The organism is Paenibacillus sp. J45TS6, from assembly GCF_018403285.1.
Taxonomy (GTDB): domain Bacteria; phylum Bacillota; class Bacilli; order Paenibacillales; family Paenibacillaceae; genus Paenibacillus.
This window is the reverse complement of the sequence record NZ_BOSJ01000005.1, coordinates 173014-287792: the sequence shown is the minus strand read 5'-3', so window position 1 is coordinate 287792 and position 114779 is coordinate 173014. Positions and strand designations below refer to the sequence as shown.

The window sequence follows — 114779 nt, the reverse complement described above, 5'->3', positions numbered from 1 at the left end:
CCATTTGTCTTTTGAAATCTGCTGTGAATGTGCGTCTTTGCTTTGGCATAGTAGATCCGCTCCTAATCGTATTCTCTTCATTCTACTAGCCCTTAATTTTTCTGTCCAACTAAGTGTAGACGATCCACCAATCATGGGGAATGAGAGAATAAGGATTAGCAAATATACCGGTCATCATTACTCGTCCCGTAATTTATGGACTGGGATTTTATTGGGTTTTGGGATTATTGCTTTTATAGATGAAGTGGTGTTCCACCAACTTTTACACTGGCACCACTTTTATGATAAGTCCACCAGCGACATTGGCCTTGTATCCGACGGCTTATTCCATGCCTTTAGTTTCTTTGCAACCATAGGTTCTTCATTCATGCTCGCTGACCTCAGACGCCGAGATGCTTTCTCTCTAAAAAGGTGGATTGGAGGAATTCTGCTAGGGGCTGGCTCTTTTCAGCTTTATGACGGCATTATTCAGCATAAGGTTATGCGTTTACACCAGATTCGTTATCATGTTGATATACTTCCATATGATTTGGTATGGAATTTTGCAGCCCTCATTTTATTAATTGTCGGAGTTGTTATTACGATGCAAACAAGCCCGAAACGAATCGCTTCGGAAGGGAAAGTTCAATATGACTGACCACCCTATGAGTCATTCACATAGTGGAACTCTCAGCCTCGGTCCATCTTTGTTGATTCCGATATTAATCACTGTAACTGCATTCGCAATATATCTATATGCTGCCAGGTCATCTAATCGGCGCTTCAGGCAGTGGCCAACTTATCGCTATGCTTGCTTTGGTATCGGTGTATTGTGCTCAGCGTCAGCCATTACTGGTCCGCTCGCTATTTGGACACCCCTAGACTTTAGGGCGCATATGTTAGGCCATTTACTCCTGGGCATGTTAGGACCACTACTTATCGTCTTGTCTTCGCCACTCACACTTACTCTTCGGACAATGAAAGTATACTCTGCAAGACGAGTCACCCAGTTGTTACGATCCAAACCCTTATTATTAATAACCCATCCCATATCAGCATCCATTCTTAATATCGGTGGACTGTGGCTAATATACGGGACAGGTCTCTATACTGTGATGCAATATAGTATGCTTATCCATACTCTGGTTCACTTTCATGTCTTTGCTGCTGGTTACCTCTTTACGGCTTCCATGATCTATACGGAACCTATTCCGCACCGAATTAGCTATACCTTGCGATCTCTTACGATGATCGTCGCCTTTGCAGGTCACGGAATATTATCGAAGAGGATTTATGCAAATCCTCCTGAAGGAATCCCTCTAGATCAAGGCCAAGCAGGTGGTTTATTAATGTATTATGGGGGAGATTTGATCGATCTCGTTTTAATTTTCATATTCTGTCTTCAATGGTATCGGTCTTTCCACCCTACTTCCGATACTCATTCCACTAAACGAAAAAGCGAGATATTTGAAGGGGATCCGAATGGGTTGCTTTGAAGTTTAGAAAAACGGACAAATACTCAGTGATAGGGAGGGTGTATTTATAATATATGCAGTTTATTCTGAAACAGAAGAAATGAGACAATATACGAATACAGCGGCAGCTGGTTACTAACCGGCTGCCGCTGTATTATGGAATTGTATGCTCTAGTTCGTACTTAATCCTCACGATTAAAGATGTAATAGCAACTATTCAGATCCTAATTAATGAATGAGCCTCATCAAATAGGGCTGGTGGGTCGTTTAATTGACTCTCTTTTTTAAGGCCACCTAGTGTCAGAACTTATCAGAACAACTTGTCCCTTGGGTAGGCCTGATCCCCCGTAAATAGTCACTGTATAAGCACCTGAAGGAACAGGTGGCATATTATCATTATTTATAAATTCTACTGTTTCACCTGCTTCAACTGTTTCATTAAAAATAATAGTATTCTTACTGTTGTGCTTTACTTCAATTCTAAAAGGATGGGCACCTGTATTTTTTGCATCAAGTTTTATATAGGGATATCCAATTGACACAAAATAATCGGTTACAGGGTCCACGGTGTCACGCTTTAAAACCCAATTTAGTATATTTTTAAGTGAATATGGACTAACTTCATTGATTTCATTTCCTTCTTTGGATGTCACATCGCCATTACTTGCCAAAGAAAAACTAGCAATTCCAGTTATAAGAGAGATCGACAATACAGTTGTTCCAATTATCTTCATGATTTTGTTTTTCATTCATCTAACATTCCTCTCAGGTAAACATGCAAAAAGAATCAAGACTACATTCCTATACGTAAAAATTCCATAGGAGAGTTTCTTACAAAATGTTTCTCGATAAACTCAAGAACTTCCTCATTTCCTGGTATACTAACTCTTTCTATTGCTTCTGTAAATGTCAACCATTCGTATTCACTATGTTCATTGTTTAAAATCACTTCTTGGTCATCATCCACATATCCCACAAATACCGGCGCAACATAAATGTAATCTTCTTTTGCAGAGTAGAATTGATCGAACTTATTTGAAGTGAAAAGGGAAACTTTTGTAATACCTGTCTCTTCACGAATTTCTCTTAGCGCAGTCTCCCAGGCTTTTTCCCCTTCTTCAATACCACCGCCAATATAGCACCATACACCTCTTAATACAGGAGTGTCTCGCTTTAATAACAACACTTTGTAACCGCAGGGTGTGTTTTTAAGTAAGACTACTGCAATACCTTTACATCTCAAAGGAACTTCATGTTGTACTCTGTTCATAACCCGCCCCCAAGCCTTCATCCTATTTAACGGTCTGTCTATTTTTTCTATTCTAGTTTTGTTGGTATGTAAGTCTAATCTGTCACGACTACAAAACAAACTCAGCGTATACTTCACCCGAAGGATGGGTATTCCCTGTCTCAACAAAGCCTAGTGATGAATATAAATTTTTGGACTCTACATTTTCAGGTTTATATGTAAGTTCAACGACCCTAGCTTTTCCATGAGCAGATGATTTTGAAAATTCTATCGCTTTTACCATAGCCTCTTTTCCATACCCTTTGCCTTGGTATCGCATATCAATCATAAACTTAAAAACTCCATAGCTGCTGTATTCAAAATTCCCATCCCCATCGTCATAATACATGCTTATAAAACCGACCATTTTTTCGTCTTTATAAACCGCAAATGTAATAATGACCTGCCCCTCTTTTGAGGCAATATAAGCTTCTGCGAGTGCATGTTGATTAGAAGAGATGAAGCGTTTTTGTTCTTCTGTAACTTGTAGCTCAATACATTCAATATAGTTATCCCACGTTATTTCTCTAAATTCCATAAATCGACCCCCCCTAAAAATATCCGATATCTATAAGAGTTCCATATATATTGGTAGTATCCTCTCCATAAGGCTTAATAATTTTCATTCTGTAAGTTTATCGAAAAAAAAATAAACAGCAACTACAACTGTTGCTGTTTTAATGAGACATCCTTTGATCACTATATCATCAAATACTAATGTAAAATGGATAGAATTTAGTAATAGATTCGAACTGATTCAAAAACACACTTCTATATTTAATGTTCTATACTTAATGTATCCCGTGAGTCCATTAGATAGCACTCTTACAACCGTGAAAAATCCATGTCAATATAGGGAGTGTTATTTAGTAAGTTGGAATAGTAAAAGCGATTAATTAAAGCCTCAATCATCTACTAGAATAGCAATTTTATCACTCATTATAACTATAAAAATCATATCTAGATGCGTTCATTAACTTTTTCAAATCTATCCTTATTGACTGCATAGTCACTGCGAACCATAATGTGTTCTCTCTTCTGTCCAGTGACTATGGCTTGGGTATTTACAACACGGCACTCTTTAATTGCCTCAGATCTTCTTTTATGAAAAGATTGTACCACACTGAAAAAATGTAAATTAACCATATTCTACGCGAGTAGTCACCTTTATTACTCCGATGCTGGATAAACATCTTTTCGATTATATTCGTATTGAATATTTCATCAATGCCACTATATCGTATTTCTTCAAACATTATATCTGAAGCTGGAGTCCTCAGCCAATCACGAAGGGGTACGGGAAATCCTAATTTCGGGCGATTCACAATAGCTTCGGGAACGATTCCTTCCATAGCTTTACGCAAAGCAAGTTTTGATGTTTTTTTGCCAATCCGATTGGATACAGGTATTTTTTTCGCCGTTTCGAAGACCTCTTTATCTAAAAACGGTACTCTTAATTCTAATGAATGTGCCATGGACAACTTATCTGTTTTTGATAAAATGTCTCCAGGTAACCAAAATTTCATATCAATATACTGCATTCTTGTCGTAGGATCTAGGTGAACTGTCTTATCATAAAAAGGTTTAACAATATCCGTGGGGTGTAAAAAGCTATTTTGAGCGTGTATCGATTGGTGGAGCAAGTTCATCTTTCCGCTTTTGTTAAAAATATTAGCATTACCGAAAAAGCGCTCATAAATATGATTTATCCGTATTGGTTCAGATCACAATTCGTTTCCATTCGGGCAACTTCAACTCAAGATGCGCTTGAATTAATGAGGATTTCAGTCCAGGGGAAGCGAAATGATGAACGAGGGCATAATCAAATGTTCCGACAAATGTACAGAGAGTTAACTGGACATGAAGTGACAGAAGTAAGCAACGAACAGGCCAAACTCCTCATTATCTCATCTCCCTCGCTACACAATATGCGTAATGGGCCAACATATAAGAACATAAGAACTGCAACACGTCGTTCCGAACGTATTTTAACATTTCATGAATACGAACATATATTAGTACATATGGAAATAAGGAGGCGCAAAAATTGCCCATTGATAAGGACCTACGAGATATAGAAATTGCCAAGCTAGCTTTTATAGGGAGTTCCATTGCTACATTAGGTGATGGAATCGCTGCGCTAGCTGCCGGATTAGCGTTAGAAGCTTTACAACAGGATTATAAAACCAAAAACAATAGTCGTACCGCTTCTATTAAATCAACTAAGAAACAACTTGATCATTTTATTAACGAGTTAGTTAAGATCAGGAATAATGTTGGTTGACAATTAATAAATCCCCGGCTCTTCAGCCGGTTTTTTTATTGCGCAGTATGCGTCAAATGTGACATAAAACCTCCACTTATTTTGTTCAACTAATCTGCCGGTTTGCATAACTAAAAGGGCGCAGCTGCCAACTGGCAAGCTGCTCCCTGCTGTGTTCAACTATCGTTTTCCTGTTAGCGTAAAAAAATGTAAAAGCATACTAATAAAATTGAATTAATTATCATTTTAATGTATAGTTATACAGATGATGAAAGAAAATTAGTAAAGGAGAGGTAATTTAGTGTCGAGAATAATACGTGCTGTTGAACCCGAAGATATAGACCAATTGACTGAATTAATGTATCAATACATTGTAGACTTTTATAAGAGACCAAAACCATCAATTGAAAAAGTACATAATTTAATTGAAACGCTATTAGAAAAGTATGAAGGTATTCAATTCATCGCTGAAAAAGAAGGTGAATTTCTCGGATTTGCAACATTATATTTTAGTTTTAGTACAACAAAAGCAGATAAAATCACGATAATGAACGATTTATTTGTTGTAGAGAAAGCAAGAGGTACAGGGGTAGCCGAACAACTCTTTAAGTTCTGTGAAACATTTACCAAAGAAAACGGATATGCACATATGTCATGGGTAACTGCATCTGATAATAAACGTGCTCAACGGTTTTATGAAAAAATGGGTGGCTCTCTTGGAAACTGGTTGAACTATTCAATATAATCCTAATTCAACTTGACCTCTTCATTGAGGACATTTATTTTTATGCACTCACTTTCTATTCCGAACTTTTCCATCCTTGTTCAATTATGCTGCCAATTAGCGCAATATTCACATTACCATTCGAGCAACGTTTTCCTAATAAAAAGAGAAAAAAGACGTCCACAATGTTGCGGACGCTTTCCTTTGATTTCGGTGTTCTGACCTGCTGTATGAAATTAAAAGCTATTTTTTCTTTACTGGAATCCAAATCTCCCCTGTATGATGACCTGCCGGTCCATAGTACATTTCAAAACTAGGTGCTTCAATCTGTTCATACTCCGATGTCGGAAACCACTCGAAATATATACGATCCCATAGTTTTTGTAAGTCACATTGCGGCTCTGAGAAAATAGCCCAAGTTGAAGCAGGAACAGACAGTTTTGTGAAATTGTCAGAGATTTCAAGTCCCTTAGGCAGGTTGTAACATACCATGTACTTGAAAGATTCTCCATTATCATCATATAAAGCAGCATGTAACATCGTGTCTGTAAAGCGGCCCAACAATTCGTTCATCAGATCAACACTGCCATCCTCATCACATTGTTTACGGAACCTAGGAACTTCAGAAAAAGCTATTTTCCTATCGGAATTAATGAGACCATAAACTCCAAACATCTCAAAAGTCCCTCTTTGTTCAATTCGGTAATTCATTTCGATATCTCCTTTTATTGAAATAGAGAAGGACATTCGAGGATAGGCTTTTAGAGAAACACCTTTATCGCGCGCAGATATCGGCATGATCCCATGAAGATTTTTAAACGCCCGTGCAAACGCTTCTGGCGAATCATATCCATATTTCATAGCTACATCAATAACCTTTGCATCGGTGGTCTGAAGTTCAAATGCTGCCAAAGTCAACCGTCGACGTCGAATATACCCAGATAACGATACTCCTGTAATAAATGGAAACATTCTTTGAAAATGATAAGTAGAGCAACAGGCTCTCTGTGCTAATTCATCATAGGAGATATTGTCCGCTAGATTTGATTCGATATATTCCATGGCGTTATTCATCCTGTCTAACCAATCCATCGTTTCCCCTCCCTTCCATATCAATTTATCGTAGATAAGAAATGATTACCTAGCATTTACTGCACGAAAAAGTCAGCATGCCGAAGATAATGTATCCCCATCTATTCGGTAGTAACAATGCTCCCCTGCCTGTTACAGCATTATGTAACTACAAGCAAACGTTTATAAATTCACGCAGAAATCTTCAATAATTTCAACTACCTCTATTTTTCCATTAATCAAAAGCTCAGGGAGCTCCTTTTTGTAATTTCCCTTCCAATAGGTCCTAGCCTGTTCGATTTTTACGGAGAAGGGTACTGCATCCTCTTTCGGTAAAAGGTTTCCATCGCCCTCAAATATACTTCCTTTAACACGGAGTTTAACGAGTTGTAAAACTTTTCGGTTATATGAATCAAATATATCTTTCCATTTCAATGCGTCTTCATAGCTTTTAGCAGCATACAAACAAGACAATCTTGATGGGTATTCAGGATATTCTTGCAGTCTTACCATTTCAACGATAACTTCCCTAATCGCTCTGATTGTCTGTCCTACATAACTTATTGCTACTTCCGCATTTTCTTTATCCATCTTTAAACCGTCAGCATTATAATGACCATTTAGAATCTGAATAAAGTCCTCGCCTTTGGAATTCAAACGTTCTTTTTCAAAAAAGAAGTGATACAGGGCATTTTTTTGGTTGTCATCAAAGGATATGAATTGTCCCAAAGTCATTTTTTTCTTGGTAACTAAGTGATATACATAAAATTCGTTATCCTCCATGGTTTCTCCCCTATTACTTAGTTTTGCATTGATATGCTCGAATTCCATTCTTTCGATCACTCGATTCATTTGACTGTTTATACACGATGAATAAGCTGCTTTATCTGTTAGCTCAATAACCTACCAATTTCTGCAATACAGAAACACTTTCCATGAAGAACGCTTTATTTTTATCAATCCCTCTATTCTTACACCAGACAACAGCACTAAAAGCATCGTAAAAAGTATAAAAAGGTAGTAGCGTTTCCAAATCGATCATAGGACGAATTGTTGAATACCCTTCTGTGTAAGAAGTTTTACTTTGAGGATTCACTTCCCAAACATATCGATTTATTTTAGTGAAATCTATTTCTGAGGACCCGCCCCGAGCACTCTCAAAATCAATAATTCCAACAACGTTATTATTATTTATTAATATATTGCCTGGTCTAAAATCCATATGTACAACACAGGGACCATCAGGTTGTGGTAAAACGGAAAAGGCACTTTCAAAGTGATCTATACATTTTTCGAAAAGCTGTCTCTCAAGGACTTCCTTTGCAGGTTCTTTATACTTCTCAAAGTTATCTTTAATATAAAGTCTCCAGTTGTTCTGATTGGAAAATTGAAAACCGTCGGAACCTTGAGCGCCATACCCAGGCATTCTAGTTTCATGCAGCTTTGCATGTAATACTCCCATTTGGAATGATAATTCATCGTTAATAGCTCCTGTACAAGGTATGCCTTTTATCTCCGATAAAAGTAAGGCACCTGAGATTAAGTCGTCCCCACTCCAGATATCTAACACTTTTGGAACCGGTATTACCTCTCTTAACATTTCTAGCATACGATATTCACGATATAGCTTATCCCTGTTATAGGGGAGCTTCGCATATACCGTTTCTCCATTAGTAAGATTCAGCTTGTATACTTGTGAACTAAAAGACTCAGGAACATTATCTATACTTAAAACATTAAGGTTAAATCTATCTATAATCGTATGTACTAAGTTCAAATCGCACCTCTTATATTATGAATGAAATAGCAACCTATGCTTTTCTACATATTATTGAGAAAGTCCTGCCTATTAACTTAAAAGAAAAAGCAACCGGTCTTTTGATCGGCTGCTTATTTGTTTCAAATCAAGGCGAGATTTTACGAAAAATCAAAGGAAAACGAACTAGGTCTACTTACGACCCTATGAACGATGGAGAACAATCGAGTGGCAATATCACCTTTAACATTAAGCCTATACCCACCTCGAACCCTATCCACAAAGCCGAGTTCAATGCAATCTATGATTACTTTGTCAAAATTCATGTCCGCGGGTAGACGTGAACGAAGTATCGACTCCTCTACTGGAGTGAAGTCAGGCTGTAAGTTTTCATTATTAAGCAATAACTCATATAGCACGGTGATCATGTCCGGAGGTAAGATATTCATTGGAAACTCAACTAATTCATTCATTGCTTCAGTAGCTTCGTTTAAAAAAAGCGAGGTAGCGATGCAAACGAATCTATCTTTCGCCCATAGGCCTAATCCAGATGGACCTAGTTGGATTTGAGTCAACGATGGATTTGATGCGGGTGTCTGTACATTGAAAGATGTGGCAGCAATCACCTCGCCCAGAAAATTGATTTTTTGTTCTTGTGTCATCGTCCGAAGTTCCGTTCGAATTTGAGGCAGCATGGCTTGCAAATTGCTAGTTTTTCCAAGCAAAAAGTCGGTTGTGCAATCAAAGACAGTTGCCAACTCCGTTATAAGAGAAATGTCGGGTAAGGAGTCGCCTTTTTCCCATTTGGACACTGCTTGTGCAGATACATTTAGTAATAGCCCAAATTGTTCTTGTGTCATACTTTTGCTGTGACGGAGCTGACTGATTCTTCCACCAAAATGACTAGCATTCGCTTCTATGATTTATAACACCTCCATGAATTTATACATTAATTATAATTACACTGCTATTTAATGGTATGGAGGTGTACTTTACAACTAAACCATTAGTTGATTTTCTGTATCCATGAGTTGAATCACTTTTTGATTTTATATGAAGAAAGCGCATTCAGGAATTAAGACACGAATCTAAGCATCTTTCAAAATCTCCAGATTCTTTGATTGCAGAGCCAATTAAGGTTACAATATCAAACTTTTCATTCGTTATTTCAATATCGAAAATACTTTTACATAACACTTTAGATGGATTAGGATGGCCTTCTCGTTGCTGTCTGTAAGCGAAGATTTCGCAAATATCTTTATTGATATCAATACTTGTTAAGTCCCCTTTGCCTTTTAGCCAATATCCAAGGTAATCGTCCCAATCCCCTGTTCCAATTCCAACATTACATACCTTAATTCCATCCGTGACTGGAAACTCTCTTCTTACGTAATCTCTTGTGATCAATTCAGTATGTATACATTCAGGTGAGGAATTCCATTCACCAGCTTCAGGACTTTTAAGCTCCAGGTAATAGTTAAATAATTTGTCATCCATATTCATTAAGGAATACCCCCATTGTATCCGATATCCGTTACATTCCCTTGCGAACTCTCCAATTTATTCAATCACAGACCACGAACATACATAGACTCGAAAACTACTCGCGAATCTTTTTCATAAGAAATGTCGCACTTCGTTTGGCAATCCGCCGTTTAATAAGAAGGCAACCGACGTTTGTCGGCTGCCTCCTATTTTCTAATCGATATTTTTTGACTTCTCACCCGAAGCTATTAATCGTTCCTCATACTCAAAGGGTTCTTCACATGAGTATATTTGATGAAAAAAGCCTTTATACGGGATATCGTCTTCCAAACATTTTATGAGATATGATAGTTCCTCGTCACATGTAGGTTCCTCACCGGTGTGATGCATTACTTCGAATGTATCAACAATATTTTCCATAATGTTTACCTGAATAAATAAGGGCAACTTATCCAACATCGAATCTTCGATCTTCGTCTCAGATCTGTATCCTGCGAGGACAGTTTCAAAATAATCATCCATAAACTTTTTGCGTTTACCGACGTCTGGTTCAAATTGTATCCAGCCTACCCCGCTCATCCAGAGACCTGCCAGGTCAAACATATACCAGCAGTAACACGAATTCTCAAAATCATATACGGTTATTTGTCCGGTATCAAAATCAATTGAATAATTCCCATCATTATAGTCAAAATGGTTCATACCGAAAGTCTCTTGGCTTCTTTCTAATCCTTGTAAGGTATTAAGGAGCTCGACCAGTTTCTCCTTAAGCAAAGGGAAGGATTCAGGTATCAGTTTATCGATATACAAGGCATTGTATTTATCAAAAAAGCTATAACGGCGATGGATAGGAGTATATCCTTTCGATATTTGATGCAGTCTCCCCAGGACCTTACCAGAATTATAGTAATATTCAGTAATTGGAGCTCCTTCCCGGTACTGATAATTATTTTCGACTAGCATTTTCCCTTTCGCCTTATGAAACAGGCATATAAAAAAGCTATGATTATTATGAGTGATCTTTTCGAGCAAATTCCCCTTCTTAGAGCTGACAACATCCGAGACACTTCCTCTGTGCTCGAATAAATACCTGATATACTCAAGTTCTCCCAGAAAATCTTCCCCGCTCCTGTCAGGTAAGAATGAAATCCTGAGTATTTTTGAGTCGATCCCCTTTTTTTCACAAGAGTAGACTAGATTCCGCCTACCTTCATGTGCCGGAATAAGCTGGATATTATAACCTTCTAATTCGAATAACTCTGTCGCTAATGGAAGTAAATATTCATCACTGATTTTAACAACCTCGTTATAATTTATACGATCTCCTCCAGTCAAAATTTTTGCAACGATGAAATTGCCACAGAGGAAACCCAAAAAATGAGATAAATCTTCTGTGGACCTAAATAATAACCACCTTGTTTAACATTGATTCATCGCTCCTTTCAGCTATTCTGCTATAAATTCTACCTTAAATTCCCAGATAATTTCCAGGTAAACTTTTTATATAATCAATTTCTTTGAAAATATGTTATTCTGCCCGGGTGTATAAAAAAAACAGCCGTTTTTTATCGGCTGCTCACTTGTTTATGTCCTTACTGAACTAATGCTTCCCGTTAGTTCAATCACGATCTGCACATCATTACATCACAAACCTTTCAATTGCAACAGCGACACCATCGTTATTATTTGATTCGGTTACGTGGGCTGCACAATTTTTAAGTTCACTGATTGCATTCTCCATTGCGACCGGAAATCCGGACATATGGAATAAGCCTAAATCATTAAAGTCATCCCCAAATACCATTACATTTTCTGATTTTATACCGATATCATTTAACACCCATTCTACCCCTTGTTCCTTTGAAGCTAATTTATGCATGATTTGGACCAATACACCTTCATCGGTTGCAATTACGTTCACATGGTCACCGAATTGTTCACATATTTCATTCCATGCATTGCAACCTAGGACCAATATTTTGGTAGGGGAAAGCGAACTTATATATTCTTTATCCATAACTTGGGGTTTGGGGTCATGGATACGGATACCCAATTGAGCGCACTCGGAGTCGGGAACTGGACTACATGTATACCATGAATCGTTAACTTCATATGAGATTATTGATTGAGGTGCCCGTAACTTGATGAGTTTGTTGATTTGTTGGCTAATCTCCATAGGGATACGAATATGCTGCTCACTCTGCTTTGATTTACATGTAACTAATGCACCGTTGTAATAAACCATGTAGTCTACAAAAGGGAATTCTTTTAAAAATTGATTAGCCGCTCTAGGCGGCCGCGCCGTGGCAATAATAATATGAATTCCAGAATCATAACATCTTTTGACAGCCTGATAATTCCTTGGAGATATCGATTTATCATTACCGAGCAAGGTTCCATCTAAGTCCAGAACAATTGCCTGAATATTAGGCATATGTATCCTCCCCTCACAATAAGCTAAATTGGTAAAATACTACTACTTAATAAAGAAGTCGTCAATAAAAAATGCATTATTTACCTTGTTAGCTGAAATAGTTGAAGTTGATTTCGGCTACCGGCATAGTCCTGCTAAAGGCAGCTATAGGTATTATGAAATTGATTCACCTGATATTTATTAAAACTGTATTTGACCAACAGGTTTTCTCTTCAAATTCTAGATTAATTTCAACCTTTCTATCTTTTTTGAAAATTTTTCTTGCGCTATAACTTCAAGCCTGCTACTATGAAGAAGCATTATTTTTGGAAAGCAGATATTCAACTCCTATTTAGGGTCTTTCCAAGCAGATAATCTTTGACCACTTTCTTTAATGGAAGTCAAGGCCATACGGACAGCCGGGTCAAATGCCGATTGGCAACTTTGTTGCCTTATTGATTGAGTTAAAAGCTCGAATTTTATAAGTTGGTTACTTTACAACCAGTGCATTTTGCACACAACTTGTGAAACGGTCAATAAGAGTGGTAAAAGTAATTATTTGCTATATAGACTCTGATCCTAACATTGTATAGTTGAATATTAAGTTCCTTTCCATGAGACGATTTTTTATGATTGGCTGATGAACACGCAAGAGGTTTGTCCAGTCATGTTTATTGGGACTTTTCTTATTATTTGACTATATATTGAAGCAAGTGTGATGCGCATGATGCGTGTTTCGCTTGCTTTTTTTGTTGCCGTTTTACATAAAATTTAATTTGGAATAGGAGATTGAAAAATGGGAAAAGCACTAATCATTGGCGCCGGCGGCGTAGCTTCAGTAGCAATTCATAAATGCGTTCAAAACAGCGAGGTATTCGAAGAAATTTGTATTGCAAGCCGTACGAAGTCGAAATGCGATGAGCTGAAAGCAAAATTGGACGGCGGTAACACGAAAATTACCACTGCACAGGTGGATGCCAACAACGTAGACGAGTTAATCGCTCTAATTAACGAAGTGAAACCGGATATCGTCATGAACCTGGCTTTGCCTTACCAAGATTTAACGATCATGGATGCTTGTTTGGCCACTAAAACGCATTATATGGATACAGCTAACTATGAGCCGGAAGATACGGCGAAATTTGAATACAAATGGCAATGGGATTATCGCGAACGTTTTGAAAAAGCAGGAATTACAGCTCTTTTGGGAAGCGGATTTGACCCCGGCGTAACAGGCGTGTTTTCCGCTTATGCACTGAAACACTATTTTGACGAAATCGAATATATCGACATCCTGGATTGCAACGGCGGGGATCATGGCTACCCTTTCGCAACCAACTTCAACCCGGAAATCAACATCCGCGAAGTGTCCGCTAATGGACGTTACTGGGAAAATGGGCAATGGATCGAAACGAAACCAATGGAAATCAAACGCGAGTATAACTTTGCTGAAGTCGGCCAAAAGGACATGTATCTTCTGTATCATGAAGAACTTGAATCCCTTGCGCAAAACATGCCTGGACTGAAACGCATCCGCTTCTTCATGACTTTCGGTCAAAGCTATCTCATGCACTTAAAAGCACTTGAAAACGTAGGAATGACCTCTATCGAACCAATCGAATTCGAAGGAAAACAAATCATTCCGCTTCAGTTCCTGAAGGCTGTGCTTCCGGACCCTGCTTCCCTCGGTCCCCGCACGGTAGGTAAGACGAACATCGGCTGTATCTTCAAAGGAAAAAAAGACGGCCAAGACAAGACTTACTATGTTTACAATGTGTGCGACCATCAAGAGTGCTATAAAGAAGTGGGCTCCCAAGCTGTCTCCTATACAACGGGCGTACCTGCTATGATCGGCGCGGCAATGGTCATGACCGGCAAATGGAATAAACCAGGTGTATTCAATATTGAGGAGTTCGATCCGGATCCATTCATGGAAGAACTGAACAAATGGGGACTTCCATGGGTAGAAGACTTCAATCCGGTGCTTGTTGACGCATTGCCTGAGGAAGCTAAACAGTCGGAGCACGTTCGCTAATATGAGGTTCGAGGAATTGCCGACACCCTGTTTCGTAGTCGATGAAGCACTCATTGAAAAAAACCTGAACATTCTAAGCGGCGTTATGCAGCGTACGGGAGCCAAGATTGTTCTGGCGCAAAAAGCTTTTTCTATGACCGCTATGTATCCCCTCATCGGAAAATACCTCAGCGGGACAACGGCGAGCGGTTTATTCGAAGCACGGCTGGGTCATGAAGAAATGGGCAAAGAAAATCATGTCTTTGCCCCTGCCTATCGTGAAGATGAAATCGATGAGATTGTGTCTATTTGCGACCATATCATCTTTAATTCCTTCTCTCAGCTGGAAAAGTATAAAGGAAAAGCCATTGCAGCCGGCAAAAAGGTTGGTCTACGTATCAACCCGGAATGTTCAACGCAGTTAGGACACGAAATTTATGACCCTTGCTCACCGGGGTCCAGATTCGGAGTAAAACGGGAGGATTTCCTCCCGGAACTGCTGGAAGGCGTTACTGGACTGCACTTCCATACCCTTTGCCAACAGAACTCGGACGACTTGGAGACGACGCTAAATGCAGTCGAAGAAAAATTCGGTTCATGGTTGCCGCAAATGGAATGGATCAATTTCGGCGGCGGTCATCATATCACCAGAGATGACTATGACATCCCAAGACTCGAAGCTTGTATTTCGCGGATGCAGGATAAATACGGCTTGGAAGTCTACCTTGAACCTGGAGAAGCCATCGCATTGAATGCAGGTTATATGGTCACCTCCGTACTGGATATTCATAAGAACGGCATCGAGATTGCGATAGTGGACACATCAGCCACTTGTCATATGCCGGATGTTCTGGAAATGCCATATCGTCCGCCGCTTGTCGGTTCCGGAGAAGCTGGGGAGAAGTCATTCACCTATCGGCTTGGCGGTCCTACCTGCCTTACGGGCGATGTCATTGGGGATTATTCCTTCGATCAGCCTCTGAAGAACGGTGACCGATTGGTATTCGAGGACATGGCGATCTACTCTATGGTAAAAACGAACACCTTCAACGGAATGCCACTGCCTGCAATCGCAGTGCAGGACAAAAATGGGGATTGCCGGATTGTGCGCGAGTTCGGATATCAGGATTTTAAATGTAGATTAGCTTAATGAATAAGAAGCGAATTAGAAGCCGTAGCCCTGTAATTAGGGTTACGGCTTCTAATTCATTTTTGTCGTTTTTTATGATAATATGGCCAGTCATTCTAGCACAATATTTCGTTTATACAGCAGGTTTTTTCAACTCTCTTCTCTCTCCTTGTTAAAATATCCTTATTTTCATAAGTTATCTCGGAATACTTGCCCAGCTTTAGTACCTCATTATGGAAAATTATAGTATCCTCTATTATAGTTCCTACTATTTTAAAGGTTGAAGCTTTCAAGTACAAATAAAGCTATTTTCTAAATAATCATCCTTGGAGGTAGACATGAAACAAACGCTTATTGAACAACTAAACGATTGGCACGAAGAAGAAGAATACCAGAAAATTGTAGATTTGCTGAAAACTACTCCAGATTTAGAACAAAGTTATGAAGCAGTCTCTCTCCTGGCTAGAGCTTATAACAACTTGGGGCTTTATAAAGAAGCGCTCCACCAACTTGAGAACATTGCTGAAGCTGGCAAACAGGATCCCCTGTGGCATTATCGAGTAGGTTATAGTCTTTATCATTTGAAACGATATGAGGAAGCTTCTCAAGCTTTTCATAGATCAGATCAATTAGAAACCGGTGATCAAAGTACAGAGTATTTTTTAAGACGGAGCTTTCAAAAAGCAGAGAAACAGAAAAAAGAACAACTTCGGCTCGCGAGGAAGAAAACTTCCATCAAGCGTGGCGATTACACAGAGGAAAAGCTACCTTTCTCAGATATGAACTTAATTGATTTTTGGGATGACAGCGAGTATGCGAGAACGTCCTATCAGTCTGATCCGCCTACGGACGAACGAATTGATTCTATTGAGAAAGAGCTTGGTTATAAACTTCCCTCATCTTATATTCAACTGATGAAACAGCAGAATGGCGGGGTACCGAGGAATACCAATTTTCCAACAGAAGATTCGACTTCATGGGCGGAGGATCATATTGCGATCACAGGCATTATGGGGATTGGGCGCGAGAAAGACTATTCACTGTGCGGGGAGTTTGGCAGTCCGTTTATGATAGAGGAATGGGGATATCCTGACATTGGAGTGGTAATCTGTGATTGTCCTTCCGCAGGACATGATGTGGTGATGCTAGACTACCGAGCTTGTGGCAGAGATGGCGAACCTGAAGTCGTTCACGTCGATCAAGAAGATGATTATGAGATTACCTTCTTAGCAGACAACTTTGAAGCTTTTATTCGAGGTCTAGTGAGTGATGAAGAATATGATACTTCTGAGGAAGATAAGCAGCATGATGTAGATAAGGTAATGCACGGAAAATTCTCTCCTCTGCTGGAGGAACTCTGTTCCCGGGTAACCGAAGTAGAACAAATGGAACAGAAAATCCGCAGTATATGTGCACGGATTGTTGAAGAAAAAGGGCATTTTACTTTTCATGCAGATGAATTATCTTATGTTATGTATGATGTTCAGTTTTGGTTGTATACGAAGTCATACCCAAGCATCAGTCGCGATCAATATGTGGCAGCCTATCAGAACATAATCGCTTTTGGCGGGGAATTCGGGCAAGGAGGATACGCTCCTTCCTTTGTTACAGATTGGCTTGATCGCCGTATCGAGGAAGGACGAATCGTACAGAATGACGGGCTCCTCCAATTAACCGATTCGTTTGCAGAGGAAATAATGAAGCAACTAAATGAAGCTTAACAACAGATTAGTTCATCTCTAACATCGAATATTAGTATGCTTCAAACTGAACCCTATAAAGCAGACATTTTTTCAAAAGAATTTAAGCGGCAATGGGATGACTTCGGTATGCTGCCGGAGTCATCCCACTGCCGCTTGCTTTTTGTAATATATAGTGATCCATGTAATTATCAATTATTTAAATCTAAAGGAAAGAGACATTGACTTCTCTATTATCCTGTTTTTGAATAAAACAAGACAGTAAATATACTGCCGCTTCCCAGCTCACTTTCTACTATAATTTCACCACCGCAAAGATCAACGATCCGTTTGACCAATGACAGTCCTAGTCCGTTTCCCTTTCTGGCGTGAGAGGTATCTCCCTGGAAGAATTTATCGAAAATATGAGCTATCGTTGCCTCATCCATCCCTACCCCTTCATCTTGAATCGTAAACCGAATTTCATTGCCCACTTTCGCCAGTGTAATGTTGATCGAACCGCCTGGGTAAGAAAATTTGATCGCATTATCTAACAGGTTGATCCAAATCTGCTGAATGAATTCTTCGTTCCCGACAAAGGTCACTTCTTCTAAATCTAAATTTACATCCAAATCTTTGACCGACCATTTCGGTTCCATCAAAATAGTAGTTCTTCGAATTTGTTCATCCAATCGGAACGGTGCTTGATCAACAACTATCTCTAAATTCTCATATTTAGCTAACGTAAGAACATTGGAAGAAAGCGTCGCTAAACGCTCTGATTCTGTCACAATAATATCTAAATACTCCTGCCTTTCTTCCTCGGTGAGATCATTCTCCTGAAGAAGCTTCGCGAAACCGCGAATAGACATGATCGGGGTTTTAAATTCATGAGAAAAGTTGTTGATAAAGTCACTTCTGAGTGTTTCGATGCTGGCTAATTCCTGCGTCATTTTATTGAAGCTTTCCGAAAGCTCCTCCAGCTCCCCGATTCCCTTTATATCAACCTTTACACTAAAGTCGCCGGCTGCGACCTGGTGAATTGAGGCTATGACTTTACGGATGGGGTTCAAAGCTTTTTTACTTAAGAAAGCGGTTAGGGACGTTCCAATTATTATACAGATGATAAAAAGATTAAGTAAACCGGCCAGCGGGCTTTCTTCATTAACCGGTTGATTTTGGGATTCAGTAACCGTAACAAACCCAAGGAAATGTAACAGTATAGCGATGATAATAATGGATACAAAAGTCGTCACCAACACACCAAAGACTAATAACACTAGCGTTATCGTTAGACTTAATCGCTTCTTGAAACGTTGGATCATATTTTATGCACCACCGCTTTATAACCCAGTCCTCTAACCGTCTCAATTTCAAACTCCTGCCAATCCTGAAATCTATTCCGCAAACGGTTTATATGGACGTTAAGTGTATGATCATCGGTTTCTGATTCAAGTCCCCATATTTCCTCCATCAGCTGTAATCGAGTAAAAATGACGTTTGGGTACGAGAGTAATTTAAATAGCAGCTGAAACTCTTTTTGCGGCAATGGATAGACCTGTTCCTCCCTTGTTACGGTCAATGAATCATAATCGAGCACCGCTTTCCCGATCCTCAGTTTATGTTCACTGGCGATCCGCGCTCTGCGAAGCAGTGCTTTAATACGTAACACCATTTCTACTTCATCGACCGGTTTTGTCATATAATCATCCGTTCCCGCAAGGAATCCCTTTCTTTTATCCTCTCGTTCCTGTTTGGCTGTCACCATTAAAATAGGCAAATCTCTCCAGGAAAGGCGGATTTGTTTTGTCAATTCATAACCGTCCATATTCGGCATCATTAAATCAAGCACGATTAAATCAATATGCTGCTTTTCCATTACATCAAGTGCTTGAATGCCATCCTCCGCCCAATAGGTGTTGAACCCGTTTTGTTTTAACACTGCGCACATTAACTTTCTTATATTTTGATCATCTTCAACTACGAGAATTGTAAACAAACGGTTACCTCCATACGATTTTATGAACTTATTTTAACGAAGAAAGATAAATTGAAAATCAACAACCAATGTTCTATCCGTTTATATTCAGTTTATGTTCAATCCGTACACTCTAAACAAGCAACCATAATAGAAAGTGGAGGTACTGAATGAACGTCTTAGAACTACATCATATTGACAAGAACTATAAGTTAAACGGCAGAGAACTCTATCATGCATTGAGAGATATCAATGTATCATTTAAGAAAGGCGAACTGGTCTCCATCATTGGTGAGTCTGGCAGCGGTAAATCAACCCTGATGAATGTCATCGGCGGATTGGATTCCGATTTTACCGGCAAGCTGTTATTTAACGGCGAAAACATAGGAGAATATAGTGAAAAGCAGCTTGATGAATACCGGAAAAATAAAATTGGTTTTATTTTTCAGAGCTTTAATCTAATCTCCCACCTTTCGATATTGGATAATGTAACGATTGCGATGACTTTATCGAATGTGAGCAAAGAAGAACGTATCAAACGTGCTGAAAAAATTCTCGAACAGGTCGGCTTGAAACAACACATACACAAAAAACCGAATCAGCTGTCAGGCGGCCAAAAGCAAAGGGTTGCCATTGCCCGGGCTTTAATCAATGATCCGGATATAATTATAGCCGATGAACCGACAGGAGCACTTGATTCAGAAACAACCGACCAAGTACTGAAAATCATCGAAGATATTGCCAAACGAGGCAAGCTCGTCATTATGGTTACCCACTCTGATAAAGTGGCAGCACACTCTTCGCGCGTCATCCGTATCGCAGACGGTGAAATCATCGATGATCGTAAAGGCATAGAACTAGCATATATAGAAGAAACAGCTGTCTCTTCAGACATCTCAAAAGGAAGAAAGAATTTAAGCTTTGTCTCTGCTGTTAAATTAGCTTTTCAAAATATGAAAGCGAAAATAAGCCGAAATATATGGGTGTCTTTAGGCGCAAGTATTGGGATTATGAGCGTCATTCTCATGCTCTCCCTCGGCGGCGGATTAAAAGCGTATGTGAACCAAACGATTAACAGTATGATCAATCCACTCGTTGTTGAAGTAAATATGGACAATCCTACAGAAGATCCTTCCGTAAGTACGGAAGAGATGAATCCCCTGTCGGGTAATTCGACACCTTTTACAGAAGACGATCTTGAAACATTATCAAAGATTGACCATGTAGATTCAATGGACAAATCCGTGAACATCATGGGTTTTGGTACCAATTCCATTATCTATGGAGACGAAAGTACTTCTGTGGTATCCATATCGACCATGTCATCGAATGTAACAGACTCGGCACTTCTGGATGGCTCCTTCCCGGGTGACAATGAAATTGTGATTCAAGATGAAATAGCTACTGCGCTTGGCGGCGATATGATTGGCAAGTCTGTCACACTCAAATGGCTCGTAGACGAACAATTTTATAGCGCCGACTTTATCGTCAGCGGGATTGCGAATAACAATTATGTGAACTTTGAAGATTTGGCGCAAGTCTATGCTGACAACGGCAATGAATTACAGCCGACAACTGTTTACTTAGTAACAGATGATGAAAGTCATACAGATGCGATTAAAGCAGAAATAGAGAAATTAGGATACAAAGGTTCTGCACAAGAAGCGATGATGAAGTTATTCAATGATATGATTGATGCCTTGACGTTTGTTCTCGCTTCTATATCCGGTGTTTCTTTATTTGTATCAGCAATTATGATTCTGGTCATTCTCTACATCAGCGTTGTAGAGCGCACGAAAGAAATTGGTGTCCTAAAAGCGATTGGAGCGAGGAGAAAAGATATTAAACGGATTTTCGTGTCAGAAGCCTTTTTAATTGGATTATTCAGCGGAATTATTGCCGTTACGATCACTTCCATATTAGGCTGGATTGCAAACCGCATTTCTTCCAGCTTGTTTGATATGAATATTGTACAAATGGAGATGAGTTATATTACTTTTGGGATTGTGACAAGCATTATCATAAGTATGTTATCTGGACTATTGCCAGCAAGCAAAGCTGCCAAATTGGATCCAGTTGATTCTTTAAGACGTGAATAAAAGAGAAAAACTAGCATGAAGAAAGCCTCTTTAGGGATTCTTATTGATAACGATTTAGGCAAAAACTCTATTTCCTTTCAGTTGTATACGAAAAACAGCCGACTACTTCAACTCATCGGCTGTTTTTCATTTCCTTTTTCTTCGGATTTTTTGCATCTTTATCTCAATTTCACCTCAGGTATAAGTTCACTTTAAAGCTATCCTGTTTACAATTTAGCCTTAGGAATAAGTTAATCAACCTACCTTATGGAAAAAAGCTTTTATATATCCTTCTACTGTTTCCCTACAGGGAACAGAGTTTAGGTGCGATGCCAGTCTTCCAACCTAGTTGAAGCTGCTCGTGCCAGAGCTTCTCAAATTCCGCCTGACTAATCTCTTCGTAATAAGATTCCTCCCCGCATCTACTCCATTTCGCTCCCTCAATAACAATCCCAATATAGATACCAATCATGATCCAAGTTTGATTTATAAATATTGAGGTTTCCATTATCACCTATCATCAGCCCTGGCTTTTCTTCTGAAGAAATTTGTAGAATAAATTCATATTCATCAGAAATAGGCGATTGAATATACGATGCATATCCTCCTATTTTGGTTTTAGCGTATCTATTAAATTCTTCAAAGAATTGGTCATTTAATTCCTCGTTTTCATTAATTTCGGTCAAGTCAACATATTCCCATGCTTCTTCCCAACATGGATAATCTAGCACTTCATTCAATTTCCAACGTACCGGAAAAGGTTTAAGTATATTAGCAGGCTCAGGCGTCTCTGTAATTTCTAATTGATTCGTGTCTTTATAAAAAACAATCTTCCAACCATCTCCGTTCCTATTTATATCCATAGGTAGATGATCTTTCTCAATATAGATTTGTATTAACATATGATCTCCAAAAATCTTATGACCATCTTTGATATCTGGAATATAAATTTGCAGAAGCGGTACTAATAATGATCCATTAACTTCTGGCCATGCTTCCTTAGGATCACGTGAAAAATTCCCGCCGAACCAATTAAGATCTTTATTTTCAGGGCGGAATCCACCTATTTTTGCAACACAGGTATGTTTCCCAATAGATTTCATTTCATCGAAAATGTCCATTATTTTAAATCCTTTCCTGTAAAGATTAAGTGTTATCTCATCTAGCGTTTCATATTTACGACGTCCTACCATCTTAAAGGAACTTCTCTATCAGTGGATGTTAATATCCTCTTTAAAACGCTTCCTAAATATCACCCTTCAACTAAAGCATAAATTGTTTTGCTAGCTATCTTGAAAATAAATCAAAACAAATAGGCTGCCAAACCGACAGGCCTATTTGTCTACTAAAGTTCAATTGTTCAGATTATTTACTACCTGGAAGAATAATTAATAATTATGGCTTCTTTCGTACTTTCATCATAGGCGATCCACAATTCATCTCCCACCACTACACCATGCACTGGTTCAATCGTCTGTTTAATGTGGTAGGTAACTCCATCCTTCTCTGCGATAATGTCGGCTAGTGGTCGTTCTCCTTTTGTTCCGTCAAACTGAACGGAGAACACTTTAGCCGCACCTTGCTTACCACGAAGTAGTCGGGTTTCCTTTTGTAAATCGTCTATTTCCATGGCGACGGGAAGGACTGTACCCACATTTACAGACTGATTTTGTGGCACAAAAAGACTATTAACTTTACGTATTCTATCCGCCCCGCTTGTTATTATGATTTCCATAAGCATAAGCTGCTTATTATCAATAACGATTGGCATCTTTTGCACATGGATCACTTCTCCCTGCAGAGAGAGTTGGTTAGATGCCTTTTCTGAGTTTTCGCTGCCGTATCTTAAGATTCTAGCCATTCCCTGAATCAAAATAAGGCTGGCTCGTTCACCCGTACGATATTCAAATCCTATAGGCTGAACGACCGGTACTGTGTAGTCCTGTCCTGCGGCTGAGAAATGAAGCTGAAGGGCTTCTCCCCGGTTTACTTTTCCATAACGTTCGATACGGGTAAGAACCGCGTCTTTAATAACTTCTGGTTTGGACTCCTGGGCCGAATGTTTAAGATCTTCTTCTGTAATGAACAAAGCCTTGTGTTTCTTGCGGTTGTAACTGATCATCACCGGATCACCAACTTGAGTAGGATCCACAAAGGAGATGACCTGCTTGATTTCCACCTCTTTCATTTGACCCTCATCCTCAAACTGAACGACAAATCGAACCTGCGGACGTTCATTCACAAATAAACCCGTTTCTTCCATATTAATAATCCGGCCCTGAATTTGCTTACCCTCCCTCATTTTTTTCGTTCTTGATCCAGCCAACATTCGAGGGGCGACTGCAATGCTTAGAAATGTGAGTAGAATGATGAAGACCCAGACCGCCCAGTTAATAACGATCGGCCCACCTTGCCTAACATAATTCCAGAAACTTTGAATCGAGACTTTATTTTCAGATTCAGTAAGCATCCACTTTTCGACCTGTTCACTCGAAAGAACCTTAGCTTCCTGGCTTTCCATATCGACATAGCCTGCTGCAATATCTCCACCACTATAATAAAGGACGTCACTATCCAAATTCTTATAAAATTCAGTTTGATCATTTTTCAAAATCTCGTAGGACAGCTGCTCCAGTAGAACAGTAGCATCTTGGAATTCTCCCGATTTCTCATTGAACACATATCCCATAACACTTCCATTTAATTCATCTTCTGCAGTAGATCCGGCAATCAGAACTTCCTCATCATTCAATAGAAATACTCGAGCTTGATAGACCGGCTTTGGCGTAGGAACTGCTTTACCCCAATGGTTCTCGTCAGCGTCATAAAATGTTGCTTCTTCAGGATAGTTCCCATTCTCACGTACCAACTTGGTGTTATTGAAACCAAAGACCTTAGCAAACAAAGCGCCGGCCCGATCTTGTGCAGCAAACGTCCCTTCGTCCTCGTTCTGAAGCAGAACGGATAAATCACCATTTTCGTCTAATATTCCGCTGATAAATGCCGTTCTATCGTTCTTTAAAGCCACTGATAATAGAGGTACTGCCTTTTCGTTCTTAAAACTACCATGCACTTCATCTATCCGAACAGGTCTGGCTGGAAGTAGATCCTGTTCAGTTAGATTAACTTTATTCAGCTTTCCGTCTTTTACCTGAGCTATGTACCATTCAGAATTATCCGATTCTCCTGCTACAATGAGTCTGCCGCGCCAGGAATAAACATTTGATCTCCATGAAGCTGGAAGGTGCATCGTATCCTGAGCCAGCTCCTCAACCTTTCCTGTTGAATGGAAGTAATTTATTTGCAGCCCATGTGAATCGTCATAGGTTGGGATAATGATTCCATCTTGGCTGTAAGTTGCCGGTCCCAGACCAGCTTGAAAATTGGTATGTACAGTCGTATCTTTCATTATGTTTTCTTTATCGGTATCAAAAAGATAAACATCGTATTGCTCTCCAACGGGGTGTTTAGCTAAGCCAATTAACTTCTTTCCCCCATCCAGCATATAGACACTCTCAAAGGAGGGTTGATACTCATCAATGTAATCCTTGTAATCATTCCACATGAAATAACTTAACAATATTACCGGAATAAAAAACAGTAAATTGCCGAGAGATATCGCTCTGTTTTTTTTCATCTTGTTTCTCTCCCTTACATTATGTAAAAACTACAATTTGCCTAAGATCCGAAATGTACTCTTGCTCCAAGTTTCAAACGAATCGAATCCTGAACCACCGCATTCATTAGAATGATATAAGGACCCAGATTATTAGCACACTACCATATATACCCATAATGAGTCACTACCTTTTACGATTTTGTGAATACGGGACGGAGGCAATTACTTTTTACACCCGCTTTTTTAATAGCTAAATTCATGGGAATTTAATCCCTCCTAGGTAGAACTACGCGATTCTATTGTGGCTAGAGTATAATTAAATTTTGTAGGTATGGCAATGTTTGGAATGAGAAACAACAGTCAAAAAGGTAAGAAAAGCAATGATAACTATGATGACCCGCCGACAATGATCGTCTTAAGTAAATAAGAAACAGTCTATTTTGGCAATGGTTTTTCATGAGTTTGTGAAGGTTAAATTAGGGTATTCTGAGTCCACATCGGGTTGGTACAACATGATTTTTGAAAAGAATGATGATGAAGAAAAAAGCTTTGATGTATTTTTTCAACTATATGATGAATTTAATAATCTAAAAAGTGGAGGAGTGAACTGTTAAACAAAAGAGAATTAAATTGGATTTAGGATTGATTTAAATAGATAAAGACACTCAATTGGAGTGCCTTTATGTTCATTCTTACATTATCAGATTAACGACTCACGATAATTTCGTAGTTGCTTAGTATCCTATTAGTTTTCCTAATAGATAACTCAAGGTTCTAAGTCAAGATGCATCTTGGCTTCGGCCTCATCCCACGGCACAGAGTAACCCGCACCCTTAGCGCAAAAGATGGAGGAAGATGTATACAGTGGATCTGCCTCTTTGCGGTAACCTATCTGCTCAATGACTTCTTCTGTATTATGGCATCGATCGTAACCGCTAAACACGCAGCGAATACTGCCTCGTCCATGTGTAAAGGATGCAAATTCTGCACTGTAGTTCATGAAAGTTGACACAGGCACCCTGCCTGTAACCACCGCTTGCGTTTCGTTCGTCTGCGGCGGATCAAAAATACCTGAAGCACGTTGAATATCGGACAGCACCCTGCCCAGTTCATCAATAGCGACCTTGATTTTGAAGTCGTAATAGGGCTCAAGCAGTACATTATCAGCTTTCTCAAGCCCCTGCCGCAGCGCTCGAAAGACAGCTTCACGAAAATCGCCGCCATGGGTATGTTCTTTATGTGCGCGTCCCCTAAGGAGCGTAATGTTCACATCGGTAACAGGCATACCAGTCAGCAGTCCGTGATGTTCCCGTTCATATAGATGGTCCCGAATCAAATTCTGATAGCTGATATTCAAGTCATCGACATGACAAATGCTATCAAACTTGATGCCGTTGCCCCTTACTCCCGGTTCAATCAGCAAATGTACTTCTGCATAATGCCGGAGCGGTTCGAAGTGGCCATACCCTTTTACAGCAGACTGAATCGTTTCCTTATACAAGATTTCTGGTTGTCCAAAAGAGATAGCAAAGCCAAATCGCTCCCTCACGATCTGTTCTAGCACTTCCAGTTGAATCAATCCCATGACGCGAATCGAGATCTCTTGGAATTTCTCATCCCAGACAACGTTCAGAGACGGTTCCTCTGCCTCCAGCGTACGAAAAACAGCGAGAACTTTCTGTACGTGTATCGAATTGTCGAATAATACCTTCGATTGTAACGTCGGCTCTGAGTCGTAAGCTATCTTGTCTGATAACAATCCTAGGCCTTGTCCAGCGTCGGCCGCGGACAATCCAGCAACCGCAAACAAATCGCCTGCTGCCACTTGTTCCACCGGTTGCGACTTGAGACCATTCATCAAGAAGATCCGCGTGATTTTCTCGTCATATTGGACCCCGCTGCTCTCGTAAGAAAGCTCTTCTCTCACCTTCAACTGCCCTCCCAGCGCTTTAATAAAGGTGAGTCTCATTCCGCTTTCATCATGCCGGATTTTATACACCCGCCCCTGGAATGAAGCATTCTCGTCATAAGACGATGTCGTCAGCAAATGCAGCTGTTCTAGAAATTCAATGACGCCTGTATCTTGTAGCGCAGAACCATAGGCATAGGGGAAGAGAAGACCTGCTGCTATCATCTTCTGCAACGCCCCCATCCAAAAGCTAGGATCCTCGCTTCCCTCGAGGAACGCTTCTAGTAATACTTCGTCTCGCTCCGCCATAGCCTCCCGCAACGCTTCACCGATAATGCCGTCAGTGAAGCTCTGAGTTATGCAGCATACTTCCTCCGTCAACTGCTGACGGATATCCGCCACAGTTCTGTCTACGTCTGCGCCGATTCGATCCGTTTTGTTGATAAAGAAGAACGTTGGAATCCGATGCTTACGCAGCAGCTGCCAGACCGTCTCCGTATGGCCTTGGACCCCTTCAACCGCGCTTACAATCAGGATGGCATAATCAATCACCTGAATCGCCCGCTCCATTTCCGGGGAGAAATCGACGTGTCCAGGCGTGTCTATCAAATAATAGGTATCTCCTTTATATTCCATTACTGCCTGATCTGCGAACACCGTAATACCTCTTGCCTTTTCGATGTCATGGTTGTCCAGAAAAGCATCTTGATGATCCACCCGCCCGCGCGACCGGATACTGTTCGTATGATACAGCAGCTGTTCCGCAAAAGTTGTCTTACCTGCATCCACATGGGCGAACAGGCCAATTGTTAGTCGCTTCATAGAATCCTACTTTCATCGTTTCTTGTTGATACTACTCATTTTATTAAAACATAGAAACCGGGAGAATGGGTAGGATCGGGTTATGAACGACGTAATATAATTCGATATCCGCGGAAAAAGTTTAGGGGTTCGCCGCCATGACGATACAGGCGAACACAACATAAATAGACATAGCTATTAACCTATCTTGAAGATTGGACTATCGCTTCATTCCAATTATTTGGCTTAGAAATATTTCAAAGCTTCCGGATTATTAAAGAAATGGTTCACTATCGATCATGGAAACATATTCATTTCATTACGGCAATCGGTGCAAGTGCTTGGTCCAATTCAACAGAAAAAGCCGCTAATTAGCGACTATTTATGTGAGTCATGTATTCATCTGTAATCAGTTCTACAGATTAAGAAGAGGTCATTATAAGAGGAGGAAACCCAATAACGTACGCTTTATTTTAGGCGTCATACTTAGGATTCTACCGCTAATCTTAGAGATTGCTCCCATTCCCAAATATTTTGCCCTTCGCACATTTAAATCATGAAATATTTTAAATTTGATTAAGTTTTTTTATTCACCATTAACAGAGGTCTCTTGTCGATCGATGGTCTCTTCTGGAATCTTATTGGACATGCTCGGTACATGCCGGGGCCGATATTCGATAAGCTCTGAGGAATACACAGAAACAGCGATTTGTCCTCCGCTGCTGTAAGCCCGAATCAGAATCGGCTGATTGTAAGCATTGTGAAACACAAAATCTGGCCCGCCCCAGCTGACAGTTGCATCCCGCCCAGTCAAAACGTAAGGAACGTTTCGGCTGTGGGAATACCGCTTCACGATCTGTAATCCCGCTCTGTCAATCGCATTGTATAAAGTGGAGGATACTTGGCATATTCCGCCCCCCACTCCCTCTGATAGTTCTCCCCTGACGATAACGCCCGCTCGTTTATATCCTTTGTCGACAGTTCTCATGCCCACAACCTCGTTAAATGAGAATGATTCTCCGGGAAAAACCACTGTGCTGTCAATCGCCTTGGCTGCTAAGGCGATATTATGCGAACGGTTTTTATTATTAGAATTAAAGTATGTAACGTAATACCCGATCGCTTTTGTTCGAATCGAAGAAAGTACTTCGGCATCTACTTTTGGATATAGCGGATAGGTCGGTAACTCAATCGTCGCCGCTCCTTTTCTATAGTAATATTCGTAGAATGATATCAGCATTTTTCGCTGATCCAGACGATATCCTATGCGTCCTTCTACAATCTGGCCGTCCGGCCCTATTCGCGCGTTTTCTGGGTTTTTCATACTTATCCGATCCAGCTGATCCGCCCACTGACCGTAGGTGTCCATATTCACGAGTGGAAACACCCCCAGAGCGTGCTCGCTTCGATCAATCGTACTCAGCGAGTTTCCATCCTGGGTTACCGTCAGCAGATCTGCCGGGTTTGCCTGCAACATAAGCAGTCCAAACAGACCCATGATCGATAGCCATTTCAAATTGCACTCGCCTCCTTCCCAAGTAGATTCCATAATTGTCCTTCTGGTATTATGGTAATCTTTTAAGAAAATCATGCAGATGCAGCTGAGATGGTCGTTCTGTCATATGAGTGTTTGAACTCTTTTTATAAACAAAATGTGCCTTCAATTATTAAATTTTTATGAGTATCTATCCTGTGAATTCGTTTCCTGATCCAGTTCCTGAATTTTAGAAACTAATTTTTCTGAATTGGAACGAAACACTTGGTTTGAATCCGTCCAGTCCGATTTCAAAAAATAAGAAGCGTGGAACTTCCATCCTTGATGGGCTGGGTTAAATTCCATTTGAATTTCGCGCCCTGGTCTACCTATGTATATCCTAGAACCCGGCTTACGCCACTTGCCAATTTGTGTGATTCTATCCCGATTCTGTCCGGTGATATATGTAAACCTATTATTGTATGGAATGTCCCTCAAATGAAACTTTGGACACCCGACAGCAAATACTTGAAGCTGCTGAAATCCGTATTTTTTCTCCAATAAAAGACCTGTCCGATAAGCGATCACGCCTCCAGCGCTATGCCCGATAAGGATTACGTGATCCGAAGTTTCTGCATGCTTGCTGATGATTTGTGATAAACTTGTTACCCGCTTGGACTGATCATTGGATAGGTCATAGCTAACCTTAGTAAGCTGCTTTGCCAATAGACGGATGAAAGAGAACCTCGTTTTACCGTTTGCAGTCCCATAGGGAAAGATCGTCAAAATTTTTACATTTTGATATCTCTTTGCAATCTCACTTGCCGCTGCTTCAAAATTATTACGATAAGTCAGTACACCGGCAAAAAAGCAAACCAACGTACGGCAATTTTTTGTACATGTACTATTGGAGGATACAAACGTTTCGATCATGATTTTACTCCCAACATTAAACGATTTAATATTTTTTAGATGCGACTATTTCAAATTATAAAACAAAAAAAGCCCGAACGCTCAGGCTTCGTGGTATATGGAATGTTATGTTAGTTGCATCGTTGTAATACAAGTATTGCTATCTTTAAAAGTACCGATCTCAGATTCTGCTGTTTTACCATCATACTCTATCTTCACTTGATATGTCCGATCTCGCGGTAACCATAGATCAATAAAACCATTCTCTAATGAAGTAATCGTGTCATCCATCACTACAGTACCTTCTTCATCTTGAATAAGCACATCGAAGGTTTTTTCTACTAATTCCCCTTGGCACCCCGTTAGACTGTGGATAGCACATTCATGTGTGTTTTCAATAAACGGTGCAATGGAAACAAAAAACTCGTCCTCTGGAAGATCAAAAGACGTCTTTTTACCAGCATCAGTCACTATCAGTTCCTCTGATGTAATAGATGCACTTACGTCCTCAAAGGAACCAACACTATACGCATGGACTTTTTCTTTAATATTCTGTGTTCCAGCTTCATTTGATGCACTATTATTATCGTTGTTACAAGCTACTGCCACCAGACTTAATAAAATAAACGAAATAATGAGTAAACCCTTTTTCATAATATCCTCCCGTTTTCTTATCATATTGAAAAGTCATATTATTTCGATCATATCACATTTCAGCTTACGTAGTCGGTATTTGAGTTCACATCAATCCCCTGCATGCGGAACAGATACTTAATACGTCGTTTTCGGAACAAACAGACCTTGATTCTTTAGAGCATAGTCAAAAAATTGAAGGATAATTTCATTTTGAGTTTCAATCGCATAGTATTTATCGATATCTGCTTTTCCGCCTTGCAATAGGTATGCCAATATAGGTGAGAACAGAGGTAGATCAGTCAAACTTAAATGTTTTGCGCCATTAAAATGAACAGTATATGCACTATTAAAATTTTCATTTGAAATTTTATTTGCGATATACGAAGGACTGTTGTCCAGCTGTATCCATACATCATCCGAATAAATGTTTAATAGCGGGATGGTGTAAGCTTCGGATTTAGCAGATAGTTCATTCGTAACTTTATCATACGCAAGCTCGCTAAAAAACGGAGCATCTATATTTACCACGGCGTTAATGTCATCGCGTTCTCTGCTCAGTGCTACGCTTGCTGCGCCACCCATAGAATGACCGAACACGCCTATCTTCTGTGTATCGATGAGCTCATATACTGAACCTTCTCCCTGCCCGGCTTGTTCCAAAATCGTATCCATGACAAAATTCATATCATCTGTTCGCAATGTCATCCATTTTTGAGTAAGCTCGAAATACTCACTAAGCGAATAAATCCCTGCTTTATTTGCATTGTTGACTTCTTGCATGTACTCGGGATTAACTGTCACAATCTTTCCATCCTCGGAAAAGGTATAAAAAGAATGATAGGGATGGTCAATGGAAACAACCACATAACCATGACTCGCAAGTTCTGTAAAGGTAGAAGAGTTGCTTGCTTTAATACCGAATGCTCCATGGGAGAACATGAGCAAAGGATAGGTTCCGTCTGCCTGTTCTGGATACCAAAATTCCACGTTCACAAACCGATTGTCATCTTGATCCGTAAATTCTTCGATACGATTCTTGTCTACATAGGTGTAAGTGGCGGTCGCCACTGCATAAGGGCCTGTCACTTGCGGCAGCCTATACTGTGGAAAAAGTAAAACAGGACCAAGGGTAACGACTACGATCAGCTCTAATATAAGGAATTTCCATATCGTAGAGGATGTTTTGTAACGCGAAGTGTGTGTTTGTTTGCCCAGGAGTGCTACGATTTCCTTGAACGCTAGTATAAAGAGCAAGCCTTGAAACAACCCCCAAGTGAAATCCCATACAACTACTTTCCCCAAGATCAGGATCATAAATCCTATAAACATTGTGATTCTCATCCAACTCTTGAACTTGCTGCGCCTTTGCTTGGTTGCAATGGAATAAGCGGCAATTGTGAGTTCAAAGACTAACGTAACAACAAGTATTAATATCTCCATAAGACTTCTCTGCTCCCCCTCCAACTTTTTATGAGTTCATCATAAGAAATGGCAGAGCAGGTGTATACTCATAAACGATAAGCTGTAGCTGAGGGCCAATAAGTTGTAAAAACAACGTAATGAAGTGTGTACTTACACTACAAATACGGATTTATTTAGGTTCTGTTTATGTATATCTTCTAAACCTCTTTTTTAAATGTCTTTAGTCTTTCATTGATCTTTTGAGCTTCCTTTTTGTCACTCTTATATGACAGTAAGCGAACGATAGCATATACTGCGGCAATTTCCAAAGCCAATAATAGGATATCAAATGTATTGTATACGAGATTCAATATAACACTCAGAGAAATTAAAAAAGCTTCCAGAAAAAGAAAATGGAAAATCACACGGAGACGCATTTTATTTTCGCTAATCGCATGCGGTGTATATAAAATGATTCCAGTCAAAGCACCTAGAAAAGAGAAAGTCATAATTGTAAAAATCGTCTTTAATTCGAAATTTGCATCAGGAGCATAGATTTGCCGTAAAATAGTGATGATTATAATGATGGAGCCAAATATAGTTAAGAAATCTCTAACCATTTCTTTAATGAGCTCGGAATACTTCATATAGGTTCCCCTTTTATAATCCAAGTATGTGTTTAAGCGTGGGCACATATTGCCGTGATATGACTACCGTCTCCCCGTTGTCCAATAATGCTTGGAAACGACCGCTAATCGACGGATGAATACTGGAAATCTTCGCTATATTGAGAATGGTAGATTTGGAAGCGCGAAAACAATGTATCCCTTTGCAAAGTTCCTCTAGTTCATAAAGCTTTTGTTTTACTTCATGAACGTTGTCCTTACAATACGCAAACACTTTTCCGTCAACAGCTTCAAAATAATATATATCACTAATTTTGATGCGGCTGATCTTATCCTCATAATAACCGAGTATAACAAGTTTTTCGGTTTTTATTTTATTAACGAGCGCATGTATCTCTTCGTCTGCTCGGTGACATCTGATGAGGATTTCTTCTTCTTCTGTATGGTCTATTACTTCGACTAGAATTTTGATGAATATCACCCTCGGGAATTTGAGTTATAACGTTAATCATACACCGAAACGCCCCTTTACTTCTTAAATAACATGTTCATTATTATGAAAAAAAAGACAATCGATCTGGTACCGCGGGTCAGGTCACCTTATGTTGGCAATGAAGTTTTGAGAAGGCCAATTGAACGAACTTGGATCCTTCTCTTCTGAGGTGGTTACGAGTTTGAAATAAATCTAAAGGGGTTGGATGATTATTTGTTATTTTCAATATATCACAAATTAAGAACGAGAGATTACCATGACGATAGTTCTGTCCGTTTCCAGTTATCTTCGGCAACACAAACATATACATGGTTATCATCCCACGCCATCTGTCCCTGGCTACAGGCGCTACTAGACGAAGCGGGTGTATACTTCTCTCGAATACGCAGTTTGTCCCCATTTATATCGAGCTTAGTGTCAGGATCATTCGTGCCAATTCCGATATTACCATTGGTACGTTGTATGCTGAGCGGGGAATCGATTACTTCACCATTATCGTCGTAACGGATAAACTGTAGGTTGGATCCCGTATTATCACCCGATTCTTGTGAACTATCTGCCCGCACAACCCATCTTGGTGTCGTCTCATTCTCCTTACCGGATACACTTAACTCAATATCTCTATTTGACCCCTTCTCCCCAGCTACACGCAAGACCCCGTTCATCACATTGAAGTTGGATGAATGGGTACGGATCTCGCTTATATCGGTATCGAATGGAATTTCAAATCGGGTAAACAGCTGGTTGGCATACTGGCCAGTCGGTGACATTGTCGTCTCGAACGAGATATGTTTATGGTCGTGTTGCTCCGGATTGTTTGCCTTGTCGTGGGAAATAATTGCTGTCTTGTCCTTGCCCTCCTCGTCGACCCAGACAATTGCTGGCTTGGCTCTTTCTGCCGTCCATTGCAGCCGGATTAGGTCTGATTGATGTCCTTCCTGCTCAATCCACTTCTTATCAGTGGACAAATGCAGCCGATCATTGTGTGGAATCATAATGTCGTTGCCATTTTGCACGGCTTGTCCAAGCGTTGACTCCCCTCCTTGCTTCTGCTCCGCACATCCTGCACCAAGCAAACAAACGCCCCCTAATATAACGGTTACTGCCAATGTCTTTAATTTCATTTTGTATTTTCCTCCGTTTATCGATATGAATCGACTTCATTTCGTATTTGTGTAAAAAAGACCCTGTCTGATCGTAGTATATACATTACGCTGCGTACACCCATTTCATCAAAATTCCCGGAAAAATGATTCTTTTCGTCTATAAAATCTCGGCCAAAATTTGTCGATGCCCATTACTATAGGACTCACTTTAATGTGAATTGCTCCAATAATAACTTAAGTAATAATTGAAAAAGTCATAGGACTATTGTCAGAATTTTGTAATCGTTAGGAGTCATTTTGATTAAAAAACAAAAAAAAGACCGTCTTTTGACAGTCTTGTTCTTGAATGAGAAGCTACCCCTTTATTGAATAAAGTATTATAAACTTTTCCATATTCCTTTCATATTTAGAACCATCTGACCCAAAATACACCCGGCCTCACATTCTAATCCGCATTTTTGATTTGCCCAGTAGGCTAGCTCTAATGAAAGCGTTTGTGTTCAGTAATTCATTAACTTAACTGTCAGGATTTTAGCGATCAGCTAAACATAAAGCCGCCTATAATGTGATTTCAATAAGCTTGGAAGTTTTATTTATTATTAGTCGGTAAATGATTGTCTCGGTCCCATTTCCATACCTGATTCACCATTTCACTAATACTTATAGTTTCAATTTTACCGGACCAACGGGTGACAGAGTCTCTAATCACGTCTGCAGTTAGTGGTCCTGCTGCTCCTACATGACCGATCGTGACACAAGTATCCTGTTTCTCAAGCATCTTTTCTATAAGCTTCATTTGCCCAGAGATATGTTTTGCAGTACGATGATCGTCCAAGAAAATTTCATTCTCTATCGGAGGCAGTCCTTTTTGTAAAGCCAGTTCTGAAACGACAGATTGATAATCTGTCTTACTGTCAACAAAAAAGAGGCCCCTCTCTTTACATACATCCAGAACAATCGACATAATACGTCGATCTTTTGTGATTTTGGATCCCATATGATTATTCATACCAATTGCATAGGGAACATTATCAATAGCTGCCTCCACTCTACTTCTTACTTCCTCATCCGAGAGATCAGCGGTAATAGCTCCCGGCCCCAACCAATTACTTCTTCCTGTGTTGGGTTCCATCGGCATATGAACCAGTATATCGATTCCTTTTTGGTGAGCAAGCTCGGCATCTCTTTTCGTTGTAGGTAGAAAAGGCATGATTGCTACGTTTACCTTTGTAGGAAGATTTAAAATTTCTTCGGTTCCTTTCATGCCATTTCCTAAATCATCAATAATAATAGCAACTTTTTTTACCGGATCTGCATAGATATTTGTGCTTATGGAACTCAATACTCCAATAAAGAGTATCAGGGCAACTACAATCAGCTTTTTAGTTGTCATTTTTCACAATCCTTTTTGTGTTTTTTATTATTGATGAATACATTATTGGAGAATACACAAGAAAATATGTGAGTTGTGATTAAAACAATGTACTTTGTTTGTACGATTGCCACCTCCTACAAAGTAACTCAACTCCACTCTCGAATTCAAAAATTAAAACCACTTGATGGGCATCCCATACGAAACACAGCAGAAGATGTTAATATTCTGATCCAAGATATTGGACGTGCAGTCGCTGCACCATTTGAAAAAAGTAGTTATAAATAATCATTATTTCAGTTTCTTGTTGCCGTTGATCGTGTGCACTTACACTAAATCAAGGTTTGAACAAGAACAATTGGCATGACAAAAAAACACTTCCCATGCATGTGCATGTTGAAGTGTTTTTGTATTTTATAAATACCTGCTAATGAAAATCAACTAATTATTTATTTAAACAATATTATTTGAATTTTTCATTTTCTAGAATGATTATATTTTCTTCATTAGATGACTTCCCTGTTTGTTTCGTATTTTCAACCAATCGAAAAATTTGATCACAGCATTGTTTAGCTCCTAAAATTAATAACGGAACACCAATAAAATCTATTTTTAATCCTCTTGAGAAAAACCCTCCAATTGACATAACGATAGGAACCGTCGGTGAAGTATTAGAAAATATTATTTTTTCTTGAAAATGGTGCTTGCTTTCTAGTAATAAAATTAAGTCTTTCAATGCGGGAACAACAAGTTTGGAGGATTTTCGTCCTATTGTATATACCGAATCTCCATTTTCATCTGTTCCGTGAAAAATGATTTTTCCTGAATCATCTTTAGTTAGTTTATTGAAATATGTAACATTTAATATTTCTTCTTTAGTTAATTTACGTTCTGACTGGGTTAATTCTTTTAAATGATACGCAGCTGCAAGGGCAGTTGTATGTGTCCCACCATAATCATTATAGATATAAATCATGTTATCACCCTCAATATTGTTATCTATAACTATTATGATCATTAATTTTAATTCCAATTCGGATGTTATTTGTTACATTCCGCGTGCCATGGCCGATTCAAGAAGCGGAACTTCAACTGGATACTTCTTTATCATCTTTGCAGAAATTTTAGAATCTGCATACTGTCTTCTGTCCTGTTCGATTTTCTTCATTAACACTTCAATCAAGCAGGTTACACTTTTCACCAATACAAAATCACCTTCAAGGCTAACACCCACATCATTAAACATGGGAGGATTACTTGAAGGGTTTTGAAATGTTTCACGTTATGAGGATAGAGTATTAATTGAAGTAAATTGAAGTTAATCTCAATGTCTATTTCATGAGTCACTTCCAGTCATTTCTACATAACGAAAGGTTATGTTAACTCATCTCACCTTTTCTGACTTCATTGTAAACGACACGATCAATAACAAAGCAGAGAAGCCAATTAAATACAACAATTCAAAAATGGCACCGTTTAAACCTTTACCGTACAATACCGTTTCCCCTGCTTGTAAAAACCAAGTTGTCGGCACAAAATCGCCAATTCGCTGCATAAAGTCTGGCATGATTTCTCTAGGCCAAAAACAACCACCGAGCATCAGCATTGGGATATTGACCAAAGCTGTTAGCGAACTCACCATCAGTGCGTTTTTTGAAAATCTGCTGATTGCAACGCCAATGGCTACGCAAGCAAGAGCAAACGCAAGACAAACTGCCATGACTTCCAGTTGTTGAGCCAATGTTGATCCATAGGATATATCGACTAATTTCGGTAACAAACTGATTAATACGACAACCTGAATCGTGGCAACTAGGAAGCTTGCTATCATATGTTGTGAAAAATAACGAGAACGTGTCAGCGGTGTTGCAGTGATCCGATCATAGACTCCAGTTAGCTTATCCTCCAGAATTAAGCTTGTAGAGAAGGTAATCAAGAATAACATACCAAACGCGATATAACCTAGGGACAGAACCGCCGTGTTTACGTCTTTTTCAGAATTTTCAGAATTTCCAGTAGAGAAGCTCTTATATTCTGCAGCAAATGCATTCTTATTATAAGCTTCCATCCCCTTATAGAATACATCTTCATTCCCGTTTGCAGCTGCCGCAATTTGTTTTGCTGAAGATATGTAACTCGATACGTATACTTGAACGGGTCTCGCCACATTAGACGCCTCAAGGGCATAGCTCAGAGCAGATACATCTTTTCCTTCAAGCATCTCTGTAGTGAATCCTGCTGGAAAAGTAAAAGCACTGTCTAGTTTTTTGTTTACAATCAAGCCTTTTATATCATCACCAGGGGTCAGTAATGTTACATTGTATTTCTCCTGCATATCCGATATAAGATCCACTATGAATGGGGATGAATCTTGGTCCAGTATGCCTACATTATATTTTACATCTTTGGTTACCGTCGAAATCAAAAACATATTTAGCAGGATCGGAAGCACAAGCATAAATAAGATGTTTATTGGTTTTCGAAATATCCGTTTTATGCTGTTGAATAAGATCGTCATGCTCTCTTCCTCCTTGAAACCACAATGCTGATCACCGCAAATAACAAGGTGATAGCCAACATCTGTCCAATATTTACAAAAGCAGAACCTAGCTCGTCGTTATATACAACGTTGAATATCGCTGATTTTGCATAATAGCTTGGGGATATTGCTGCGATAGCTCCAAAATCAATAATAATAAACCCGCCAATAAGAAAAGTGGATACAAGAGTTACAATATTGGCAAGGGTGTCGGCTTTTACGGAATCCTTTAAGATAATGGTCAGTAGGCCACCGAGTGTCGTGGTTAATAAAGAGAACACAAACACGATCAAAACGATGACACCAAAGTGATTCCCCCAATCCACATCATATACATATTTGGTAAACAGGATAATCACCATCCCCTGTAAGAAGGTAACTAAGGAAAGACCTATCGTTTTTCCTAGATACTGTTCGAAAGGTTTAATCGGTGAAAGCTTGAGACGATCACCCAATGTACCCAAATAGTCCTCTCCCATTCCTGCAGCGCCATATTCCTGACCACGCATCATAAACATCAGCAGCATTGCAATAGCGTAATATCCCATGGCTGTCGCCGATTTGGAATCGGTTAGAGGCTCTTCCTTCAAGCTGGTATCCGAATTCACTTGATCGATTTGTGTATTGCCCGACATGGTGGCGACTACGCCTGCGGTATTTAGCCCATTAATCAGACTATCCACGACATTCCGCACAACCGTTGTATCCACGCCCGAAGATTTGGCCAGAAATACTTCAACTGTTTTGCTTGATCCATCCGCTTCCCCTTGGTTCGAGAATCCTTCAGGAATATAAATAAACGCATCTGCCTCTTCATTATTAAGGATCTCTCGTCCTTCATCAAGAGAAAGCACTTGATCGAACTCTGCCAGTGAGCTAATTTCTTTCGCACCGATCATAGAACTAATGAACATTTCACCAAGTTGACCAGAATCTTCATTGCTATAAACGATCCTTACTTTATCCAAAGAGGTGACATTAAATTGGTCTTTAAACGCAGTACCTAATATTAAAATAATTAATAAAAAACTGAGCAATCTAATGAAAATCGGTTTAGGGTCAATCAAGATCCGTTTTGCCGAATAAAAAATTTGAGTGAGTATATTCATCGTTTCATCACCGTCCCGGATTAGTCTCTCAGTTTTTTACCAGTCAACTGCAAGAATACCGTCTCCAGATTCGGTTTTTCCAGTGTCATGGACTTAATTTTAAATTCTTTCCGAATCAGATTCTCCAATATCCCCGTAAGAAACCGTTCATCTTTTTCCAAGTGAATGTCGAGTACTCCGTTTATGTTGTTGCAGGCGGTGACACCTTCCGACTCTTTAATTACCGAAACAGCTGCGTCCGAATTCGATGCAAGCTCCAGACTTAAGCGATTTCCCGTTGAAATGGAATCAATCAGCTCCTCTATACTTCCGAGTGCGATTACTTTTCCGAAATCCATAATGGCAACTCGTTCACAGATGGCTTCGATCTCTTCCATGTAATGTGTTGTATAGATGATGGTCATCCCATTTTGATTCATAATTTTAATCGATTCCAGAATATTGTTGCGTGATTGGGGATCTACTCCAACCGTAGGTTCATCCATAAAAAGAATACGCGGCTTATGTACAATCGCACAAGCGATGTTCAGACGTCTTTTCATGCCACCCGAAAAAGTCTTAGCAATCCCTTTTCTTCTATCCCATAATCCAGTAAACTCAAGTGCTTCCTGTACGGATGTATGTAGCTCTTTGCCTCGAAGTCCATACAACTTACCCCAATACGTTACATTATCGATGGCACTTAAGGTTTCGAAAAAAGCCAAGTCCTGCGGTACATATCCGACAGATCGTTTGATTTCTCTTGCATGCTTGGAAAAGTCCTTACCAAACATTTTTACTGTGCCATTGTTGACTTTTAATAAGCCCAGTAACGTGTTCATCGTTGTTGATTTTCCTGCACCGTTGGGTCCGAGCAGTCCAAATATTTCACCTTCATGAATACTCAGATCAACACCATCTACAGCTGTGTAATCTTTGTACCTTTTGACCAGACCCGTTACTTCTATGATCATCTGAATTTCCTCCTCAAACATTTCAGTACGTGATTGATGATATCTGAAGCGATAAAGAACATGTGCGAGTACCCCATTAGTCAAAGATGGGGACACTCACGCATTTACGATTTCCATATGAATTTCTTAAATCCGTTATAAGAGATTTAAGAAATTCGATATCGTCTCCGTATTATGTAAAAATCCTTAGAGCTCTTTTTGATTATGTTCATGCTGTGCATATTAACACAAGAATGTACAGAAGATAGAATTCGATGTGAATGAATTAGCAAAAACAACCTTATCCCCGCATGGTAATACGTAGATAAGGTTACTTCGTTCCACATTATTTCAAATGCTCTATTCTTGCTGGATTTATTGAGTATACCAGATAAATTTCTTAAATTATAAATCTAAAGATTTAAGGTAATATTCCTTTACAGCGGTCTTATTTTAGAGTAAAGGTAGTTTATTCATATAGGAACGTGAATTTGATGGATATGTGTGAAGTAGATAAGTACGGTTACATTTTATTATTATGAAATATTCATATAATGTGTTTTTCATATTATATTATAAAAACAACCCCAAGCCTATTAGATCCATTCAGAGGCTTGGGGGTTTAGAGATAAAGAATGCGAAAAATGACTTACTGTAAAATATGACAATACTACACACAAGTCAATTTTCACTGTAAACTTTTTAATTTATAATATCCTGCTTTGTAAGCTTTTTTTATCTTGTCGTTGTATACAAGGATTAATCCATTAAATACAGGTCTATGCTCATTTTGGAACTTCAATAGCAGTCACCTCTTCAAAGGAATCAACTATTTCAGCTTCCTCGCTTTTAGGTGTTAGGTGTGTATCGGTATCTAGCCTGAAAAGAACAACCCAAATAGTTCAATACTTACTCTCTGTAAAAGTAGAAATATAAAAACCCCTTCGCTTTCGCAAAGAGGTTTACTAATGAAGCGGGTGATGGGAATCGAACCCACGCTATCAGCTTGGAAGGCTGAAGTTCTACCATTGAACTACACCCGCGTAAAAATATCGGGATGACACGATTTGAACATGCGACCCCCTGGTCCCAAACCAGGTGCTCTACCAAGCTGAGCTACATCCCGATAATAAATGCCGGTGAAGGGACTCGAACCCCCACGGTTTCCCTCACGATTTTGAGTCGCGCGCGTCTGCCAATTCCGCCACACCGGCTTGCTTCTTATTTTAAATATAATGGCGCGCCCTGAGAGATTCGAACTCCCGGCCTTTTGATTCGTAGTCAAACGCTCTATCCAGCTGAGCTAAGGGCGCAAAAAAATATAAAAGCAGACGACGGAAATCAGCGACCCTTGCCTGGCAAGGCAAAATTTAACCGCTGATCCATGTCCGCAATTAAAGGATGCGCGTGAAGGGACTCGAACCCCCACGTCAAAGACGCTAGATCCTAAGTCTAGTGCGTCTGCCAATTCCGCCACACGCGCATATATATGATGGTGAGCCATGAAGGACTCGAACCTTCGACACCCTGATTAAAAGTCAGGTGCTCTACCAACTGAGCTAATGGCTCGTACTATAAAATGGCTGGGGATATAGGATTTGAACCTATGCATGACGGAGTCAAAGTCCGTTGCCTTACCGCTTGGCTAATCCCCAACAGCGATAAGTTGTACAAGGGCGATCGATGGGACTTGAACCCACGAATGCCGGAGCCACAATCCGGTGCGTTAACCCCTTCGCCACGACCGCCATATATTATCATTCTTTACTATTATGAAATTGGCAGGGGCAGCAGGAATTGAACCCACACCAACGGTTTTGGAGACCGTTGTTCTACCTTTAAACTATGCCCCTAAAAACTGGTGGAGGATGATGGATTCGAACCACCGAACCCGTAAGGGAGCAGATTTACAGTCTGATGCGTTTGGCCACTTCGCTAATCCTCCATATGAAACTGGTGCCGGCGAGAGGACTTGAACCCCCAACCTACTGATTACAAGTCAGTTGCTCTACCAGTTGAGCTACACCGGCTAATTAATTCGATTATACCATACTCCATATAATTGGAGCTAGGATAAATTAGTTGAATTCACAGGATTTCATCCTGCATTATTTGGTATGGTGGAGATTGAGGGGATCGAACCCCCGACCCTCTGCTTGTAAGGCAGATGCTCTCCCAGCTGAGCTAAATCTCCATATAAAGTGACCCGTAGGGGATTCGAACCCCTGTTACCTCCGTGAAAGGGAGGTGTCTTAACCCCTTGACCAACGGGCCGCTGGCTCCCCGAACAGGACTCGAACCTGTGACAACTCGATTAACAGTCGAGTGCTCTACCAACTGAGCTATCAGGGAATATTGGTGGAGCCAAGCGGGATCGAACCGCTGACCTCCTGCTTGCAAGGCAGGCGCTCTCCCAGCTGAGCTATGGCCCCTCATCGTTAAATAAATGATTCAGTAAACATATAACCTAATAGGTTATTCGCTTGGCGGCGTCCTACTCTCCCAGGACCCTGCGGTCCAAGTACCATCGGCGCTGGAGGGCTTAACGGTCGTGTTCGGGATGGGTACGTGTGGAACCCCTCCGCTATCGCCACCAAACATGATTTTTGCGCTGTGATATCTTCAGTGAATACTCACCAGCAAAATATCAGACCTTAGAAAGGACATGCAGCTTAAAATCTTCCGGATTTATAATTTATCATATTTTAAAAACATATTCAACTAGTAATAAAAACCATCGAACACAATGAATTAAATATCTTTAATTACTGCATCAGACACACATTTATAATTGTCTTTTTCTTAAGAGGACATAAATAATATATCATCTTGAACAGCGTTTTTCTAATTGTAAATTATACCTTTTATTTAGGAAAAATGTGGTGTCGCACACTTCAAATCATCGCCATCCTAATTGAAAAGATATTTATATAAAATGATAAGATTTGTCGCATGGCGAAACCAAGTAATGTAACTACAATCAATTTTTTAGCGTCTTTCATTATATACATTTACAAATGGAGGCGATAAAAATAAAGAAGAAACTGTTCATCTCACTTTTTGTGGTTGTTTTTTCTCTTAGCATCGTGGTTGGTTTAGCTTTTGCTAAAGGGAGCGTTAAGATCGTGGTTAACGGTCAACAAGTTACTTCAGATGTAGCTCCTCAGATCGTCAATAACCGAGTAATGGTGCCTTTAAGTGTGGTAGCAAAGGCATTAGATGCGAATGTAGGTTGGAACCAAAAGAATCAAACGGTAACTATCAATGACAAAGCGATACCTTCTCAGGAAGATATATGGAAACAAGATCTTGATTTCATTGGTAGTGGTTGGGCAAGTCTTAGAAACATTATTGGAACATTTATGATTGGTTTCGATGAAAGAGATGATGCGTTGATTAAATCAGTAACAGTGGAAGGTTATGATAAGTTACCTATAGGTGGAATGTACCCAGCGATTATCGACTATAAAATTGTTGATGCACAAGAATTAACTCATTCCTTAAAAGTTAGAGTGAAAGTTATTCTATATGAAGATATTTTAAAAGGAGAAATGTGGGATTTTGTAATAACTAATCGGAAAATTGAAACTATGAAAAAAGTAGACTTTTTCAACGTCGATGAATATACGGTGTTCCCAGGTCTTTCGTATTCAAAATAAGAAGGGAGTTCTTCTATTTACTAAATTATCGACTATGTAATTTTCTCTTAATTGTAAGAAAGGTTGTGGAATGTGTTGAACAGGAAATTTCTATTGAGTTTTTTATTAAGTTTTATTTATGTCATCGTTTTTTATTTTGGAGCGTATGGCTTGATGTTAATTGGTATCATAGATGATGGTTTTTTTATATTAAATCATGTATTTGTTGGTTTTTATCAATGGCTTTACTTGGTACCACTTATCATTTATCTAAAAAAGAGAAACAGAGTATTTACAGGTTACCTTATAGGTGGAATATGTGTAACTTGTTTAAACATCGCGTTGATTGTATGGATATTATTAGACCCCTCCAAATTCTTTTAAATCAGCCATTTAAACAAATAACTTACCAGATAACATAAATTTCAATATTTCAAAAAACCCCCTCTTGTATGCAGGAAGAGTTCGCGGTATGCGGTCTCTTTTTACCCTGCCTACAAAGTGGGGGTTTTGAGTTAATGTGCAAGCTATGCTTGATGCATCACATGCTTCATCTAATTATTTATTGAAAGTGACTTTCTCCAAACCATTCTCAAGAATGATCGATGTGTCTCGAGGTTTTGTTTCGGCAATTTTGCGGCCGCCTCTGAATGAATAAAGCACTGCAGCTTGTTTACGGATCGCCTCATATTCATTCTCTGCTTCAAGAACGATGAAGTTCGCAGGTTTACCTTCTTCAATACCGTACATATCCTCGATATGCAGCGTTCTTGCGCTGTTTTTCGTAATAAGATCAATTGAATTCACGATTTGATCGTAACCGAGCAACTGCGAAGCATGGATACCCATGTGCAGTACCTGAAGCATGTTACCCGTACCGAGCGGATACCATGGATCAAAGATATCATCGTGTCCGAAGCACACATTAAGACCGGCTTCTTGCAGCTCTTTGACGCGAGTCAGCCCTCTTCTTTTCGGATACGTGTCGAAACGCCCTTGCAAGTGGATGTTGACCAGCGGATTGGATACGAAATTCAGGTCCGCCATCTTAAGTAGTCTGAACAATTTATAAGTGTAAGCATCATTATAAGATCCCATTGCCGTCGTGTGGCTTGCTGTTGTACGGGAACCTAAGCCACGTTCGTAAGCTTCTTTAGCTACGACTTCCAAGAAACGGGATTGTTCGTCATCAATTTCATCGCAGTGAATGTCGATAAGACGGTCGTATTTTTCAGCGAGGTCAAACGCAACCTTCATTGAATCCACGCCATATTCTCTCGTAAATTCGAAGTGCGGGATACCGCCGACCACGTCAACGCCCATTTTCAGCGCCTCTTCCATTAGTTCTACGCCGTTCGGGTAGGAGTGAATGCCTTCCTGTGGAAAAGCAACAAGCTGGATGTCAACATATGGTGCCATTTCTTCTTTCACTTCAAGCATCGCTTTAACAGCAGTGAGGTTTGGATCGGTCACGTCTACATGCGTCCGTACATGCTGAATGCCTTGTGCGACCTGCCATTTCAGTGCTGTTTTCGAACGTGTTTTAACGTCTTCATGTGTCAGGAATGCCTTACGTTCGGACCAACGCTGGATACCTTCGAACAATGTTCCGCTCAAATTCCATTCTGGCTCGCCTGCAGTTAACGTTGTATCCAGATGAATATGAGGTTCGATGAATGGCGGCAGCACAAGCGCGCCGCTCACATCAATTACTTCCTCATACGTTGTTACTTCCAAAGATTGCGTGATTTTTTCAAACTTCCCGTCTTTCACAACAATATTCCATAATCCTTCTTTACCCCGCAATTTTGCGTTCTGTATAATCATTTAAATTCCCCATTTCTTTGGATTCTTTCGCAGGAACGATCAGCATTAACCCGATGTAAGCTACTGCGGTACCGATTAGTGCATTTAGTGGTGTAATTCCTGGGGCCAGCTGAGCAAAGGCTACACCGATAGCCCAAGCAGCCATCGCTACCCAGTTTACATTTTTGAACGTCATTTCGGCAAACGGTTTATAGTTTCTACGCTTCACAAAGAAGTAGTCTGCGATAATGATGGCCCCGATGGAAGGAATCGCTGCGCCCAGCACATTTAGGAAACCAACAAAATTGTTATACATCCACATAGCAAACACAGTACCCACGATGCCGTTTACGATAACGAAGAACTTTTTCGAGATTTTAGTGATATTCGCAAAGCCCAGTCCGGAAGCGTAAAGAGCGTTATCGTTAGTCGTCCAAATATTCAGTCCCAATACGATGATGGCAGGAACGATCAACCCTTGCAGGAACATAACCTCCGAGATATCTGACAGGTTATATGCCATAGCGCCGACTGCTCCGAACAGGAACATGAGCGAGTTTCCTAAGAAGAACGAAATAACCGTAGCGGTAACCGCCTGTTTAGATGTTTGAGAAAAACGTGCAAAATCTGGCGTCAACGTACCGCCGCTAATGAATGATCCAATACAAATCGTTAATGCCGCTGCTACGGTCAGCGACTCTGCTGGCTTGTAATCTAACAAACCTTGTAGACCGCCCAGTGTGTCTATTCCTTCAAACACGGAGTAACCGCCAAGAATGGCAATTGCAGGAACCGCAATATACCCAAGAATTACGAGTGACTTGATGCCGAAAATGGCTGTTGCTGTCATTGCTAAACCAAATATGAAGATCAGCAGATAGACGTTCCAATCCATCGCTTTCGCGACGGGAACAGCGAACATCGCTACGCCGACGCCGAACCATCCCACCTGTGTAAAGCCGAGCAGGAACGACGGAAGGTAAGATCCTTTGCTACCAAACGAATACTTTGCTAATAAATGTGTGGAAAGACCCGTTTTGGCAGCGATATGTGCTAACGCCCCTGTATATATGCCTAGAATCAAGTTACCGCCAAGCACAATTCCCATGAACTCCATGAACGTCAAGCTGACTCCAAGTGTTCCCCCTGCCAGCATGCTTGCCGAAAAGAAAGTGAACGCGAGCATAACGGAGAACGTCTTTCTAAAATTGTTTCTGTGCGTTTGCGGCACCTCTTGCCATGAAAATTCTTGATCTTGTTTACTCATCAGAATACCTCCAGCTTAAAGTCTCCTGATACCAAAAAGCAGAAAAAAGAGGCTACTCGTCAAGTCTTAAACTGACAAGTAGCCTCTTTTTTTTCATCATAATCCGCGCGAAGACGCAGAGCATCCCTGACGGAATATGCCCTGATTCTCGCGTGATTATAAAATCCGCTGCCCTTGCCAGCCTCTCTGGACTGAATTAAAGGTACCAGTATTCAATTACATTTTATTATTTTAGAAAATCTTTCGAATGTCAATGTCATTATTATCCATTAATTAACGAGAACTATTCACTTCTAAAAAAAAGGAGTAAAAAGATTACTAATGGAATCAGTGGTTTTTTACAAGAAAGTTGTTACGGGTACACAACAAAGAGGCTCACACTAATCGGAGAGCCTCTTGTTATGCTATATTCATTTGCTTATAAACGTAAGAAAACGACTCTTACATAAAATAACTGCTGCACTTTTTATAATCTTGCTAATAACCCACAGGAAGTAAAACCTGCTCCAACCGACCACATGATATGGTGATCACCTTGCTTAAGCTTCCCATCTTCAATTGCATGATAAAGAGCAAGGAATGGACTTGTTGTTCCCGTATAAGCATATTTGTTACCTACGTAAGTAAACTTTGATGAGTCCTCTTCTAATGCTTCTACTAAGTAATCAATCTTTGTCGAAAGTACCTGAGAGATTGAATAATGGGTGATGCCATCTTTGGTAAGACCATGATCTTTTAAAAGATCATTTATTACAGCGGGTGCCTTAGCAAACATGCTATCCACTTTATAGGAATCGGACACCTTTGTTTGAATTATTTTTGAATTCTTAAATCCATGCTCAGGTAATACTAAATCTTCTGGTCTTTCAGAATGGGTAATATAAGAAGAGTCAATTAAACCGTAACCCTCTTCTTCTACTCTTTCTAAAATAATAGCGCATGCAGCGTCACCACTTAGACCTATATGTACCAAGTTTTCAGGCTTATAGAAGTTGCCTACTTGCTCAGATCCAACGATAAGCGCGTATTTCATTTTTGGATTATGTAACATTGCTCTACTTACTTGATCATATGACACAACCATACCTGCACAATTCGCGTTCTGATCATAGATAGCACATTGATCTTTACCACCAATTGCTTTATGAACAAAAGCTGCATCGGTAGGTATATTATACTCGTGAGTACCAGACGATATGGTTATCAGATCTAACTGCTCACCACTCATATTTGCTGCTTGCAGTACTTTTTTAGCCGCTTCAATCGCCATCGTTACGGTGGTTTCTTGTTCATCTGCTAGATATCTTTTATCTCTTCCTAAATGGGTCCACATACCAAGAAGTCTTTCTCGATCAGGCGAAGAAGAAGCCACTTCTTCATTCGTATATGAGTTCTCTGGATGATACACTGCAATCTGTTTTAATCTAACACTGGGCAATCAAAACACACTCCTTATAATCCTAGAATTGCTTTAGCTTCTTCCGTTGTTTTTACAAACTGACCTGTAAACCCTTCTACTTTTTTGGCCGTATTATGAAGCTGAATGTTAACAATTGTTTTCTTAGCTTCTACCATTATGCATCTTCCAAATTTAGAGTAGATCTCATAACACTCTGCTAAAACCGGTAGAATCTCTTGTTTAAATACAGCTAGATTTGTAGAATCAATAACGATCGTTTGATTTGCAATGTGTGGACCTAAAGTAGCTTTCAAATCAGCAACCTTTTGATTGGTTAACTCTAAACTAGCGAACCCTTCTAGATCTACCCAAATAATATTACCTTCATTATAAAACTTTGTAGTTGCTTCCATTTTTAACATCTCCTTTTGATTTTTTCTAATACGAGATATCACTGACGAGCTTTTCTTAGCCCACCTCCTTAAAAAAAGAACTTTTTTCAATATTTGGTCATACAGAGAGGTTATCGGCATTTTTTAGTTTAAAGTGAAGATATTGTATTTAAAATCATGAATTATGTACTTTACATACTAATTAATGGATGAGAATAGGAACTTTATTTATTTTTCAGAGCAAAAAAGCCTGGCTCATAACCAGGCTCAAGATTACAAAAATTATAGTTTAATATATTCTACCCACTGCTTATACAGTTCCGGCTTGGTACACTGAAAGATCCCTTCAAAATCATGAGGATTTCGGATCACTTTGTTTAAAGCATCTATTCCGTACCGATCCATCACAAATTCCACCATCATATAGGAAAACTGAAATCCTTTCATCGTTTCAAAGTCCCAGGTATCGTTATCTAGATCATCAAAAGAAGGGATCGCCAAATTGCGAATGGCATCTTCCGTTGAACTTTTTATATAGTCTTTGGTCATCTGCTTGGCCTCGTATCCGCCTATTCCCTGTCTAATCCATTTGGGAGCAGAAGGATTAATATCTTCGATTAGCCACATGGTAAATAAATGGACAGCCCCTTTTAAAATAGACTCATAGGTATGATCAGGTCCAGGGTTTAGGGGAGAAACTATTTTCAGAATATGACCTTCATACGTTCCCATAAACCAACCCGGTGCACCTGGTTCTCCGACTGCATGATGGAATGCTTGCAGGTCAGGATAAATTTCAATAACGATTTTTTGAGAAGGTTGGTGATTGTACTTGCTTGTCACTCGTTCAACACTTATCTTTAATTCATCGAATAAGTCCTGATGCACCTTATTTAGACGTTCGTTTGTACCTTGACTGTCACCCTTATTAACAATGGAAATCATATCTTGAATAGACATGATGGCAATGTCCCCCCATTCTTTTAATTCTTTTCTTAGTTTCTCCAAAGCTCGGTACAATCTGTTCTTCACAGCACTCTCGCGCATTCCAACAATTTTGGATATTTCAGACAACGTGCAATCCACAAAAAAACGTAGTGCAATAATTTCCTGGTCAATCTCACTCAGTTTTCTTAACGCAGAACTAATATCAATTCGAATATCCACATGTTTCGTAAATTCAAGAGAGATTGACTGCGATTCATAATCTGTAAAATCAAATGGTGATTCTTTTTGCCGTGATAACCTGCGATATTCGTTCTTCACTGTATTCTGAGCAATCTTAAATATCCAAGTGAACAAATTAGAGTTGCCTTTAAAGCGGTGAAAGTTCTCGACAGCTTTTAAAAACACCTGTTGTGTCAAGTCATCTGCAGCCATCGGATTTACTTTCAGTGCGAAATATTTGCGTATTCTCTCACGATACTGCTCATACGTGTGATCGAAACTTGTAATGCGATCCTGTTCATCCGGATAAACAGGAGTGTTGTCATGAGCTCCTGACATGGTGAGAACCTCCTCTTGATTTACATTTAATTAGACACCGGCGGGAGCCAAAAAGCCACTTATAAACAAAAAATAAATTTATGCTCTATGTATAAAGAAAAAAACACCCTGAAAAATACAGGATGCTTTGTTTGTTATAGTTAAAGCCTTTAGCTTTGAACTTTACGTTCTTTCTTTCCGTATAACAGGTAATACAAGAAAAGCGTGGCTAATATAATGAATCCGAGTATTACATACAAACCATCATAACCTGTCGCTGGAATGAGTAATCCAAGAATAGAGGGCCCAAAACCGTTTCCTAGATCATAAAATATAAAGAAGGTTGCAGTCGCTAAGCCAACTCGGTGGGGTTCAGCTAAACTAATGGCTATGGCTTGGGATATAGAAGATATATTACCAAACCCAAGAGCTACTAAAGCTCCTGCCAATAACAATATAGCGCTGCTAGAAGCAGAACCTAAGAAGAGCATTCCTGCGCCATAAATAATAAGAGCGGGATATATGATAATGTTTGCTCCTTTTTTGTCCATCAAACGTCCTGTAAAAGGTCGTGATATCAAGACAAAGACAGTATAGATCATAAAGAAAAAACTTGCTGCTTCTATTAGCCCTAATTCCAAAGCATAAACATTCAAATAGGATACTATACCGGAAAAACAAAATGCCATTATAAACATAATAATTCCTATTGGTATCGCTTTAGGCTCAATAAAGTCAGAGATTTTCAATCCTTTTTCTTTCTTTATCGTTGCCTTATTCGTTACAGAAAACTTCACAAAAATTCCGATGACTACATTTATAATTCCTAGGATCAGTGAGAAAGTGAAAATCATATTGAAATTTGCATTTTGGCTCATATTCAAACCAATAAATGGACCAATACCCGTGGCCAGTGCCGTACTAATTGCAAAGTAACTAATCCCTTCCCCTTTTCGTGAAGTAGGAAGGTTAAGTACGACAACTGTACTTACAACCGTAGTTATTATACCTAATGTGATCCCGTTCAAAAAACGACTTAAGATGAGAAAACCAATGTTAAAATGAACAAAGTAAAGTAATGTTGTTAAAATGAAAAAAAGTAACGAGGTCATCAATATTTTTTTGGTTTGTACAAGACGTCCTGTAAATAAACGTCCTAATAAGGAACCAATAATGAAGATCCCTGCAATGATCCCCGCCTCGCTGGTAGATGCATTAAATTCTTGAATTGAATATAGCGTAATCGTCGCGTTTAATAAAAAGAAAATTAATGTCATAAAGAAATTGATTAACGAAAGAATAATAAAATTTTTCGTCCATAGTTTCGTGTTTATCTGACTCATCGTTGTTCTCCTGCCTATCTTGTTAATTCGTAAATGAATAGATTCTTAATTTCACAAATAAATCGAGACCCTTCAAGGGCCTCGATTTATTTGGTCACTGGTCTTCACAGCGACTCATATTCCTCACGTCGTCGTGGATATTAAAAAGTGTACGATTCTCCGTCTTCGGGAATGAATAAACGGGAGGAAAATCCTTTTTCTTCTCCAAAGCGTTTCAGTTCTTTTCTAGATAGTGTCCAGTGGTTAACTGCTTCCATGTGTACAGCGATAATGTTGGTGTTGGGAGCCGCCTTATGCACCTTATAAACATCTTCTTTGCCCATGATAAGTGAACCCATATCATTCCAAACATTATCGCCAGCGTTCAAGACGATAATTTCAGGATTGTGGGAATCTATTTCTTTTTGGACACCGTCATACCATACTGTATCTCCAGCTATGTATAATGTCTTCTCGTTGGCATGTTTAAATACAACACCACACACCTGCCCCATCCTTTCTAACAATTCTTCCCCTCTACCGTGCTCACCTTGTGTTTTAATTAATTGAATACCCTCAAAAATCGTATCTTCAGCAAGTATTTCTACTTGCTCAAAACCGTCGTTTTTAACTTGAATAGCATCCTGTTCGTTCTGTACAAAAACTTTAATACCTTTTGGAAGCATTTCTTTTGCTATATCATCGTAATGATCTAGATGCAAATGAGTCAGTATCACGGCATCGACGTCCTTGATGATTTCAGATATGGACATCGGTAAATCGATGAGAGGGTTTCTTTTATCCTCTCTGATCCCTGCCAAAAATGGAGGATACAGATCTTTATCCGCGAGTAGTGGATCAATCAAGAATTTTTTACCTGCATAATGGACAATAATTGTCGCATTTCGGATTTGTTGAATGAACATATGAAAGAAAATCTCCTTTTGTTTTTCTATTTTGTTTCGCAACAAGGTTCAGTTTATACTAGATGCTACGTTCAATTACACAGATTAAATAAAGTGTATTGACCTTTTTACTTTATTTTTTAAAGGAGATGCGCCAGATTTGGATCAAACAGATAAACGAATTATTGAAGAGCTAAGTCAAAATAGCCGAATTACAATGAAAGAATTAGGGGCAAGAGTTCACCTCACTGGTGCCGCAGCAGCAGCCCGTGTGGAGAAACTAGAAGATACTGGAGTTATAGAGGGGTACAGCATTAAGGTTAATCAAACAAAATTAGGTTGTTTTACGTATGCATTTCTTAACATTTATATAAAAAGCACACACCACCAACCATTTCTTTCATTTATTCGAGAAAAAAGGGAGCATATCCTCAATAATTATAAAATAAGCGGAGATGGTTGCTATCTGCTAGAATGCAGGTTTCCAAGTAATGAAGCGTTAAACCAATTCTTATTAGATTTAAATAATTACGCTAACTACAAATTATCTATTGTGATTGATAAAACCTTATAAGAAAGAACCTAAACGGCGGTTTTAGACAAGGTAGATATTGTTAAAAATCTGCTCGTTAAAAAGGAAGCCAATTTGCATCCGATGGCTTCCTTTATATTTTATTGATCCATTTCTTCTTACTTTCTCACACTGTAACTTATCATTTCTAAAAAGAATAAGTATCTCCGTCGTTAGGAACCAGAATATCATTAGCTAGTTTCTTCTCTTCGATAAACTCATTCAATTCTGCTCTAGACAGCCCCCAATGATTAACTGCCTCCATGTGAACAACTACAATTTTATGACACTTACGTGCCGAAGACTTTCGTACCGATATTTTCTCCCTTCAAATTCTGAAGTTCTAATTCAAATCGATTTATTGAGGAAAATAGTTCTCAATCTGATCTAGATCCTCTTTATCTAATTCCCAATCTAGGGTTTTTAAATTATCATCAATGTGCTTTTTGTTAACTGCCTTGGGTATAGTAACGATACTTTCCTGCCTTAATATCCAATTCATCGCAACCTGGTATGCTGTTTTATCGTACTTGCTCCCTATGGTATCCAGTATCTTTTTAAGTATCTGAAGGAAGGATGAAAGAAGTTGAAGACAAAAAAGAAGTGGTATGTACTATCGGGTAGTCTTGTTCTGGGATTAGCGCTTGGTATTTGGTTTGTTTTAAGTTCTGATATTTTACTAGGATGGCCATCTCCATCTAAGCAACAGGAATATTACAGAGGTACTATTGTAAAAATCGTTGAGGAAAATTCCACAATTGATGGAGATAAAGTACTTCATTCTATACAAATCGATACCGGAGATGTGTTAACAGTAACTAGAAATACAATGTTTTTTCACCAGTCAAGTGATGTCAAACGAACAGAATCCGATTTTGATATAATACAAGAAGGTGTTGAAGTCGAAGCATGGAGTAGACAAGTCAATAATCATATGTTTGAAGCATTTGAAATAACAGTGATATAGAAGATCAATAAAAAACGAAACTTAATAACCTACATCAATGTGTTGAAATGGGGCCTGAAGTAATGTCTTCACCTAAACTTAAAGCAAAGTTGATCTATTTAGGTATAATCGTAATTGTTTTTATATTTTGTTCTAACTTATTCTTTTATAAGAGCACAACTTCCGCTATTGTTACTCTAAATTCTGTAAAAGACAATTCAATCAACGTTTTACTTGGAGATTCGATCACTACTGTCGATATTAAAGTTCCTGAAATCGTAAGCGATCTTTTAATAGAGGGAGATCAATATTTCATAGGATATGATACTTATCCTGTCTGGGGATCAAAGCTAACTAAGATTGAGCCATTACCGTAACACGAAAACTTGTAACTCTGCAATTTCAGATCGATAAGGGGCGGAATTTACCGTGCTTTTTTCCCCGTTCACAACTATCCGCCCGTTAATTTTACAACGATAACATATTGTTTAGTCACCACAATCGTCTTATCAGTCCTTAAGTCTTTCTATCTGACCCGCAATAATTTGCGGGGGATCGGACTGCATTACAGTATATTCACCTTTGTCATTCGTTTTTGGGGTTACATTGACTTTTTCACCTATCTCAAGCTCGTTATAGAGCTGGGTATCCTCGACAATATAATTGATTAATTCGATATTATTCTTTTTGAACTCAGCAAAGGTCTTACTTTCAGAATCTTTCTGTGTAATATTCTTCGCTACTAAGATTCTTTGGTCTTCCTTCGAAATAATATAATCCCCCTTAGTGGCTTCGGGCGACGCATTGCAACCGCTAAGTATACATATGGCAAATACCAAGGCAAGACCTAAAACCAACTTTCTCATTATTTCAACTCCTTCGCGTAAGACTTTCTGCTTTGTTAGACGAAGATGGAATAGATTTGTTGAGTAAACTACCCATATGATTAACGAAAAATAGAGCTGCTGCCAACCGGCAAACTGCTCTATGCTGTTTCTGCACTACTATTCTGTTTGTAAAAGATTCATAAAAAAAGTGGATATATTGCGCTTTAACAACTAAACATGCCTTTGCAGCTTGATACTACATTCTGAGGTTGTCGTGGTGACATACTCCATATAATTTACAGAGCCGTTAAAGTTTAAATAAGCTTCATAACGCATGCGGATCGCAAGTAAAGTAATGAAATCTAGAACATTTTCCTTTGGAACCCACCTGCAATCGCTCGTTTCATTAGAAGTAGCTAACTCTCCACCCACGGCTTTGCACACAAAATCAAACATAACCTTCGTAGGAACATCCGTCACACCGTCATACCATTTATGGATTGCTGTATTAGAAACAATGTTAACTATATGGCTAACCGTGGCGTCAATTCCACTTTCCTCTTTGATTTCACGAATCACGCCATCTATCAGATTTTCTCCAACTTCCGTTATCCCACCAGGATACACCCAACCATCGTCATGGGCTTTTACTAAGAGGATATTTCCATTTCCATCTTCTACAATTCCGCCAGCCGATACAATATGTGTCGGAAACGCCATTTAAAGACCTCCTAATACCGTAAGTTGTATATTTATTACACAAACTTCCTGTATTCTCCTTCTTTCGCGAATTTGAACTGTTCCATTCTAACTCACCTATTGCTTTCTAAAGGAATCCTGTACCACACACTTCATTTAGGAATTCAGCACGTTCTATTTCTTTTGCCCAAAATAATAGTTCTTCATCGTTCCCATGGCTACCAATACATTGAAAACCTAATGGCATTCCGTCCACTTTCATTATCGGTATGCTGATCGTTGGAAGTCCTGCGTAAGACCAGATCGCTGTCATTCCCGCCCAACCCGTTTTTTCGTAACCTTTCGGCGCTACTCCACCTTGCGCTGGTGTAACCCACAAATCGATACCTTCTTTTCTTTTGGTCTTTTCAAGTTCCATTCTAAGTTTCATTTGTCCATTACGGAGTTGTTCTAATTCCTCTATTGGTATAGCTTGCCCGCTTGTAATTGCCGCTTTTACTGAAGAACCATACAGATTCTCATACTGACGGAACCAAGTTTCGTGAACCTGTGCCATTTCGCCTTGTACCATTCTTACCATGGCATCGCCTAATATTAAATCTTCATCCCAGGGCATATCGACAAAACGAATGGTGTACCCCCTCTTTTCTAGTGTTTTAAGCTGATTTTCAAAAGCACTTTTAACATCATCGAACATAAGATTCATGAAAGTACCCTTTGGAACGCCAAGAACAGGTCTTTTATCTGATTGAAAGGAGCACCAGTTAGGAATGAAATGAGAACTTGCATAGTTCATGCTGTTGGTATCCTGTGTGAAAAATCCGATGGTATCAAATGAGGGAGATAATAAGATAACTCCATCAAGTGTAATACGTGCATAACTTGGTTTAAATCCAACTACACCACAAAACGATGCAGGAGCAATTACCGAACGGAGGGTCTGAGTTCCGACCGCTATTGGACATATACCAGAGGCAACGGACGCAGCAGACCCAGCGCTTGAGCCGCCAGCTGTGTGTTCCATGTTATGAGGATTGCGTGTAGGGATTATACTATGGTAAGCAAATTCTTCGGTAATGGTTTTCCCTGCGAATATCGCACCCATTGATCGAAGATTCGAGATAAAGGACCCTTCTTTGGTGGTCAAAACGTTAACGGGAAGCTCGGAACCGGCCCTAGTTGGAAATCCATTAACATGAATTAAATCTTTAATAGCAAAAGGAACACCGAAAAATGGAGGTTTTTCATCAGGAAACTTTTCTAATAAACTACTCAGATCCCTTTTTAAACGATCATTTAGATCATCTTCATGAATAAAAGCTTTTACATGGGGTTCAATAGTAGAGTAGCGTTCATAAAAATTTGTTAAATAATCTGTTAACGAAACTTTATCTCTGTCCGCTAATGTTGCTCTATTAAGAAACACTAATATATCCCCCTAAAAATGATATATGATCACGAGTTCGATATTACATTGATATTACATTGATATTTCATTGAGCTATTCCTTATTAGCCTAACAAGTCGCTGATATTATAAATGTTCCAAAAAATTTTCAACGGTTACATTCCACTGTCCATTTGAATATTCCACTTTATGAATACCTGTATTGGAAGCTGGGAAAGATTTGTTCTTATTTGTCCATTCCAGACCTTTTAAAATATGGTAGACGACATTAATCACTCCGCCATGAGTAACAATGAATACGTTTTCAAGATGATTATTAGTTAATTGCTCCTCACATAACCTTTTAAATGTTTCTTTAATCCGCAGATAATACTCCTTAGGACTCTCACCTTCAGGATACCTCTCTTCCATTTGTAAACTTGAGAAATATAGCCCTGGGAATCGTTCATTGACGATTTCGTTAGGCATTCCAGCAATTACACCATTATTCGTTTCTCTCCACTCGCTGTTACTTTCAACGGATAAATTCAAATTTTTTGCGATCTCATTCGCTGTATCAAGCGCCCGCTGTAAGTCGCTACTCACGATACGATGTACTTGATATGAACTCTGGTTATTCTTAAGATAAGAACCTAACTTTTCTGATTGCCGATAGCCTTCAACATTAAGTCCTCTTTGACTCCAGCCTCCGCGATATCCTTCATCGTCTGCCCCATGTCTCACAAAATAAATAGTCATATACTTCCCCCTAGGATTCACACTCTTTACTTGTTCCGATGGCAATTTCCATAAAAATCGACTCATAACAATATTAACATATATTGGAATATAGTTACCTATTTACAACAAGCAAGTAATTCTAAATAAGCAGGATGTCTTTGAATGAATAGAGTTGTAGACAGAGTTGTGGATTAATTCGAAGAAAATAGGTAAGTGAGGTTAATATGTACGATTCCCTACTTCCATTGCCGCCAGTTCCTGAGGGAAAATATCTTCTGGAGGTACCATACGCTTCGGGAGGGTCCTACCCGACATAATCTCTTGGGTAGCCTGCATCAATAAAGGACCAAGGAGTGGATTGCATTCAACGACTGCATTAATATTTCCAGCAATCATTTGTTCAAAGGCCCGCCGCGTCCCATCAACAGAAATGATAATAATATCTGTGCCTGGTTTCAGCCCAGCTTCCTCAATCGCTTTTACTGCGCCAATAGCCATGTCATCATTATGGGAAAATAGCACCTGCGGCCATTCATCGTCAGAGAGGCTCAGAAATTCCCGCATGACTTTATAACCTCCTGCCGTAGTAAAATCTGCAGATTGGGTCAGCGTAATTTCAAAGGCTTTCTGCCCCTTGATCATTTTCCGAAACCCTCGTCCACGGTCAATCGAAGGAGTTGATCCAATCGTACCCTGCAGTTCGGCAATTTTTATTCGTCCTGAATAGTTACGCATTTTGTCCAGCATATATTTAGCGGCCTTTACCCCTTCTTCAAAAAAATCGGAACCAATGCAGGTAACATATAGCGAGTGGTCTTTCACATTAACAGCGCGATCAAGAATGATGACAGGAATACCTGCCTGTTTGGCTTCCTGAAGAATATCATCCCAACCGGTCTGCACGACAGGCGCGATCGCGATAACATCTACTTTGCTCTCTATAAACGAACGGATTGCTTCCACTTGGTTTTGTTGGGATTGCTGAGCATTTTTCATAATCAAAGTAATGCCAGCCTCAAGGGCTGCCGCTTTTATAGAATTCGTATTTGCAGCTCTCCAGGTACTCTCTGAGCCTAACTGGGAGAAACCGAGTACAATCGTTTTGGCTGCAGGCAACTCCGCGGACGGAATATTGATACTCACCGGAATTTCCGCTGGCGTAATCGAAGGATGGGCGATCCTCTCTCCTGTTTCAAAACAACCAGTTAACAACAAAAACATGAGGCAAATCAACCATTTCACCACTTTAACTAGATCCCCCCATCAATCAATGATAGCGATTACATAATATCACAAAAAAAACACCGGATAACCAGAGCTGGGTCAGAGCTGGATTCCCGATGTTAATTGTATCAACATTTCTAGCGTAAGAACAGCTGTTACTGCTTTAAAACAGAACGTCTTTCACTAAGTATTCGCTGAAACAGAATAAAGATGAAAAGAAGCAAGCCGATAACAATTTTTGTCCACCATGAGCTGAGCGTGCCATCAAAGCTAATCAGGGTTTGAATTACTCCCTGAATCAGGACACCAAAAAAGGTTCCAAGGACATAACCGACCCCTCCGGTAAGTAAAGTCCCACCAATTACGACCGCAGCAATCGTGTCCAGCTCAAAGCCAACTGCATGTAGTCCATATCCCGACAACATATAGAACGTAAACACAACACCGGCTAACGCGGAACAGAATCCACTAAACGTGTAGACTAGTACTTTGGTTCGCGCTACCGGAAGTCCCATGAGGAGCGCCGATTGCTCGTTCCCTCCAAGAGCGTACACATTGCGGCCAAACCGAGTATAGTGTGCGATAAAGATCGCAGCGGCTGTGACAATCAAAGCAATAATAGCGCTAATAGAAATAAAGCTTCCTCCTGGGAGCGTGATCTTCGTCTGAGCAACAGCGGTATAGAAGGCATTATCAATCGTTATCGTATCAATACTGATCACATAGCATAATCCACGAGCCAAGAACATTCCTGCTAAAGTCACGATAAAAGGTTGAATTTTAAAATAATGGATTATGGCTCCCATTCCGGAACCGAATAGGGCACCCATAACCAGTACTAGCGGAATAACGACTGCAGGAGACCACCCCTGCTGCTGAATTAAGCTCGCTGACACCATTGTCGTGAGCGCAATCATCGAACCGACAGACAAATCAATGCCACCCGAGAGGATGACAAAGGACATACCAACAGCAGTGATCAACAGAAAAGCATTATCTACGAAAAGATTCAACAACACTTGAAGAGAGAAAAAACCAGTATAAAGAAAAGAACCTGCAATAAACATGATCAGAAACAGTGTTATCGTTACAATTATGGGAATGTACTTGCTTTTAAGATACATGGCGTGAAATCTCCTTCTCTCCTGGATAATGCCGCGTTCTCCAGCGCAAGGCGATGGCGGATCGGAAAGCAGATGACTGGACCAAACAGACCATAAGAACTACGAAAGCTTTGACAACTAACGTAATCTCCGGCGGAACGCCTATCATGTAGATCGTTGTAGTCAGCGTTTGGATAATCAAGGCGCCTACAACCGTTCCGAGCAAATAGAATCGTCCTCCGTTAAGTGAAGTTCCGCCGATTACGACTGCGAGAATTGCATCGAGCTCATACCATAGTCCAGCGTTATTGCCATCAGCGCTAGATACATTCGAACTTAACAGCAATCCGGCTATGCCGGCACACAATCCGCAAAACAAATAAACAGATATGATAACCGAGTGGGCTCGAATACCAGACATCAGACTCGCTACCGGGTTACAGCCCACCGATTCAATGAACAGCCCAAGTGCAGTCTTACGAGTGAGCAGTGCTGCAATTACGAGAACAGTCGCAACTACAAAGATGGAGAATGGTAAAGTAGCAAGGGAACCGGAACCGATGTAAGAGTACTTTTCACTAGTTACGGTGATAATCTGCCCTCCCGTAATGAGTTGAGCTATTCCCCGCCCGGCCACCATAAGAATCAAAGTGGCAATGATCGGCTGAATTCCAACAGCGGATACCAGCACCCCATTCCATATACCTAAAATAAGAGATAGTCCCACTGACATAAGTACCGACAACAGGATCAAGGAGAGCATATTCTGATCCGAAGCTTTACTGATAGAAAGACAGGAAATAGCTCCCGATATCGCCACGATTGATCCGACGGACAAATCAATCCCTCTTGTAGCCACTACAAGAGTCATCCCAATCGCTACCAGGATCAAAGGGGCCCCAAAGTTGAGAATATCGATCAGACTACCGTATAAATGTCCGTTTTGCAGCGTAATTGAGAAGAAATCAGGAGAATAAATAAAATTAAATAACATCAGTGCAGCCAGTACGCACAGTGGCCAGAATAAATGATGTTTATAAATGGTTTTCATATGATCTCAACTCCCTGCTATCGCCTGCATGATTGTATGCTGGTTCATATCCTTATTTGAAATTTCCGTTACTACATGGCGGTCACGCAGCACGGCGATTTTATCGCTGACGCGTATTACCTCTTCCAGCTCTGCAGAAATAAACACAAAAGACATTCCCTCACGTGAAAGTGACAATACCAACTTCTGAATTTCCGCTTTTGCACCGATATCAATACCGCGAGTCGGTTCGTCCAGTATTAACAAATTCGGCTCCGTCAAAAGCCATCTGGCGAGTAATACCTTTTGCTGATTCCCTCCGCTTAAATTCTTAATCAGATGATCAGGATTGGGAGGATTAATATTTAGAATGCGGATATATTCATCCACAATTTCGTCCTGTCGCTTGCGGGATATTGTCTTGAACCAGCCCTGTTTGGCCTGCAAAGCCAAAACAATGTTTTCACGGATCGTAAGGTCTCCGATAATGCCTTCCGTCTTTCGATTTTCTGAACAAAAGGCAATCTGCCGATGAATCGCATCACGCGGTGAATGTATGGTTTCTCCTCCATCTGCAAACTTCAGCTTACCGGTATCAGCCTTATCCGCTCCGAACAGTAACCGTGCTGCTTCGGTGCGGCCAGAACCCAAAAGACCTGCAAGGCCAACCACTTCTCCCTCATTGATCGTCAGATTAAATGGCTCAATTGCTCCCTTTCGTCCAAGCCCCTCTGCTCTGAGCAGCTCCTCGCTTGGTTTATCTTTACTCGTTCCTGTCAGAACAGGCAGCTCTTCCAACAAATTCAGTTCCTTGCCGATCATCTTCAAAACAAGATCAAGCCTAGTTAACTCTTCCGCTAGATATTCACCTACAAATCCACCATTCCTGAGAATAGTCACCCGGTCCGAAATCTCATACATCTGATCCAAAAAATGAGTGACAAAAAGAATGGCAAGGCCGTCACTTTTCAACTTTCTCAATACAAGGAATAATTGCTCAACCTCATTTTTATCTAAACTCGAGGTTGGTTCGTCCAGAATCAGAACCTTTGCAGAAATATTTAAAGCTCTGGCAATCGCAATCAGCTGCTGAACAGCCACAGAATACATGTATAGAGGCTGATCTACATCTATATCCAGATTCAAGCGATCCTTCAGAAGCTCTTCTGCCCTTCGATTCATTTCTTTCCAAAGAATTCGGCCTAGTTTACGCGGTTCTCTCCCAATAAAAATGTTCTCAGCCACTGTCAGATTGGGACATAGATTGACTTCCTGGTACACCGTACTGATTCCGGCCGCCTGTGATTCTAACGGACTGTGAATATTTATCGGGTTACCTTCCATCTCAACAGTCCCTTCATCGATGGAGTACACCCCGGTCAGTACTTTGATCAAAGTGGATTTTCCCGCACCATTCTCACCCATCAGCGCATGAACCTCTCCAGAAAAGAGGCGGAGACTTACATCGGAAAGTGCTTTGACTCCAGGAAAGCGTTTATGTATGTTGGTCATTTGCAATAAGGGTGTAACCTCACTCATATCTTCATCCACTCCTTGGCTTATGAAACTACTGCCACTCCGCTGGCTAAGAAGAGGGGCGGAGTGGCGATGTAAACATTTTTTTGAATATGCTAGGTTTAATATTGGCGGTTCGGCAAGGCTTCCTTGGCTTCTTCTGAAGTAAACGTCGTTTCTTCAGTCACAATACGGGCTTCAACCGACTTTCCATCGACAACATCTTGAACCACCTTCATTAACTGAGGTCCGAGCAACGGGTTACACTCAACTATAAAGTTGATTTTCCCTTCGCTGGCAGCCTGCATTCCGTCCTTAACCGCATCGACTGAGATAATTTTAATATCTTCTCCAGGCTTCAACCCGGCAGCTTCAATAGCTTGAATTGCACCAAGCGCCATATCATCGTTATGCGCATATAAAACATCAATATCTTTATGGGCTTTTAGAAAAGCTTGCATAACTTCTTTCCCCTTAGCCCGTGTAAAATCTCCAGTTTGGGAAGCAATGATCTTAAGATTTGGATTGCTGGAGATCACTTCTTTGAATCCCTGCATCCGATCATTTGCAGGAGCAGAACCAGTTGTACCTTGTAGTTCAACGATATTAATATCTTCAGCGGCATCCTTATATTGCTCAGTCAACCATTGACCTGCTTTCCGCCCCTCTTCTACAAAGTCAGAGCCGAGGAACGTCACATACAGCGAAGTATCCTTTGAGTCGACAGCCCGGTCAGTTAGGATAACTGGGATTCCTGCATCCTTGGCTTCTTTAAGTACCGTATCCCACCCGGATTCCACGACCGGTGAGAAAGAAATGACATCCACTTTTTGCTGAATAAATGAACGAAGAGCTTTGATTTGGTTCTCCTGTTTCTGCTGTGCATCCGAGAACTTTAAGGTGTATCCTGCCTCTTTCGCAGAATCCTGAATTGATTTTGTGTTTGCACTGCGCCAGCCGCTTTCTGCTCCTACTTGAGAGAAGCCGAGCGTGATGCTGTTCGTTGATTTTGTTCCGGAATTGTCAGAGTTCTCCTCTGCAGCACCTCCGCCGTTATTACTGCTACAAGCTCCAAGCATCATCATGGACAAGGTTAACGATAACACTAAACTTATTCTTCCAAATCTCTTCATAACTGTTGTTCTCCCCCTCATCAATCACCATTCCTTGGCGTTGGCCTAATTATAAATCGCTTACAAAACAACATGATATGGACTGTCTTTTGCGTTTGTTTCCTATTTTTTGATTTTCATCACAATCTTGTTCTTCATAGTGTAATTTTTTAATTGAAAAGTATAATATTTGGTTGCGCTTTCTTTTTCTGCTTTCGAATAGATCATAGTTGGTATACACTATAAGTGGTTAGAACCATATCCCCTGAGAGGAACAAACTGATGAGGATGAAGCGATGGATTTCGTCAAGCCTAAGGACAAAGCTATTGGCCTTGTTTATTGTCCTCACCACCATACCGCTAATGACGGTGGGAATGATTTCATATCAGAAATCCTACCATTCAGTTGCAAGCCACAGTAAAGCCTCCACTATGCTCCAAGCTGATATGCTAGGGACAAATATTGATAATTTGTTTATAGATACCGAGAGGCTTCTGGAACTAAGCAATAACCCCAAGGTTATCCATTTTCTTCTCTCACAGTCGGAGACTTATAAGGAAGCCAAAGATATTCTTCGTACTTTTTCTCTTTACCGAGACACATACAAATATGAAAGCGTGCTCAATATTAGCTTGATTAATCTTTATGGAAAAGGCATCAGCGAGCGCAGAGGGATTTTTCAGTCCAATACGAATCCCCTGCGGAATCAACATTTTCAGACGCTTGCTGAGAACCCTGATTCCGTGCTGCGAATTCCATCCGCGCAAATGAACAGCCTTGATCAAATCGATGGTTTCACTTATGAAGATCGGGGAGTCATTTCAATTATGGCAGCAGTTAAGCAAAAAATTACCCATGAAGTAATTGGGTTTATTACAGTGGATTTAGACGATTCGTTTATTAAGACGTTCTGCGATCAGGTAAAGATCGGCAAGACCGGATTTTTTTATATTCTTGATCAGCATAACAATCCGATTTTTGTCCCTCCCATAGGGAACAATGACAGGAACATCATTCAAAATACGCCCCTTCCTTTTCCCGATCAGTTCAGTAGAGACGGATATGTACTGCGAACGGGCGGTCAGCCACGATTTATCGTACATACTGCTTCTATTGCTACTGGATGGACGATTATCGGTATCGCTCCACTACAAGAGATCGTTGCCGAAGCTAACAGCATCAGGCAGCTGATCATACTTAGCGTAGTGCTCAGTATCGTATTTGCGATTACTCTTCATTACTTGCTGACCAAGCGGCTAACCCGGCCTATCCAGCTTCTTCAGCATAAAATGAGGCTTACTGCAAGCGGTTATCTTGAAGCTAAAGTCAAACCAGTTGGAACAGATGAAATCGCGGATCTGGGACAAAGCTTCAACATTATGGTAGAGAAGATAAAAGAACTTTTGGAACAAAGTATACGGAAACAACAGCAGCTGCAAAAAGCAGAACTGCGAACACTACAAGCTCAAATCAATCCCCACTTTTTATACAACACACTTGATTCAATTATCTGGATGGCCGAAGCGGGCAAAAACGATGGTGTAATCCAGCTTGTTAAGGCATTATCTGACCTGTTCCGAATCAGCTTAAACAAAGGTCGGGACTGGGTAATGATTCGCACAGAATTAGCTCATGCCAACAGCTATCTGGTCATTCAACAGATGCGATACCGGGATATTCTTGAATATCGGATCGAAATCGATCCTGAACTTTTAGATTACCCGATTTTAAACATGACTCTTCAGCCACTGATAGAAAATGCCTTGTATCATGGGATTAAAAATAAAAGAGGGAAAGGCCTTATTGTCATTGGAGGTTATTTGGAATTAACGGCCGTCATTCTTACCGTTACGGACAACGGGATAGGAATCCCAACAGACCGACTAGCTTTGCTAAGAGATCAGCTCGAACAACCACTCCAGTCTGAGGAAGAAGAACCCGCCGAAGGAGGTTTCGGACTACAGAATGTACATCAACGATTACGACTTTATTTCGGCAGTGAATACGGAGTCGAACTAGAAAGCATCGCTGGTGCCGGTACAACCATTTTTGTACGAATACCTAAGAACAGGGGGAACTGACTATAAAGAAGATCGTACTCGTCGATGATGAAATTTTGATTCGTGAAAGCATCCGGGATTCTATAGATTGGAAGAAGGAAGGTTTCTTATATTCCGGTGATGCTCCTGACGGAGAGTTAGCACTGCCGCTCATTGAAGGACAAGTACCAGATATTCTAATTACAGATATTAAAATGCCTTTTATGAACGGACTCGAACTGGCTTCCGTAGTTAGGCAAAGATTTCCTGACATCAAAATCATCATCTTAAGTGGACATGATGATTTTCATTATGCCCAAACAGCACTTCGGCTTGGCGTCGAGGATTACTGCCTGAAACCAGTCAGCGCCGCGGAACTACTCCAGTTGCTGAATGCTGTCAGTACCAGAATTGATGAAGAAAATAGATTGAAACAGAAGAATATGTATAGTCCTGATAAGCTATATGCCGACCTTTGCGGAGGACTAATTGGCACAGGAGCTGCGATCGAAGCTGCTGCTGAGCTGAATCTGCAGCTTATAGCCCCTTATTATGCTGTCGTTATCTTATCTATTATTCCATCCATCTTGGACGAATCCAATCTAGTAACTTCTAAGATTCAAGCAGCGGAGCTAATCGTTACGAATACACTGATTGAATATCCTGAAATTTATTACTTTAGGCGCAGCCGTACTGAAACGGTGATCATTCTAAAGGACAGCCTTCCGGATCAAATATCAACCAGAATCGATCTTCTGATCCAAGTACTGGAACAACAAAGTATCCATTTTGGTTTGCAACTGTCCGTAAGCTGCGGAAGCGTCCACGAACGCCTTCAAGGTATACATCTTTCCTTCCAAGAGGCCGAAGATGACCGAATGATAAAGAAGCTGTCGAAGCAGAACAAAGCAGCTCTGATTGAGTCCTCGATCGACCAGACACCAGGCAGTGTGCTGCTTGACCGCTACCGCCTAATTGAGTTTCTAAAGGTAGGTAATTCCCAAGAGGCGCCCTCTTTTATTCGTCAGCTTGGGGTTGGCCTTCGTCAGATAAGCTTTAACTCGATGTATGCCTACTACCTGATCAACGACATTACCCTAGAATTAGTCCAGACCGCAAAGTTAACTTTCCGCACAGAAGGAAATCAAGCAGAAATGATACATGAGTTGCAAAAGGAAATTCGGAAAATTTCAAATGTTGAAGAGTGCCTTGATTATTTACTTGGAGTATATGAACAGCTATGGGTCTGGCGGTCTAAAGGGTCTGACAAGTATGGAGAGTTAATTGAAAAAGTCAAACTTTATATTCGGCAGAATTATCACAATGACCAGCTCTCCCTTCATGAAACTTCAAGACAGATTGGAGTCAGCTCCAGCCATCTCAGTAAGGTCTTCAGCCAAGAAACCGGGCAGACCATGACAGAGTACTTAACCGCCACGCGGATCGGCAAAGCGAAAGTGCTGTTAAAAACAACCCGTTGCAAAACCTTCGAGATTGCTTTTCAAGTAGGTTACAGTGATCAACATTACTTCTCTAACCTGTTCAAGAAGGTGACCGGGATGACACCAATGGAATACCGCAAACACGGCCGTGATGGTGAGTCAGTTGCGACCACTGCGAAAGAAGGAGATCGCTTGTGAATTTCCGATTCAAAGCCGTTCCGACGCTGACGTTACTACTCGTAATCACATTTATTCTCTGTGGATGTATGGAGACTCGAACTACAATGGGCACTTGGAATCAGAATGAAGAGGTTCATTCGCTCCCTTCAAAAGACGTTCCCGAGCTAACCTTTGGCATCATCTATCCTATGGTAAACGACACATACGAGATGATAACGGAAAATGCGGAAGCCTCAGCCAGTGATCATAACATTAAACTGATCGTTCAAGCGCCAGATGAAGCAAACTTAGAGCAACAGATTCGAATCATGGAGATGATGATCAAGCAGGAGGTTGATGGCATAGCTATTATCCCGGTTGACTCCGAAGCTCTAATTGACGTCATCAACAAAGCGGTGTCCAGCGGAATCATTGTGATATGCTTCGAGTCGGACTCTCCGTCCAGTAAGCGGAATGTATTTATCGGTGCGGATAACTATAAGACAGGTGCGATAATTGCCCAAACCGTAGACAATTTGCTTGGCGGCAAAGGCATGGTCCTGGTCCAGTCTGGCATGCCGCAAATGCTTGGATTAACTCAGCGTCTAAATGGGCTTCAGGATTATTTGGAAGAGTATACCGAAATAGACGTGCTCGAAGTTCGCCATAACCATGCCAGCGAAGAAAAAGCCATCCAGCAGTTAGAAGAAATGATATCGGCTCACCCGCACTTCAGTGCGCTGATCAACCTGGATTTCGTTTCAAGTTCAAGTTCGGTTCTAGTCTGGAAAGCCAAAGGGCTAAAAAGATATAATGTCGCGCTCGGTCTTACTCCCTATGTCAATCAATCCCTCGAAAACGGCCAAATTACCCGCATCATCTCCCAAAATGAGCAGAACTGGGGCCAAGCGATTATTAACACCTTGTGCAGTCTATCACAAGATAAAACATTACCAGAATTTATTAATACAGAAATCACAGAAATTGATAAGTAAACATAATAACAAAACAAAGGGCATTCCCTAACTGGGATTGCCCTTTGCCTTTGTTTATAGATTTTACTTTATAACTTGATTACATCACTCTAAAACAACTCTGACTTTTTCATCAGTTCATGAGTCAATTTTGCCACTTCAGCGCGGGTAATATACGCTTTGGGAGCTAGAACCCGTGCGCTTCTTCCGGAGACAATGCCTGCCTGTAAGCTATCTGCCACACCCGATTTTGCCCAGCTAGAGATGCGGTTTGCATCTTCATAACTGCTCAGTATCTCTTCCACTGTCCGTTCTGCCAACGTTCTCTTAAGCTCAGTAATTTCCATCGCTTGAGCAATAATGTGCATGGCTTGTTCCCGTGTAATCTTCTCGTTAGGCCGGAAAGTGTCGTCTTCGTACCCAGTGATAAGGCCGTATGTTTGTGCCGTGTTCACATGTTCAGCGAACCAATCCGTTGTCTTTACGTCCGTGAACGCAAGTTCTCCTTGCTCTGAACGAAGTCCAAGCGCCCGTACGAGCAGTGCAGTAAATTCAGCACGAGTGATTTCCGTATTTGGATGGAATAAACCGCTTCCCGTTCCATCAATAATCATCCGAGAGCCAAGATTGTTGACGCTATCCTTTGCCCAATGCGAGGTCAGATCTGTAAATTCTACCGAGTTCGTGACCACTGCAAAGGTACCGCCAGTCAAGCTGCGAATTTTCGCGTAACGTTTTCCATTCTCTGTAACGACTTGAGTCGGCACCTGATAAACTGTACCCTTTGGTTCGATCACAATACCGGTGGATAGCTGGTTAGCTGATGAATTATCCGAAAGTGGAATCATTCTTTCCACATATCCAGTAAATGGAGTGATATCTGTAACGTTATTTCCTTGTATCGTTGTAATTTTAAAGTCGAGCAGATCCGAGCTAAGCCTAAAGCCTTTTACCTCTGCTGCCTGTTCTGCAACCTTGGTCATTGATGTTGCTGAAACAGCAATCTCGATTTGAATCGTCGTTTCCGTGCTTGTTCCATCCTCTAATGACGGCAAGGTATTCATACTAATTTTGGAAGCTGGAACCTTGAAGATCCCAAGGCCGGTCCGTAGTTCGATTACGATCTTCTTATCCTGAAGGGCTTTTAGAATATCCTTGTTAAATTGAGTAATTACACGCTCTGAGCTTGCCTTAACCGTAACGGCAATCACATCGGCCTCATTCGCTGAAGAGAGCCAATTTTCTAGCTTTTTCTGATCAAGTGCTACTGTCGTTATTTTCTGGTCTTGCTGCGTAGTCGTGCCGATCGTACCCAAGTCCACTTCTTTGTCGCCAACTTTTATTTCTGCATCATTCTTACCGACAGGTAATGCTGCCTGTGGCGTTGTTGGTGTCAAAGGTCTATCCGATGGCTCTGGTGTAGATGGGGTAGGACCCGGAACAGTCGGCGTACCGCTTCCTTCGTCTTCGGTGCTTACCTTAATTGTAATATGAGTAGTAATCTCTTTGCCGCCAGCGGTAACGGTTAAAGTCAACGTGCCATTGCCAGCTGAGATTCCCTTTACATTTACCGTCTCTTTATCACTGTCACCTGTAATCTCAAGATTATTAAATGCTTCCCAGCGGTATGTTGGATTTGTCGCATTAACTGGATTCAGCTGAGAATCAAACGTAAGTGAACTGTTCACTTTAACAGATGTAGCTTCTCCTATTATGGAGACAGATTCCAGAGGAATCACTTCCGGTTCGATATCATTCTTCGTAAACTGCCAGTAATCCATTCGAAGGGAATCCTGACCTTTTGTCTTAAACATAAAGAAGATATTGTGAACACCGGTAACCGGTTTGACGTCTGTCTTCAGCGTCTTCCACTGATTCGCGCCGCCCGTTGGCGTCACATCAAGCGTACCAATGACATCACCGACGGGACTGTCCTGTCGTATTTCAATCGTCCCCCCAGTGGTTGTTGCTACGCTAGCTTCAAATATACTTGGACCACTCGTACCGAAGTCTGCGTTTGCAACAGCAAGCCAATCTCCATCATTGACATCCGTTATATTAAGGTTGATGCTGTCCACCATGTTTCCAGGCTGTAAGGACTTCTCAGTCATAATCCCGGCCTGCCATGCCATTGTTTCTGCCTCGGTGCGCTGGTAAGGATTTAGAGCAGCTAACTGTTCCACTCCTTCCATATCTCCCTTGATCGGTTTAATAAATCCATTCTCATAAAACTCCACTTTATTGATATGTGTAGAGCGATATCCTTTTGCTTTATCCATAGCCTTAGCAAGGGTTTGGGCGTGATAGGCAACAAACCACTGATCTTTAAATTCGAAAATGGCATGGTGATTGTTTCCCCCAACATCGAAAAACACGTTTGGATTTTGCAAAATGGTTCCGACGTAAGTAAATGGTCCCATCGGATGATCGCTGACCATGTACGCTATTTCTCCTTTCGGCGGCGAACCTTCCGGATGTGTGCCGGCGAAATTGGAGCAATAAGAATAATAATACTTACCGTTATATTTGTGAATTCCGGAATCTTCAAAAAGATAAGGAGCATCGATGAGTTTTGCTGACCCTACTGTGCTTATCATATCGTCACCCAATTGAATTACTCTGCCGCTCTTCGGATGAGCAATTTGCTCTTCAGTCGGATTACTCCCACCGGGAAGTCCACCACCGAAATACAGATAACCCGTTCCATCGTCATCTACCAGAACAGCCGGGTCAAACATCCACACTACCCCGTTTGTTCCTGGAACACTGCTATTAATAAATGATTTCCCCAGCGGATCAGTCCATGGCCCGATTGGACTATCGGCGGTAAGGACACCAATGCTGGAAGCATTATTAGCAAAGTACAAGAAAAACTTATCCTTTCCTTCAATTACCTTATGGGCAATAGCAGGAGCCCAAGAGTTATTAGCCCATTTCGCAGCGCCATTCGGACCTGCTACGGGAATCTCTCCATGATCGGTCCAGTTAACCATATCATCTGATGAGATGACACTGATTGTGTTGATCTTGGAATAACTATTATCTTTCAGGTTTCCATTTGCATCATATTCAAAAGCATCGCTTGTCATATAAACATATACTCTATCGTTATAGACAAGCGCATATGGATCTGCGCCGAATTTATGACTGACTAGCGGATTCGCATATCCAGGTACTTTGGCAAGAGCTTTCGTGTCCAAAGCCTTCAAATCAATAGTAGCCACTGCTTCACTCACGTTATAAACTACATTGCTGCCTTCTGTTTTGATGTAATCCGTTCGGATTTTTACTGTTTGATCCTTCGGAACAAAATCTTTCATTTTCAGTTTAATCGTAGCGAACAGATCAGATGAGGTATTCGTAAAATTCACGTTACTGCCGGATACTTTCAGTTCCAGTCTGCGGTCAGCAAATGAGTAGGATGGTGTACCACTAATATTGTCTGTATGAAATGATACTTCGGTTACGGATACAAAATCAGGAATATCGAAGGAAGCAGAGATTCCATTATAGGTTCCGTCAGGCAATGCCTCCATTTTTACCGGAACTTCGAATTCTATATTCGGAACGCCTAGAACGTCCGAGACATCATCCAGACTCGCTGTAAGAATGGGAGCTGCCTCCCCTGTTCCTGTCATCTTGTTGTCTACTCTAAAATAGTCGAAGTCGACGTATCCGCCTACCGTTTTGGTCGCGTAATTAAATAATGCATAACGATACCCCATAAAATGAGGCAGGGTATACGACATTTGTAGCTGCTCTCCAATTGCTGTCCAACTTACTCCGTCAAGACTGTAATAGAAATAGGCTTTGTCTGTTTGCTTTTTGAAATCCATATCAATCTTCAGATAAACCCGATCCTCAGCAAGCGGAATGCTGGCTACTTCTTTCGGTTGTTCACCGCTCCCGTTAACCATTATGATCGATTTAGAGGTTCCTGACTTTTTAACACCAACATAACCATAATTTTTTTGGAAAGCGGCAAGACCTGCTACATCTCCGTCTTTCATATGATCTGTTTCAATGGCAATGGAACCTGAACTTTCCGGTCCAAACGTTCTTTGTGTCAGTGTATTGCGTGCGTCTAGAATTCCTGTGCTCTTTCTTCCCGTTGTAAGACGTAAGAATCCGGAACGCTGGGTGAGCGACCAGTTGTTATTATCTGGATTATGGTTCCACTGCCACGAAAGCCCTAGATTGGAGCCATTATCTTCACTCTCTCCTGGTTTTTGAGTATCCGGAATGGGAGCGGACGAAGCTGTAAATGAGATGTCGTCAACATAGAAGTCCATTAGATCTGTGATTGGGTCCGGGGTTCCGGTCCATGGTGTCTCAATGAAAATAAAAGTGTGGGATAAATCCGCATCTGAAGGGAGCGTATACGTGCCTCGGAGTGTTCCCCACTCCCCCTTCTTCATCGTAGCCGAACCAAGCACCTTGATTCCTTGCCAGCTCGGACCGTTCTGAATATTAAAGTTGAACTGTTTCTGCTCTGGCCCTTCATCGTACCTTACCTTCGCAGAGAAGGAATAAGTGACATTGGTATCCACCTTTCCGGTAATCAACTGCATCGGTCCGTCTCCAGTCGCCTTGCGTCCGGTCGTCTTCAACGCTGAAACACCGCTGTTATATACATCATTAGTAACAGATACAGATGCTGCGCCATTAGCGGTCCAAGGTTCGATACCGCTTTCAATATCGCTATTGATAATAAGCTCCGAGACCGAGGTATCTGCAAAAGAAATGTCATCGACATAGAAGTCCATCAGATCTGTGTTTAGATCCGGAGTCGCGGTCCATGGTGTCTCAATAAAAATAAAGGTATGAGATAAATCGGCATCCACAGGAAGCGTGTACGTACCTTGGACCGTTCCCCACTCTCCTTTGTTGATCACAGCCGAACCAAGCACCTTAATTCCTTGCCAGCTCGGACCGTTCTGTATGTTGAAGTTGAACTGTTTCTGCTCTGGCCCTTCATCATACCTTACCTTGGCAGAGAAGGTATAGGTGACATTGGTATTTACTTTTCCCGTTATTACCTGCATTGGACCATCTCCAGTCGCTGTCCGCCCCGTCGTTTTCAGAGCTGATGCGCCGCTGCCATAAACATCATTAGTAACGGATACGGAGCCTGTGCCGTTCCCAGTCCAAGGTTCAACACCACTCTCGATTCCACCGTTAACTAACAGTTCCCTCCCAGAAGATCCTCCAGCCGTCGCAAGAAAATCTGCTTCCGAGAGTTCTGAAGATAATTCAGGTGTGTTGCTGTCTTCAAAAGTATATGGGAGACCTGATCGTGCCGAGCGATTATAGAACTCATCAGAACTTACGATATTGGATTCCCCTTTATGTAATGGAAGAGAGAGTTCAGTAGGGACTTTGCCATTGACACCAAATGCCGGCCAGTCGTTTTCCCATGTGACAGGAACTAAGTAAGGAATACGTCCGACGGAACCACGGTCACCAAAAAGAAAGGCATACCAATCTCCTGAAACCGTATCGACCAGTCCACCTTGAGCAATGCCCTCATCTTTCAGTACAACTTTTCCTTCATAGGGGCCGTCGATAGTGTCAGAGCGGAACACCAATTGTGTTCGCATGCCGCCGCTCGGCCAAGTAATTAGAGAAATATAATATTTCCCATTTATTTTTTGAATATGGGCACCCTCAGCTGGAAGTCCCACGTTTGATCCTGCAACCAGACTCGAATCCTTAATAATGATTTTATTCATTCCGTCTTCTTTCACCGCAGTGGCGTCCGAATTCAGCTCGACAATACGAATATCGCCGCCTCCATATACGAGATATACTCGTCCATCGTCATCAAAATGAAGGGACATATCGTGATAAAAAGGGAGCGTTGAGTGTGTCCATGGTCCATTTTCGATATCCGTCGTTTGATAAATATATGTCTTTCCTGTTGTACTGGAAGAAAACACTACATAATATTTACCGTTATGGTACCTGAGACTGCTAGCCCAGGAGCCTTTTCCATACTCATTTTCATTATTACTCAATCTTTGATTATCGGTTTCGTCCAAAATATCATATACATAATTGACAATATCCCAATGTACTAGATCAACCGATTTCATAATCGGAACGCCTGGATTCATATGCATCGTCGTACTGGTCATATAATAGGCATCATCCACACGAATGACATCGGGATCAGGCACATCAGCCCAAATAATTGGGTTATTCGCACTTCCCAGTTCTTTGGGGGGTTCCTCTGCAAATATGAGCCCAGCCGGCATCAAATTCAAAAGTAATGCAGCCGTTGTAAGAATCGAAATTAGCTTCTTTTTCCCCACTATACTGATTCTCCTTTAATATAATAATAAATAAAGCGCTTTCTAAAATGATGAAAAAGTGTAACCGAGCTCGATATTATCCGATTGCCTCCCTTCTGGTTACTGTTGTTATAACTACTTTTTTTAAAGTTCGAGTTCATTATATCTTGCCCCTGCAAAAATCACGATGTAATATCTTTTTTAAAAGGTGAATTTTTTTGTTTTTCAAAACGGAACAGCCGCTTAGCGGACATCTTCGGCGAGCCGTCAACGTTGAACTCTTCAAAATAAGCTACATCCTCTGCATTCCTTCTATTTATACAAAAATACACATACGTTCACGTAAACGTATGTGTATGATATTGGTGTACTATACTAGTCTCTTTACTTCGCTTCACAGCTATGTAAACCAATTCTGTTACTATCCACTTTTACTTATGCGTTATTCAACAACTTCGGTAGATGTTTGATTGATTCCATTCATGGGCTCCAATCGTTTATGATGAATAAAATAATAAAATACGATAGAGGCCAGCGCGACAATGCCAGCAACTGTAAACATCGTGCGATAGTTCGTATGGGAACTGATAGAGCCCATTACATAAGAGCCAACTCCATATCCTAGATCAAAAAGGAGGAAAAATGTACCATTTGCAGCTCCTGTTCGGTGTGCGGGGGAAAGCTTCATGGCAAGTGCCTGGAAACAAGGAAAGAGTGCCCCAAAACCGATCCCCATAAATACTCCAGATATCAGCACAGTAGTTCCTGAATGTGCATGGCTCAAAAGGAGCAATCCGCCCCCAAATAGAATAATGCCCGGATAATACAAATAATGCTCGCTATACTTGTCAAAAAGTTTACCAACCAATGGCCTAAAAATAACTATCATAATTGCAAAAACAATGAAAAACGTACCAGCTACTTCAGAATGATGAATCTCATTTGTGAAAGGTGCCATAAATCCCGCAATAGGACTATAAGAAAACGCCAGAATAAATCCAACAATCGAGATGGGTAACGCTTTTGTTTCAAAGATGTCTTTGATATGAAATTTATTTGCGGAAGCAAGTTGCTTCTTATCCTCTTTAGAGCGGCTGTTATCTTTTAGTGGAAGTACTAATAGCAAAGATATGAGGGCTATAACACTAATCGCAGCCAGAAGCAGCATCCGGTTTTGATCTTTCCACAGCAATAGGCCTAAAGCAGGCCCAATAACCATGGCTATACTCATAAACATACTAAAGTATCCCATACCTTCTCCTTTTCGAGTGTATGGAATCATCGTAGCTGCTAGTGTATTTGTTGCCGTTGAAGCAACAGCATAGCTCATGCCATGTACAAAACGAATGAACAAGAATAGAGCGATACCTTTTGCACCGAAATAGCCAATACAAGCGAGCGAGAAAATAATCATCCCGATCAGCGCAAGATTCTTTTTACCGAAACGATCTACCCACAGACCTGAAAATGGCCTAATAATAACTCCTCCAATAACGTATATGGTAATCACTAATCCCATTTGCTGTGCATTACCACTTAAACTATCTCGTAAATATAGTGGAAAAGCTGTAGCTGAAACGTAAAAAGTAAGGAACATAAAAAACTACTTAAACAAATAATGACGAAATCTTTCGTCCATATCTTCTGTCGTTCTTCCGACATTTCTACCCCATCCTTCTAAGCTGTATGATATGTAAATTATTATACATACTATTTTTTATCATGTATAATACTAATTATATGATTTATATATTACATTGATGTGATATGGAGGATATGTATGGAATACCTGCAATTAAAGTATTTTCAAACCGTTGCTCAATATGAAAACATGACGAAGGCGTCCACAATGTTAAATGTATCTCAGCCGTCCCTAAGCAACGCTATAAAACGTTTAGAAAATAAATTAGGTGTACCCTTATTTGATCGACATGGGAAGCATTTGAAATTAAATCCGTATGGTAAAGTTTACTTAGATAAAATTGAAGAGGCGTTTCGTGCATTAGAAGAAGGCGAGACGGAGATTAGAGAAATGGCTGGGTTAAGTCGAGGACATCTTACGATATGTATGATGCTTCCTCACATTATGCCAACACTATTAAAGGAGTTTTTGGCGATTTATCCTGATGTCCGCATATCCCAGCGTCAACTAAACTCTACCACGGAAATGAAGATGGAATTAGACAAATCTAATATTGATTTCTGTCTATCCACCTTTCCGATCATCGGTCCCGATATTGAATGGCTGACTTTAGTAGAAGAAGAAATGAGCTTAACCGTTCCGAAGAACCATCGATTAGCTTCAAGAGAAAGCGTTCGTTTGAGTGAAGTGTCTAACGAACCCTTTATTTCTTTGCCTCCTAGAACTAGCTTTCGAGATATTACGGATGAATATTGTCGTCAGGCAGGATTTGAACCTAATGTAGCCTTTGAGCTAGAAGAAACAAGTGCGATCCTAACATTAGTTGAGATGGGGCTTGGTATAACTCTTACTCTTCCTTTATCACTTGGAAACAGGGTTCATAACAAAGATACTGTTCAACTAAAGATTATTGAGCCCATTTGTATAAGAACGTTTGGAATTGCCTGGAACAAAAAACACTATTTATCTCAAGCGGCTGTTCATTTTCTCCAATTTGTTAAACAATACTTCTCCAATTACAAGTAATTCGCTGCGAAAAACCCCCTCCATTCAACAAGATTAATAATACTTTAGTGACGTTTGCAGTGCTCCTGACTGATTTTTGGTCCGGGATTCCTATTGAAGTTCGAAATGATATACAGCAAAAAAAGAGGTCTTATTAGACCTCTTCCCTTAAAGATAATTTATCCTTCTTAAGATGATTTAATGGTTGTTACTCTAGTCCCATCTTTCTCAATGATGTACTCTAGTATTTCGCCACTCCAAAAATGAAACTTCAAAGTCACTTGCCCGTCTTTGATTTCATCAAAGAAAGCTTTTGTTAATTTGATCTCATTTGTCTCATAGGATGGAACGAATGAGTGTCCAAACTCTTTAAACGAAGTCCAATCCGCTGGCCCTGCATTTCGCCCATCCTCATACAGGGATTCCATAGTAGCCAGCTCATCTCCATTGAATTGTACTGGAATGATCAGTTCATCCGAAGATCCTGACGCCTCACTTAGCTCAGGTACATCGTAGGTAATAATGTTAAGTTTCCAATCGGCTCCTGAGGTAAAATTGATATTGAGCTCTGCTTGCTTCCCATAAGCAGTATCAGACCACTGACCAAGGAAATTGGCTTTTAGAGTGAGTATGTTCTCATGTATTGTGTAATCTCGGTCTTTCATTAGATTCTTTCCGTTCATATTTACATTTTGAAATTCATTTCCGTTCGGCTCAAGAGGAATGGATACGTCCTGAACATTCTCTCCCTTCTTCAGATAGACAAGATCAGACATCGCATGGGAGGAACGACCTTTGAAACCAGCTTTGATAACAGCATACAAATCTTCATCAAACCAATTGAACTCCCTGCGGTTAAAGTGTTGACCGTTATCCCATAGCATTGTTGTAAACCCTTTTTGACCGGCATAATCATTTACAAAATCAAAGTATTTCAGTTTCTCTCCATGCTGGATGGTCCCCAAAAACTTGTCAAAGCCCAATAACCCGAACTCACCCACAATGACCGGAATACCTTCCTTCGTAAACCGCTCATATGTCCGATCAAACGTATCCATGATATCTTTCTGAGCGGCTTCATCAAACTTAGTTGCTCCCGCCATATTGACACTAAAAGGATAAAATCCGTAATAATGAATGGTCGCAATCAGATTAGGATCGTTATAACTGGTTATTGTCTTGTATAGTTCCTCTAATCTGGCTTTGGAAGCAGAGGCCGTTATACTTGGAATAACTAGCGGGCGCTTTCCATTTTTCCCACCAGAAGTTCGCACGATGTGATGAAAAGAATCATTCAATTCACCAAGCATCGTAAAATACCCAGGTTCATCTTTATTCCAATCCTCTGAGAATCGAGGTTCATTAATGCTCTCAAACATTAACTTGCTGGGATGATCTTTGAAATGATCTGCTATTTGTGTCCACAAGGCATTGAATCGCTCTAATACTTCATCATGATTCGTATCCATGTACCTCACCCATTCGCTGGAGTCGTGATGGATATTAATCATGACATAAAGACCTTCATCCAGTGACCAATCTACAACTTCCTCAATTCTTCTCATAAAATCCGGATCAACCGTATAGTCAGGAGCGTCGCCCATACGGTGCTCCCACGTAATTGGAATGCGGATACTGTTGTACCCTTGTTCGGCAATCTCAGCGATCAACTCTTTGGTGGTCAGAGGGTTTCCCCAGGATGTTTCATCACCTGTTGCATCAAACGTATTTCCAAGGTTCCATCCTGGCTGCATTTTTTCTACATAAGTTTGCATTTCACTCTTCTTCTCCTTCTGCTTTTCAGCTGAAATGATGGGACCCACTACAAAAAGAACGCCTGCTATTAAAACCAAAGAGATCAGCATTGCCCATAAAGGAAAACTCTTTTTATTATTCATACCAAGTCCTTTTTTCATATTTTTGACGTATACCATATGATGGATGGATCACGAAGATGTAAGCTGCTATTCGATGGTTCTCTTTACAAAGGTAAGAAAATACATTCCCTCCACTGTGATAATCTGTTAGAACATTGCCACGTGGATACAATTGAGGAGTAAGCTTACAAAGAGGAGAAGGATCACCTGCTTTCTATTACTGTAATCGCTTTCTTTATCTGTGAGTATAAGCTTAACCCTTCTCTAACTCAATAGCTATAAGAGACATGAATCTAGTATTATTTAACAAATTATGACCCCGACTCGATAACCAACTGTTGATAGCATTCATACAAGGAATTGTAGTTGGATTAAGACTTACTTTCCCGCTCGTTACTACTTATAAAAGCAACGCGAAAAAAGTCGCCATATAGGCGACTTCTAATGGGACTATCTACTTCTTTCCGGATAACTCCATTGATTCATCGTAACAGCCTTAGAAAATAACAAACAAATTCAGACTCTCAGCGAGCCACGGAAACCTCTGACACCATAATAAGAATCTGCACCATTGTGGTACACAAAAACAGTGTCGTAGCGACGATCACAAAAGATGGCACCGCCGAGTTGTCTAATATGATCAGGTGTTTTCACCCAGCTCGATGTTTTCGTATCAAATTTTCCAAGTCTCTGCAGCTCCCGGTATTGCTCTTCTGTCAGAATCTCAATCCCCATCTCAACTGCCATATCCATAGCACTATTCTGCGGTTTGTGTTGTTTCCTTGATTCCAAAGCGGCCCGATCGTAACACACACTTCTGCGGCCTTTAGGGCTTTCTGCCGAACAATCACAAAAAAAATATTCCCCCGTCTCTTTATCATAAAGAGTAACATCAGGTTCACCGCCAGTTCTTTCCATTTCAAAAAGTGACCAGAGTTTTTCTGCATTCCGTTCCAGTTTTGCTTCTACTGCTGCCCATTCAAGTCCTTCGTGACGATTCATGTTTTTCTCAAAACGGGTTTTTAATGTTCCGAGTATTTCGTCACGTTGTTCTGGTGACAACTCTTTATTTTCGTTGTTCATACTGAACCTCCCATAATATGTTTGGATCTTTATAAAAACATCATCACTTTCATTTCTCTCTTAGAACATATGTAATTATTCGGTTAATTTCCGACTGTTTTCGCCAGTAATAATTTTATAATCGACCAAATAATAATTAGCCCCGGCAGTATCGTTCTTAAAGTATAGTTCGACGTTGTCCTCATTGGGTCCTACTCTACATAAGCTTATAGTTAGCTCGAAGTATTTCCCACCATTCATTGCATCTACATTTATGCTTCTTTTACCAATCTGATCTCTCATTGCTTCGGGCTGCTGAATATTTGATATCTCTGTACATCCAATCATAACATATTCTGTTTTATAAATACTTTTGAGTGCTCCAGTTATGTTTGAATGAAGCTGTTGCAACAATGCTTCCTCAAGCTGTTTTTCCCTAACATCTGGATTTGAAGCAAACGAAAGAGTTGGAATACGGAAAAAAGCACTCATTAAGATGATAAGGATCACACATTGTTTTAAGTTCAAATGAAACATCCTTTTTTAATATACGGTGCTTCATTTATATAAAATTTATACAAGTCATACGTTTATTTCTCACACTATTTGGAAAGTTAACATACCAAAAAGCAACTGATCGCATTGACCAATTGCTCTTTTTAAATTCTAATCCCCTTGGCGGAATCATCCCTCTAAGGTGATTCGATTGGTGAAGGATCCCAAAACACTCTACCCCTCATATGTAAAAAAATATTTAAAAATTTATACATTTGGCTCTATAATTGATATATACTATTTATACGAAAGAAGCAATGTCGGTACTTTTTGCTATAAGAATTTCATTCTACTTAGAAGACAGGTGAACCAAACTGAACATAGAATTATTTAATCAGGCTGTAACGGAGCTGCTGAAACGCTCAGGTAGCCGTGCGCTTGTCCAGATTGAATCCACTTTCCCGGACAATCGCCTCGTTGGTGGCAAATATCACATGAGTAGTCATACCGTGTATCTATATCAAAAAGAAATTATGGAGCAATGCAGAATGATATTCGGCTCACTTGCTCCATTACATTCATATATTTCTGTTATTCTAGCTCATGAATTGGGTCATGCTGAGGATGCAGAATTGGAACATCTATCAGGTCTTCTTGATGGACCTCTCACTGTCTCTGAACAAGCCCAAATTCGGCTGCGCATTGAAGAGAATGCTTGGCGTTATGCGGAATTACTACTATGGGACATAGATCCCGTTTTCTTGAGTACAATCATTAACGAATCCCTGTACAGTTACCATCAAGCTATTGAACCACATATCGCTTAACGTTATCCATGATACAGCCATATAAATACAAGGTCAGTCTTCCCTTTTTCATAGGTGAGGTCTGGCCTTGTTTTTCTTTGACTGCACATCATGCTTCTACATCCATCCAATTTAATTTACTTCATGATTAGACACTGAATATAACATCTATATCTTTAATTACCCTCTCTTTGGGCTTTCAAACATAATTTAATCCATTTCATATTCATTCAAAGCAAGACTTTCGAAGATTGAATTCCTTGACACATTAACGTACTCTAGCTGCTTCATCCGTTGAAGAAAAGCTGGTTCTTGATCTATCATACAACTTACTATTGCTAGAGACCTGAGTCGCTTGAGTTTCTCTAACTCAATTGGTAGTTCATGAATCGATGTGTAATTGATCGTTAGCTGCTCCAACTGCTCAAGTTCTCCAATCTCAGGAGGAATACGATTTAAACTGATCTCTTCCTTTGATTTCATCCGCCAAGTGGAATCCGGTCTATCTGAACTAGCACAACTGATTTGCAGTTCTTTTAGGTTCTTTAATTTACCAATGGATTCCGGAATGCTTTCAAGTTCTGCTGTCATGATCTTCAAACTTTCTAGCTTACTTAACTCGAACAACGCTTGAGGTAACCGATAAAGATCTTGTTCAAATATTTCTAACCATCGTAACTCTGTAAGTTCGCTGATTCGATCTGGCAGCTTCTTCAGTCTATATCCACTTATATATAGCCGATCTGTTTTTTGCTTAATAGCATCATCCAGCAGACGATTGAAGTCCCGATGTGCCTCTATTTCTATGAAAAGTCCTGTAATTTGATCCATCAGCTCGATCGCTTCGTTCTCTGACACATTTATCCCGTACATATGCTCATGTACAACGGAATAAAGATAGTCTTCGCCATCTTTTTTTAAGAAGCACAAGTCTTCTGGTAAATTGGGGAAAATCCAATCCGATAGGCTTCCTGCAAATCGCTTTAATAGGAGACCACTTTCTTCACATGATTTATAAAAATAGTAGGTTCCCGAACAATAAAAAGCATGGCTGCGATATGCTTCTCTTATTTGTATGACTTCCTCCCTATTGTTGTTTTGTATCACGATTGTTTTCATTAAATATGGTTTTAATTCTTCCAATACGCTTTGATACCTTTGATCCTGACTAGGTAAATCCCCCATTTTGTAACCCAGCACAAAACATTCCGAATTCTGTATCGCTAAATCTATAACTTGCTTATAAGCTTCCCCTTTAGGGTCTGTATACATTTTTAACATACTAGTTCTCCCCCCCTATGAAAATACATATTATTCCTATTATAGATTAGCACCCCCTTCTGTCCAACTAATACTAACTAAATATGAAAATGACACGTAAACAAAGAAAAACCATCCATCTCATTTATGGGATGAATGATTTTCAGGAATTCGTCTACGTTTCGTTATAATGACTTAATAGACTTACTTACATATTAAACAATTAATTGTGACCTACAATTGGGTGCGGTACGTATGGCTCTTCAAGGAACTCAATTTCTTTAGGTGATAATGTAACCGATAAAGATTCTACCGCGACTTCAAGGTGAGATATCTTAGTAGCACCAATAATAGGAGAAGTTACACCCTCTTTCTGCAGCAGCCAAGCAAGAGCAATTTGAGTACGGGGAACGCCAAGCTTTTCAGCAATAGATGCAACACGTTCTACTACGATCCGATCCGCATCCATAGTCCCATCGTACTTAGATTTTTGAATTTGGTCAGTTTCGGAACGAAGTGTAGTTTCTGACCAATCACGCGTCAATCTCCCCGATGCAAGTGGGCTATATGGGGTCACCCCAATTTTTTCTTCCTTACATAAAGGTAGCATCTCTCTCTCTTCTTCACGGTAAATGAGATTAAGGTGATTCTGCATAGACACAAATTTCGTCCATCCATTCTTTTCTGCTACATGTAATGCCTTTTGAAACTGCCATGCAAACATCGCAGAAGCACCAATATATCTTGCCTTGCCTGCTTTTACGATATCGTGCAATGCTTCCATCGTTTCTTCAATGGGTGTATTGTAATCCCATCGGTGAATGATATACAGATCAACATAATCCGTTCCCAGTCTCTTAAGACTTTTATCTATTTCACTCATGATGGCTTTACGAGAAAGCCCTGCACCATTTGGACCTTCATGCATACGGCCCCACACCTTGGTTGCAATAACCATTTCATCACGGTTGGCATAATCTTTGAGTGCTCGACCTAGGAATTCTTCACTTTTTCCTATCGAATACCAATTTGCTGTATCAAAAAAATTAATACCTACATCCAAAGCCTTTTTTATAATCGTTCGAGAACCTTCCTCATCAAGTACCCATGGATGAACCCAATGCTTTGCATCCCCAAAACCCATACATCCAAGACAAAGCTTAGATACATCTAAACCTGTGTTTCCAAGTTTCACATATTCCATTAAATTATCCTCTCTTTCGTTAGTTTTCAATCCGCATTATCTATATCCTCTTTATTATGCAATAAATGGATGAACAAGTGTTATCTTATTCGTATCATTTCATTGCCCGATCCTCTCCGCAATATAGGATAACGTCTATCGGCGATTGAGTGATCTCATATATTGTTCGTTAACGAAAAACGGTAGCTGGAATAAGAGCCGCTACCGTTTTTATTATGATAAGTTTTCTGTGATCAATAGATTTTCACTTTTCACGCATTGGATGTTCCAATGAGTTTTTGATCCATATTCCCCTCTATCGGCTCAAACTTTTCTTTAAGTCGCTTTATGTCCGCCTTGGGAGGAAAACCAAACATTCGAGAATATTCACGGCTAAACTGGGATGCACTTTCATAACCAACCCGATACGCAATCTCAGTAGCATCCCCTGACTCCATTAATAATAGACTCCGGGCTTCTTGTAAACGAAGATGTTTTTGAAATTGAAGAGGGCTCATGTTCGTGATTTCTTTAAAATGTCTATGGAACGAAGAAGTGCTCATATTAGCGACTTCTGCAAGCTCTTCAATTCGTAAAGGTTGATCATAATGCTGGATAATTTGATCAATTGCTCCCCTGATACGATAGGCGCTGCTTCCTTCCATTGCAATTTGTGCAAGCGCCCAGCCATATTGTCCTTGAAGGAGTCGATAGATGATCTCTTTCTTATGAATAGGTGCAAGAAACGGAATGTCCTCAGGAGAATCGAGCAATTGAACAAAACGGAGCACGGCATCCAATATCGATAACTCGATCTGACCGACGAACATGGCTCTTGAAGCATTCTCCTTTGTTTTGGAACGAATTTTAGCGTCTTTCAACACCTCTAAAATTTCATTTTGATTTATCTCAAGTTTTAAACTCAAATACGGAACTTCAGGTGAAGCCTTTATTACCTGCCCAATCACCGGAAGATCCATAGAGGTTATCAGGTAATTCGACGGGCCATATTCCAGGCGCTCCTCAGCTAAGTAGATTTCTTTTAACCCTTGAGTAACAAAACAAAAGGAAGGATTAAATACTCTGTAAGCTGGCTCAAGCATCTTATCCGAACGAATAAGGAACAAAGAAGGAATCATCGTCTTTGATACTCCTGGTTGTTTACAATGGCGGTTAATCAGTTTTGTAATGTTTTTTTGTCTGATTTCTATTTCTTCAACCATCGGCCCCTCCTTAATGAGTGTTTTATATGATTATACGCATTCGTTTGTAGAAATGAAATCGTATTGAGAGGATTAGGCAATGATTTGAGACGAATTAGATATCGGTTCTTTGTTCAGGGATGCATAATAAAGACATGCCCCAAAGATCTAATTATTAATAATTAGCGAGTTATTGGTATAAAAAGAAGCTTACCATTACAGTATTTTCACAGTTTATATTGTCTTGCCGGATGGCGTGGGGATAACCTTTGATCGGAGTAATAGATAAGATTAACTCTTATTTATTACTAACTTTCAAATAACTAGGAGGATTTTACATGCAAAAAGTAACTTTAAATAACGGTGTTGAGATGCCGATACTTGGATTTGGTGTTTTTCAAATTACAGAACCAAATGAATGTGAACAAAGCGTTTATGATGCGATTACGACAGGATATCGGCTGATTGATACCGCAGCCTCTTATCAAAATGAGGAATCCGTGGGCAGAGCGATTAAACGTAGTGGTGTGGCAAGAGAAGACTTATTTATCACGACGAAACTTTGGGTCCAAGATACTGGTTATGAGCGTACAAAAATAGCATTTGAAAAATCACTGGAAAGATTGCAATTGGATTATTTAGATTTGTATTTGATTCATCAGCCTTTAGGCGATATTTATGGTTCTTGGCGTGCGATGGAAGAATTGTACCGTGAAGGAAAGGTCCGTGCCATCGGTGTTAGTAACTTCCAGCCAGATCGTCTAATCGATTTGATTATTCATAACGATGTAACTCCTGCTGTAAACCAGGTCGAAACACATCCCTTCAACCAGCAAATGGAAAGTGCTAAATTCATGAAAGAAAACAATGTTCAGATCCAGTCCTGGGGTCCTTTTGCCGAAGGAAAAAACAACTTGTTCCAAAATGAGATATTGCTATCCATAGCTGAAAAGTATAATAAATCCGTTGCTCAGGTTGTTTTGCGTTGGTTGACACAAAGAGAAGTTGTTGTGATACCGAAATCAGTACACAAAGAAAGAATGGTTGAAAACTTCAATATCTTTGATTTCAAATTAAACGAAGAAGATATGGAGTTAATTACTACCTTAGATACGAAACAAAGTTTATTCTTTTCACATAACGACCCTGAAATGGTGAAATGGATTGGTACTCGTAAGCTTGATATCTAATATTAGCTATTTTTTCACTAGATAATGCTCATCAACTAATCAGTTATCGACTATGTTCTTGTCATTTACGACAAAGGGAACAAGTTCTTGTCCTTGGAGAAGAACTTGTTCCCTTTTATACATGAAAAGCCGCAGAAATATTATTATTATTGACTATTATTAACAGTTTTGGGCTGCTCTGATAGGACTTGATTAGAACCACTTTGATACCTAAGAAATAAGTATATCCCTGTAAGGATCAGAGAACCTCCAATAACTTCAACTACAGTCAACATTTCTCTGAAGAATATCATAGCTAAGAGAGAAGCACCTACTGGTTCTCCAAGTGTACTCATAGAGACCGTTGTTGTATTGACATAGTTCAGGAGAAGATTATAAATGATGTGTGCACCTGTTGGGAATATGGCGAGTAAAAGAAAAACGATCCAATCATTTGCGGTATATCCTGTCATAGGTATGTTTCCGATCATGTTGAATATTGTCATAGTTAAGCCTGCGAAAAAGAAAACAATAAAACTGTAAACCCAATGATTAATCGATTTAACATTTCCTTGACCAATTAATAAATAAAAAACCACTGAAAAAACGGAAAATAATGATAGCAAATTACCCAAAAACACCTCTTGACCTAAACCAAAGTTGCCTCCGCCCACAATTAAAACACCGATAAAAGCGACTCCTAAAGTTAAAACTGTGCTTAATTTCATTTTTTCTTTGAAAAAGATTAGCCCTCCAATTAATGCTATGGCAGGTTGCAATGCCAAAATTAAAGTGGAGCTGGCTACTGAAGTATGGTTCAATGATTCAAACCACAACCCAAAATGACCGCCTAAAAAAATGCCTCCAAAAAGTAAAGCAACCCATTCTTTTTTTGTTATCTTGGATAACGTATTTCTGTGCTTTATAAAAAGAGGTAAAAGTAACAAACATCCTAAAAACATACGGTACATCACCATGACTGTTGATGGTGCATCAGACAATTTTACAAAGATCGCTGATAACGATATACATATTATGGTGACAACTAGCAAATTGTTGATTGTACTTGATTTCACGATAAACTCCCTTCGATGCTTGAAATTTCCTTCCATAATTGATATATTACATATCAGTTTTTATAAAGTAAAGTTTTTCCAAAGGTGATGAAGATGGATTTAAACAAAAAAATTAACAGAGTATCCATGCGTAACAATGCATATGAAATAATTAAAGATGCGATTATATCAGGTGAATTAGAACCAGGCAGAAAAATTAAAGATGCTGAACTATCTGATCAATTAGGAATAAGTAGAACACCTGTTAGGGAAGCAATGCTGAGGTTAGAAGACGAGGAGTTTATTATCAGTAAGCCTAATAGTTATACCATGGTTGCTCCTATTAATATCACTGAAACTAAAGAAATTTATAGTATCGTTGTTGCTCTTGAAACCCTTGCGCTACAAGACGCTATTTCATCTGTAACGCCTAGTCAAATTAAGAAATTAGAGAAGATCAATAAGAAATATAGTGATGCAATTGAGGCTGATAACGCAAAAGAGTGTTTGAGGTATGACATTGAGTTTCATAACTCTCTCGTAAATCTATCTAGCAACAAAGAGTTAGAAAAAATACTAACAAAATTAAAGGATAAGATACTTCGTGTTGAATCATTTTATTTTCATAAAGCAAGCCCTAAACAAAAATCATTAAATGAACATCATATAATTATCGAAGGAGTTAAGAATAAAGATCTTCAAGTGGCTACTACTATGTTACGAGAAAATTGGATGAATAGCTTAAGTAGTATCCTGTCTGACATGAGCTGAAACTTTTCACACTTTTGATAGTTTAAGGGGGGGGAAACATGAGTGAACTTAATTTTAAGAAACTTGAAAATGAGTTAGATGAGTTGGTCTCTTTTATGACGAATCATTATTGGAATTTCCATTCAAACCCCAACCTCTCACAGAGACAAATTATTAACGCTTACAATGAGGGTTGGTATCAAGAAGACAGGGAAACATACTGGATAGAAAACAAAAATAAAAAAATCGGCTTGATAATTATTCACGATATAAGTGATACGATCCCCTTGTTTGACATTCGTTTAGATAACAATGTTAGAGGAAAAGGATACGGAACAAAAGTTGTTCGTTGGATTACCGATTACATTTTCGGGTTACCCGATAATAAGATAAGAATCGAAGCATATACCCGAAGTGATAACATCGCGATGAGGAAAACACTTAATAAGTGCGGATTTGTTAAAGAAGGTTACTTACGATGCGCTTGGGAAAATGATGATGGCAGTGTTTCCGACTCCATATGCTATGCAATAATTAGGGACGATTGGGAGAGTAAAGCACTAACACCTATTAAACTAAATGACTTACCTTTCTAAATATTTCGCTCTCTGGCTGTGTTTAACACAATCTATATAAAAAAGCTCTTTAGCCGTGTGAATGATCATCCGCACGGCTAAAGAGCTTTAATCTAACTTATCATTAATTCCAGATCTCGTCAGCAATTTCTTTAATATACGCAAGCTTGCGCCATTGTTGCTCTTCTGTCAGGTGATTGCCTTCTTCCGTGGAAGCAAAACCGCATTGCGGGCTTAGGCATATCCGGTTTAAATCGACATACTGCTTCGCTTCCTCGATCCGTTTCAGAATATCTTCCTTGCTTTCAAGCTCACCGAATTTGGAAGAAAATAGGCCCAGCACGACCAGCTGATTGTCTTTCAGAAAGCGCAATGGTTTGAAATCTCCTGCCCGTTCCGTATCAAACTCCAGATAGTAGCCAGTGTAGTTATTGATGTTTAGAAGCGTTTGCGCGATTGGCTCGTAACCTCCACCTACTCCTGCATAAGTAGAAACATAATTGCCGCGGCATACATGTGTAGTTACAACGAGATCATCCGGCAGTCCTGAAACCACTTCCTCGTTCAATTTTGCAAATTCCTTCGCATATTCAGCTACATCTACGCCAATTTGCTTCATAATTTCCATGAACTGTTCGTCGCAAAGCGCTCCCCACGTACAATCGTCGATCTGAATACTGCGGCAACCCGCTGCATAAAAGGCAAGAATCGACGCTTTGTATGCTTTGGCAATATCCGAAATCAGCTCTTCACGATTGGGATATATCAACTTCGTGATTTCCTTATTTTCTGCCCGGTCCAGCTCGAACAGGAATTGAGCAGCCGCAGGAATCGATTGACGTGCAACGACATCCTCACCTGCAACTTCTTTTAAATATGTATAATCGGCAACGAAAGGATGGCTGCTATAAGTTATTTTCCCGGTCAATCGGGCAGTTTCGGGTCTCGACTCCGCGCCAGTAAATTGGTAGCCTTGATCAATGATTGTCCGCTCTACACCGTCGAACCCCCAGAAGAAATCTAGATGCCACCATGAACGGCGGAATTCGCCATCCGTTACCGCTTGAAGACCAACCTCTTTTTGTTTCTGAACGAGTTTAACGATTTCGTCGTCCTCTACTTCTCTCAATTGCTCGGCGTTAATATCGCCGTTCTTGAACTTAAATCTAGCCTCTTTCAACGCAGGAGGGCGTAGAAAGCTACCAACAATATCATATCTAAATGGAGTAACAGTTCGTTTTTTAGGTTCGGTTTGAGTGCTCATAGATTATCTCCTCGTATAATAAATTGTAAATTCAATATAGCACATCTCACGGAATATACTGATCTACCAATAAGCTATGACAGGTAATAGTTTTTAGCTATAGCAGATTTCGAAGATGGTATATACCGAATATCTAAGCAATAATAAAATTGTAGGTAATCATTACATAAATAGAATTATATTGAAGGTTATCTACATAGTTTAACTGCATATTCGATAACTATAATTGGACAAAGGCAGCCGCTCAACTAACATGCTACCTTTGCGACTTTATTGAGTATTCACGGCCAATCTACTACCAATTTTGACTTCATCTACGTTTTCTACAATAGAAGAATAGTAAAGTTTCTTAGAAAATCGCTGATAATCACCAATTACATAGAACTCTTTTTTGGCGCGTGTCACAGCTACATTTAGTAGATTAGGCTTGGAACATGACCAGTTTGCTGCTCCATCTCCATTTTCGTCGGTTCCCGTTACTAAATAAACAATATCTGCTTCTTTTCCTTGAAAGGTATGGACTGTACCTACAGAATTCCTCAACCAATCATTTAATATTTCTGTAGAAATCCCCAATTTCTTCAATCTTGCTTTTAGAATTTTTTTAATGCCCTCCTTAACTGCCGTAAACGGAGAAATTATATATACATTGGGAGGACCAGCGTTTTTCTTCCATAGTTCAATCATATGGTCTGCCACCAATTCTCCTTGTTCTTCCACGAATTGACGATTTTTAGCCGATCCTTTACAGTCATACCAGATACTCTTGCCTCGCCCCTCTTTACCCAATACCATTTTGTTATCATAAGCTATTTCGTTCGCCACAGTGAACATAGGATTTAAGCATCTTCTATGAACCCATAATGGTATACCAATCCATTGACCATAACCGCTCGTCATTCCATATCGATTAGCTGCATCGGCTATGGTTTGAACGGAGGATCCCATTCCAATATATCTATCACTTACGTTAAAATATTTCTTAATATCTCCTAAAATGGTTTGATCTAAGGTGATAACTGGCTCAATTTGAATTGGGTCACCTACTACTACCACATTTTTAGATCTCCATATTGCACCCGCCGATTGTTGTGGACTCGCTTGTCCTGCCTCATCTATAAATACTGAATAAAATCCTTTTCTATTCCTTTATACATCGAACTAAAACTTGCAAAAGTTGTACTTACCAAAGGAGTAATTAAATGAACCGTTTGCCACATATTCTTCAAGTATTCTCTATGTTCCATATCGTTAAGATCTAAATTTGAACGATTAATCAATAAGCGTAAAGTTGATTTAATGGCTTCAAAATTGAAGGCCAACATCATTTTATGGATTTTCATTGCCTTTAAAAACAGTAATCCTCTTTCGAAATTCAGTTCATCTGTAAGCCAAATCGTATTTAATTGCCGAAACTCGTATGCCTGTTGTGTGTTCGACCAATAATCTTCATCAGGTAATATTAACCCCTGCATTTTATAATCTTCCAGCTGTTTTGCAAAAGCAGATTCCCTTTCTTTGAGTTCTTCTATCATCTTTTTAGATTTTTCAACCTCTGCCTTTTTTATATAAAACTTATTCCCTACTTCTTTCAATCGAGTAATAATATCGTAGAATTCATTTTCTAATTCTATTTTTTTTGTATCTTTTTTACCTAAGATCTTTTGTAAGAGAGAAAGTTTTGTCAGGGATTGAATTTGTTGTTCGGTGAGTTGTTTTTGCTGTTCTAAATGGGACTTCTCGTTCCCTAGATCCATTAGTTCTTGATTAAGATCAGGTAACTGTTCCTCTAACTTTCTCAATAGGACAATAGAAGATTTTATACTCTTATATTCGTCGTGAAATTTCTGGAGACTCTCCTTTTTTTTCTTAACCGAGTTAAGCGTATCTTCAAATTCTTTAACAGCATTCTCCCAGGACTTCGTGTTTACCTGTTTACTGTCTTGTTCCAATTGTTGTAGAAAAGAAGTTCCATCCTCTTTCCTTTTATACAAACTCCAAGCATACGTTGATATATTATCTGATTTACCAAGAGCTCCTGAAAATAATCCCCATGCCTCATCATGACTACCTAACAGATCCATTGCCGCAATCGGATACATCGATAAATCCTGCGCCTCTACAGCGTACGACTCTTCATAATGATTGAACTTACTTTTACCCGAAGAACGTATAACTTCATCTCGTTTAGGTAGATCCTTAGAGATATTTTCAACTGCTCCATTATTACTCGAAGCCACTACCATAGAATACTCTTTAATATTTGAATCCAATAAATAGATGGGATAAAACTTACCATTTAAATGAATTGATTTTACTTTTGTGAAAGCTTGGGTTGGAGTAGCCAATTTCACTATTGTTTCAGCTCTTTGAACTACAATGTCAGCAAAGATGTCTTTTAATAAAGTGGTCTTTCCTGTGCCAGGTGGTCCATTAACAGAACTTATTTTTTGATTACTATTAAACATTTGATTTACAGCAACTTGCTGCATTAAAGATAGTCTATGCTCTACTGGAGATGGCCACCTACCATGCGGTAAATGAATAGGCTGTAAAACATCTTCAATATATTCTTGATTTTCATTTATATTCAAGCGCTGTTCTATAGGTACTCCTTCTACAAACTGACTGAGCGCTTCGTTTTCTCCTTTCTTTAAGATCAGTTCCAAGTCACTTATATAGAAGCTATTAAAATTCTTTTGTTTAGAAATTTGACCAGCTTTCAACACTTCAATCTCTAAATAATGTAATGAATTGTCATCTAATCTATGAAAAAATTGTTGGTATACTTGTTGAATTAAGAGTAAGGATTCCTTTGTTACACCATTAATAAAAACGGTTTGTGCTTGTTCTTCAAATAATTTCAATTTACTTTGAAAAGGAGTTAACAGATCCTCATATTTCACCTCTGAAGTTTTCGCCAAAAATTGTATTACATACATTAAAAAAGGAACGAATATTGACTCTTTTATATAATTACCTTGATCATCAACCAAAAAAGAAAAACTAAATAATGTTTTATTTTCCTTATTAACAATCTCATCCTTATTCATAAAAGCTTCACGTATAAAGCTGACAAGTTTATGATGCTCAAAACAAGCGAAGTAATAGCGGAATTGAACCTGAGAGTTTTCATTATCCTTTACTATGTCGTTCTTCCACGGAGTTTCATTAAGATCAATCAAACGTGTGCGGTTCCGATTTTTATTGTCTGTGAAATAACTTCCTTTCACCGTTTCTCCCTTACCGGGCACTTCACTTGGAACCAACGCTTCAACTAAGTGCCAAGTCTTTAAAACCCTTTTGGTAATCTCCATCTTTTCACTCCTCTAGCATTCAGTTACATAATATTATAATAAAATTTGGAAAAATAGATTATAAGTCAATGAAATGAAATTAGGTGTCTAGGGATGAAACTAGGGAGCATATAAAAAAAGGGAGCCAAATCGCTCCCTTTACTTAGGTCAAATCATCCAACCTATATAATATTAAATAGCTTTATCTCAATCTAGGAACAGCTTAAAATGCAAAGAATCAAATTACTTCCAAACCTCATCTGCGATTTCTTTAACAAAACGAAGTTTACTCCATTGTTGTTCTTCACTTAGAATATTGCCTTCCTCCGTCGATGAAAATCCGCATTGCGGACTTAAGCATAGCTGTTCAAGCGGTACATAGGTAGCTGCTTCTGCTATGCGAGCTTTTATCTTTTCTTTATCTTCCAATTCACCTGATTTAGAGGTTATTAATCCTAATACAATTTTTAGATTTTTGCGATTCACATATTTCAATGGTTCAAAACTTCCTGAACGCTCATCATCGAATTCCAGGAACAACCCATCCACATCTAAGCCGCCAAAAATCGTTTCAGAAGCATAATCATATCCGCCGCTCGCAAAAAAGTTAGATTTATAATTTCCACGACAAATGTGCATCGTGATCACTAAATCTTTTGGTTTATGGGCAATCGATTCATTAATCATGTACTGCATTACCTTCATTTCCTCGGCTGGATCTAAGCCTTTGGCACGCAGTTTGTTATGACCTTCTTCCGAGAATAAATCTGCCCAAGCGGTATCATCTAATTGTAAGTATCTGCAACCCGCATCATAAAATGCTTGAATTGCTTTTTGGTAAGCTGCAATTGTATCTTTGAGGAATGTTTCCCGATTCGGATAAATCTCTTCATTATAATCAACACGGTAGACTAGCATATTAGGACTTGGAATCGTTTGCTTCGCAACCGCATCCCCCGCATGATCATGAAGAAACCCGAAATGCTCTATGAATGGATGGGATGAGAAATCAATTTTACCGGTAATCCGGATGCCTTCCTTACGAGTCTCCATTTTATGAAAATTAAGCCCAGTCTCTTTTTCATAATATTCTACTCCATCAAGACCGCCCAAAAAATCAAAGTGCCACCAGCTTCTGCGGAATTCACCGTCAGTAATGCCAAGTACACCATTTTGTTTTTGCTTATCAATAATGCGGATAATCTCTTCATTTTCTACGGATGTTAATTGATCAAGTGTGATGATGCCGGATTTATATTGTTCACGTGCCTGTATTAGGTTTGTAGGACGTAGTAGGCTGCCTACATGATCATGGTGAAATGGTATCATAGATGTCTCTCCTTGAATTTTGATGTAACAAAAAGGATAGCATAATAAAATAGGAAGCATGTAATACCTAAAACCTATCACTTGCTATAGCTTTTAGCTATAACGACTCTTTTCATAGTAGAATCTTACACGTCAAGATCTTGTTGGGTAAAAGGTTAGATTCCTCTTCGTCTCCAGCCAAATACTTTGACATGCACGATGGCTTTGGTTACCCAGTGCGAGAGTACATACAAGACTAGGAATAGAATCAATAACGGACGAAATAAGAACACGGCCACAACCCAGGTGAGCAAGATCTGCCAAGTCTTCATTCTCCGCACAAATTTCCCTGGCCATAAAAACACTTTAAAGAGTACTTCGTTATGTTGAAGTGCCTCTAAAAATTCTTCCTGGTACAGCTTGCTGTCCGGATGTAAGCGAATTGCATTCCGCATATAAGTTTCCTTTAGCTTAAACTCTCCGCGCTCGCCAGCCGCCCAGCCGAGATACAAAAAGACTTGAGATAATTCCGTATTATATTTCAGGGCGAGTTTTTCGACCCTCGCAGAATCCTCATAGTTTTTGAGTAATGCTTCTGTATAGCTTAACAAAGCCAAATAGACCGGAGATTCCGGACGCAGTTCGAGCGCTTGTAAAAGTGCTATCTTCGCTTCTTTTGGCCTATCTATTTTGTTATATAAATGTGCTTGCAAAAAATAATAATGAGGCTCATAGGGATCGATCCGTAAAGCTTCCTGTATAGCTTCTTTGCACTCCCGATCCTTATTCGTATCGTAATAAACGCCAACCCGCACGAACCAAGCCAGTTCATGCTCCGGTTCTCGGGTAAGTGCCTGATTTGACCAATACAGTGCTTTATCATATTCATCCATTAAAAGGTGAATTTGCGAGATCAGCGCAAAAACATCCGGGTTCTCCGGCTCTTCGCTTAGAAGCTGCTCAGCTTCCTTTAGCGCATCTTTGTACCGTCTCCATTCGATAAGCTGCTGCGCCTTCGTATAAGCGACGTTATCATGTACGTTCTCCACCTGCCTGCCCCCCTCCGATTATGACTTCACACCATGCTTACTAATGTAATCCAGCACAATTTGATAATCGCGGTTCACATCACTGAACGTTGCATAGTTCTTTGCTGTAGCAAACCAGTCTAGCGTTGTCGCCTTCCGTCCTTTAGCGGATCTCTTTAAATCGTCCTGAGTAATGGGCTGGATCTCACCCTTCTCAAAAGTACGCTCCATCGCAGATTCCACAGCATCCTTGACTAACTGCTCCAAATCAGCTCCCGAATAATGCTTCGTTTCTGCGGCAATTTTGTTCAGGTTCAGCGAACCCAGCGGCTTACCGGAAAGCTTCAGTTCTAGTATCGTTTGACGCTCATTCTCTTCAGGTGGCGGTACAAAAACAAGGTGGTTAAATCGGCCGGGACGTCTCAGAGCGGAATCAAGGTACCAAGGCGTATTGGTAGCGCCGATGACAAACACGTGATCATTCTCCGCCTGCAGACCATCAAGCTCCAACAATAATTGGTTAACGAGCATGCGATCATGATGCTGGCGCATTTGATGTCGACTTCCTCCAAGCGCATCAATTTCATCAATGAAAATGACACATGGCTTACTTTCCCGTGCTTTTTCGAAAATATCGTGTAAGTTATGTTCGCTCTGGCCAGCATACATGGAAAGGATAGACTGAAGCTCAATATGCAAAAAGTTAGCATCGATCTCACCTGCCACCGCTCGCGCCAAGAACGTTTTGCCGCATCCAGGAGGACCGAATAAAAGAAGACTTCCTCCAGCTTGTTTGCCGTATGCAGCAAACACCTCCGGCTGTTGCAGCGGTAAGATGAAATTCATTCTGATTTTTTTCTTAACTTCTTCGAGGCCACCGACGTCAGCAAACGTCTCCTTTGGTTTCTCCGACTCAACAAGTGATTGATCCTCTTTGCTGAAATGAATCAGCTTTAAATTTTTGCGTCTTTGCTCTGCTAGTTCATCATGATCGGACATATCTGCTCTCTCCCCCTGCCATTTTTTTTATTTAGTCTACCATATTTCCATAATTTAGGGGGGCGCTAAGCAAAAAAATGTGAGAAATTACTCTCAGATTTATTGAGCAGTTATAATGAAAAATTGGAAAAATATCATTTAACAAAAAACGCGCTGGCGAGAAATTTTCTCTACCAACGCGTTAATTTTAATATTAATGTATATTTTGTTTTTTGAAACTTCCGCCCTTAACTTCTGCTACATCGTATACGACAACAAAGGCATTAGGATCAATTTCATGAATGATTTCTTTAATTTTACTTTCTTCCATACGGTTAATTACACAAGTGATTTCTTTAAATTGCTCATTAGAGTAACCGCCGTATGCTTCTGTATAAGTTGCTCCACGACCTAATCGGTCACGAATGGTTTCAACCATAATTTCCGGTTGTTTTGTAATAATCTTGAACGTTTTAGAGCCGCTAAGACCTTCTTCAACAATGTGAATTACTTTGGAAGCAATAAAGTACGCGAGTGCGGATAAAATAGCACCTTGTAGACCGAATACAGTAGAAACAACAATAAAGACAAACATGTTTAAGAACAAGATTAGATCACTCGTACCGAAAGGTAATTTTCGTGATAGCAATACAGCTAGCATATCAATGCCGTCGAGTGCCCCGCCATTACGCAAAGCTAAACCCATACCAAAACCGATAATAATCCCGCCAACCACCGTAATTAGCAAGGTATCCCCTTCAATAATCGTTGGGACATGGTGCATAAGACTAGTGCTTACTGCCAGCGTGGCAATACCGATAACCGAATAAACAGCAAAGCTTTTACCTATTTGTTTATATCCGAGCCACACAAAAGGAATGTTAATTATTCCAATTAACACCCCTAGTGGTAATCCAAACAGCTGGGAACCTACGATACTTAGTCCGGTAACCCCACCGTCGGAGACATTGTTAGGTATTAGTACTGCTTCTAAACCATATGCAGCTATGATAGCCCCAATCATAATCAGTAATACTTTAGAGACAATTTTGGGTGTATTTAGCTTTTGTTGTTTCCTTTGAATCATTACATTTCCTCCTTGGACAAGATCTGCTAGGAAACAGTCTATAATAATTTTCACTACTTTGGCAAATTGGTTGTCATATGTATGAAAAGGAGTTCTTTTAACACAGGTGTTACTCTTTACCTGAGCAATTGGCACATTTTTATAACCGTAAGCAATTTATCAAAGAAATCTTCTAATTAGTTTCTATTCATTCTTTCTTTCCTCCCGATAAACATACATTTGGCGGGGTAAAGATGAAAAAGAGGCAACCGATCACTTTGACCGGCTACCTCTCCTATTTTATCAGGCTTTGATCCCTTGTTAGCGTAATAGAATTCCTTCATTGTTAAAGTTGTATCTCTCATGCTTGGTTTGTTGATGCGTTAATCCATTCTGAAAGAATCCCCTCTAAACGTTGCTTATAATCGTTCCTATTATAGGTGGAATTATCGACTTTTTGCTTTGCTATATTCAGACAGTTAAATATATCTTCTTCCCATTTCCTTCTTGCCTTTAGAACCTGAATAGTTCCTTCTAATCCATTGTAACCCTGCTTTTTTCCAAATCCTTGGTTTGTGTAATATTCAATAAACCCCTCTGACCATTCTTTAGGTCTCTCCTTTACTGCTTTTCGGAAAGAGTGACCAAGATCGCTTTGTTCTACGTAAATTAACAGTGGATTTAATTTCTCTACAATAGTAGCAAGTTCTATAACATAACTGATAACGTCTTCTTTCTTAGCACCATATTTAATCATCCCCATCGTTACAGGGTTCTGTATAAAACAACATTCAAAAACATAGATGTCTGGTCCATTCAAGATCCGCTCAGTAAACTGCCTCCATCTTTCTGTAATCAGTTTCCTATTTTGATCTAGCGACAATTCATAGATATCGTTTTTAAACATTGCCTGCACTAATTCATTTGGAATACTTGTCCCATATTCATTTATTATTTTTCGATATTCTAGGAAGTAATCATTGCCTTGGATAGTAGTATGATTATTTAATAAATTTCTGAACTCTTCATAAGTACCTAATAGTTCATCGTATTCATATTGCGTAAAACAAGCGACTCCATCATAATCTGCCGGATGATCCAAATTCCCTTCTAAAAATAACTGAGAATGAACATTTATCTCTGTAAGGATTTCATGAACGAGTTGAGCCGTTGTTGATTTTCCGGAGCCTGGTAATCCCTCAATTAGAATCAGTTTTGGTGTCATAATATAGTTCCTCCGTTCATTACTCTTTTGTTATGTAGGTAGTTCAAGTTACTGTGGGGTAGCAAAGTAGTATTGAATAAGATTCTTAACTTATTCAGCTTGCGCACCTGTTTTCCTTTTATTGTTGAACATTTTGGTATTTTCCGGCCCTTAAATAAAAAAAACAGCGTCAGCCATGGACGTAAAGAAAGTCCAAGACTAATGCTATTTTATTCAATGAATTTATTACGATCGTGAAGTAATTATTTACTCGATAACAAGAAGACTCTACTAGCAATTACTTAATTGTTTCTATTTTTATAGCTTCCCCTTGAATCGGGTTACTTTCCTCATATTGTCCTGTAGTCCAGACCCTTACTTTGTCACCAACTTCTGCGACGTAATCTATTTCCCTAGTTACAAGGATGTATTCTTGGCCCTTTCTGGACACCGTTACTTGTTTACTACGACAGCTAGGAAATTACCATTTGAGTTCACTATTTCTTGAATTCCCTCGTTCCTAGTATCGTTTTTGTTGCCTTCACTTGTTTCAGTAACACAACCAATCAATACGAATGACATCAGAAATATAATAGACAAGGAACCTAATAGAGCTTTCATAGTCAGCCTCCATATGATTACGTTATATGAAGATTGATGCAGAGCATGATAACTTAGTTCCATCAAAATAAAATAGTATAAAATAGTCGTCTTTTTTTAATTCTCTATTCCTTCAATTATATTTTCACCTTCATGAAACTATCCATCCGCTCAAGCGCTTGCGTTAATTTGTCCGTGGATACCGAGTATGAGCACCGGATATGACCTTCTCCCCCTGAGCCAAAGACATGACCGGGAACAGTGGCAACACCCGATTCCTTCAATAATTGATAGGCAAACGTCTCCGAGTCAAGCCCTGTGTGAGCGATACTTGGAAAAGCATAAAACGCTCCTTCCGGTACATGGCAAGGGATTCCGATCGACCGAAATCCGTTCACCAAAAGTTCCCGGCGCTTCCGGTACGCTTCTCTCATCTCATTCATTGACTCAAGGCCATGGCGCAGAGATTCGAGTGCAGCAATCTGTCCCAGCACCGGGGCACACATCGCCGTGTATTGATGGATCTTCAGCATGGCTGCCAGCAGATCACGGTGACCGCAGGCATAGCCGATTCTCCAGCCCGTCATTGCGAATGCTTTAGAAAATCCGCTGAGTACGATGGTTCTCTCCTGCATTCCTGGCAGCGAAGCAATGCTGACATGCTTCGAGTCATAAGTCAGCTCGGCATAGACTTCATCTGAAATGACTAGCAGATTATTTTCCTTAACGATATCGGCAATTGGTTGCCAATCCTCTGCAGTCATGATCGCTCCCGTTGGGTTGTTCGGATAATTCAGCATCAGCAGCTTGGATCGTGGAGTAATCGTCTGTCGTAATGACTCAGCAGTTAGCTTGAAACCCTCTTCCGCTCTCGTTTCTACCTCTACCACTGTACCTCCATTCAAAGAAACGATCGGTGAATAAGCGATATAACTAGGTGAAGGAAGAAGAATTTCATCGCCCGGAGCAGTGAACGCTCGCAGCGCCAGGTCCAGTGCTTCGCTGCTGCCTACCGTGACAAGCACTTCGCTGGCAGGATCATAGCGAAGGTGGAAGTTTTTTTGAAGATAGTTGGCAATTTCCTCTCTAAGTTCAGGCAAACCTGCATTGGATGTATAACTCGTTGCTCCCTGGTTTAATGCCTCTATGCATGCTTTCCTAATGTGTTCTGGAGTAACAAAATCTGGTTCACCTATTCCAAGTGAAATGACGTCCTGATTGCCGCTACTTAGTTCGAAGAAAGCACGTATTCCAGAAGGCGGGATGTTCCTTACCTTTGGGGTAATCCAATTACTTAACATGAATTGTCACCCCTTTGTTCTTGCTGCGTTCTGTCATAGAACAGCTGATAATCCGGTCGAGTAATGAGCTGAAAGATATTCCAGCTGCAGCAGCACTTTTGGGAAAAAGACTCGTCTTTGTCATTCCAGGCAGCGTATTCATCTCTAATACATAAGGAACACCATCCGACAACAGGATATCGACCCGGGCATATACACTGCACTTTAATGCTTTGTAACAGGTCAATGCCGTCTTACGAACCAACTGATCTAGTTCATGAGGCAGGTTCACCACCACCTCTTCCGCTCCGCCATCGTCATACTTAGCACGGTAATCGAACCATTCCGAAGATGACGAAGTGATTCCTACCACGGGCAGAAGTTCCCCATCTAGAATGGAGCAAGTAATTTCCTGACCCGTGATATATCGTTCAATCAAGATCGACTGATCGGGGTCACTTGCAAAAGCCCTCATCACCGCGCTATGCAGATCCTGTTCGTCGTTCACTTTTTCCATCCCTATGCTGGAACCGCCTGTATTTGGCTTCACCATTACTGGGTATCCCAGCTGCTGAACGGCTTCCGGTGAGTAGTCTTCCATACTGTTCCAACATAGCCAGGCCGGCGTGTTTACTCCTTCATAGCGGAGGATTTTTTTGGACAAATCCTTATTCATGCACAGACTGCTCGCCAGTACTCCGCTTCCTGTATACGGTATACCTAGTGTCTCCAGCATTCCCTGTATCGTCCCGTCCTCACCGTAAACCCCGTGCAGAGCTAGAAGAGCAATATCAAGTCCCTTTACCTTCTCCACAAGTTCCGCAGGCTTACTAAATACAACAGGAATCACCTCATATCTATTACGGTCCAGATGATTCATCATCTCTCTGCCGGTGTTTAGTGACACCTCCATTTCGGAAGAAATACCTCCCATAATTACGCCAACCTTCAACATGATCATCATTCCTTCATCCCATTAATTTGTGCGCTGTTTTGCCAATAATCTCGATTCCCTTGCGGATATCCTCATCCGTCACTCTGGAGAACCCAAGCCGCATGGTATGCTGTCCCCCGCCATCGGTATAGAACATCTCTCCTGCCGTAAAAATAACACCTTGCGCACGACATGCCTCAAGCAGTTCTTTCGTGTTAAAACCATCCGCAAATTCCACAAATAAATGCAGTCCACCGTCTCCGGTCAATGCCCCAAAAGGAACATGCTGCTTGCAACATTCCAGCGTCAGTTCATATTTCCGTTTATATTCCGCTTTCGCTTTTTTCAAATATTTATCTAGATTACCGTTGTATAAATATTGATAAAGAATGGATTGATCCAAGGTTGATGTATGAATCGTCTGTGCCCGCTTGATACTCTCCAGGTAATAGATCAGTTCCTCGTCGGCCAGCACCCATCCTACCCGAAGACCAGGGAACAAGACTTTAGAAAAGCTGCCGAGATAAATCACACTATTGCCTGCACCGGCCGTTGCAATCAGCGGCGATACATGGGATCCCGAGTAACGAAGCTCTTCGTTAAAACCATCCTCGATGACCGGAATATCGTATCCCGCCATTAGCTTCATGAGGCCCTGTCTTTTCTCGGGGGACATAACAATCCCTGTCGGATTATGGTACGAAGGCACAAAGTAAGCACAATCGTACTCTCCCTCACTGAGCGCCTTCTCAAGCTTACCCAAGTGAATACCATCCCGCTCCATAGGAATCCCCCTGATTCCAAAGCCATTCAGTTTCAAATTCTTGATCGCTGTATGATGCGTCGGATTCTCGGTCAGGACCTGGCCACTCTTCTGGTTCAATGCGGAGAGCACGATATTAAAACCTTCCGTAAAACCATTGGTGATCAGGATGTCCTTGCCCTTCATATCCACGCCCTTGTGCTCCATGTATTGGTGCAAATAATCAATCAATGGCTTGTAACCTTTGGCATATCCGTAGTTCAGCAGGACATTACCTTCCACAGCCATACGGTCCATGAAAGCCCGCTTTACATTGTCAAGATCGAACAGTTCTTCATCAGGAGCAATACTCGTAAAAGAGATCGTCCTCTTTTCCGCACGGATCCCGCGTTTCATGATATCCAGTTCTTCTGCCAACATGGCGTGGTCGTTCAAATGCTTTTTCCAATCCATCATTCGAGATGAGACCTTCATCGTACCCGGTGCTGATGGGGCTACGTAATTTCCCTGTCCTTTAACCGCGTAGATAAACCCATCGTCCTCCAGCCCCTCGTAAGCGGCGATGACCGAGTTGCGGCTAACCTTCAGCAGTACACCCATTTCACGTGTGGATGGGAGTTTTTGACCGCTTTGCAGTGCGCCTTTTATAATTAAGTGCTTCATATAGTCTTTGATTTGTATATATACCGGTCGTCCGGCAATGAGCTTAAAATCCTTAAACATTTACCATCGCCCCCATAGCTATCATGGCACAGTAAGCAAGGTAAAAAAAGAACCACGATCCCGGATTTTTTATCCAGTCGTGGTTCTTAGGTGTTTCCCTCAGTCTTTTGTTAAAAGTTTCAGGAGATATGGTTTTAAATCAATAATCCGTAAATATTGAGGTTTCTCATTCGTACCGCATATGATAAGAGGAACAAGTGATTCTTTTTCATGAAGCGAACCATGGCCTCCTCCGCCTTCATGTGTTGGGGAGCTTTTGTCTGCCAGTTCATATCCCGGTTTTGCCGTAACGACTAAAAACTCTCCCTGATGTGAATGTAATGCGCCTGATAATCGCTGCAGTACGTCAGGGTATTTTCCATAAGACAATTTTTGATTCTTTGTATTTAATTTTAAATCAAGCACATCTAAATCTTGTTCGACCGTCCATTTTTGTTGATAGCGATCGACCATTTTTCCGTTTGATTTATACTTCACTTCTTTAATGGTTTCACCTTGCAAGGCATGAATCCATTCATTCTCTTTCCAAGATACGAGATCGATACGGGGATCGGAGGTTAATGCATTAGCAAGATCTCTTAATGAATTTTCTTTATTAAGGTTGTATACATAAGCCATCGTTTCATTTACAGCAAGAACAATATCTGTTTCGTCCGTAACCGATTTCCCTTGTTTTAGTACACTGTATTCCTTAAGTAAAGAAGGTAAATCGACAACCGAATCGTTTTGAGCAGAATAAAGGGAAGTCATTCCGCTATCACCTGTAAGTATAAAAATAGCTTTATTTAACGCTTCTTTTGGTGAACCAAATTGTTGTAACAAAGAACCTAGTTGCTTATCAAGTTCCTCCACTCCGCTTCGTTCTTGTGGTCCTTTCTTATGTAATTTCTGATCAAGATCTGGTAAATAAACGAATAAGAAATCAGGTAATTTGTTCTCCTGAATCAAATACTTTACGGCTTCCATTGAATATTGGTTGTTGAGACCGAGTCGTCCCGTTAAACCTTCTGGCATATTTTTAACATTCTCTAGTGGATTTGCAAGAGAACCTAAGGCTAAAAAATCTGGACCCTTTACTTGAATTTCCTTTGGTAAAGAGGTAATGCCTTTAAGCCATTCAGGAATCGTCAACCTATGATGAGACGCACCTCGGTAAATCAAGCCATTAATAGAACCCGATTTTAAACCATGCTTGGCCAAATCTTCATATATCGTAGGTATTTGCGGATTTAAATGATTCCCATTCAAGTTGATTAACGCATCCTGTAATACCTCATTACCTCCATGTTTCCATATCTCCATCGGCCCAGTTCCATAATTGATTACTTTTTTCTCATCCGAAGAATACCAAGTAAGACCTGGTACATGATGACTATTAGGATATGCTCCTGTAATTAGAGAACTATCTATCGTTACTGACATCGTGGGAAATGAACTAACCATGTCCTTATCGTAAATCCCATGTTCCGTTAGATATTGAAAAGTAGGCAGCTTGTTTTGTTTGATCCCATCATCAATGGCTTGAGACATTAAAGAATCGATCATAAAGAAGATCACTTTCTTAGCGTCTTCTCTCTTTATTGATTTCACTTGTACTAAATCCTGTTCATCAGGTGTTGCTTCTTTCTTTTGGCACCCAGAGGTCAACATAAAAACAATAAGCAAAGACCAAATCATTATTTTCCTCAAGTGGAGTCATTCCTCTCTACCTAAAACTTTTATAGCAACAACGCCAGAATATGTTAGGTTTGACCTGTGCAAAGTGTCTCTCATTTTAGCCTTGATCATGTATGTGGTAATTTGGTAAATAATGAATGTCGCAAAACCTACGCATTCGCGCAGCAAAAAAAACAACCGAACATGGTCCGGCTGCCTCATTAATTCCATATAGATATACCATTAACCTAAGATTTATTGATTAAGAATCAGCTCTTGCCTCTTCCTGAACACATTTTCGGAGTGTCTCCCTGATTGATTCTCGGATATCATATTCATGATATTTGAGTAGAGTCATGGTGTCAGCAGGGTCGAGATAGGCGTCTCGGTTTTGGATCTCTGCCATCATACTCATATGAACACCCTGTTCTTTACCCGCTTCCGCATTGTTAGCATCGATCTGCTCCATCACTGGTTTCATCTGATCTAGTGGCAGAACCTTGACCGTGCTATCTTCCTGTCCTAGTGCATTCACTACCATTTGATAAAACTCGCTATGCTTCATATTCATGCCGCAAATCGCATATTTTCCGCCATGTTCACCGTACTCCATCGCTCCGATCGTAGCTTCTGCTACCTGCTGCGCAGTGACCATTGCTGTACCTCCGCCAAGTACGGGAACGACTTTCTGATCTTTTACTCTATTTACAAACATGGACCATAGCGGCATACGTCCTGGCATCACACCGAAAATGTAAGGCAAACGAATGCTCATCACATCCATTCCTCCTTCACCTTCAAGACACGCTAATTCCTCTTGAAGCAATCGAGAGCGTGGGTAAGCATTTTGTTTCAACGGAATATCGGTCCACTCTTCTGCAAAATGCGCAAAATACGAGCTAAGTATGACAAACTTTTTCACGCCAGCTTGTTTAGCTAATCTAGCAAGACGCTGAGTAGGAAGTATATTTGCTTCATAAAAAAACTTTATTGCCGGAGCTTCAGGTAACGTCCGTTCATCTGCTCCAGCAGCATATACAAATCCATCAACGCCCTCTAGCATCTTCCGGATTTCTTCATCTGACATCTTATTGATATCCCCTACTCTGTGCTCGACTTCCCCAGGCAAAAGATCCTCTGATGGCATGGAATGCCGCGATACAGTCGATACATTATATCCTCGTCGCAATAATTCTTTAACTGTAAAATAACCTAGAAATCCAGTCCCGCCTAATACAAAAATCTTCTTCATGAAGTCCATCTCCTATGCAGTTTTGTGAGGGAATAGCAATTCGCCATGATCTTCCCTTCTGTCCTTTACCCATTTTAGCAGACATAAGAAAAACCTCTTCCAATATCATTTAAAGGAATGTTACATTAAAAAGAAACCAGAAATTGGATTAGGGAGGGTCTGTTAGTGAATAATGATGAACGTTTAAATCGTTTGGAACAGCGAATCATGGAACTTGAAAAAGAAGTAACGGATTTAAAACAGTATAGAATATCAAAGAGAGTTACTACGGATACGGGACCACCGTCCAAAACATGGATTCAAGGGCCTGTCCCCTCCGGTACATCATACGGTGAAACGAGAGAGAAAACGCCACAGGAGAACATCAGGCAAAAAGAGACAGATTGGGAACATCTCATTGCCAGAGTTTGGCTTCCTCGTGTATTCCTGTTTGTCTTTTTAATCGGATTAATTTGGGGATTTAAAGCAGCAGTGGATGGTGGTTATATTACTGAGGGAATGCGATGCATTATTGGTCTTCTCGCCGGTGCGGCTTTCGTTTATCTCGGCGCAAGACAACACAAGCATCAGCGTCTCTTGTTATCACAAGTGCTTTTGGCGGGTTCCATAGGGATCTTCATGCTTACCACATTCGCAGCGCATTACTTATATGACTTTATGAGTGCCCCCATCGCTTTTATTCTCAACGTACTTTGGACTGTACTGGGACTTTTGTTCTCTTACCGCTATAAATCACAGACATTGGGCGTACTCGCCATTGTATCGGGAATCTTGACACCCTTTCTGGTCGATAACAACCCATCTACACCATTCTTTGTATGTTACGAAGTATTGCTCTACACTAGCGCCATGATCTTTGCGATCAGGCATCGATTTGTCACTTTACTTTATACCTCATTTATTTTGATACACCCTGCTTTTCTCATATTTAGTATGGTTGGTTCTATCTCAAATGATAGATGGATTGTCTACGGTGCATTGGTCCAGCACCTCATTCTTTTAGTCTCCATCTTGCTTAGAACAGGAATTTTAAATCATCAACATCGTGTACTGATATCAAGCTTTGTCTTAACCGCTATTTGGTCCAGATTAATCTTGGAGTCGGATATCGTTCTAATCTTGTTATCATTTACACTGCTATATAGTGCGATTTCAGCCTACACCTGGAGAAAAGGTTTCAAAGATACTCTACCTTATATGCTTGCCATATCGTCTTACTCTTTACTTTTCTTATTGATGGAAATGGCCCAGAATAAATGGGTTGTCGGTCTTTTCATTATCGAGGGTTTTATCGCTCTTGCTCTGGGTTTCATTATTAAATCATTGTTCCAAAAAATAAACGGTCTTCTCATTTATCTGGTAGGGTTTCTCGCAGGAGGTATCATCTTATTAGGCGGCATGGATTCTCTTGCATCCGTTAATACCTTTATATGGATCGTGATTCTGCTTACCTTAGCAGGCATTATCGTTTTATTGAGATATTATTCTGCTGAAAATCAAAATCAAACTAAAGAATGGATTAGAGTACTTTACTACGGTCTCGGCGTACTATTCCTCATCTTTATAACCGATGTCACTACTGTACTTACACAAAATGTAAGTGATAATGCTCAGCATTTGATCATTTCATCTACTTGGGTGGGGTATGCCATCGCCGTAATAGCCTACGGTCTCAAGAAAAAAATCAAACAAGTTCGGCTTGCAGGTATCGCTCTCCTATTTTTAACTTTAATCAAAGTCATCTTCTTCGATCTTCCAACGGTTTCCATGATCATAAAGGCAGTTCTGTTTATCGGACTCGGAGGTATTGGTATCTTGCTTTCTCGATTCTTTTATAAAAAAGAATAAGATGGAACATCATAATAAGGGTCTCTCTGTTGTAAGAGAGGCCCCTTTTTATATGACTATAAAAATAAATTTGTACCCGCGCGTTAAGCGGAAGATAGGGTTTGCTTTTTTACTCACTTTAATAATAAACACAGCTATGGACAACATAATAGGAAGACTCCAACCAAAGTAACGAAGCGGGGAAGATACATTCCTCTTCTGCTCTATAACCTCTTCACACGGGTCAAATCGTGTAAATAGACGCCTGCAAATCATGAAAGCGACAATAGAAGCAAAGCCTGTGATCAGGATGATTTTCGCACCGGGACCTCCAGGAGTAGAAATATTTTCAAGCATATCTCCTCTCTGAAGGTATGAGCTGACTACATAAGTCGAGTTCGTTATTAAATGAACGATAATCCCTGGAATAATAGAGCCTGATTTGATGACCAGTAAAGAGGAAACTAGAGCCGCCCCGAATAATTCAATCAGCCGGTAAGGATTGTCATGGAACAAGGCAAATAGAAAAGAGCTCATTACAGCTGAAAACCATATTCCATGTCTTGCATACCCAGTAATGAGAACTCCTCGAAACAACAACTCCTCACATATAGGCGGGATAATCCCGATACTCAGTAGAAGAATACAAAAGGAAAAGAGCGAATCCGCAACCGGATAGTGTGATGTTTTATAAGATGCTCCAAGCAAGACGGATACCACTTCCGTAATCTGGTGATAAATGAAACTTTATGTAGCCTGAATACTTTACGAAGGGATATATGTCGGTACCGGCACCAAACTACAGCGGGTAACACATTTAGTACAATTTGTCCGACCGCCACGTAGCCCAGAAATAAGAATAGATTATCGTGATGCAGGTTTCCATTCGAACGCATCCATCCAGATAGTATGATGCCAGTGACATAGGATACGAAAAATATCCATCCTGCATTCTTCATTGTCAATTTGTTGGTCATGTGCCACATCCCTTATCATCTTAGCCGCATTTATCCTCCAGCCATTAGGATCCATATATTCGCTTTTCTATTAACAACGTTTACTATACACTGTTCATTCCACCTCCTGTAAATAGTCGAATATAATAAATGACGTTACAGATTAGATAACGTTACATTTATTTTATTTTCATATCCATTCAATAATAGAAGGTTGTTCCCATAAAAAAAGCCGCCATATAGGCGACTCTTTATGCGTACATTTTCCCTCAACCACTCATGTTTAAGCTTTATATTATAGGAATGATTGGTTATTCTCTCATATTACCTCTCTTATTCATAAATCACTGTTACCGATGAAGCGGCTCCCCAGTCACCGACTGGTGCTACCGTATAAACTGTGCCGGGAATCAATTTTTCATTCTTGCCGAGATCGAATACGCCCGCAGGCCTTTGCGGCTCGAATATTTGTACGTGGCTGTCAGCACGTCACCACTCGGCGATGTTAGCGTAACGCTTCGGCCTGAAAATAGCTCATCACCAGGATCTTCTGCAAGACTCACTTTAATCGAAGTTTCGCTTAGAGCCTTAGCACTTGTAACCTGCAGTGGATCGAATGACTTCGCTATGAACGAAGCAATATTGATGTTGGCCCAATCAGAAGATACTGTATATTTAATTCCAGGGATTAAGGTTTCACCTACTGGCAAGCGGAATTTCGGTTCTTGCTTACCATCCGTTGATTGCGTGAACGGGACATATTTGGCAACGATCGGTTCGCCACCATCGGGTGTAATCATCACTTGTCTTGCCTGCATGGAAGGGATGATCTGATACGTTTTCCCTCCGGCTTGCTCACGATCATCCAGCACAAACGCATTGGCCCCTCGACCACCGCTGTATGCCGAAATAATATAACCATAGTCAACGACTCCGTTCTCTTGAAGCGCTGCAATCTCGAAAGTATCGTTCGTTAGTTGGCTAACTGTTGTCATGTTTACCTTTGTTCCACTTCCCTCAAATGTTCCTGCTGCTTGGCCTTTATAGGTAAGGTTGTACACTTCCCCCGCTTTCTGAACGGACGTCGGAACGATATATGTTGCAATCGATCCGGTTTTCAGCCGAGGCATATTCGTCAGTGTCAGCCCCCCGCTAAATGCAAAATCCGTCTGAGCCTTGGTGAACACTTCATCCTCTGCCCTCAGTGGTTTATCGAAAGTAACGATTAACGTAATTGCATTTAGTGATCTTACGCTTTTGATCTGAGCACGTTCGGATGAAATCGCCTGACGAGCCGTCTGCAGTAGAACTGCCGTTTCACCGCGCGTTGCTGAGCTATTATCTACATAGAAAGCACTCATCCAGTAGTGAACCGATTTTACATCCCGTTGCAGTGCTTTAGATACAACCTGTGCGAGTTCTGCATCCGACACTTGACTATGCGGATTGAATTGGCCGTTACTTGTCTCCATTATGCCAAGTCCAGCAACCTTCGACGCATACGGCGCATACCATGCGTTCGGATTTACGTCCGTTAATTCTGCATTCTCTCCTGTCTTGTCCTTCAGATGAAAGGTTTTATATACGAGTGTCGCCAATTCGGCTCGGCTAATCGTTTGATGTTCTCCCATTGAACGGTCTATATATCCATTCATGATACCGAGATTGTTCAATTCCTTAACTGCTGCTTCAATCTGCTGATTGGTAAGCTGAGCTGTTGTTACGGCAGAGTTAGCAACGTATGTAGCTGCATGTGCATGATTTGTGGTTAGTGGCAGTGCTCCTGCTGCCAAGGCAGTTATGGTTAAAAATGCGGCGATTTTATTTGCTGTAGGTTTCATGTTAAAATCCTCCTCTATTTGTTGGCTGTAACTAAAGAATAGAGGATAAAAAGAAACTCCCTAGGATAAAAACATTAACAAAATATAAACTGCGTCTAATTTTTATCGAAACTTATGCAGTAAACCGGTAACCGGCGCCCCACACGGTTTCAATATATTCCGGATTCTTAGGATCAGCTTCTAGTTTCCCGCGAAGTTTACGAATATGCACAGTAACCGTTGCGATATCTCCGCTAGAGTCCATATTCCAGATTCGTTCGAACAGATCTGATTTGCTAAATACGCGGTTTGGATGACTCGCCAGAAATACAAGTAAATCAAATTCTTTCGTCGTAATCGCTACTTCTTCGCCACTCACGAACACACGGCGTGACGCCTTGTCGATATGCAGCCCGCGAATATGGATTTCATCTTGTTCAGCAGAATTTCTTTTCCCAAGTAATCTCTCATATCGAGTCAGATGAGCCTTTGCTCTTGCAACGAGTTCGCTTGGGCTAAACGGTTTCGTAATGAAATCATCAACACCGAGATTGAAAGTCCGGATTTTATCAATCTCCTCCTTCTTAGCAGAGACGACCAGGATCGGCACCTCTTTTACCTCACGAATGCGCCTGCATAATTCAAATCCATCCAAACCCGGAAGCATCAGGTCAACAATAATGAGACCATAGTTTTCCTTTAAAGCCAGCTGCAGCCCTTCATCGCCGGTATGACACAGCTCCACAGAAAATCCGTTGAGCTCAAAATAGTCCCGTTCCAGTTGCGCGATCGTTGTTTCGTCTTCAATAATCAAAATGTTAGCCATTTCCATTCCCTGTCTCCTCGTTAGTCAGCCTTTTCAGTTGGATATAGATCGTCGTACCTATATTGGGTTTACTATTCGCCCAGATGAAGCCCCCGTGCCCATCGATAATTTGGCGGGCAATGGCGAGCCCTAACCCACTACCGCCTGTTGAAGAATTACGAGATTGTTCTGCTCGGTAAAATCGTTCGAATATATGAGGCAAAGCCTCCTCTGGTATACCTCTGCCATTATCCTTGAACACCATTGTTATCCATTCCAAATCTGCTTGAAGCGTAATGCTGAGTCGCTTGCTATTGTTGTCCATATATTTGAGTGCATTATCTACTACGTTGACAACCGTACGCTTTAATTTATCCAGATCCACAGAAACCATAACGGGTCCAGTAGCTTGGTTATCCCAATCAAAGGCAACCTGCTTGTCCTCTAGATCGTATCTGAGTTCTTCAATGCTGTCTTCGAGGAAATCGACAATGTCCACCACTTTAAATAAGAAAGGTTCCTGATTAAGGTCGAGTTTCGAATATAAAAATAATTCATCCACCAACTTGTCCATGCTGACGGCTTTTGAATGGATGATATTCACATATGTCTCCATTTTCTCGGGTGTATTCGCCACTCCGTCACGTATGCCCTCAATGTATCCTTTTATATTGGTTAGCGGCGTTCGGAGATCATGCGAAATGTTGGAAATGAGTTCCTTACGATTCGCTTCATCTTGCTGTCGAAGTTCATTGGACTGCTGTAATTGATTCCGCATACTCTCAAAGGCTTCACTCAGTTGGCCAACCTCGTCATTTGAACTCAGCTCGAGTTTGAAGGCAAGATTACCTTCCTTGATTTGTTCTGCAGAGTTCCTTAATTGATGTAAGGGTTTAATAAAGCTGCGAGTAATCCAGCGGAATAATAGCAGGTTAGCTATGATAAGTACGCCGATCAGCAGTAGCGACATCATTGGCAGCAGCTTACGAGTAAGCTCCGCAAAAGGACTTCTTTCCCGAATTACAAAGACGCTTCCCCGCTTCCCATCCGAATACTGAAAATCAAATTTCGCATAAGCATAGAATCTTTCACTAATGTTAAAGGTGCTGCGGATCTGATAATTGTTCAGATCATACGCAGGAAGCGCCTGCTTTAGTTCCGGCTGATGAAAGGTCAGTGATTCGAAGATCTGGCTGTCTTCACGCCTGACATAGAGGCCCGATTTCTCGGCTCGAAGCTTCATGTCATATTCACGCAGCAGAACTTTATTTTGCAATGCGTCCGGATCGTTTTTGGCTAAAAACTTCATCTCTTGGAAGATCGATTCTCCCTGTTCAGTCAATGGATTGACCTGATAGTGCACCTTATAAATATCGCGAAAGCTTTGAAGATCTCCTGTCGCCGCAATCGTATAAAGACTTGCCGTAAGTAGAATAAAGAGCAGACTTATAAGAAACATGCTCGTAAAGGATAGCAGCATTTTTAATCGAATCGACATGGGATCCCCTTCTATAAACGCTATTTAATTAGTTAGTGCAAATGTTAACACAACTCTATTCAAATTGACCATATATTGGATTCTCTAAAATTTAATTCATAAATCTTTGAAATCAACGCAAAAAGTCCCCGTAACCATGTGACGGGGAGAAAACTCAAAGATTCATTTTATTCTGGTTTATCGCTACATTATCTTAAAAAATCCATGAACATCTGCATTTCATCTGAATAATTGGATTTATTAGATTCTTAGCAGTAGTCTATCCGAATGGGATTAATTAATTGATAATCTTTTATAAAATCTTCGACTTCTTCTATCGTTTTCAATCCATTTTGACAAACAAAAGCACCTGCGATTTGCAAATCAGAATCTATGAAAGCAACTCCCGCGTTTACTTCGAATACATCATTTTCAATAAGATAGATAAACGGTGCTTGTGGAGTGAAATGGATTAGTACACTGTAGAGACTTGGGTCTGTGCTTTGTTCTGCATATTTTGACGTTTCAAGGCCTAGAGATTCATTCCCTAGCCCTTGATTTTCATATTCATCTTTCGATTCATTCCTTCCAAACATCCTTCCAACCATAAAAATCCCTCTATTCTACTTGATTTTTTCTTTTTTAAAAATGAATCAATATCTAAACACCACGGATCCAATGAATGTTTCTTTCTTTAACAATAATTCTCTAATAAAAACTCCGTTATCATTTTCTAGTTATAAATAATCCACACTATAAAGCATTAATAACAACCCAACAATACACATGATCCACGAAGCGAGTGAGCTTGAACTCTTCGACATCTGATTTTGGATGAACTTTAAAGGCTTCTGCATTACTGAACCTAATAACATATATAACATGTACAAAATGAATGGCGGGAGTACCATGACTACATTATAAGCGAACAGTAATGGGAGCCACTCATACCATACCAAACCTGAATTAGTCATAAGAGCAATGGCAGTGAAATAAGGAAGAGCTGTCCCCACTTCTACAAGTGACGTTGTTACTCCTAGTGCGATCATTCTCGAATTCGTTTTGGTTATTGGATTTGTATAGGAAGACTTCTTTCTTTTCGGAACATAAAAACTCCAAATAAACAAAATCCCACCTACAATAAATAGCATCCAGCTGACCACACGATTCTGTAAGAACGTAGAGAACACTTCGAAAAAGAATCCAAATCCTAACTTGATTGCCACACCTGCGCTAAAATAAAATCCAATGACTGTAAATAAATATACCATTAATTTCAAACCTACTTTTTTCTTTTCAGTTAGAAGTAAATATACAGTGACCCCTAATGTGGCTGGACTAAGGGTATCAAGTAGGGATAATCCACCGATCATGAGTAACAGTTCAGTGTTCATGTGCGGCCTCCCTCCTCGGTACTTGTTTGTTCAACGCTAGATATAAAAATTCCGTAAGCCTGGTCCATATATTCAAGGACTTCCGATTTAATGGGGTATAACCCCAGTTGTTCAGACGCTGATGGATTTTTTCGCATTTCCCATAACTTATCGATAAAGGCGTCTTGACCTCCATACTCCTCTTCTTGTTTCTCCAGCATTCTCCGAATAACATTTTGCACACAAGGTGATGATAACGGTTCCTTACACGTATAGTATTTCGTTAATAGGCCAACAAGGGCTATCCATTCCATAGACTCAGGATTGCCCACACTCATTTTCGGCAGTTTAGCCCATAGACCCAGTTCAGCATCCGTAAATGTCGATTTTCTATATTGATCAAGTCCTCTTTTATCTTGCAAAGATAACTTAATCAGCTGTTGAATTGCTTTTTCCTGATTCCCTTCCTCGACGGCAATGCCACTTACTAACGCACGTAAGGTTTGCTCCATTTCATTTAACCTTGATTGCTCTTCCAAAATAAATGTTAA

The 114779-nt window shown here is 40.2% G+C and carries 99 protein-coding genes, 15 tRNA genes, 1 rRNA gene and 1 pseudogene (1 of these 116 running past the window's edge); 22 read left to right on the top strand and 94 right to left on the bottom strand.

Going from position 1 to position 114779, the window contains the following annotated elements; all coding sequences use genetic code 11:
• Nucleotides 1–133 precede the first annotated feature (133 nt).
• Nucleotides 134–637 carry a DUF2243 domain-containing protein gene (locus KJS58_RS10590; protein ID WP_213532498.1) on the top strand — a complete coding sequence of 168 codons (504 nt, stop codon included), beginning with the start codon at nucleotides 134–136 and terminating at the stop codon, nucleotides 635–637.
• On the top strand, nucleotides 630–1475 hold the full coding sequence (locus tag KJS58_RS10585; protein ID WP_332084917.1) for a cytochrome c oxidase assembly protein: 846 nt from the start codon (nucleotides 630–632) through the stop codon (nucleotides 1473–1475). The genes KJS58_RS10590 and KJS58_RS10585 overlap by 8 nt, the downstream gene beginning before the upstream one ends.
• Nucleotides 1476–1738: 263 nt before the next feature.
• Here the strand turns inward: KJS58_RS10585 and KJS58_RS10580 are convergent, their stop codons facing one another.
• The 4 genes from KJS58_RS10580 to KJS58_RS10565 form a co-directional block, all read right to left on the bottom strand.
• Nucleotides 1739–2203, bottom strand: a complete 465-nt coding sequence (locus tag KJS58_RS10580) for a hypothetical protein (protein WP_213532471.1) — start codon at nucleotides 2201–2203, stop codon at nucleotides 1739–1741.
• 44 nt (nucleotides 2204–2247) lie between these two features.
• Complete coding sequence (locus tag KJS58_RS10575) at nucleotides 2248–2724, bottom strand: NUDIX hydrolase (protein ID WP_213532470.1); 477 nt, start codon at nucleotides 2722–2724, stop codon at nucleotides 2248–2250.
• 88 nt (nucleotides 2725–2812) lie between these two features.
• Entirely contained in the window at nucleotides 2813–3280 is a 468-nt protein-coding gene (locus KJS58_RS10570; RefSeq protein ID WP_213532469.1) for a GNAT family N-acetyltransferase, read from the bottom strand.
• A 526-nt stretch (nucleotides 3281–3806) separates the two neighbouring features.
• Nucleotides 3807–4391 carry an asparagine synthase-related protein gene (locus tag KJS58_RS10565; RefSeq protein WP_213532468.1) on the bottom strand — a complete coding sequence of 195 codons (585 nt, stop codon included), beginning with the start codon at nucleotides 4389–4391 and terminating at the stop codon, nucleotides 3807–3809.
• Nucleotides 4392–4789: 398 nt separating this feature from the next.
• Between KJS58_RS10565 and KJS58_RS10560 the strand changes: the two genes are divergently transcribed.
• The gene (locus KJS58_RS10560) at nucleotides 4790–5026 is read left to right on the top strand and encodes a translation initiation factor 2 (RefSeq protein ID WP_213532467.1); all 237 of its coding nucleotides are present in this window, start codon (nucleotides 4790–4792) and stop codon (nucleotides 5024–5026) included.
• 337 nt (nucleotides 5027–5363) lie between these two features.
• Nucleotides 5364–5750, top strand: a complete 387-nt coding sequence (locus KJS58_RS10555) for a GNAT family N-acetyltransferase (protein WP_249717177.1) — start codon at nucleotides 5364–5366, stop codon at nucleotides 5748–5750.
• A 222-nt stretch (nucleotides 5751–5972) separates the two neighbouring features.
• On the opposite strand, the gene KJS58_RS10550 is transcribed toward KJS58_RS10555, so the two are convergent.
• From KJS58_RS10550 to KJS58_RS10520, 7 genes are all read right to left on the bottom strand, one after another.
• On the bottom strand, nucleotides 5973–6821 hold the full coding sequence (locus KJS58_RS10550; RefSeq protein ID WP_213532465.1) for an AraC family transcriptional regulator: 849 nt from the start codon (nucleotides 6819–6821) through the stop codon (nucleotides 5973–5975).
• 162 nt (nucleotides 6822–6983) lie between these two features.
• Entirely contained in the window at nucleotides 6984–7583 is a 600-nt protein-coding gene (locus KJS58_RS10545) for a DUF2441 domain-containing protein (RefSeq protein WP_213532464.1), read from the bottom strand.
• A gap of 112 nt (nucleotides 7584–7695) precedes the next feature.
• Entirely contained in the window at nucleotides 7696–8577 is an 882-nt protein-coding gene (locus KJS58_RS10540; RefSeq protein ID WP_213532463.1) for a phosphotransferase family protein, read from the bottom strand.
• 140 nt (nucleotides 8578–8717) lie between these two features.
• On the bottom strand, nucleotides 8718–9443 hold the full coding sequence (locus KJS58_RS10535) for a helix-turn-helix domain-containing protein (protein ID WP_283771263.1): 726 nt from the start codon (nucleotides 9441–9443) through the stop codon (nucleotides 8718–8720).
• A gap of 181 nt (nucleotides 9444–9624) precedes the next feature.
• Nucleotides 9625–10059 (bottom strand): methyltransferase domain-containing protein, encoded by a 435-nt coding sequence (locus tag KJS58_RS10530; protein ID WP_213532462.1) that lies wholly within the window; start codon nucleotides 10057–10059, stop codon nucleotides 9625–9627.
• Between the two features lie 195 nt (nucleotides 10060–10254).
• Nucleotides 10255–11376, bottom strand: coding sequence for a phosphotransferase enzyme family protein (locus tag KJS58_RS10525; protein ID WP_249717154.1), 1122 nt, complete (start codon nucleotides 11374–11376; stop codon nucleotides 10255–10257).
• Between the two features lie 304 nt (nucleotides 11377–11680).
• Entirely contained in the window at nucleotides 11681–12475 is a 795-nt protein-coding gene (locus KJS58_RS10520; protein ID WP_213532461.1) for a Cof-type HAD-IIB family hydrolase, read from the bottom strand.
• A gap of 775 nt (nucleotides 12476–13250) precedes the next feature.
• Between KJS58_RS10520 and KJS58_RS10515 the strand changes: the two genes are divergently transcribed.
• The 3 genes from KJS58_RS10515 (at nucleotide 13251) to KJS58_RS10505 (ending at nucleotide 17318) form a co-directional block, all read left to right on the top strand.
• On the top strand, nucleotides 13251–14489 hold the full coding sequence (locus KJS58_RS10515; protein ID WP_213532460.1) for a saccharopine dehydrogenase family protein: 1239 nt from the start codon (nucleotides 13251–13253) through the stop codon (nucleotides 14487–14489).
• A 1-nt stretch (nucleotide 14490) separates the two neighbouring features.
• Nucleotides 14491–15618 carry a carboxynorspermidine decarboxylase gene (nspC, locus tag KJS58_RS10510; protein ID WP_213532459.1) on the top strand — a complete coding sequence of 376 codons (1128 nt, stop codon included), beginning with the start codon at nucleotides 14491–14493 and terminating at the stop codon, nucleotides 15616–15618.
• 317 nt (nucleotides 15619–15935) lie between these two features.
• Entirely contained in the window at nucleotides 15936–17318 is a 1383-nt protein-coding gene (locus KJS58_RS10505) for an SMI1/KNR4 family protein (protein WP_213532458.1), read from the top strand.
• A 212-nt stretch (nucleotides 17319–17530) separates the two neighbouring features.
• Here KJS58_RS10505 and KJS58_RS10500 read toward each other — a convergent pair whose 3' ends face one another.
• Together KJS58_RS10500 and KJS58_RS10495 are read right to left on the bottom strand one after the other, a co-directional pair.
• Nucleotides 17531–18601 (bottom strand): HAMP domain-containing sensor histidine kinase, encoded by a 1071-nt coding sequence (locus KJS58_RS10500; RefSeq protein WP_213532457.1) that lies wholly within the window; start codon nucleotides 18599–18601, stop codon nucleotides 17531–17533.
• The gene (locus tag KJS58_RS10495) at nucleotides 18598–19275 is read right to left on the bottom strand and encodes a response regulator transcription factor (protein ID WP_213532456.1); all 678 of its coding nucleotides are present in this window, start codon (nucleotides 19273–19275) and stop codon (nucleotides 18598–18600) included. Before KJS58_RS10495 ends, KJS58_RS10500 begins: the two co-directional genes overlap by 4 nt.
• Nucleotides 19276–19424: 149 nt before the next feature.
• Here KJS58_RS10495 and KJS58_RS10490 point away from each other — a divergent pair, with 149 nt between their 5' ends.
• Nucleotides 19425–21353, top strand: a complete 1929-nt coding sequence (locus KJS58_RS10490; protein WP_213532455.1) for an ABC transporter ATP-binding protein/permease — start codon at nucleotides 19425–19427, stop codon at nucleotides 21351–21353.
• Between the two features lie 419 nt (nucleotides 21354–21772).
• Here KJS58_RS10490 and KJS58_RS10485 read toward each other — a convergent pair whose 3' ends face one another.
• The 11 genes from KJS58_RS10485 to KJS58_RS10435 form a co-directional block, all read right to left on the bottom strand.
• On the bottom strand, nucleotides 21773–22525 hold the full coding sequence (locus KJS58_RS10485; RefSeq protein WP_249717152.1) for a DUF1963 domain-containing protein: 753 nt from the start codon (nucleotides 22523–22525) through the stop codon (nucleotides 21773–21775).
• A gap of 179 nt (nucleotides 22526–22704) precedes the next feature.
• Nucleotides 22705–24969: a hypothetical protein gene (locus KJS58_RS10480; RefSeq protein WP_213532454.1), complete on the bottom strand. Its 2265-nt coding sequence runs from the start codon at nucleotides 24967–24969 to the stop codon at nucleotides 22705–22707.
• Between the two features lie 748 nt (nucleotides 24970–25717).
• Nucleotides 25718–27682: an elongation factor G gene (locus tag KJS58_RS10475; RefSeq protein WP_213532453.1), complete on the bottom strand. Its 1965-nt coding sequence runs from the start codon at nucleotides 27680–27682 to the stop codon at nucleotides 25718–25720.
• A 565-nt stretch (nucleotides 27683–28247) separates the two neighbouring features.
• Nucleotides 28248–29177 (bottom strand): VanW family protein, encoded by a 930-nt coding sequence (locus KJS58_RS10470; protein ID WP_213532452.1) that lies wholly within the window; start codon nucleotides 29175–29177, stop codon nucleotides 28248–28250.
• A gap of 159 nt (nucleotides 29178–29336) precedes the next feature.
• On the bottom strand, nucleotides 29337–30068 hold the full coding sequence (locus KJS58_RS10465) for an alpha/beta hydrolase family protein (RefSeq protein ID WP_213532451.1): 732 nt from the start codon (nucleotides 30066–30068) through the stop codon (nucleotides 29337–29339).
• A gap of 105 nt (nucleotides 30069–30173) precedes the next feature.
• Nucleotides 30174–30701: a CueP family metal-binding protein gene (locus KJS58_RS10460; protein ID WP_213532494.1), complete on the bottom strand. Its 528-nt coding sequence runs from the start codon at nucleotides 30699–30701 to the stop codon at nucleotides 30174–30176.
• 117 nt (nucleotides 30702–30818) lie between these two features.
• The gene (locus tag KJS58_RS10455; RefSeq protein WP_213532450.1) at nucleotides 30819–32123 is read right to left on the bottom strand and encodes an alpha/beta hydrolase family protein; all 1305 of its coding nucleotides are present in this window, start codon (nucleotides 32121–32123) and stop codon (nucleotides 30819–30821) included.
• 179 nt (nucleotides 32124–32302) lie between these two features.
• The gene (locus KJS58_RS10450) at nucleotides 32303–32731 is read right to left on the bottom strand and encodes a DUF3021 family protein (RefSeq protein ID WP_213532449.1); all 429 of its coding nucleotides are present in this window, start codon (nucleotides 32729–32731) and stop codon (nucleotides 32303–32305) included.
• 13 nt (nucleotides 32732–32744) lie between these two features.
• On the bottom strand, nucleotides 32745–33191 hold the full coding sequence (locus tag KJS58_RS10445; protein WP_213532448.1) for a LytTR family DNA-binding domain-containing protein: 447 nt from the start codon (nucleotides 33189–33191) through the stop codon (nucleotides 32745–32747).
• Nucleotides 33192–33454: 263 nt separating this feature from the next.
• Nucleotides 33455–34327, bottom strand: a complete 873-nt coding sequence (locus tag KJS58_RS10440; protein WP_213532447.1) for a hypothetical protein — start codon at nucleotides 34325–34327, stop codon at nucleotides 33455–33457.
• 571 nt (nucleotides 34328–34898) lie between these two features.
• The gene (locus KJS58_RS10435) at nucleotides 34899–35702 is read right to left on the bottom strand and encodes a divergent polysaccharide deacetylase family protein (RefSeq protein WP_213532446.1); all 804 of its coding nucleotides are present in this window, start codon (nucleotides 35700–35702) and stop codon (nucleotides 34899–34901) included.
• 87 nt (nucleotides 35703–35789) lie between these two features.
• On the opposite strand from KJS58_RS10435, the gene KJS58_RS10430 reads away from it, so the two are divergent.
• The gene (locus KJS58_RS10430; RefSeq protein ID WP_213532445.1) at nucleotides 35790–35969 is read left to right on the top strand and encodes a hypothetical protein; all 180 of its coding nucleotides are present in this window, start codon (nucleotides 35790–35792) and stop codon (nucleotides 35967–35969) included.
• 175 nt (nucleotides 35970–36144) lie between these two features.
• Here the strand turns inward: KJS58_RS10430 and KJS58_RS10425 are convergent, their stop codons facing one another.
• From KJS58_RS10425 to rrf, 21 genes are all read right to left on the bottom strand, one after another.
• The gene (locus KJS58_RS10425; protein WP_213532493.1) at nucleotides 36145–36657 is read right to left on the bottom strand and encodes a DUF3189 family protein; all 513 of its coding nucleotides are present in this window, start codon (nucleotides 36655–36657) and stop codon (nucleotides 36145–36147) included.
• A gap of 72 nt (nucleotides 36658–36729) precedes the next feature.
• Nucleotides 36730–36927: a hypothetical protein gene (locus tag KJS58_RS10420; protein WP_213532444.1), complete on the bottom strand. Its 198-nt coding sequence runs from the start codon at nucleotides 36925–36927 to the stop codon at nucleotides 36730–36732.
• Nucleotides 36928–37065: 138 nt separating this feature from the next.
• Nucleotides 37066–38199 (bottom strand): ABC transporter permease, encoded by a 1134-nt coding sequence (locus KJS58_RS10415; protein ID WP_213532443.1) that lies wholly within the window; start codon nucleotides 38197–38199, stop codon nucleotides 37066–37068.
• Nucleotides 38196–39329, bottom strand: a complete 1134-nt coding sequence (locus tag KJS58_RS10410) for an ABC transporter permease (protein ID WP_213532442.1) — start codon at nucleotides 39327–39329, stop codon at nucleotides 38196–38198. The genes KJS58_RS10415 and KJS58_RS10410 overlap by 4 nt, the downstream gene beginning before the upstream one ends.
• Before the next feature lie 20 nt (nucleotides 39330–39349).
• A complete protein-coding gene (locus tag KJS58_RS10405; RefSeq protein ID WP_213532441.1) occupies nucleotides 39350–40282 on the bottom strand; it encodes an ABC transporter ATP-binding protein in 933 nt (310 codons plus the stop codon).
• A 951-nt stretch (nucleotides 40283–41233) separates the two neighbouring features.
• Nucleotides 41234–41304, bottom strand: a tRNA-Gly gene (locus tag KJS58_RS10400).
• 9 nt (nucleotides 41305–41313) lie between these two features.
• Nucleotides 41314–41387 (bottom strand) — tRNA-Pro (locus KJS58_RS10395).
• Nucleotides 41388–41395: 8 nt separating this feature from the next.
• Nucleotides 41396–41475, bottom strand: a tRNA-Leu gene (locus KJS58_RS10390).
• A 22-nt stretch (nucleotides 41476–41497) separates the two neighbouring features.
• Nucleotides 41498–41574, bottom strand: a tRNA-Arg gene (locus tag KJS58_RS10385).
• Nucleotides 41575–41663: 89 nt separating this feature from the next.
• Nucleotides 41664–41744: transfer RNA gene (locus tag KJS58_RS10380), tRNA-Leu, on the bottom strand.
• Nucleotides 41745–41754: 10 nt separating this feature from the next.
• A tRNA-Lys gene (locus KJS58_RS10375) sits at nucleotides 41755–41830 on the bottom strand.
• An 11-nt stretch (nucleotides 41831–41841) separates the two neighbouring features.
• Nucleotides 41842–41916 (bottom strand) — tRNA-Gln (locus tag KJS58_RS10370).
• A 20-nt stretch (nucleotides 41917–41936) separates the two neighbouring features.
• Nucleotides 41937–42009, bottom strand: a tRNA-His gene (locus tag KJS58_RS10365).
• A 31-nt stretch (nucleotides 42010–42040) separates the two neighbouring features.
• Nucleotides 42041–42114, bottom strand: a tRNA-Trp gene (locus KJS58_RS10360).
• A gap of 6 nt (nucleotides 42115–42120) precedes the next feature.
• A tRNA-Tyr gene (locus KJS58_RS10355) sits at nucleotides 42121–42206 on the bottom strand.
• Between the two features lie 9 nt (nucleotides 42207–42215).
• A tRNA-Thr gene (locus KJS58_RS10350) sits at nucleotides 42216–42291 on the bottom strand.
• Between the two features lie 88 nt (nucleotides 42292–42379).
• Nucleotides 42380–42455, bottom strand: a tRNA-Val gene (locus KJS58_RS10345).
• An 8-nt stretch (nucleotides 42456–42463) separates the two neighbouring features.
• A tRNA-Glu gene (locus KJS58_RS10340) sits at nucleotides 42464–42535 on the bottom strand.
• Between the two features lie 2 nt (nucleotides 42536–42537).
• Nucleotides 42538–42613: transfer RNA gene (locus KJS58_RS10335), tRNA-Asn, on the bottom strand.
• Nucleotides 42614–42617: 4 nt separating this feature from the next.
• Nucleotides 42618–42693, bottom strand: a tRNA-Ala gene (locus KJS58_RS10330).
• A 49-nt stretch (nucleotides 42694–42742) separates the two neighbouring features.
• Nucleotides 42743–42859: ribosomal RNA gene (rrf, locus tag KJS58_RS10325) — 5S ribosomal RNA — on the bottom strand.
• A 419-nt stretch (nucleotides 42860–43278) separates the two neighbouring features.
• Between rrf and KJS58_RS10320 the strand changes: the two genes are divergently transcribed.
• The gene (locus KJS58_RS10320; protein WP_213532440.1) at nucleotides 43279–43920 is read left to right on the top strand and encodes a copper amine oxidase N-terminal domain-containing protein; all 642 of its coding nucleotides are present in this window, start codon (nucleotides 43279–43281) and stop codon (nucleotides 43918–43920) included.
• Between the two features lie 537 nt (nucleotides 43921–44457).
• Here the strand turns inward: KJS58_RS10320 and KJS58_RS10315 are convergent.
• From KJS58_RS10315 to KJS58_RS10285, 7 genes are all read right to left on the bottom strand, one after another.
• Nucleotides 44458–45726, bottom strand: a complete 1269-nt coding sequence (locus KJS58_RS10315; protein WP_213532439.1) for a cytosine deaminase — start codon at nucleotides 45724–45726, stop codon at nucleotides 44458–44460.
• On the bottom strand, nucleotides 45695–46972 hold the full coding sequence (gene codB / locus KJS58_RS10310; protein ID WP_213532438.1) for a cytosine permease: 1278 nt from the start codon (nucleotides 46970–46972) through the stop codon (nucleotides 45695–45697). The genes KJS58_RS10315 and codB overlap by 32 nt, the downstream gene beginning before the upstream one ends.
• Nucleotides 46973–47438: 466 nt before the next feature.
• Nucleotides 47439–48410, bottom strand: a complete 972-nt coding sequence (locus KJS58_RS10305) for a 3-oxoacyl-[acyl-carrier-protein] synthase III C-terminal domain-containing protein (protein WP_213532437.1) — start codon at nucleotides 48408–48410, stop codon at nucleotides 47439–47441.
• 14 nt (nucleotides 48411–48424) lie between these two features.
• Nucleotides 48425–48784 (bottom strand): hypothetical protein, encoded by a 360-nt coding sequence (locus KJS58_RS10300; RefSeq protein ID WP_213532436.1) that lies wholly within the window; start codon nucleotides 48782–48784, stop codon nucleotides 48425–48427.
• 261 nt (nucleotides 48785–49045) lie between these two features.
• A complete protein-coding gene (locus tag KJS58_RS10295) occupies nucleotides 49046–50269 on the bottom strand; it encodes an RNA polymerase sigma factor (protein ID WP_213532435.1) in 1224 nt (407 codons plus the stop codon).
• Between the two features lie 149 nt (nucleotides 50270–50418).
• Nucleotides 50419–51591 carry an MFS transporter gene (locus tag KJS58_RS10290; RefSeq protein WP_213532434.1) on the bottom strand — a complete coding sequence of 391 codons (1173 nt, stop codon included), beginning with the start codon at nucleotides 51589–51591 and terminating at the stop codon, nucleotides 50419–50421.
• A gap of 140 nt (nucleotides 51592–51731) precedes the next feature.
• The gene (locus KJS58_RS10285) at nucleotides 51732–52496 is read right to left on the bottom strand and encodes an MBL fold metallo-hydrolase (protein ID WP_213532433.1); all 765 of its coding nucleotides are present in this window, start codon (nucleotides 52494–52496) and stop codon (nucleotides 51732–51734) included.
• A gap of 139 nt (nucleotides 52497–52635) precedes the next feature.
• On the opposite strand from KJS58_RS10285, the gene KJS58_RS10280 reads away from it, so the two are divergent.
• Entirely contained in the window at nucleotides 52636–53049 is a 414-nt protein-coding gene (locus tag KJS58_RS10280; RefSeq protein WP_213532432.1) for an Lrp/AsnC family transcriptional regulator, read from the top strand.
• 145 nt (nucleotides 53050–53194) lie between these two features.
• Here KJS58_RS10280 and KJS58_RS25450 read toward each other — a convergent pair.
• Nucleotides 53195–53329: pseudogene (locus tag KJS58_RS25450) on the bottom strand (MBL fold metallo-hydrolase); the annotation flags it as partial.
• 75 nt (nucleotides 53330–53404) lie between these two features.
• Nucleotides 53405–53596, bottom strand: coding sequence for an aldo/keto reductase (locus tag KJS58_RS25765; RefSeq protein WP_374705802.1), 192 nt, complete (start codon nucleotides 53594–53596; stop codon nucleotides 53405–53407).
• 36 nt (nucleotides 53597–53632) lie between these two features.
• Here KJS58_RS25765 and KJS58_RS10270 point away from each other — a divergent pair, with 36 nt between their 5' ends.
• Both KJS58_RS10270 and KJS58_RS10265 read left to right on the top strand, forming a co-directional pair.
• Nucleotides 53633–54013 carry a hypothetical protein gene (locus KJS58_RS10270; RefSeq protein WP_213532431.1) on the top strand — a complete coding sequence of 127 codons (381 nt, stop codon included), beginning with the start codon at nucleotides 53633–53635 and terminating at the stop codon, nucleotides 54011–54013.
• 62 nt (nucleotides 54014–54075) lie between these two features.
• Nucleotides 54076–54369: a hypothetical protein gene (locus KJS58_RS10265; RefSeq protein WP_213532430.1), complete on the top strand. Its 294-nt coding sequence runs from the start codon at nucleotides 54076–54078 to the stop codon at nucleotides 54367–54369.
• Nucleotides 54370–54501: 132 nt separating this feature from the next.
• Here KJS58_RS10265 and KJS58_RS10260 read toward each other — a convergent pair whose 3' ends face one another.
• The 9 genes from KJS58_RS10260 to KJS58_RS10220 all read right to left on the bottom strand — a co-directional run bounded on the left by KJS58_RS10260 (nucleotide 54502) and on the right by KJS58_RS10220 (nucleotide 63650).
• Entirely contained in the window at nucleotides 54502–54858 is a 357-nt protein-coding gene (locus KJS58_RS10260; protein WP_213532429.1) for a DUF3221 domain-containing protein, read from the bottom strand.
• 192 nt (nucleotides 54859–55050) lie between these two features.
• Complete coding sequence (locus tag KJS58_RS10255) at nucleotides 55051–55539, bottom strand: NUDIX hydrolase (protein ID WP_213532428.1); 489 nt, start codon at nucleotides 55537–55539, stop codon at nucleotides 55051–55053.
• 106 nt (nucleotides 55540–55645) lie between these two features.
• The gene (locus tag KJS58_RS10250; RefSeq protein WP_213532427.1) at nucleotides 55646–56944 is read right to left on the bottom strand and encodes an amidase; all 1299 of its coding nucleotides are present in this window, start codon (nucleotides 56942–56944) and stop codon (nucleotides 55646–55648) included.
• Between the two features lie 107 nt (nucleotides 56945–57051).
• Nucleotides 57052–57663, bottom strand: coding sequence for a histidine phosphatase family protein (locus tag KJS58_RS10245; RefSeq protein ID WP_213532426.1), 612 nt, complete (start codon nucleotides 57661–57663; stop codon nucleotides 57052–57054).
• Between the two features lie 201 nt (nucleotides 57664–57864).
• Nucleotides 57865–58890: an ABC transporter substrate-binding protein gene (locus KJS58_RS10240; protein ID WP_249717149.1), complete on the bottom strand. Its 1026-nt coding sequence runs from the start codon at nucleotides 58888–58890 to the stop codon at nucleotides 57865–57867.
• A 134-nt stretch (nucleotides 58891–59024) separates the two neighbouring features.
• Nucleotides 59025–59993 (bottom strand): galactofuranose ABC transporter, permease protein YjfF, encoded by a 969-nt coding sequence (gene yjfF / locus KJS58_RS10235; protein ID WP_213532425.1) that lies wholly within the window; start codon nucleotides 59991–59993, stop codon nucleotides 59025–59027.
• Nucleotides 59983–61023: an ABC transporter permease gene (locus tag KJS58_RS10230; RefSeq protein ID WP_213532424.1), complete on the bottom strand. Its 1041-nt coding sequence runs from the start codon at nucleotides 61021–61023 to the stop codon at nucleotides 59983–59985. The genes yjfF and KJS58_RS10230 overlap by 11 nt, the downstream gene beginning before the upstream one ends.
• A 6-nt stretch (nucleotides 61024–61029) precedes the next feature.
• Complete coding sequence (locus KJS58_RS10225) at nucleotides 61030–62541, bottom strand: sugar ABC transporter ATP-binding protein (RefSeq protein ID WP_213532423.1); 1512 nt, start codon at nucleotides 62539–62541, stop codon at nucleotides 61030–61032.
• Between the two features lie 98 nt (nucleotides 62542–62639).
• Nucleotides 62640–63650: an ABC transporter substrate-binding protein gene (locus KJS58_RS10220; protein WP_213532422.1), complete on the bottom strand. Its 1011-nt coding sequence runs from the start codon at nucleotides 63648–63650 to the stop codon at nucleotides 62640–62642.
• A 267-nt stretch (nucleotides 63651–63917) separates the two neighbouring features.
• Here KJS58_RS10220 and KJS58_RS10215 point away from each other — a divergent pair, with 267 nt between their 5' ends.
• Genes KJS58_RS10215 through KJS58_RS10205 form a run of 3 tightly spaced genes read left to right on the top strand, consistent with a single transcriptional unit; the run spans nucleotide 63918 to nucleotide 68265 of the window.
• Nucleotides 63918–65711, top strand: a complete 1794-nt coding sequence (locus KJS58_RS10215) for a sensor histidine kinase (protein ID WP_249717147.1) — start codon at nucleotides 63918–63920, stop codon at nucleotides 65709–65711.
• Nucleotides 65708–67309, top strand: a complete 1602-nt coding sequence (locus KJS58_RS10210; protein ID WP_306433078.1) for a response regulator — start codon at nucleotides 65708–65710, stop codon at nucleotides 67307–67309. Before KJS58_RS10215 ends, KJS58_RS10210 begins: the two co-directional genes overlap by 4 nt.
• Nucleotides 67306–68265, top strand: a complete 960-nt coding sequence (locus KJS58_RS10205; RefSeq protein ID WP_213532419.1) for a sugar ABC transporter substrate-binding protein — start codon at nucleotides 67306–67308, stop codon at nucleotides 68263–68265. Before KJS58_RS10210 ends, KJS58_RS10205 begins: the two co-directional genes overlap by 4 nt.
• Nucleotides 68266–68354: 89 nt before the next feature.
• On the opposite strand, the gene KJS58_RS25445 is transcribed toward KJS58_RS10205, so the two are convergent.
• Nucleotides 68355–74558: a family 43 glycosylhydrolase gene (locus tag KJS58_RS25445; RefSeq protein ID WP_283771259.1), complete on the bottom strand. Its 6204-nt coding sequence runs from the start codon at nucleotides 74556–74558 to the stop codon at nucleotides 68355–68357.
• Nucleotides 74559–74979: 421 nt separating this feature from the next.
• Entirely contained in the window at nucleotides 74980–76134 is a 1155-nt protein-coding gene (locus tag KJS58_RS10175) for an MFS transporter (RefSeq protein WP_213532418.1), read from the bottom strand.
• A 183-nt stretch (nucleotides 76135–76317) separates the two neighbouring features.
• Here KJS58_RS10175 and KJS58_RS10170 point away from each other — a divergent pair, with 183 nt between their 5' ends.
• Nucleotides 76318–77205 (top strand): LysR family transcriptional regulator, encoded by an 888-nt coding sequence (locus tag KJS58_RS10170; protein ID WP_213532417.1) that lies wholly within the window; start codon nucleotides 76318–76320, stop codon nucleotides 77203–77205.
• A gap of 167 nt (nucleotides 77206–77372) precedes the next feature.
• On the opposite strand, the gene KJS58_RS10165 is transcribed toward KJS58_RS10170, so the two are convergent.
• The 3 genes from KJS58_RS10165 to KJS58_RS10155 all read right to left on the bottom strand — a co-directional run bounded on the left by KJS58_RS10165 (nucleotide 77373) and on the right by KJS58_RS10155 (nucleotide 80651).
• Nucleotides 77373–79082 carry a cellulase family glycosylhydrolase gene (locus KJS58_RS10165; protein WP_213532416.1) on the bottom strand — a complete coding sequence of 570 codons (1710 nt, stop codon included), beginning with the start codon at nucleotides 79080–79082 and terminating at the stop codon, nucleotides 77373–77375.
• A 495-nt stretch (nucleotides 79083–79577) separates the two neighbouring features.
• Nucleotides 79578–80144: a DUF4256 domain-containing protein gene (locus tag KJS58_RS10160; protein ID WP_213532415.1), complete on the bottom strand. Its 567-nt coding sequence runs from the start codon at nucleotides 80142–80144 to the stop codon at nucleotides 79578–79580.
• Nucleotides 80145–80219: 75 nt separating this feature from the next.
• The gene (locus KJS58_RS10155) at nucleotides 80220–80651 is read right to left on the bottom strand and encodes a hypothetical protein (RefSeq protein ID WP_213532414.1); all 432 of its coding nucleotides are present in this window, start codon (nucleotides 80649–80651) and stop codon (nucleotides 80220–80222) included.
• Nucleotides 80652–81112: 461 nt separating this feature from the next.
• On the opposite strand from KJS58_RS10155, the gene KJS58_RS10150 reads away from it, so the two are divergent.
• Nucleotides 81113–81445, top strand: a complete 333-nt coding sequence (locus tag KJS58_RS10150) for a hypothetical protein (RefSeq protein ID WP_213532413.1) — start codon at nucleotides 81113–81115, stop codon at nucleotides 81443–81445.
• A 189-nt stretch (nucleotides 81446–81634) separates the two neighbouring features.
• Here KJS58_RS10150 and KJS58_RS10145 read toward each other — a convergent pair whose 3' ends face one another.
• The 3 genes from KJS58_RS10145 to KJS58_RS10135 form a co-directional block, all read right to left on the bottom strand.
• Nucleotides 81635–82705, bottom strand: coding sequence for a leucine-rich repeat domain-containing protein (locus tag KJS58_RS10145; protein ID WP_213532412.1), 1071 nt, complete (start codon nucleotides 82703–82705; stop codon nucleotides 81635–81637).
• A 202-nt stretch (nucleotides 82706–82907) separates the two neighbouring features.
• Nucleotides 82908–83888 (bottom strand): aldo/keto reductase, encoded by a 981-nt coding sequence (locus KJS58_RS10140; protein WP_213532411.1) that lies wholly within the window; start codon nucleotides 83886–83888, stop codon nucleotides 82908–82910.
• A 251-nt stretch (nucleotides 83889–84139) separates the two neighbouring features.
• Nucleotides 84140–85090 carry an AraC family transcriptional regulator gene (locus KJS58_RS10135; RefSeq protein WP_213532410.1) on the bottom strand — a complete coding sequence of 317 codons (951 nt, stop codon included), beginning with the start codon at nucleotides 85088–85090 and terminating at the stop codon, nucleotides 84140–84142.
• 317 nt (nucleotides 85091–85407) lie between these two features.
• Here KJS58_RS10135 and KJS58_RS10130 point away from each other — a divergent pair, with 317 nt between their 5' ends.
• On the top strand, nucleotides 85408–86259 hold the full coding sequence (locus KJS58_RS10130; RefSeq protein WP_213532409.1) for an aldo/keto reductase: 852 nt from the start codon (nucleotides 85408–85410) through the stop codon (nucleotides 86257–86259).
• Between the two features lie 146 nt (nucleotides 86260–86405).
• On the opposite strand, the gene KJS58_RS10125 is transcribed toward KJS58_RS10130, so the two are convergent.
• Nucleotides 86406–87317 carry a DMT family transporter gene (locus KJS58_RS10125; protein WP_374705801.1) on the bottom strand — a complete coding sequence of 304 codons (912 nt, stop codon included), beginning with the start codon at nucleotides 87315–87317 and terminating at the stop codon, nucleotides 86406–86408.
• 90 nt (nucleotides 87318–87407) lie between these two features.
• Here KJS58_RS10125 and KJS58_RS10120 point away from each other — a divergent pair, with 90 nt between their 5' ends.
• The gene (locus tag KJS58_RS10120) at nucleotides 87408–88064 is read left to right on the top strand and encodes a GntR family transcriptional regulator (RefSeq protein WP_213532407.1); all 657 of its coding nucleotides are present in this window, start codon (nucleotides 87408–87410) and stop codon (nucleotides 88062–88064) included.
• A gap of 38 nt (nucleotides 88065–88102) precedes the next feature.
• The gene (locus tag KJS58_RS10115) at nucleotides 88103–88639 is read left to right on the top strand and encodes a GNAT family N-acetyltransferase (protein ID WP_213532406.1); all 537 of its coding nucleotides are present in this window, start codon (nucleotides 88103–88105) and stop codon (nucleotides 88637–88639) included.
• Between the two features lie 103 nt (nucleotides 88640–88742).
• On the opposite strand, the gene KJS58_RS10110 is transcribed toward KJS58_RS10115, so the two are convergent.
• The 15 genes from KJS58_RS10110 to KJS58_RS10045 form a co-directional block, all read right to left on the bottom strand.
• On the bottom strand, nucleotides 88743–89882 hold the full coding sequence (locus KJS58_RS10110; protein ID WP_213532405.1) for a 5-methyltetrahydropteroyltriglutamate--homocysteine S-methyltransferase: 1140 nt from the start codon (nucleotides 89880–89882) through the stop codon (nucleotides 88743–88745).
• A gap of 270 nt (nucleotides 89883–90152) precedes the next feature.
• Nucleotides 90153–90938, bottom strand: a complete 786-nt coding sequence (locus tag KJS58_RS25440) for a DEAD/DEAH box helicase (RefSeq protein ID WP_249717144.1) — start codon at nucleotides 90936–90938, stop codon at nucleotides 90153–90155.
• Between the two features lie 59 nt (nucleotides 90939–90997).
• Nucleotides 90998–93199 carry an AAA family ATPase gene (locus KJS58_RS10105; protein ID WP_249717143.1) on the bottom strand — a complete coding sequence of 734 codons (2202 nt, stop codon included), beginning with the start codon at nucleotides 93197–93199 and terminating at the stop codon, nucleotides 90998–91000.
• A gap of 222 nt (nucleotides 93200–93421) precedes the next feature.
• Entirely contained in the window at nucleotides 93422–94507 is a 1086-nt protein-coding gene (locus KJS58_RS10100) for a 5-methyltetrahydropteroyltriglutamate--homocysteine S-methyltransferase (protein WP_213532404.1), read from the bottom strand.
• Between the two features lie 155 nt (nucleotides 94508–94662).
• Nucleotides 94663–95535 (bottom strand): tetratricopeptide repeat protein, encoded by an 873-nt coding sequence (locus KJS58_RS10095; protein WP_213532403.1) that lies wholly within the window; start codon nucleotides 95533–95535, stop codon nucleotides 94663–94665.
• Between the two features lie 18 nt (nucleotides 95536–95553).
• On the bottom strand, nucleotides 95554–96513 hold the full coding sequence (locus tag KJS58_RS10090) for an ATP-binding protein (RefSeq protein ID WP_191801454.1): 960 nt from the start codon (nucleotides 96511–96513) through the stop codon (nucleotides 95554–95556).
• A 193-nt stretch (nucleotides 96514–96706) separates the two neighbouring features.
• Entirely contained in the window at nucleotides 96707–97579 is an 873-nt protein-coding gene (locus tag KJS58_RS10085) for a YitT family protein (RefSeq protein ID WP_213532402.1), read from the bottom strand.
• Nucleotides 97580–97919: 340 nt separating this feature from the next.
• Entirely contained in the window at nucleotides 97920–98783 is an 864-nt protein-coding gene (locus tag KJS58_RS10080) for a P-loop NTPase family protein (RefSeq protein WP_213532401.1), read from the bottom strand.
• Nucleotides 98784–99060: 277 nt separating this feature from the next.
• A complete protein-coding gene (locus tag KJS58_RS25760) occupies nucleotides 99061–99213 on the bottom strand; it encodes a DUF3221 domain-containing protein (protein ID WP_213532400.1) in 153 nt (50 codons plus the stop codon).
• A gap of 2 nt (nucleotides 99214–99215) precedes the next feature.
• Nucleotides 99216–99383, bottom strand: a complete 168-nt coding sequence (locus KJS58_RS10070) for a hypothetical protein (RefSeq protein ID WP_213532399.1) — start codon at nucleotides 99381–99383, stop codon at nucleotides 99216–99218.
• Nucleotides 99384–99499: 116 nt separating this feature from the next.
• On the bottom strand, nucleotides 99500–100663 hold the full coding sequence (locus KJS58_RS10065) for an aminotransferase class I/II-fold pyridoxal phosphate-dependent enzyme (protein WP_213532398.1): 1164 nt from the start codon (nucleotides 100661–100663) through the stop codon (nucleotides 99500–99502).
• On the bottom strand, nucleotides 100653–101594 hold the full coding sequence (locus KJS58_RS10060) for a D-alanine--D-alanine ligase (RefSeq protein ID WP_213532489.1): 942 nt from the start codon (nucleotides 101592–101594) through the stop codon (nucleotides 100653–100655). The genes KJS58_RS10065 and KJS58_RS10060 overlap by 11 nt, the downstream gene beginning before the upstream one ends.
• 16 nt (nucleotides 101595–101610) lie before the next feature.
• The gene (gene pdxR, locus KJS58_RS10055; protein ID WP_213532397.1) at nucleotides 101611–103062 is read right to left on the bottom strand and encodes a MocR-like pyridoxine biosynthesis transcription factor PdxR; all 1452 of its coding nucleotides are present in this window, start codon (nucleotides 103060–103062) and stop codon (nucleotides 101611–101613) included.
• Nucleotides 103063–103161: 99 nt separating this feature from the next.
• On the bottom strand, nucleotides 103162–104712 hold the full coding sequence (locus tag KJS58_RS10050; RefSeq protein WP_249717141.1) for an alkaline phosphatase family protein: 1551 nt from the start codon (nucleotides 104710–104712) through the stop codon (nucleotides 103162–103164).
• Nucleotides 104713–104980: 268 nt separating this feature from the next.
• The gene (locus KJS58_RS10045; protein ID WP_213532396.1) at nucleotides 104981–105970 is read right to left on the bottom strand and encodes an NAD-dependent epimerase/dehydratase family protein; all 990 of its coding nucleotides are present in this window, start codon (nucleotides 105968–105970) and stop codon (nucleotides 104981–104983) included.
• 165 nt (nucleotides 105971–106135) lie between these two features.
• Between KJS58_RS10045 and KJS58_RS10040 the strand changes: the two genes are divergently transcribed.
• Complete coding sequence (locus KJS58_RS10040) at nucleotides 106136–107818, top strand: DUF2339 domain-containing protein (RefSeq protein WP_213532395.1); 1683 nt, start codon at nucleotides 106136–106138, stop codon at nucleotides 107816–107818.
• Between the two features lie 48 nt (nucleotides 107819–107866).
• On the opposite strand, the gene KJS58_RS10035 is transcribed toward KJS58_RS10040, so the two are convergent.
• The 7 genes from KJS58_RS10035 to KJS58_RS10005 all read right to left on the bottom strand — a co-directional run.
• Nucleotides 107867–108505: a CPBP family glutamic-type intramembrane protease gene (locus KJS58_RS10035; protein WP_213532394.1), complete on the bottom strand. Its 639-nt coding sequence runs from the start codon at nucleotides 108503–108505 to the stop codon at nucleotides 107867–107869.
• 658 nt (nucleotides 108506–109163) lie between these two features.
• Complete coding sequence (locus tag KJS58_RS10030; protein ID WP_306433075.1) at nucleotides 109164–110594, bottom strand: S-layer homology domain-containing protein; 1431 nt, start codon at nucleotides 110592–110594, stop codon at nucleotides 109164–109166.
• Nucleotides 110595–110706: 112 nt separating this feature from the next.
• The gene (locus KJS58_RS10025) at nucleotides 110707–111399 is read right to left on the bottom strand and encodes a response regulator transcription factor (protein WP_213532393.1); all 693 of its coding nucleotides are present in this window, start codon (nucleotides 111397–111399) and stop codon (nucleotides 110707–110709) included.
• A complete protein-coding gene (locus KJS58_RS10020) occupies nucleotides 111392–112876 on the bottom strand; it encodes a sensor histidine kinase (protein ID WP_213532392.1) in 1485 nt (494 codons plus the stop codon). Before KJS58_RS10020 ends, KJS58_RS10025 begins: the two co-directional genes overlap by 8 nt.
• A gap of 248 nt (nucleotides 112877–113124) precedes the next feature.
• Nucleotides 113125–113451 carry a hypothetical protein gene (locus KJS58_RS10015; protein WP_249717134.1) on the bottom strand — a complete coding sequence of 109 codons (327 nt, stop codon included), beginning with the start codon at nucleotides 113449–113451 and terminating at the stop codon, nucleotides 113125–113127.
• Nucleotides 113452–113592: 141 nt separating this feature from the next.
• Nucleotides 113593–114249 carry a GAP family protein gene (locus KJS58_RS10010; RefSeq protein WP_213532390.1) on the bottom strand — a complete coding sequence of 219 codons (657 nt, stop codon included), beginning with the start codon at nucleotides 114247–114249 and terminating at the stop codon, nucleotides 113593–113595.
• Nucleotides 114246–114779 carry the 3' portion of a MerR family transcriptional regulator gene (locus KJS58_RS10005; RefSeq protein WP_213532389.1) on the bottom strand. The gene runs 246 nt beyond the window's last position, so the window shows 534 of its 780 coding nt (coding positions 247–780); the start codon falls outside the window, past its right edge — the gene reads right to left on this strand; the stop codon is at nucleotides 114246–114248. The genes KJS58_RS10010 and KJS58_RS10005 overlap by 4 nt, the downstream gene beginning before the upstream one ends.

Coding starts and splice junctions, on each gene's coding strand:
- KJS58_RS10590 (WP_213532498.1), top strand. CDS start 134: ATGGGGAATGAGAGAATAAGGATTAGCAAATATACCGGTCATCATTAC.
- KJS58_RS10585 (WP_332084917.1), top strand. CDS start 630: ATGACTGACCACCCTATGAGTCATTCACATAGTGGAACTCTCAGCCTC.
- KJS58_RS10580 (WP_213532471.1), bottom strand. CDS start 2,203: ATGAAAAACAAAATCATGAAGATAATTGGAACAACTGTATTGTCGATC.
- KJS58_RS10575 (WP_213532470.1), bottom strand. CDS start 2,724: ATGAACAGAGTACAACATGAAGTTCCTTTGAGATGTAAAGGTATTGCA.
- KJS58_RS10570 (WP_213532469.1), bottom strand. CDS start 3,280: ATGGAATTTAGAGAAATAACGTGGGATAACTATATTGAATGTATTGAG.
- KJS58_RS10565 (WP_213532468.1), bottom strand. CDS start 4,391: ATGAACTTGCTCCACCAATCGATACACGCTCAAAATAGCTTTTTACAC.
- KJS58_RS10555 (WP_249717177.1), top strand. CDS start 5,364: ATGTATCAATACATTGTAGACTTTTATAAGAGACCAAAACCATCAATT.
- KJS58_RS10550 (WP_213532465.1), bottom strand. CDS start 6,821: ATGGATTGGTTAGACAGGATGAATAACGCCATGGAATATATCGAATCA.
- KJS58_RS10545 (WP_213532464.1), bottom strand. CDS start 7,583: ATGGAGGATAACGAATTTTATGTATATCACTTAGTTACCAAGAAAAAA.
- KJS58_RS10530 (WP_213532462.1), bottom strand. CDS start 10,059: ATGAATATGGATGACAAATTATTTAACTATTACCTGGAGCTTAAAAGT.
- KJS58_RS10520 (WP_213532461.1), bottom strand. CDS start 12,475: ATGCCTAATATTCAGGCAATTGTTCTGGACTTAGATGGAACCTTGCTC.
- KJS58_RS10515 (WP_213532460.1), top strand. CDS start 13,251: ATGGGAAAAGCACTAATCATTGGCGCCGGCGGCGTAGCTTCAGTAGCA.
- nspC (WP_213532459.1), top strand. CDS start 14,491: ATGAGGTTCGAGGAATTGCCGACACCCTGTTTCGTAGTCGATGAAGCA.
- KJS58_RS10505 (WP_213532458.1), top strand. CDS start 15,936: ATGAAACAAACGCTTATTGAACAACTAAACGATTGGCACGAAGAAGAA.
- KJS58_RS10500 (WP_213532457.1), bottom strand. CDS start 18,601: ATGATCCAACGTTTCAAGAAGCGATTAAGTCTAACGATAACGCTAGTG.
- KJS58_RS10490 (WP_213532455.1), top strand. CDS start 19,425: ATGAACGTCTTAGAACTACATCATATTGACAAGAACTATAAGTTAAAC.
- KJS58_RS10485 (WP_249717152.1), bottom strand. CDS start 22,525: ATGGTAGGACGTCGTAAATATGAAACGCTAGATGAGATAACACTTAAT.
- KJS58_RS10480 (WP_213532454.1), bottom strand. CDS start 24,969: ATGAAAAAAAACAGAGCGATATCTCTCGGCAATTTACTGTTTTTTATT.
- KJS58_RS10475 (WP_213532453.1), bottom strand. CDS start 27,682: ATGAAGCGACTAACAATTGGCCTGTTCGCCCATGTGGATGCAGGTAAG.
- KJS58_RS10465 (WP_213532451.1), bottom strand. CDS start 30,068: ATGATCGAAACGTTTGTATCCTCCAATAGTACATGTACAAAAAATTGC.
- KJS58_RS10460 (WP_213532494.1), bottom strand. CDS start 30,701: ATGAAAAAGGGTTTACTCATTATTTCGTTTATTTTATTAAGTCTGGTG.
- KJS58_RS10455 (WP_213532450.1), bottom strand. CDS start 32,123: ATGGAGATATTAATACTTGTTGTTACGTTAGTCTTTGAACTCACAATT.
- KJS58_RS10450 (WP_213532449.1), bottom strand. CDS start 32,731: ATGAAGTATTCCGAGCTCATTAAAGAAATGGTTAGAGATTTCTTAACT.
- KJS58_RS10440 (WP_213532447.1), bottom strand. CDS start 34,327: ATGAAATTAAAGACATTGGCAGTAACCGTTATATTAGGGGGCGTTTGT.
- KJS58_RS10435 (WP_213532446.1), bottom strand. CDS start 35,702: ATGACAACTAAAAAGCTGATTGTAGTTGCCCTGATACTCTTTATTGGA.
- KJS58_RS10430 (WP_213532445.1), top strand. CDS start 35,790: ATGTACTTTGTTTGTACGATTGCCACCTCCTACAAAGTAACTCAACTC.
- KJS58_RS10425 (WP_213532493.1), bottom strand. CDS start 36,657: ATGATTTATATCTATAATGATTATGGTGGGACACATACAACTGCCCTT.
- KJS58_RS10420 (WP_213532444.1), bottom strand. CDS start 36,927: ATGTTTAATGATGTGGGTGTTAGCCTTGAAGGTGATTTTGTATTGGTG.
- KJS58_RS10415 (WP_213532443.1), bottom strand. CDS start 38,199: ATGACGATCTTATTCAACAGCATAAAACGGATATTTCGAAAACCAATA.
- KJS58_RS10410 (WP_213532442.1), bottom strand. CDS start 39,329: ATGAATATACTCACTCAAATTTTTTATTCGGCAAAACGGATCTTGATT.
- KJS58_RS10405 (WP_213532441.1), bottom strand. CDS start 40,282: ATGATCATAGAAGTAACGGGTCTGGTCAAAAGGTACAAAGATTACACA.
- KJS58_RS10320 (WP_213532440.1), top strand. CDS start 43,279: ATGGAGGCGATAAAAATAAAGAAGAAACTGTTCATCTCACTTTTTGTG.
- KJS58_RS10315 (WP_213532439.1), bottom strand. CDS start 45,726: ATGATTATACAGAACGCAAAATTGCGGGGTAAAGAAGGATTATGGAAT.
- codB (WP_213532438.1), bottom strand. CDS start 46,972: ATGAGTAAACAAGATCAAGAATTTTCATGGCAAGAGGTGCCGCAAACG.
- KJS58_RS10300 (WP_213532436.1), bottom strand. CDS start 48,784: ATGGAAGCAACTACAAAGTTTTATAATGAAGGTAATATTATTTGGGTA.
- KJS58_RS10295 (WP_213532435.1), bottom strand. CDS start 50,269: ATGTCAGGAGCTCATGACAACACTCCTGTTTATCCGGATGAACAGGAT.
- KJS58_RS10290 (WP_213532434.1), bottom strand. CDS start 51,591: ATGAGTCAGATAAACACGAAACTATGGACGAAAAATTTTATTATTCTT.
- KJS58_RS10285 (WP_213532433.1), bottom strand. CDS start 52,496: ATGTTCATTCAACAAATCCGAAATGCGACAATTATTGTCCATTATGCA.
- KJS58_RS10265 (WP_213532430.1), top strand. CDS start 54,076: ATGTCTTCACCTAAACTTAAAGCAAAGTTGATCTATTTAGGTATAATC.
- KJS58_RS10260 (WP_213532429.1), bottom strand. CDS start 54,858: ATGAGAAAGTTGGTTTTAGGTCTTGCCTTGGTATTTGCCATATGTATA.
- KJS58_RS10255 (WP_213532428.1), bottom strand. CDS start 55,539: ATGGCGTTTCCGACACATATTGTATCGGCTGGCGGAATTGTAGAAGAT.
- KJS58_RS10245 (WP_213532426.1), bottom strand. CDS start 57,663: ATGACTATTTATTTTGTGAGACATGGGGCAGACGATGAAGGATATCGC.
- yjfF (WP_213532425.1), bottom strand. CDS start 59,993: ATGTATCTTAAAAGCAAGTACATTCCCATAATTGTAACGATAACACTG.
- KJS58_RS10230 (WP_213532424.1), bottom strand. CDS start 61,023: ATGAAAACCATTTATAAACATCATTTATTCTGGCCACTGTGCGTACTG.
- KJS58_RS10225 (WP_213532423.1), bottom strand. CDS start 62,541: ATGAGTGAGGTTACACCCTTATTGCAAATGACCAACATACATAAACGC.
- KJS58_RS10220 (WP_213532422.1), bottom strand. CDS start 63,650: ATGAAGAGATTTGGAAGAATAAGTTTAGTGTTATCGTTAACCTTGTCC.
- KJS58_RS10215 (WP_249717147.1), top strand. CDS start 63,918: ATGAAGCGATGGATTTCGTCAAGCCTAAGGACAAAGCTATTGGCCTTG.
- KJS58_RS10175 (WP_213532418.1), bottom strand. CDS start 76,134: ATGTTCCTTACTTTTTACGTTTCAGCTACAGCTTTTCCACTATATTTA.
- KJS58_RS10170 (WP_213532417.1), top strand. CDS start 76,318: ATGGAATACCTGCAATTAAAGTATTTTCAAACCGTTGCTCAATATGAA.
- KJS58_RS10165 (WP_213532416.1), bottom strand. CDS start 79,082: ATGAATAATAAAAAGAGTTTTCCTTTATGGGCAATGCTGATCTCTTTG.
- KJS58_RS10160 (WP_213532415.1), bottom strand. CDS start 80,144: ATGAACAACGAAAATAAAGAGTTGTCACCAGAACAACGTGACGAAATA.
- KJS58_RS10150 (WP_213532413.1), top strand. CDS start 81,113: ATGAGTAGTCATACCGTGTATCTATATCAAAAAGAAATTATGGAGCAA.
- KJS58_RS10145 (WP_213532412.1), bottom strand. CDS start 82,705: ATGTTAAAAATGTATACAGACCCTAAAGGGGAAGCTTATAAGCAAGTT.
- KJS58_RS10140 (WP_213532411.1), bottom strand. CDS start 83,888: ATGGAATATGTGAAACTTGGAAACACAGGTTTAGATGTATCTAAGCTT.
- KJS58_RS10135 (WP_213532410.1), bottom strand. CDS start 85,090: ATGGTTGAAGAAATAGAAATCAGACAAAAAAACATTACAAAACTGATT.
- KJS58_RS10130 (WP_213532409.1), top strand. CDS start 85,408: ATGCAAAAAGTAACTTTAAATAACGGTGTTGAGATGCCGATACTTGGA.
- KJS58_RS10120 (WP_213532407.1), top strand. CDS start 87,408: ATGGATTTAAACAAAAAAATTAACAGAGTATCCATGCGTAACAATGCA.
- KJS58_RS10115 (WP_213532406.1), top strand. CDS start 88,103: ATGAGTGAACTTAATTTTAAGAAACTTGAAAATGAGTTAGATGAGTTG.
- KJS58_RS10110 (WP_213532405.1), bottom strand. CDS start 89,882: ATGAGCACTCAAACCGAACCTAAAAAACGAACTGTTACTCCATTTAGA.
- KJS58_RS10105 (WP_249717143.1), bottom strand. CDS start 93,199: ATGGAGATTACCAAAAGGGTTTTAAAGACTTGGCACTTAGTTGAAGCG.
- KJS58_RS10100 (WP_213532404.1), bottom strand. CDS start 94,507: ATGATACCATTTCACCATGATCATGTAGGCAGCCTACTACGTCCTACA.
- KJS58_RS10090 (WP_191801454.1), bottom strand. CDS start 96,513: ATGTCCGATCATGATGAACTAGCAGAGCAAAGACGCAAAAATTTAAAG.
- KJS58_RS10085 (WP_213532402.1), bottom strand. CDS start 97,579: ATGATTCAAAGGAAACAACAAAAGCTAAATACACCCAAAATTGTCTCT.
- KJS58_RS10080 (WP_213532401.1), bottom strand. CDS start 98,783: ATGACACCAAAACTGATTCTAATTGAGGGATTACCAGGCTCCGGAAAA.
- KJS58_RS10070 (WP_213532399.1), bottom strand. CDS start 99,383: ATGAAAGCTCTATTAGGTTCCTTGTCTATTATATTTCTGATGTCATTC.
- KJS58_RS10065 (WP_213532398.1), bottom strand. CDS start 100,663: ATGTTAAGTAATTGGATTACCCCAAAGGTAAGGAACATCCCGCCTTCT.
- pdxR (WP_213532397.1), bottom strand. CDS start 103,062: ATGTTTAAGGATTTTAAGCTCATTGCCGGACGACCGGTATATATACAA.
- KJS58_RS10050 (WP_249717141.1), bottom strand. CDS start 104,712: ATGTTGACCTCTGGGTGCCAAAAGAAAGAAGCAACACCTGATGAACAG.
- KJS58_RS10045 (WP_213532396.1), bottom strand. CDS start 105,970: ATGAAGAAGATTTTTGTATTAGGCGGGACTGGATTTCTAGGTTATTTT.
- KJS58_RS10030 (WP_306433075.1), bottom strand. CDS start 110,594: ATGAAACCTACAGCAAATAAAATCGCCGCATTTTTAACCATAACTGCC.
- KJS58_RS10025 (WP_213532393.1), bottom strand. CDS start 111,399: ATGGCTAACATTTTGATTATTGAAGACGAAACAACGATCGCGCAACTG.
- KJS58_RS10020 (WP_213532392.1), bottom strand. CDS start 112,876: ATGTCGATTCGATTAAAAATGCTGCTATCCTTTACGAGCATGTTTCTT.
- KJS58_RS10015 (WP_249717134.1), bottom strand. CDS start 113,451: ATGTTTGGAAGGAATGAATCGAAAGATGAATATGAAAATCAAGGGCTA.
- KJS58_RS10010 (WP_213532390.1), bottom strand. CDS start 114,249: ATGAACACTGAACTGTTACTCATGATCGGTGGATTATCCCTACTTGAT.